74 protein-coding genes, 1 tRNA gene and 2 pseudogenes (1 of these 77 running past the window's edge) are annotated in these 89,596 nt (G+C 72.5%); 30 read left to right on the top strand and 47 right to left on the bottom strand.

Going from position 1 to position 89,596, the window contains the following annotated elements; translation table 11 throughout:
* Positions 1-355: 355 nt before the first annotated feature.
* Positions 356-1,363, bottom strand: coding sequence for a stage II sporulation protein M (locus AB0K80_RS18580; RefSeq protein WP_365670814.1), 1,008 nt, complete (start codon positions 1,361-1,363; stop codon positions 356-358).
* Positions 1,364-1,494: 131 nt separating this feature from the next.
* Between AB0K80_RS18580 and AB0K80_RS18575 the strand changes: the two genes are divergently transcribed.
* Positions 1,495-2,499 (top strand): RDD family protein, encoded by a 1,005-nt coding sequence (locus AB0K80_RS18575; RefSeq protein ID WP_365670812.1) that lies wholly within the window; start codon positions 1,495-1,497, stop codon positions 2,497-2,499.
* Positions 2,500-2,521: 22 nt separating this feature from the next.
* On the opposite strand, the gene AB0K80_RS18570 is transcribed toward AB0K80_RS18575, so the two are convergent.
* The 8 genes from AB0K80_RS18570 to AB0K80_RS18535 all read right to left on the bottom strand — a co-directional run bounded on the left by AB0K80_RS18570 (position 2,522) and on the right by AB0K80_RS18535 (position 11,350).
* Positions 2,522-3,136 carry a hypothetical protein gene (locus tag AB0K80_RS18570; protein ID WP_365670811.1) on the bottom strand — a complete coding sequence of 205 codons (615 nt, stop codon included), beginning with the start codon at positions 3,134-3,136 and terminating at the stop codon, positions 2,522-2,524.
* Between the two features lie 147 nt (positions 3,137-3,283).
* On the bottom strand, positions 3,284-4,735 hold the full coding sequence (gene ahcY / locus AB0K80_RS18565; RefSeq protein ID WP_365670809.1) for an adenosylhomocysteinase: 1,452 nt from the start codon (positions 4,733-4,735) through the stop codon (positions 3,284-3,286).
* 728 nt (positions 4,736-5,463) lie between these two features.
* Positions 5,464-6,444: a cation diffusion facilitator family transporter gene (locus AB0K80_RS18560; RefSeq protein ID WP_365670807.1), complete on the bottom strand. Its 981-nt coding sequence runs from the start codon at positions 6,442-6,444 to the stop codon at positions 5,464-5,466.
* A gap of 145 nt (positions 6,445-6,589) precedes the next feature.
* Positions 6,590-7,741 carry a mannose-6-phosphate isomerase, class I gene (gene manA / locus AB0K80_RS18555; RefSeq protein ID WP_365670805.1) on the bottom strand — a complete coding sequence of 384 codons (1,152 nt, stop codon included), beginning with the start codon at positions 7,739-7,741 and terminating at the stop codon, positions 6,590-6,592.
* Between the two features lie 122 nt (positions 7,742-7,863).
* Complete coding sequence (locus AB0K80_RS18550) at positions 7,864-8,991, bottom strand: SIS domain-containing protein (protein WP_365670803.1); 1,128 nt, start codon at positions 8,989-8,991, stop codon at positions 7,864-7,866.
* 157 nt (positions 8,992-9,148) lie between these two features.
* Positions 9,149-9,319: a Trm112 family protein gene (locus AB0K80_RS18545; RefSeq protein WP_020940431.1), complete on the bottom strand. Its 171-nt coding sequence runs from the start codon at positions 9,317-9,319 to the stop codon at positions 9,149-9,151.
* Positions 9,320-9,433: 114 nt separating this feature from the next.
* The gene (locus tag AB0K80_RS18540; RefSeq protein WP_365670801.1) at positions 9,434-10,798 is read right to left on the bottom strand and encodes a phosphomannomutase/phosphoglucomutase; all 1,365 of its coding nucleotides are present in this window, start codon (positions 10,796-10,798) and stop codon (positions 9,434-9,436) included.
* Between the two features lie 129 nt (positions 10,799-10,927).
* Complete coding sequence (locus AB0K80_RS18535) at positions 10,928-11,350, bottom strand: DUF3499 domain-containing protein (protein ID WP_365670798.1); 423 nt, start codon at positions 11,348-11,350, stop codon at positions 10,928-10,930.
* Positions 11,351-11,644: 294 nt separating this feature from the next.
* Here AB0K80_RS18535 and AB0K80_RS18530 point away from each other — a divergent pair, with 294 nt between their 5' ends.
* Complete coding sequence (locus AB0K80_RS18530) at positions 11,645-12,094, top strand: metallopeptidase family protein (protein ID WP_365670852.1); 450 nt, start codon at positions 11,645-11,647, stop codon at positions 12,092-12,094.
* Between the two features lie 49 nt (positions 12,095-12,143).
* On the opposite strand, the gene AB0K80_RS18525 is transcribed toward AB0K80_RS18530, so the two are convergent.
* The 3 genes from AB0K80_RS18525 to AB0K80_RS18515 form a co-directional block, all read right to left on the bottom strand.
* On the bottom strand, positions 12,144-13,655 hold the full coding sequence (locus tag AB0K80_RS18525) for a DUF5719 family protein (protein ID WP_365670796.1): 1,512 nt from the start codon (positions 13,653-13,655) through the stop codon (positions 12,144-12,146).
* Positions 13,652-17,359: a glycosyltransferase family 2 protein gene (locus tag AB0K80_RS18520; protein ID WP_365670794.1), complete on the bottom strand. Its 3,708-nt coding sequence runs from the start codon at positions 17,357-17,359 to the stop codon at positions 13,652-13,654. The genes AB0K80_RS18525 and AB0K80_RS18520 overlap by 4 nt, the downstream gene beginning before the upstream one ends.
* Positions 17,360-17,587: 228 nt before the next feature.
* On the bottom strand, positions 17,588-17,851 hold the full coding sequence (locus AB0K80_RS18515; RefSeq protein WP_003975777.1) for a WhiB family transcriptional regulator: 264 nt from the start codon (positions 17,849-17,851) through the stop codon (positions 17,588-17,590).
* Positions 17,852-18,571: 720 nt separating this feature from the next.
* Between AB0K80_RS18515 and AB0K80_RS18510 the strand changes: the two genes are divergently transcribed.
* The 4 genes from AB0K80_RS18510 (at position 18,572) to AB0K80_RS18495 (ending at position 22,563) form a co-directional block, all read left to right on the top strand.
* A complete protein-coding gene (locus AB0K80_RS18510; RefSeq protein WP_365670792.1) occupies positions 18,572-19,081 on the top strand; it encodes a cysteine dioxygenase family protein in 510 nt (169 codons plus the stop codon).
* A 67-nt stretch (positions 19,082-19,148) separates the two neighbouring features.
* Entirely contained in the window at positions 19,149-20,108 is a 960-nt protein-coding gene (gene cofD / locus AB0K80_RS18505; RefSeq protein ID WP_365670790.1) for a 2-phospho-L-lactate transferase, read from the top strand.
* Complete coding sequence (locus AB0K80_RS18500) at positions 20,105-21,415, top strand: coenzyme F420-0:L-glutamate ligase (protein ID WP_365670788.1); 1,311 nt, start codon at positions 20,105-20,107, stop codon at positions 21,413-21,415. Before cofD ends, AB0K80_RS18500 begins: the two co-directional genes overlap by 4 nt.
* A 137-nt stretch (positions 21,416-21,552) precedes the next feature.
* Entirely contained in the window at positions 21,553-22,563 is a 1,011-nt protein-coding gene (locus AB0K80_RS18495) for a DNA-3-methyladenine glycosylase 2 family protein (RefSeq protein ID WP_365670786.1), read from the top strand.
* Positions 22,564-23,026: 463 nt separating this feature from the next.
* On the opposite strand, the gene AB0K80_RS18490 is transcribed toward AB0K80_RS18495, so the two are convergent.
* Complete coding sequence (locus tag AB0K80_RS18490; protein WP_365670784.1) at positions 23,027-24,109, bottom strand: NDP-sugar synthase; 1,083 nt, start codon at positions 24,107-24,109, stop codon at positions 23,027-23,029.
* A 166-nt stretch (positions 24,110-24,275) separates the two neighbouring features.
* Positions 24,276-25,751 carry a peptidoglycan recognition protein gene (locus AB0K80_RS18485; protein WP_365670782.1) on the bottom strand — a complete coding sequence of 492 codons (1,476 nt, stop codon included), beginning with the start codon at positions 25,749-25,751 and terminating at the stop codon, positions 24,276-24,278.
* A 151-nt stretch (positions 25,752-25,902) separates the two neighbouring features.
* Here AB0K80_RS18485 and AB0K80_RS18480 point away from each other — a divergent pair, with 151 nt between their 5' ends.
* The 6 genes from AB0K80_RS18480 (at position 25,903) to AB0K80_RS18455 (ending at position 35,882) form a co-directional block, all read left to right on the top strand.
* The gene (locus AB0K80_RS18480) at positions 25,903-26,658 is read left to right on the top strand and encodes a TIGR03089 family protein (RefSeq protein WP_365670781.1); all 756 of its coding nucleotides are present in this window, start codon (positions 25,903-25,905) and stop codon (positions 26,656-26,658) included.
* 582 nt (positions 26,659-27,240) lie between these two features.
* Positions 27,241-28,539, top strand: coding sequence for an LCP family protein (locus AB0K80_RS18475; protein ID WP_365670779.1), 1,299 nt, complete (start codon positions 27,241-27,243; stop codon positions 28,537-28,539).
* A 237-nt stretch (positions 28,540-28,776) separates the two neighbouring features.
* Positions 28,777-30,516 carry an LCP family protein gene (locus AB0K80_RS18470; protein WP_365670776.1) on the top strand — a complete coding sequence of 580 codons (1,740 nt, stop codon included), beginning with the start codon at positions 28,777-28,779 and terminating at the stop codon, positions 30,514-30,516.
* 107 nt (positions 30,517-30,623) lie between these two features.
* The gene (locus AB0K80_RS18465; RefSeq protein WP_365670774.1) at positions 30,624-32,318 is read left to right on the top strand and encodes an LCP family protein; all 1,695 of its coding nucleotides are present in this window, start codon (positions 30,624-30,626) and stop codon (positions 32,316-32,318) included.
* Positions 32,319-32,441: 123 nt separating this feature from the next.
* Positions 32,442-34,142, top strand: a complete 1,701-nt coding sequence (locus AB0K80_RS18460; RefSeq protein ID WP_365670772.1) for an LCP family protein — start codon at positions 32,442-32,444, stop codon at positions 34,140-34,142.
* Positions 34,143-34,250: 108 nt separating this feature from the next.
* Positions 34,251-35,882 carry an LCP family protein gene (locus AB0K80_RS18455; protein ID WP_365670850.1) on the top strand — a complete coding sequence of 544 codons (1,632 nt, stop codon included), beginning with the start codon at positions 34,251-34,253 and terminating at the stop codon, positions 35,880-35,882.
* Between the two features lie 24 nt (positions 35,883-35,906).
* Here the strand turns inward: AB0K80_RS18455 and AB0K80_RS18450 are convergent, their stop codons facing one another.
* Complete coding sequence (locus tag AB0K80_RS18450; protein ID WP_365670770.1) at positions 35,907-36,956, bottom strand: glycosyltransferase family 2 protein; 1,050 nt, start codon at positions 36,954-36,956, stop codon at positions 35,907-35,909.
* Between the two features lie 129 nt (positions 36,957-37,085).
* Between AB0K80_RS18450 and AB0K80_RS18445 the strand changes: the two genes are divergently transcribed.
* Positions 37,086-38,570: an LCP family protein gene (locus AB0K80_RS18445; RefSeq protein ID WP_365670768.1), complete on the top strand. Its 1,485-nt coding sequence runs from the start codon at positions 37,086-37,088 to the stop codon at positions 38,568-38,570.
* A 26-nt stretch (positions 38,571-38,596) separates the two neighbouring features.
* Here AB0K80_RS18445 and AB0K80_RS18440 read toward each other — a convergent pair whose 3' ends face one another.
* Positions 38,597-39,154, bottom strand: a complete 558-nt coding sequence (locus tag AB0K80_RS18440; protein ID WP_365670766.1) for an acyl-CoA thioesterase — start codon at positions 39,152-39,154, stop codon at positions 38,597-38,599.
* Positions 39,155-39,272: 118 nt separating this feature from the next.
* On the opposite strand from AB0K80_RS18440, the gene AB0K80_RS18435 reads away from it, so the two are divergent.
* Complete coding sequence (locus tag AB0K80_RS18435) at positions 39,273-40,559, top strand: LCP family protein (RefSeq protein WP_365670764.1); 1,287 nt, start codon at positions 39,273-39,275, stop codon at positions 40,557-40,559.
* Between the two features lie 54 nt (positions 40,560-40,613).
* On the opposite strand, the gene AB0K80_RS18430 is transcribed toward AB0K80_RS18435, so the two are convergent.
* The gene (locus AB0K80_RS18430; protein ID WP_365670762.1) at positions 40,614-40,979 is read right to left on the bottom strand and encodes a four-helix bundle copper-binding protein; all 366 of its coding nucleotides are present in this window, start codon (positions 40,977-40,979) and stop codon (positions 40,614-40,616) included.
* A 143-nt stretch (positions 40,980-41,122) separates the two neighbouring features.
* Entirely contained in the window at positions 41,123-42,280 is a 1,158-nt protein-coding gene (locus AB0K80_RS18425; protein WP_365670760.1) for an acyl-CoA dehydrogenase, read from the bottom strand.
* Between the two features lie 188 nt (positions 42,281-42,468).
* On the opposite strand from AB0K80_RS18425, the gene AB0K80_RS18420 reads away from it, so the two are divergent.
* Positions 42,469-43,812: a UDP-glucose/GDP-mannose dehydrogenase family protein gene (locus AB0K80_RS18420; protein WP_365670758.1), complete on the top strand. Its 1,344-nt coding sequence runs from the start codon at positions 42,469-42,471 to the stop codon at positions 43,810-43,812.
* Between the two features lie 168 nt (positions 43,813-43,980).
* Here the strand turns inward: AB0K80_RS18420 and AB0K80_RS18415 are convergent, their stop codons facing one another.
* On the bottom strand, positions 43,981-44,487 hold the full coding sequence (locus AB0K80_RS18415) for a CGNR zinc finger domain-containing protein (RefSeq protein WP_365670756.1): 507 nt from the start codon (positions 44,485-44,487) through the stop codon (positions 43,981-43,983).
* Positions 44,488-44,604: 117 nt separating this feature from the next.
* On the opposite strand from AB0K80_RS18415, the gene AB0K80_RS18410 reads away from it, so the two are divergent.
* Together AB0K80_RS18410 and AB0K80_RS18405 are read left to right on the top strand one after the other, a co-directional pair.
* Entirely contained in the window at positions 44,605-44,967 is a 363-nt protein-coding gene (locus AB0K80_RS18410; RefSeq protein ID WP_365670754.1) for a VOC family protein, read from the top strand.
* 18 nt (positions 44,968-44,985) lie between these two features.
* Positions 44,986-45,378, top strand: coding sequence for a VOC family protein (locus tag AB0K80_RS18405; RefSeq protein WP_365670751.1), 393 nt, complete (start codon positions 44,986-44,988; stop codon positions 45,376-45,378).
* Between the two features lie 43 nt (positions 45,379-45,421).
* On the opposite strand, the gene AB0K80_RS18400 is transcribed toward AB0K80_RS18405, so the two are convergent.
* Together AB0K80_RS18400 and AB0K80_RS18395 are read right to left on the bottom strand one after the other, a co-directional pair.
* Positions 45,422-46,552, bottom strand: coding sequence for a dipeptidase (locus tag AB0K80_RS18400; RefSeq protein ID WP_365670749.1), 1,131 nt, complete (start codon positions 46,550-46,552; stop codon positions 45,422-45,424).
* A gap of 107 nt (positions 46,553-46,659) precedes the next feature.
* On the bottom strand, positions 46,660-47,019 hold the full coding sequence (locus AB0K80_RS18395; protein ID WP_365670746.1) for a MerR family transcriptional regulator: 360 nt from the start codon (positions 47,017-47,019) through the stop codon (positions 46,660-46,662).
* 87 nt (positions 47,020-47,106) lie between these two features.
* On the opposite strand from AB0K80_RS18395, the gene AB0K80_RS18390 reads away from it, so the two are divergent.
* Complete coding sequence (locus AB0K80_RS18390) at positions 47,107-48,237, top strand: alkene reductase (protein ID WP_365670744.1); 1,131 nt, start codon at positions 47,107-47,109, stop codon at positions 48,235-48,237.
* Here AB0K80_RS18390 and AB0K80_RS18385 read toward each other — a convergent pair.
* The 3 genes from AB0K80_RS18385 to AB0K80_RS18375 are packed head-to-tail and all read right to left on the bottom strand — an operon-like array spanning position 48,186 to position 51,030.
* Positions 48,186-49,364 carry a dipeptidase gene (locus AB0K80_RS18385; protein ID WP_365670848.1) on the bottom strand — a complete coding sequence of 393 codons (1,179 nt, stop codon included), beginning with the start codon at positions 49,362-49,364 and terminating at the stop codon, positions 48,186-48,188. The genes AB0K80_RS18390 and AB0K80_RS18385 overlap by 52 nt on opposite strands.
* 5 nt (positions 49,365-49,369) lie before the next feature.
* A complete protein-coding gene (purE, locus tag AB0K80_RS18380; RefSeq protein WP_365670742.1) occupies positions 49,370-49,894 on the bottom strand; it encodes a 5-(carboxyamino)imidazole ribonucleotide mutase in 525 nt (174 codons plus the stop codon).
* The gene (locus AB0K80_RS18375; RefSeq protein ID WP_365670740.1) at positions 49,891-51,030 is read right to left on the bottom strand and encodes a 5-(carboxyamino)imidazole ribonucleotide synthase; all 1,140 of its coding nucleotides are present in this window, start codon (positions 51,028-51,030) and stop codon (positions 49,891-49,893) included. Before AB0K80_RS18375 ends, purE begins: the two co-directional genes overlap by 4 nt.
* Positions 51,031-51,183: 153 nt before the next feature.
* Here AB0K80_RS18375 and AB0K80_RS18370 point away from each other — a divergent pair, with 153 nt between their 5' ends.
* Positions 51,184-51,666, top strand: a complete 483-nt coding sequence (locus AB0K80_RS18370; protein ID WP_365670739.1) for a GtrA family protein — start codon at positions 51,184-51,186, stop codon at positions 51,664-51,666.
* 60 nt (positions 51,667-51,726) lie between these two features.
* Here the strand turns inward: AB0K80_RS18370 and AB0K80_RS18365 are convergent, their stop codons facing one another.
* Together AB0K80_RS18365 and AB0K80_RS18360 are read right to left on the bottom strand one after the other, a co-directional pair.
* Positions 51,727-53,004, bottom strand: a complete 1,278-nt coding sequence (locus tag AB0K80_RS18365) for an ATP-binding protein (protein ID WP_365670738.1) — start codon at positions 53,002-53,004, stop codon at positions 51,727-51,729.
* Positions 53,005-53,046: 42 nt separating this feature from the next.
* Positions 53,047-53,724, bottom strand: a complete 678-nt coding sequence (locus tag AB0K80_RS18360; RefSeq protein WP_061919258.1) for a response regulator transcription factor — start codon at positions 53,722-53,724, stop codon at positions 53,047-53,049.
* A 512-nt stretch (positions 53,725-54,236) separates the two neighbouring features.
* Between AB0K80_RS18360 and AB0K80_RS18355 the strand changes: the two genes are divergently transcribed.
* Complete coding sequence (locus AB0K80_RS18355; RefSeq protein ID WP_365670737.1) at positions 54,237-55,733, top strand: oligopeptide:H+ symporter; 1,497 nt, start codon at positions 54,237-54,239, stop codon at positions 55,731-55,733.
* 894 nt (positions 55,734-56,627) lie between these two features.
* Here the strand turns inward: AB0K80_RS18355 and AB0K80_RS18350 are convergent.
* The 3 genes and pseudogenes from AB0K80_RS18350 to AB0K80_RS18340 form a co-directional block, all read right to left on the bottom strand.
* Positions 56,628-57,035: pseudogene (locus AB0K80_RS18350) on the bottom strand (ATP-binding protein); the annotation flags it as partial.
* A 645-nt stretch (positions 57,036-57,680) separates the two neighbouring features.
* Positions 57,681-57,779: pseudogene (locus AB0K80_RS18345) on the bottom strand (ATP-binding protein); the annotation flags it as partial.
* Positions 57,780-58,033: 254 nt separating this feature from the next.
* Complete coding sequence (locus AB0K80_RS18340; protein ID WP_365670734.1) at positions 58,034-58,417, bottom strand: STAS domain-containing protein; 384 nt, start codon at positions 58,415-58,417, stop codon at positions 58,034-58,036.
* A gap of 240 nt (positions 58,418-58,657) precedes the next feature.
* On the opposite strand from AB0K80_RS18340, the gene AB0K80_RS18335 reads away from it, so the two are divergent.
* Positions 58,658-59,584 (top strand): RNA polymerase sigma factor SigF, encoded by a 927-nt coding sequence (locus AB0K80_RS18335; RefSeq protein ID WP_365670732.1) that lies wholly within the window; start codon positions 58,658-58,660, stop codon positions 59,582-59,584.
* A gap of 198 nt (positions 59,585-59,782) precedes the next feature.
* Here the strand turns inward: AB0K80_RS18335 and hutI are convergent, their stop codons facing one another.
* Genes hutI through hutU form a run of 4 tightly spaced genes read right to left on the bottom strand, consistent with a single transcriptional unit; the run spans position 59,783 to position 65,239 of the window.
* Entirely contained in the window at positions 59,783-60,958 is a 1,176-nt protein-coding gene (gene hutI / locus AB0K80_RS18330; protein WP_365670731.1) for an imidazolonepropionase, read from the bottom strand.
* 38 nt (positions 60,959-60,996) lie between these two features.
* Positions 60,997-62,334, bottom strand: a complete 1,338-nt coding sequence (locus tag AB0K80_RS18325; protein ID WP_365670729.1) for a formimidoylglutamate deiminase — start codon at positions 62,332-62,334, stop codon at positions 60,997-60,999.
* Positions 62,331-63,557, bottom strand: coding sequence for an allantoate amidohydrolase (locus AB0K80_RS18320; protein WP_365670727.1), 1,227 nt, complete (start codon positions 63,555-63,557; stop codon positions 62,331-62,333). Before AB0K80_RS18320 ends, AB0K80_RS18325 begins: the two co-directional genes overlap by 4 nt.
* Positions 63,554-65,239: a urocanate hydratase gene (gene hutU / locus AB0K80_RS18315; protein ID WP_365670725.1), complete on the bottom strand. Its 1,686-nt coding sequence runs from the start codon at positions 65,237-65,239 to the stop codon at positions 63,554-63,556. The genes AB0K80_RS18320 and hutU overlap by 4 nt, the downstream gene beginning before the upstream one ends.
* A 316-nt stretch (positions 65,240-65,555) precedes the next feature.
* On the opposite strand from hutU, the gene AB0K80_RS18310 reads away from it, so the two are divergent.
* The gene (locus tag AB0K80_RS18310; RefSeq protein WP_365670846.1) at positions 65,556-67,001 is read left to right on the top strand and encodes a diaminopimelate decarboxylase; all 1,446 of its coding nucleotides are present in this window, start codon (positions 65,556-65,558) and stop codon (positions 66,999-67,001) included.
* Between the two features lie 140 nt (positions 67,002-67,141).
* On the opposite strand, the gene AB0K80_RS18305 is transcribed toward AB0K80_RS18310, so the two are convergent.
* Both AB0K80_RS18305 and AB0K80_RS18300 read right to left on the bottom strand, forming a co-directional pair.
* The gene (locus AB0K80_RS18305) at positions 67,142-67,753 is read right to left on the bottom strand and encodes a hypothetical protein (RefSeq protein WP_365670724.1); all 612 of its coding nucleotides are present in this window, start codon (positions 67,751-67,753) and stop codon (positions 67,142-67,144) included.
* 118 nt (positions 67,754-67,871) lie between these two features.
* Positions 67,872-68,714 (bottom strand): MurR/RpiR family transcriptional regulator, encoded by an 843-nt coding sequence (locus tag AB0K80_RS18300; protein WP_365670722.1) that lies wholly within the window; start codon positions 68,712-68,714, stop codon positions 67,872-67,874.
* A gap of 296 nt (positions 68,715-69,010) precedes the next feature.
* On the opposite strand from AB0K80_RS18300, the gene AB0K80_RS18295 reads away from it, so the two are divergent.
* Positions 69,011-69,439 (top strand): hypothetical protein, encoded by a 429-nt coding sequence (locus AB0K80_RS18295; RefSeq protein WP_365670721.1) that lies wholly within the window; start codon positions 69,011-69,013, stop codon positions 69,437-69,439.
* Positions 69,440-69,451: 12 nt separating this feature from the next.
* Here AB0K80_RS18295 and AB0K80_RS18290 read toward each other — a convergent pair whose 3' ends face one another.
* On the bottom strand, positions 69,452-70,213 hold the full coding sequence (locus AB0K80_RS18290) for an SDR family oxidoreductase (protein WP_365670718.1): 762 nt from the start codon (positions 70,211-70,213) through the stop codon (positions 69,452-69,454).
* A gap of 169 nt (positions 70,214-70,382) precedes the next feature.
* Here AB0K80_RS18290 and AB0K80_RS18285 point away from each other — a divergent pair, with 169 nt between their 5' ends.
* Positions 70,383-71,231 carry a helix-turn-helix transcriptional regulator gene (locus AB0K80_RS18285; protein WP_365670844.1) on the top strand — a complete coding sequence of 283 codons (849 nt, stop codon included), beginning with the start codon at positions 70,383-70,385 and terminating at the stop codon, positions 71,229-71,231.
* Positions 71,232-71,654: 423 nt separating this feature from the next.
* Here AB0K80_RS18285 and AB0K80_RS18280 read toward each other — a convergent pair whose 3' ends face one another.
* Positions 71,655-73,040 (bottom strand): cystathionine beta-synthase, encoded by a 1,386-nt coding sequence (locus AB0K80_RS18280; RefSeq protein WP_365670716.1) that lies wholly within the window; start codon positions 73,038-73,040, stop codon positions 71,655-71,657.
* Between the two features lie 178 nt (positions 73,041-73,218).
* On the opposite strand from AB0K80_RS18280, the gene AB0K80_RS18275 reads away from it, so the two are divergent.
* The 3 genes from AB0K80_RS18275 to AB0K80_RS18265 all read left to right on the top strand — a co-directional run bounded on the left by AB0K80_RS18275 (position 73,219) and on the right by AB0K80_RS18265 (position 76,739).
* A complete protein-coding gene (locus AB0K80_RS18275) occupies positions 73,219-74,238 on the top strand; it encodes an SGNH/GDSL hydrolase family protein (protein WP_365670714.1) in 1,020 nt (339 codons plus the stop codon).
* Between the two features lie 213 nt (positions 74,239-74,451).
* Positions 74,452-75,672: an acetyl-CoA C-acetyltransferase gene (locus AB0K80_RS18270; protein ID WP_365670712.1), complete on the top strand. Its 1,221-nt coding sequence runs from the start codon at positions 74,452-74,454 to the stop codon at positions 75,670-75,672.
* 284 nt (positions 75,673-75,956) lie between these two features.
* Positions 75,957-76,739, top strand: coding sequence for a hypothetical protein (locus AB0K80_RS18265; RefSeq protein WP_365670710.1), 783 nt, complete (start codon positions 75,957-75,959; stop codon positions 76,737-76,739).
* Positions 76,740-76,794: 55 nt separating this feature from the next.
* On the opposite strand, the gene AB0K80_RS18260 is transcribed toward AB0K80_RS18265, so the two are convergent.
* On the bottom strand, positions 76,795-77,106 hold the full coding sequence (locus AB0K80_RS18260; RefSeq protein ID WP_365670708.1) for a hypothetical protein: 312 nt from the start codon (positions 77,104-77,106) through the stop codon (positions 76,795-76,797).
* A 102-nt stretch (positions 77,107-77,208) separates the two neighbouring features.
* Between AB0K80_RS18260 and AB0K80_RS18255 the strand changes: the two genes are divergently transcribed.
* Positions 77,209-77,433, top strand: a complete 225-nt coding sequence (locus AB0K80_RS18255) for a DUF4287 domain-containing protein (protein WP_365670706.1) — start codon at positions 77,209-77,211, stop codon at positions 77,431-77,433.
* An 85-nt stretch (positions 77,434-77,518) separates the two neighbouring features.
* Here the strand turns inward: AB0K80_RS18255 and AB0K80_RS18250 are convergent, their stop codons facing one another.
* The 3 genes from AB0K80_RS18250 to AB0K80_RS18240 all read right to left on the bottom strand — a co-directional run bounded on the left by AB0K80_RS18250 (position 77,519) and on the right by AB0K80_RS18240 (position 79,994).
* A complete protein-coding gene (locus AB0K80_RS18250; protein ID WP_365670704.1) occupies positions 77,519-78,430 on the bottom strand; it encodes a Bax inhibitor-1/YccA family protein in 912 nt (303 codons plus the stop codon).
* A 150-nt stretch (positions 78,431-78,580) separates the two neighbouring features.
* Entirely contained in the window at positions 78,581-79,756 is a 1,176-nt protein-coding gene (locus AB0K80_RS18245; protein ID WP_365670702.1) for a 4-hydroxybenzoate 3-monooxygenase, read from the bottom strand.
* Positions 79,757-79,910: 154 nt separating this feature from the next.
* Positions 79,911-79,994, bottom strand: a tRNA-Leu gene (locus AB0K80_RS18240).
* Between the two features lie 378 nt (positions 79,995-80,372).
* Here AB0K80_RS18240 and AB0K80_RS18235 point away from each other — a divergent pair.
* Together AB0K80_RS18235 and AB0K80_RS18230 are read left to right on the top strand one after the other, a co-directional pair.
* Positions 80,373-81,143 carry an ABC transporter ATP-binding protein gene (locus tag AB0K80_RS18235; RefSeq protein ID WP_365670700.1) on the top strand — a complete coding sequence of 257 codons (771 nt, stop codon included), beginning with the start codon at positions 80,373-80,375 and terminating at the stop codon, positions 81,141-81,143.
* Positions 81,144-81,187: 44 nt separating this feature from the next.
* A complete protein-coding gene (locus AB0K80_RS18230) occupies positions 81,188-83,716 on the top strand; it encodes an FtsX-like permease family protein (RefSeq protein WP_365670698.1) in 2,529 nt (842 codons plus the stop codon).
* 73 nt (positions 83,717-83,789) lie between these two features.
* On the opposite strand, the gene AB0K80_RS18225 is transcribed toward AB0K80_RS18230, so the two are convergent.
* The 6 genes from AB0K80_RS18225 to eno form a co-directional block, all read right to left on the bottom strand.
* A complete protein-coding gene (locus AB0K80_RS18225; protein WP_365670696.1) occupies positions 83,790-85,082 on the bottom strand; it encodes a cyclopropane-fatty-acyl-phospholipid synthase family protein in 1,293 nt (430 codons plus the stop codon).
* A gap of 395 nt (positions 85,083-85,477) precedes the next feature.
* Positions 85,478-86,860: an NAD(P)/FAD-dependent oxidoreductase gene (locus AB0K80_RS18220; protein ID WP_365670694.1), complete on the bottom strand. Its 1,383-nt coding sequence runs from the start codon at positions 86,858-86,860 to the stop codon at positions 85,478-85,480.
* A gap of 454 nt (positions 86,861-87,314) precedes the next feature.
* Positions 87,315-88,256: a Ppx/GppA phosphatase family protein gene (locus AB0K80_RS18215; RefSeq protein WP_365670692.1), complete on the bottom strand. Its 942-nt coding sequence runs from the start codon at positions 88,254-88,256 to the stop codon at positions 87,315-87,317.
* On the bottom strand, positions 88,253-88,786 hold the full coding sequence (locus tag AB0K80_RS18210) for a DUF501 domain-containing protein (RefSeq protein ID WP_365670689.1): 534 nt from the start codon (positions 88,784-88,786) through the stop codon (positions 88,253-88,255). The genes AB0K80_RS18215 and AB0K80_RS18210 overlap by 4 nt, the downstream gene beginning before the upstream one ends.
* A gap of 18 nt (positions 88,787-88,804) precedes the next feature.
* Positions 88,805-89,281: a septum formation initiator family protein gene (locus tag AB0K80_RS18205; RefSeq protein ID WP_365670687.1), complete on the bottom strand. Its 477-nt coding sequence runs from the start codon at positions 89,279-89,281 to the stop codon at positions 88,805-88,807.
* Positions 89,282-89,399: 118 nt separating this feature from the next.
* On the bottom strand, positions 89,400-89,596 hold the 3' portion of the coding sequence (gene eno, locus AB0K80_RS18200; RefSeq protein WP_365670684.1) for a phosphopyruvate hydratase. Its footprint extends 1,084 nt past the window's final position; 197 of the gene's 1,281 nt are visible here — the last part of the coding sequence; its start codon lies off the right edge, out of view; it ends in the stop codon at positions 89,400-89,402.

The following is an 89,596-nucleotide window of genomic DNA, read 5'->3' as shown; positions in this document are numbered from 1 at the left end:
AGACTCTCTCGCGGCTTTCCTCCGGGCGCTTCCCTTCGGTGTTTCCGACTCTATCAGATCTTTCCGGATCCGATTTCCTCGGTGCTTTCCAGGTTCCCGCTTCCGCGTTTCCCTTTCCGGCGGTTCCGACTTTATCAGAGGTTTCGGGCCGGACTGACCGGCCATCCATTCCGATTCATCGGGAGGGGCTTCTCCGAAATCAGCGTTTCCGAGAAGCGGATAGATGTTCACCGCTGCCGGAAGGGTCTCAACCCATCTCCAGGCAACTGTTCGAATCTACCTCCCCGCATCCTCCGTGTCAACGGCTCCTGCGGGGCGAAGAGGAGACTAGCAGCTGAACGGGCGCGTATGCACATCAGGCGGCCGTGGGCACGGCGGCGCTGCGCTCGGACGCGTCGAGGTCGCCGGTGTCCCCCGCGCGGGCCGCGCGGCCGCCGAGCACGTAGACGTAGGTCAGGAAGAGCAGCTCGGCGACGACTCCGATGCCGATCCGGGCCCAGGTGGGCAGGCCGGACGGGGTGACGAAACCTTCGATGGCGCCGGAGACGAAGAGGACCAGGGCCAGGCCTATGGCCATGCCGATGGCGGCTCGGCCCTCCTCCGCCAGGGCGGTGCGCCGGGTGCGCGGACCGGGGTCGATGAGGGTCCAGCCGAGGCGCAGGCCGGTGCCGGCCGCGACGAAGACCGCGGTCAGCTCCAGGAGGCCGTGTGGCAGGACGAGGCCGAGGAAGGTGTCGAGGCGGCCGGCCGAGGACATCAGGCCGATGCCTATGCCCAGGTTGAGCATGTTCTGGAAGAGGATCCACAGGACGGGCAGGCCCAGGAAGACGCCCAGGATGAGGCAGAGGGCGGCGGCCCACGCGTTGTTCGTCCAGACCTGGGCGGCGAAGGACGCCGCGGGATGGCTCGAGTAGTACGTCTCGTACTGGCCGCCGGGGCGGGTGAGCTCTCGGAGTTCGCTGGGGGCGGCGATGGTGGCCTGGACGTCGGGGTGGGTGCCGATCCACCAGCCGAGGAGGGCCGCTACGGCAGTGGAGAGGAGTGCGGTGGGCACCCACCAGTGGCGCGACGTGTACACGGCCGCGGGGAAGCTGTGGGCGAGGAAGCGGGTGACATCGCGCCAGGAGGCGCGTCGGGTGCCGGTCACGGCGCTGCGCGCGCGTGCCACGAGCTGGCTGAGGCGGCCGGTCAGCTGCGGGTCGGGGGCGCTGGACTGGATCAGGGAGAGGTGGGTCGCGGCGCGCTGGTAGAGGACGACGAGTTCGTCGGCCTCGGCGCCGGTGAGGCGGCGCTGGCGCCGGAGCAGGGCGTCGAGGCGGTCCCACTCCGCGCGGTGGGCGGAGACGAAGACGTCCAGGTCCATCTGTGTGCCTGCTCCTCGGCTGTACGGCGACGGCTCTCGTGGATCAGCATGATCTGCTTGTCGTACTGCGATGTGCCCTCAGCTTGGCAGACTGGCGGTGTCGGGGGCAGGCCAGGGGAAGGACGGCGGGCGTGAGTGAGCTGGTGACGGGCGAGGCGGTGGCGTTGGAGCTGCGCCCCGCGAGGCTGCCCAGCAGGGCGCTGGCCGTGCTGCTCGATCTGGTGGTGTACGTGGCGGCGTACGTCGCCGTGACGATCGCCCTGGTGGCTGCCACGGCTTCGCTGGATGAGGCGGCGCAGACGGCACTGTCGATCGCGGCGTTCGTGCTCGTGCTGGTGGGCGGGCCGATCGCGGTGGAGACGCTCACGCAGGGGCGGTCCCTCGGGAAGGTGGCCGCCGGACTGCGGGTGGTGCGCGACGACGGCGGGCCGATCCGCTTCCGGCACGCGTTGGTGCGGGGGCTGATCGCGGTCGTCGAGATCCTGATGACGTTCGGGGTCGTGGCCTGTATCGCCTCGCTGGTGTCGGCGCGTGGGCGGCGGCTCGGGGACGTGTTCGCGGGCACGCTCGTCGTACGGGAGCGGGTGCCGGTCGCGCGGGCGGGGTTCGTGCCGCCGCCTCCGCCCTGGCTGGCCGGGCGGTTCGCCGGGCTCGACCTGTCCGCGGTTCCCGACGGTCTGTGGCTGGCCGTACGGCAGTACCTGACGCGGATGCGGCAGTTGGACCCGCAGGTGGGCTGGGCCATGGCGGAGCGGCTGGCGGCTGATCTCGCGGAGCGTACGGGTGCTCCGGTGCCGGCGGATGTTCCGCCGCCGGTCTATCTGGCGGCGGTGGTGCAGGAGCGGCAGGCCCGGGAGGCTCAGCGGGCCTTCGCAAGCGATGCGCGGGCGGGCGGCGGGGCGGCCGGTGCCGGTTCCCCGCCCGGGACCTCCGGGGTGTCCGGGGCGCCGGGGGTGTTCGGTCCTGCGGTGGTGCCGGGGGCTTCGTCTACCGCCCGTCTTTCGGGGCGTGCGGACGTACCGCGGCCTGCCGAGTACGGCACCGCCGTGCCTTCGGGCGGCGAGGAGAGCTCGGCGGCCGCGCCGGATGCGCGGGGCTCCGGCCGTCCGGGCACCGGGTTCGTGCCGCCGGCGTAGGTCAGCGTCTGCCCCTCCCCCGTCAGGGGAACACCGACGGGGGCGATTCGAGGTCTTCCAGTTCGATGCCGGGCGCCGAGAGGACCACGTCCGAGGCGATGTGCACGGTGTGCTGCTCGCCCGTGTCCAGGGCTGTGACCTGGTACGCGTCCACCGTGAGGGGGCCGTTGTCAGTGGCGTGTGTTTCTCTGTTCAGCAAGGCCCAGGACTGGTCCACGGTGCGGGGGGCGAGGACCGGGTCCGTGAAGGCGACCAGGCGTACGCGGGTCGGGGTGGACGAGGGGGTGAGGCGCAGCAGACGGGTGGTGGCGATCAGGAACGCGGGGGAGGTGCCGGTGAAGGCGTGGGCGCGCACGTTGCCTTCCGTGGCATGGGTGCCGGTGGGGTCGGTGCGGACCCAGGTGACACCGTCCAGGGCGGCGCCACGGACCTGCCAGTCCGCCGCGTGCAGTTCGAGACGGATGGGGCGGCCGAGTTCATCGAGGGCGAGGTCGACGGAGCCGCGGTGATCGCCCGAGGGGGTGGTCAGCCGTGAGACGTAGCGCCAGCCGGAGGGGCCGACGGCGCAGTGGAAGTGCTCTTCTGCGAGGGGGGTGTGATCGTGCGGATCGTGGAGCGAATAACGGCCGCGGGGCATGGAGGTCCTGGGGCGTGAGGGGCTGGTCCGGCCGCTGGTCGGGCGAACGGGGCAGGCCCCCGGCACGGGGGTGCGGGGGCCTGCCTCCGAGGACGTGCCGCCGGTGAGCGCTTCCGTGCGCGGGCGCGCTCACCGGGCGGTACGGGCTCAGTAGCGGTAGTGGTCCGGCTTGTACGGGCCCTCGACCTTCACACCGATGTACTCGGCCTGCTCGGGGCGGAGCGTGGTCAGCTTCACGCCGAGCGCGTCGAGGTGCAGACGGGCGACCTTCTCGTCGAGGTGCTTGGGCAGCACGTAGACGCCGGTCGGGTACGCGTCGGGCTTGGTGAACAGCTCGATCTGGGCCAGGGTCTGGTCCGCGAAGGAGTTGGACATCACGAACGACGGGTGGCCGGTGGCGTTGCCCAGGTTCAGCAGGCGGCCCTCGGAGAGGACGATGATCTTCTTGCCGTCGGGGAAGGTCCAGGTGTGGACCTGCGGCTTGATCTCTTCCTTGACGATGCCGGGGACCTTGGCGAGGCCGGCCATGTCGATCTCGTTGTCGAAGTGGCCGATGTTGCCGACGATCGCCTGGTGCTTCATCTTGGCCATGTCGCTGGCCATGATGATGTCCTTGTTGCCGGTCGTGGTGATGAAGATGTCGGCCGTCTCGACGACCTCGTCGAGGGTCGTGACCTGGTAGCCGTCCATCGCGGCCTGCAGGGCGCAGATCGGGTCGATCTCGGTGACGATCACGCGGGCGCCCTGGCCGCGCAGGGACTCCGCGCAGCCCTTGCCCACGTCGCCGTAGCCGCAGACGACCGCGGTCTTGCCGCCGATCAGGGTGTCGGTGGCGCGGTTGATGCCGTCGATCAGGGAGTGGCGGCAGCCGTACTTGTTGTCGAACTTCGACTTGGTGACGGCGTCGTTGACGTTGATCGCCGGGAACAGGAGGGTGCCCTCGCGCTGCATCTCGTACAGGCGGTGCACGCCGGTGGTGGTCTCCTCGGTCACGCCGCGGATCTCGGACGCCAGCTGGGTCCACTTCTGCGGGTTCTCGCTGAGCGTGCGGGTCAGCAGTTCGAGGATGACGCGGTGCTCGTCGGACTCGGCGGTGTCGGGCGAGGGGACCTTGCCGTCCTTCTCGTACTCGACGCCCTTGTGGACGAGGAGGGTGGCGTCACCGCCGTCGTCCAGGATCATGTTGGGGCCGCCGGTGGGGCTGTCCGGCCAGGTCAGGGCCTGCTCGGTGCACCACCAGTACTCCTCGAGGGTCTCGCCCTTCCAGGCGAAGACCGGGACGCCCTGCGGGTTGTCGGGCGTGCCGTTCGGGCCGACGGCGATGGCGGCCGCGGCGTGGTCCTGGGTGGAGAAGATGTTGCAGGAGGCCCAGCGGACCCGGGCGCCGAGGGCGACCAGGGTCTCGATGAGCACGGCGGTCTGCACGGTCATGTGCAGGGAGCCGGTGATGCGGGCGCCCTTGAGGGGCTGCGCCTCGGCGTACTCCTTGCGGATCGCCATCAGGCCCGGCATCTCGTGCTCGGCGAGGGTGATCTCCTTGCGGCCGAACTCGGCCAGGGAGAGGTCGGCGACCTTGAAGTCCTGTGCGACAGTCGTCATGAAGAGCTGCTCCTCGGGTTGGGTCGAGGTGGGTACGGCTGATCTGCGCGGCGGCGGACACAGGGGTGCCCGAAGAGGGCACAGGCATGCCCGCGTACGCGCAGCGCAGTCCGTCGGAGGCCCTCTCTCCCTCGGTCGGCCCGCTTCGGGGGCCGCCCGACCGCCATCAGCAGCGACGTCTGGCTCCGTCCCAAGCTACACCGGACGCCCCCGGCATCCCCAGTCCGCCTGGCGAACACATCAGGACGATCACCGCGCGTGCACGGGGCCGGCGTCGCCAGGCACGGGGAGTTCACGGTGAGCCGCTCCCCTCCATCCCTCGCGGACAGTCGAGCGGGTCGGCGGGGACGACGTGCGGCGCGGGGCAAGGCTTCGACGGGGCGCTCGTGCAGCGGGTCATCGGGGCCGGAGGAGACCGCGTGGCGTGCTGCACCGTCCCGGGCACGTACCACGCGGACGGTGTGGCGGGCGGGATGCACCGGCCCTGCGACGTCCGGGTGGTGAAGGGTCGGCTGTTCACGAACGCGAGGTGACCGGACCGCCCCGGCGCTGCTCGCGTCGGGCGCGCTGGGCCGGGGTGGGTCTCGCGGTCGCCGCGGTCGTCGCACGGCGCTGCCGGGCGGCCGCTTCGCCGGCGGACGTGGCCGGTGCGGGGCTGAGGGGCGGCGGAACGCCGGCGGGGCCCGCCGACGGCTCGGCGGGCCCCGGGGGCAGGTGGGCGTGGGGGCTCAGTGTTCCTCGGCGTGCGGGACCGGGCCGCCGGGGGTGGCCTCGCGGTCGGGGCCCTTGGCGGCCTCGGCATCGCTGTAGATGTCCGGCTCGAGGTAGATCACGCGGGCGATGGGCACGGCGTCGCGGATGCGGGCCTCGGCGGCGTTGATGGCGTTCGCGATCTCGCCGGCCGTGTCGTCGTGCTGGACGGCGATCTTGGCGGCGATCAGCAGTTCCTCGGGGCCGAGGTGGAGGGTGCGCATGTGGATGATGCGGGTGACCGTGTCGCCGTCGACGAGCGCGGACTCGATCTTCCGGGTCTCCTCGGCGCCCGCGGCCTCGCCGAGCAGCAGGGACTTGGTCTCGGCGGCGAGGACCAGGGCGATCAGGATGAGCAGGACGCCGATGCAGATGGTGCCGATGCCGTCCCAGACGGCGTTGCCGGTGGCCAGGGCCAGGCCGACACCGCCGAGGGCCAGGACCAGGCCGACGAGGGCGCCGAAGTCCTCCAGGAGGACCACCGGCAGCTCGGGGGCCTTGGCGTGGCGGACGAACTGCTTCCAGGAGCGCGTCCCGCGCAGGGTGTTGGACTCCTTGATGGCCGTGCGGAAGGAGAAGCCCTCGGCGATGATCGCGAAGACGAGGACGCCGACCGGCCAGTACCAGTGCTCCAGCTCGTGCGGTTCCTTGATCTTCTCGTAGCCCTCGTAGAGGGCGAACATGCCGCCGACCGAGAACAGGACGATGGAGACCAGGAAGGCGTAGATGTAGCGTTCGCGGCCGTAGCCGAAGGGGTGCTGCGGGGTGGCTTCGCGCTGGGCCTTCTTGCTGCCGACCAGGAGCAGGGCCTGGTTGCCGGAGTCGGCGAGCGAGTGGACGCCCTCGGCGAGCATCGAGGACGAGCCGCTGAACGCGAACGCCACGAACTTCGATGCCGCGATCGCGAGGTTGGCGGCGAGTGCCGCCACGATCGCCCTGGTGCCGCCTGACGCGCTCATGTGTCCGCGTTGTCCCTTCGTACGCCGTGTCCCGGGCCGGGCGTACGCCGCCGTACGCCGCCCCGGACTTTGCCCGTGCTTGACGGTGGGCCATTGTTGCAGCCCGGTCGGAGAGCGATGTGTCAGGTAGCCGTCACGGGGAGGTTCATGCGACGACGGTGGCCCGGAAGAGCGTGCCGGCGCCGGACACGTCGGCCTTCTCGCCCGCGGGGACGAAGACGGACTGCCCGGGCTTCAGCTCGTGTTCTCCCGTGCGGACGGCGCCGGCGGTGCACAGCAGGATCTGCGGGGTCGGGCGGGTCAGGTCGTGGGCGGCGCCGCCGGGCGGAAGGACGTACCGGGACAGGCGGAACTCGTCGATCGGTGTCTCGTAGACCTCCTCGCCGTCGGGGGACGCCTCCGGGCGCAGCACGCCGGGGTCGGTCGGCGTGAAGCGGACGACGCGCAGGAGTTCGGGTACGTCGACGTGCTTGGGTGTCAGGCCGCAGCGCAGCACGTTGTCGGAGTTGGCCATGATCTCCACGCCGAGGCCGCTGAGGTAGGCGTGCGGGACGCCGGCGCCGAGGAATAGGGCCTCGCCGGGCTGGAGCCGGACGTGGTTGAGGAGCATGGCGGCGAGGACGCCGGGGTCGCCCGGGTAGTGGTGGGCGATGTCGGCGTAGGGGGCGTAGGCGCCGCCGAGGCGGTCGCAGGCGGCCGCGGCCTCGGCGACCGTGCGGGACATCTCCTCGGGGTCGGCGGTGAGGATCGCGGTGAGCACCTCGCGCAGGGCGGCGTCCTCGGGGTGGGCGTGCAGCAGGTCGACGTACGGCTTGAGGGAGTTCACGCCGAGGTCGTCGAGGAGGCCGGCGGCCTGCAGCGGGTCGCGGAAGCCGCACAGGCCGTCGAACTCGGTGAGCGCGCAGATGAGCTCGGGCTTGTGGTTGGCGTCCTTGTAGTTGCGGTGCGGGGCGTCGACGGGGATGCCGCGCCGCTCCTCGTCCTCGTAGCCCTGCCGCGCCTGCTCCAGGTCGGGGTGCACCTGGAGGGAGAGCGGGGCGGCGGCGGCGAGGATCTTCAGCAGGAAGGGCAGGCGGGGGCCGAACCTGGCGACCAACGCGGGGCCGAGTTCCTTCTCGGGGTCGGCGTCGATGACCTCGACGAGCGTGCCCCGGCCGGTGCGCGAGGGTGCGCCCGGGTGGGCGCCCATCCACATCTCGGCCTGCGGCTCGCCGGTCGGTTCGACGCCGAGCAGCCGCGGGATGGCGGTGGGGGAACCCCAGGCGTAGGGGCGGATGGTGTTGTCGAGGCGGTCCATGGGGTCTTCCTGCGGTTCTCGGTGCGTACGCGCGCGGGTGCGGGGCGGCTTTCCGGACCCGCACGCGCGTACGGCGGCTCCGGGCGGCCGGACGCGCGGCGGTCAGGGTGTCCTGGGCAAGATCAGGCCCTTGAGGCGAGCGCCAGGTAAACGGCGGCGAAATCCGTGATGGCGATCAGTTCCGCGAGGGTCTCCAGTTCGTCGCCGGCCTCCGGTTCCAGCTCGCTGATCGGTGTGTCGTGGCTGAGGGCCACGTCGCGGGCGGCCGGGGCGGCGGTGAGGTCGCCGATGGGGCGGTCGCGGAGCAGGACCACGCGCGCGTGCAGGGCGGGCGGCTCCTCGACGCGGTCGCGGAAGAAGTCGTCGGGGTCGGCGCCGGCGGCGAGCGGGCCGGCGAGCAGGGCGCTGTGCGCGGCGAGCGCCTCGGGCAGCTCGGCGACGACCGCCGGGGTGCCGGACAGCTCGGCGAGCGCGGCGGCGAAGCGGCGGCCGGCGGGACCGGCCGAGACGCCCTCGGTCCACACGATGGGCAGGGCGTCGGCGAGCTCGGCGGCCAGGGTCTTGGCGGGGTTGCTGTAGGTCGCGATGGCGGGCCCGCAGCGTTCGGCCACCTGGTCGAGACGGTCGGCGACCTTCTCCAGCGCGTCGGGCGGGGCGCTGAGCAGGCCCGTACGGTCCAGCAGCGCGAGGAAGGGGGTCAGCAGCGCCCACAGCACCCCGGGCGCGGACGCGGCGAGCGGTTCGTCCAGGTCGTACGGGGCGGTCGCCATGGAGACGAACAGGCCGTGCGCGCCTTCGACGGCTTCGGCGAGCGGTGTGCCGGCGGGGGCCACCGCGACTACGGTGCAGCCGCGCCGGTAGGCCTGCTCGGCGAGCAGCGCCAGGCCCGGTTCGGTGCCGTCGGGGGTGGCGATCAGCAGCAGGTCGACCGAGCCGGCCCAGCCGGGCAGCTCCCAGCGCAGGGCGCCCGCGGCCGGGGCGACGCCGGTGGGGGCGAGGCGGGTGACGGGGCTGCCGGCCCCTGCGAGCGTGCCGAGCAGGTCGGCGGTGTGGGTGGCGGCGGCGCCGGGGCCCGCGATGAGGACGGCGCGGGGACGGCCGTCGGGTTTGAGGTCGTTGATGCCGGCTTCGGCGGCGTGCCGGGCGGCCGTGCGGACGCGGGCACCGGCTTCGGCGGCGCCGCGGAGCAGGCCGCGCTGGTCGGCCTCGGCGAGGCCCTCCGGGGAGTCGAGCAGCGCTTCGTCGAGCATGGGCGGAGCCTCCGATGGCCGGTGTTCCGTTACGGCGGTGTCCTACAACGGTGTCCGTGACGCCGGGTGTGTATGCACCGGGCTGCGTGACCGGGTGCGCGTACACCGAGAGGGGCGGCACCGGGCGGGCGGGCCGGCGCCGGCGTGGGCCCGGGCGTTACGCGGGGCGGCGGGCCTCGTCGACGAGGAGGACGGGGATGCCGTCGCGCACCGGGTACGCCAGGCCGCAGTCCTGGCCGGTGCAGATCAGCTCGGCGTCCTGCTCCTTGAGGGGGGCGTGGCAGGCCGGGCAGGCGAGGATCTCCAGAAGGCCGGCTTCGAGCGGCATGGGGGTTCCCTTCGGGGCGGGTGCGGTCTGCGGATGTGCTGGTCAGCGTACCGCTGGTGCGGGGTGGCCGGTGGGGGGTCGGGGCGGACCACGGGCTCGCAGCCCGTGGTTTGCTCAGCCCCTGATGAGCGCCAGGACCTCGTCCCGGATCCTCGCCATCGTCGCGGCGTCCCGGGCCTCCGCGTTCAGGCGCAGCAGCGGTTCGGTGTTGGAGGGGCGGACGTTGAACCACCAGTCGGCGGCGGAGACGGTCAGGCCGTCCAGGTCGTCGAGGTGGACGCCCTCGCGGCCCTCGTACGCCGAGCGGATCGCGGCGAGGCGGGCGGCCTGGTCGTCGACCGTGGAGTTGATCTCGCCCGAGCCGGCGTACCGGTCGTACTGGGCGACCAGGGCGGAGAGCGGGGCTTCCTGGCCGCCGAGGGCGGCGAGGACGTGGAGGGCGGCCAGCATGCCCGTGTCGGCGTTCCAGAAGTCGCGGAAGTAGTAGTGCGCGGAGTGCTCGCCGCCGAAGATCGCGCCGGTGCGCGCCATCTCGGCCTTGATGAACGAGTGGCCCACGCGCGTGCGGACCGGGGTGCCGCCGTTCTCCCTGACGACCTCCGGGACCGACCAGGACGTGATCAGGTTGTGGATGACCGTGCCCCGGCCGCCGTGCCTGGCGAGCTCCCGGGAGGCGACCAGGGCGGTGATCACCGAAGGCGAGACCGGGTCGCCGTGCTCGTCGACGACGAAGCAGCGGTCGGCGTCGCCGTCGAAGGCGATGCCGAGGTCGGCGCCCTCCTCACGGACCCGCTTCTGCAGGTCGACGAGGTTGGCCGGATCGAGCGGGTTGGCCTCGTGGTGGGGGAAGGTGCCGTCCAGCTCGAAGTACATCGGGACGAGGTCCAGGGGCAGGCCGGAGAAGACGGTCGGGACGGTGTGGCCGCCCATGCCGTTGCCCGCGTCGACGACGACCTTCAGGGGGCGGATGGAGGTCAGGTCGACGAGGGAGCGCAGGTGGGCCGCGTAGTCGTCCAGCGTGTCGCGCCGCGTGACCGTGCCCGGGCGGGCGGCCGGCTCAGGAGCGCCCGAGTCGCTCCACCGCTCGACGAGTTCGCGGATCTCGGCGAGGCCCGTGTCCTGGCCGACCGGGGCGGCGCCCATGCGGCACATCTTGATGCCGTTGTACTGGGCCGGGTTGTGCGAGGCGGTGAACATCGCGCCGGGCAGGTTCAGCGCGCCCGAGGCGTAGTAGAGCTGGTCCGTCGAGCACAGGCCGATCTCGGTCACGTCGGCGCCGCGTGCCGCCGCCCCGCGCGCGAAGGCCGCTGCCAGTCCCGGGGAGGAGGGCCGCATGTCGTGCCCGGTGACGAGGGCGCCGGCGCCGGTCACCTGGACGAAGGCCGCCCCGAACAGCTCGGCCAGGGACTCGTCCCACTGGTCGGGAACGACACCGCGTACGTCGTACGCCTTCACGACCTGCGACAGATCAGCAGCCACGGCCAACCTTCCTGAAAAAGTCCTGTCGGTCACCCCAAACTACTCGCACCCCTGGCGTCGGCAGCGCTGGGCGGGGAGCAAGGGGTCAGGGACCAGGAAACCCGGGACCGGGCCCGGTGCCGGGCCGGCTCAGGTGTCGGGTGACCGCAGCACCCGCAGGTGCCCGCGCCGCGCGACCTCCATCGGGTCAGCGGCCCGTGCCGCGCCGCCGGCCTGGGCCGCGCGCTCCTGCGGGCGGGCCGCCTCGCGCACGGCGTTGGCGAGCGCTTCCAGGTCGTCTCCGCTGGGCCGCGCCGGGGCCGATCCGTCCAGGAGCCGGACGACCTCCCAGCCGCGCGGGGCGGTGAGGCGCTCGGAGTGTTCGGCGCACAGGTCGTAGCAGTGGGGTTCGGCGTAGGTGGCGAGCGGGCCGAGGACGGCGGTGGAGTCGGCGTAGACGTACGTCAGCGTCGCGACGGCGGGACGGCCGCAGGCGGTGCGCGAACAGCGACGTACAGGGCTCACGACGTTGGACGGTACCGCACTCTTGAGCGGGCCGCGACGACTCTCCACCAGGTCACTCCACCGTGTCGTGTTGTGAGACGCCCCACACCCCCCTCCGGACACACCTCGCTGACCTGCCCGGACGGTCCGGTCCGGACGGCCGGACGGTACTGAAAGCGGTCACCACTCGGTACAAACCTCATCAATTGCCTTCACCTGACCGGTCTCGGAGAGATACGGAATCGAGCCCGACCTTGGCTGAAATGGTCAGGGAGTGACATGCCGTACGGGTCGGCCGGATGCGGTCGGCATGCCGTGTGGAGCCGGGCGCCCGGGCGTGGCGGGGACTACCCTTCACCAGTGATGGAGAACCCTGTGACGCCCCGTGCCACCGGTCGCGGGCCCCGGCGCCGTGATCGCCACGGCCGGGGCATGCGCGGCCCGATCGCACCGCCGCAGGTGCCGCTCGCGGCGAGCCGCGCAGAGGCGTTCGCGGACCTGGTGCAGGACTCCGTGGAGCGTCTGGAGCGGCGGTGGCCGCAACTCGCCGACATCGACTTCGTCGTGCTCGAGGTGCCCCGGCTGGACGGGACCGGGCACGTCTGGAGCGACGAGGCGGTGCCGCTCGGAGGGACGGTTCCGGCGCGGGACGGGCGGCCTGCGCGCGTGGTGGTGTACCGGCGGCCGGTGGAGATCCGCACGAAGGGGCGGGACGAGCGGGCCGCCCTGGTGCACGAGGTGGTGGTCGAGCAGGTCGCGGAGCTGCTCGGGCTGACGCCGGAGACGGTGGATCCGCGGTACGGGGAGGACTGACGGCCCTGCCGCCGCCTCCCCTGCCGCCGGATCCTTGCCGCTGCCGCCCCTAGCGCTGCAGCACCGACAGGTCCTCGTCCGCTGCCGGCACCGCCACCGTCCCCCGGTCGTTCGGGAGGGTCTGGATGGTGAAGCCCGCGACTCCGTCCTCCGTGGCCGCGAGCGTGCGGGCCGCGTAGACCGGGCCGCCCGAGACCGTCTCGACCGTCAGGGCGTAGGTGCCTTTCAGGCCGTCCGGGACGGGTGGGGCGATGTCCTGGCTGGTGCCGGCCTTGATCGTGTACGTCTTGGACACCGGCGTACCGCCCTCGCTGCCCGCCGACGCGGTGACCTTGACCGTGGCGGTGCCGTCGGGAGCGGCCAGGGACAGGGTGCTGCCCTTCGCGCTGTTGTCCGCGGAGGTCGCGCGGGTGCCGACGGGCCGCGTCGCGGGGATGAACGCGGTCTCCTGCTTGTCGCCCTTGCCGCGTACGACCCGCACCGCCGCCACGACCGGCACCGCCTGGTCCGTCGGCGTCAGCACCAGGGATCCCGCCTCGCCCCGCGTGACGTCGCCCAGATCGACCGCGGTGGTCATGCCTCCTTTGACGTGCACCGTCTCGTGCCCGGCGGGCGTGATCGTGCCGGAGGGGGACGCCAGCCTCACCTTCAGGTCCGCGTCGGCGTCGGCCGGCGTGAAGGCGACCAGCGTCACGGCCGTGGCGTCCTTGGGGATGCCCGGGACGACCAGGCTGCCGGCCGGGTCCGCGGAGGCGGCCAGCCAGTCGCCGCCGAGCTTGTCGTCCAGGGCCTGCACGGCCGCGCCGACCCGCCCGCTGCGCACACTGACGTGCACGGTCAGGTCGGTCTGGCGTTCGTCGGTGAGCGTGGACAGCAGGATCGGCTCGTCGGCGTGCGGCTGCACCGTGATGCCCTCGCCCGTCGTGGACTTCAGGTCGCCGTCCTTGCCGTACAGCTCGATGTCGACGACGGCGGCCGAGTCGTCGGGGTTGGTCAGGTGCACGTAGTCGGTCCGGTCGGCCGCCGTGCTCGCGCCCGGGAACCAGAAGTCCGTGTCCGGGGCGGTGCAGTTGACGCCCTGCAGGCCCCGCCCGGCGCCCGCGGCGACCTCGGTGGTCTCCTGCACGGTCCAGCCGGGCGCGAACCCGCCGTCGGCGGTGCCGATCAGCGCGGGCGCGTCGGCGCCGGAGGTGTCACCGGTCACCGGAGTGCCGGGCTGCTCGGGTCGAAGGACCGGCGTGCCGGCCTTCTTCCGGTCGCTCTTGCCCTTCTTGGTCCCCGCGCCGGTGTGCGCCGACTCCCGTGCGGCCGCCTGCAGTTCGGCCCTGCCGCCGCTGTGCGCGCCCTTGGTGACGGGGGTGAAGGAGGTGTACGACGTCTCGGCGAGGTCGGAGATGCTCGGTGCCGGGCACAGCAGGCTGGTGCGTTCCACGGGCAGTTGGGCGGCCGCCTTGGCCGGGCTCCCCTTGCCGGAGGCGTCCGGCGCGGACAGCGCGGCGAATCCGGTGACGGCGGCGAGCGCGGTCGCGCCGGCGATCAGGGACAGGGTCGTGCGGTTCACTGCTGGCTCCCGTCGGGACGCTCACTGCCCGTGCCGTGGGGGTGGTGCGGTGCTTGTGCGGGGTCGTACCCGGGGTCGTACCCCTGCTGGTACGTCTGGTCGTACGACCCGTCGTACGCGCCCGGCTGGGGTGTGCCGCCGTACGCGTACGGGTCGTACTGCCCGCCCTGGTACTGGTCCGCCCCGTACGGGTCCGCCTGGTACGGCTGCCCGTAGGCGTCCTGCGCGTACGGCTGGCCGCCCTGGTACTGCTGGCCGTCGCCGTATCCGGTGCCGTACCCGGCGTTCGCCCACTGGTCGTAGGACTGCTGCTGCGGGATGCCCACCGGCTGGTTCCCGGCCGCCTCCGGCGCGGGCGCGGGGGGCGGCGGGACGTCCTCGGCCTGGTCCGGCTCGCCGCTGTCGGCCTCCGCCTGGGCGCGCAGGCGGCGGGCCCGGCGGCCCTCGCCGGCGACGGCCTGCGCGGGGACGGCCGGCTCGTCGGGCAGGTCGTCGTCGACGTCGCGGCGCCGCCCGGGCAGCGCGAGCACGACGAGGACCACGGCGAGGGCGCCCTGGGCCCACAGCCAGGCGGTGTGGCCGATCGGGTCGTCGTAGGTGACGTCGAGTCGGCCGCCTGAGGCGGGGAGTCGGAAGCCCTGGGCCCAGCCGTCGACCGTGGTGCGGGGGAGCGGCTTGCCGTCGAGGGTGGCGGTCCAGCCGTCGGAGGCGGAGTCGGCGAGCCGCAGGATCCGGCCGGCGGGGCCGCCCGGGATCGTCGTGTGGATCTCCACCGGGCCGGCCGCGACCGGCTGCGGCGCGTCCGCGCCGGACGGGGAGCCGGAGGCCGCGCGGGACACGATGGTCGCGCGCGCCACCTCCTGGTCGACCCGCCACAGCGCCCCGCCCGCCTGCTGGCTGAGCCGGGTCAGGCCGGGCGTGGCGTCCAGCACGCGCGTGATCTCGCGGGGCGCGCCCTTGTGGACGAGGACGTAGCGCACGGCGAAGCCGCCGAGCTGGTTCGCCTGGTCGGCGCCGGAGCCGGCGACGAGGTTGGCGACGACCTTGTCGAGCTTGCTGTTCTCGCCGTCGGACGCGGCGAGTTCGCCGTCGCCCATGCGCGCTCCGGAGCCGCGGACGAGCATGTAGCCGACGTGGGCCGGGGAGTCGCTGTCGAGCACGAGGGTGCGGGCCTGGTCCTGGGTGCCGCTCTCCTCCGCGACGAACGCGGGGACCTGGGTGGGGTCGCGGCGCTCCACGGGTCCGTCGGCGCCGCGGATCATCCAGCCCGCGGCGATCAGCAGCGGGCCGGCGGCCGAGACGAAGGCGATCAGCGCGGCGACCGGCTGGCGCCAGCCGAAGCTCTGCTCGGCCACCCGCGCGCGTGCCCCGTCGGCACCGAGCACGGCGGCCGCGAGGAGGGCGATGCCGTAGACCAGGGTCGCGGGCCCGGCCCAGGCGGAGCCGTTGGACAGGACGGCGAAGACGAAGCCCACCAGGGCGACGGTCCAGGCCGTCCAGATGGACAGCTGCCGTTCGGAGCGCAGCAGGGCGGCGAGGGCGGCCAGCACGATGCCGATGAGCATCAGGCCGCTGACGGTGCCGGGTCCGCCGGGGCTCGCGCCGAGCAGGTCGAGGGCGGAGGCGGCGGAGGAGCCGTACTCCAGGCCGGCTTCCTGGAAGAAGCCGAACGGGAGCAGCGACAGCGACCAGGGCGCGAGGACCAGCAGCGGCGTGCCCAGCTGGGCCAGGAAGCGCAGCCCGTAGGCGGTGATGTCACCCCGGCGCAGCACCAGGACGCCGGCGCCGAGGAGCAGGGCGACGGGCCAGACGACCGGGGTGAAGGCCGTGGTGATCGTCAGCAGCAGGGCGTACGCCCAGGTGGCCCGCCAACTGCCGCGCGCACTGGAGGCGTTGGCGAGGCCGCTCGCGGCGACACCTGCGCGGGCCAGCAGCGGCAGCAGCACGGCGAGGACGGCGGTGCCGATCCGGCCGCCGGCCAGGGCGCCGGTGGCGGCGGGCAGGAAGGCGTAGACGACGGCCGCCCAGGCGCGCAGCAGCCGGGACTCGACGAGCGGGCGGGAGGCGAAGTACGCGGTGAAGCCCGCCAGCGGTACCGAGCAGACCAGCAGGATGGTGACGGCGAGCCCGGTGGAGCCGAACAGCAGGGAGGCCAGCAGCGCCACGATCGCGAGGTAGGGCGGTGCGGAGGCGGTGCCGCCGGCGCCCACCGGATGCCAGGCGTCGGTGTAGCGCGCCCACAGCTCGCCTGCGCCGGCCGGGGCGGGCAGCAGGGCGCCGCCCGCGAGGGCGCCGCCGCCCAGGAGGGCGCGGCAGGCGACCAGGGAGACCAGCAGCAGCACCAGGAAGAGCACCGGGCCGGGCTTGCGGGCGACGCGCTTGAGCCGGGCGAACTGCTCGATCTCCAGGAAGTCGGCGTCGTCGCCGCCGGGACCCGACTCCAGGCCGCCGCCGTGGCGTCCCGCCCCGGACGTGACCTCGGGGTCGGAGCGGCCGACGAGGTTGCCCGCGATCTGCTCGACGGTGACGCGGACGGTGGCGCCGGGCGGCGGGAACAGGGCCCGCAGCTCGCCCTTGTCGATCCGTGGTGCGCCTCTGGCGCGCCGCCCGGCGATGATCCGCTCGGGCCGCAGCAGCACGCCCAGCAGACCCCGGATCTCGTCGACGGCCTGCCCGGGCACCTTGCCGACGAGGTAGGCGAGGGTCCGCAGCAGCGTGCCGAGGACGATCCGCAGCAGCACCCAGGGCAGCGCGGCCGTACGGGTGTTGACGAGGAGGGTGTAGACGGCGCCGGCCTTGTCGGCCTTGTGCGGGGAGGCGGCGGTGCGGCCGGCGCAGTCGACGGTGCGGCGCTCCCGGGAGGCGGCCTCGGCGTGCCGGACGACCGCCTCGGGGGCGACGAGGACGCGGTACCCGGCCGCGTGCGCGCGCCAGCACAGGTCGACGTCGTCGCGCATCAGGGGCAGGTGCCGGTCGAAGCCGCCGAGCTGTTCGAAGACGTCGCGGCGGACCAGCATGCCGGCGGTGGACACCGACAGCACGGTCCGGACGTGGTCGTGCTGGCCCTGGTCCTGCTCGCGGCGGTCCAGGCCGGTCCAGCGGCGGCCGGAGTTGGCGATGGAGACGCCGACCTCCAGCAGCTGGCGGCGGTCGTACCAGCCGCGCAGTTTGGGGCCGACGACGGCGACGTCCTCGCGGCCGAGCTCGTACTCGTTGTCCACCACGCGCAGCAGCTGGGCGAGGGCGTCGGGTTCGGGGGCACAGTCGTCGTGCAGCAGCCACAGCCACTGCACCGGCTCGCCGTGCGGCAGTTCGGGGAGGTCGTAGGCGTCGTCGCGCCACGTGCGCGTGACGGGGTCCCAGCCGCTGGGGCGCTTGAGGTACGTCAACTCGTCCGGGGTGAGGACCGGGGCGCTGCGGTGGCACTCCTCGACGGCCTGGCCGAAGCCGGTGCGGCGGGCGAGGTGCAGCACGCGGTCGTCGCCGAGGGCGTCGGTGACCAGCCGGGCCGAGTCGTCGGCGCTGCCGGTGTCGGCGGCCATGGCGTACTGGACGGGGCGCTCCTGGCCGAGCAGACCGGCGAGCGCGTCGGGCAGCCAGCGGGCGCCGTCGTGGGAGACGAGGACCGCGGTCACCACATGACGCGGGAACTCAGGGGTGGCAGCGGTGTCGTGATGGGCTGCCGGGTGGCTGTGCACGGACATCGAGGTACGGGCCCCGGTTCGGTGGACTGCGGTGGACGCCCGTGCCCGGTGGGGGCGGCGGGGCGTCTCGGACGAGCGACCACACTATCGGCTGGGCAGGACGACGGCCCGCCGCCTGTGGACAACCCACCTGCGACGGGCCGTTCAGACGTGTTCCCGCGGGTGTGCCGTACGGGTCCGTACCGCTGTCGGTGAAAAGCCGGTGAGACCGGGCCGGGGGGGGGTGCCTCAGACGGCGGCCTTCTTCAGCCGGCGGCGTTCCCGCTCGGACAGGCCGCCCCAGATGCCGAACCGCTCGTCGTTGGCGAGTGCGTACTCGAGGCACTCGGAGCGCACCTCGCAGGCGAGGCAGACCTTCTTGGCCTCCCTGGTGGAGCCGCCCTTCTCGGGGAAGAAGGACTCGGGGTCGGTCTGGGCGCACAGCGCGCGCTCCTGCCAGCCGAGTTCCTCGTCCGCGTCGTCGACCAGCAGTTGCTGCACCAGCTCGGTCATGTGCGCCCCTCGTCTGTTCTTTCCGCGTCCCCGTGATGTTGCCGTTACCGATCCCGGCTGAACGACACGAGTGAAATTACAAGTGTGCTGCTCCGGGCGAGTCAAGCCGAGATCTGCTATTGGGCCCCTTATTCACTCTGCGGAACCAAGCCCGTGCGGAAAGTGTTCAAATCACCCTAAACCCTGACACACGGACGAGGCCCGCAAGGGTCACCGGTCCCGCACAGAACCTGTACGGGGAAGGACGCCCACGGGTTCGATCCCGTTCCGGCACGGACGCCGAAGCGAACCGGATCACAGTCGGATCACGAGATCGCAACGGCGTTTCGTGCGCCCGGATGGACGCCATGTGTCCCGGGAGGGCGGTGCGCAAACCTTTCACCTTTCAGGTGAACCGGATGAGGTGAAACACATCCCACATACCGGGCACGAAGTTGACAGTGAAGGTGTGAACCGGTGTCCTTGTGGGCATGCTCGCGAACTCGGCACTCACCCCGACCCGCTCCGCCGGGTCCCACGGTGCTGCCCGTGCTCGCTGTAGCTGTTGCTGTTCCAGCTGTTGAGCCCACCGCGCTCCGGCTGCCGCCGTGTCACACGCGACGCGGCCGCTGATTCCTTCGCTCCCACCAGGGCAACCCCTCGTCGCCGTCCGCGACCCGGGCACCGGCGACGCCCCACCCCCCACCGCTTTCTCTCCTCGCCAAGGAACCACCGCACTCCATGAACAGCGACAGCGACCTCCAGATCGCCGGCGACCTCCTCGAAGTACCGCACCTGCTCCAGGCACCGCGCGAGCACCCGGTGACCGTGGCCGAGTTCGCGGGCCTGGCCCGCTCCCTGGCCGCCGACCGCGCGCAGTGGGAGCACCTGGTGCGGTACGACGCGACCACCCGCTGGTACCACCGGCTGCGCACCGGCCCGGGGTACGAGGTGTGGCTGCTGTCCTGGGTGCCCGGGCAGGGCAGCGGGCTGCACGACCACGGCCGCTCCTCCGGGGTGCTGACCGTCCTGGACGGCACGCTGACCGAGCGCACACAGCGCGGCACGCGCGTGCTGGGGCCGGGCTCCCAGCGGGTGTTCGCCCCCGGCTATGTCCACGAGGTCGTCAACGACGCGCTGGAGCCGGCGGTCAGCCTGCACGTGTACTTCCCCGGCCTGACCGAGATGCCGATGCACACGGCTGCCCCGCACTGCGAGGGCCGCACCGAGCCGCGTGCCGTGACCACCTGACCGCCTGACCCCCGCGGGTGCGGCGACTGGCCGACGCGTTGTCGTACCCGCCTGCGAGACTTGGGCCATGCGCATTGTGGTTCTGGCAGGCGGCATCGGTGGTGCCCGGTTCCTGCGTGGTCTGAAGCGGGCCGTGCCGGACGCGGACATCACGGTCATCGGCAACACCGGGGACGACATCCACCTCTTCGGGCTGAAGGTCTGCCCGGACCTCGACACGGTGATGTACACGCTCGGCGGCGGCATCAACGAGGAGCAGGGCTGGGGGCGGGCCGACGAGACCTTCCACCTCAAGGAGGAGCTCGCGGCGTACGGCGTGGGGCCCGAGTGGTTCGGGCTCGGCGACCGGGACTTCGCCACCCACATCGTGCGGACGCAGATGATCGGCGCCGGGTATCCGCTCAGCGCGGTGACGCAGGCGCTGTGCGACCGCTGGAAGCCGGGCGTGCGGCTCATCCCCATGACCGACGACCGCGTCGAGACCCACGTCGCCGTGGAGACCGACGGGGAGCGCAAGGCGGTCCACTTCCAGGAGTACTGGGTGCGGCTGCGCGCCTCGGTGCCCGCCGAGGCGGTCGTACCGGTCGGCGCGGAGCAGGCCAAGCCGGCGCCCGGGGTGCTGGAGGCGATCGCCGAGGCGGACGTGATCCTCTTCCCGCCGTCCAACCCGGTCGTCTCCATCGGCACGATCCTCGCCGTGCCCGGCATCCGTGAGGCCATCGCCGACGCCGGGGTGCCGGTCGTCGGCCTCTCCCCCATCGTCGGGGACGCGCCCGTGCGCGGGATGGCCGACAAGGTGCTGGCGGCGGTCGGCGTCCAGTCCACGGCCGCGGCGGTCGCCGAGCACTACGGCTCGGGCCTGCTGGACGGCTGGCTCGTCGACACGGTCGACGCGGCCTCGGTGCCCCGGGTCGAGGCCGCGGGCATCCGCTGCAAGGCCGTGCCGCTGATGATGACCGACGTCGAGGCGGCCGCGCGGATGGCGCGGGAGGCCCTGGCGCTGGCGGAGGAGGTGCGGGGGGCGTGAGCGCACCGCTCGCCGACGGCTACCGGGTCTGGGCCGTGCCCGGCCTGCCCGAGGTCCGGCCCGGCGACGACCTGGCCAAGCTGATCGCCGCCGCCGAGCCCGCCCTCGCGGACGGTGACGTGCTGCTCGTCACCTCGAAGATCGTCTCCAAGGCGGAGGGCCGGATCGTGCGGGCCGCCGACCGGGAGGCCGCGATCGACGCGGAGACCGTACGGGTGGTCGCCCGGCGCGGCACCCTGCGCATCGTGGAGAACCGGCAGGGGCTGGTGATGGCGGCGGCGGGCGTCGACGCGTCCAACACCCCGTCCGGGACCGTCCTGCTGCTGCCCGAGGACCCGGACGCCTCCGCCCGGGCCCTCCGCGACGGCCTGCGCGAGGCGCTCGGGGTCAGCGTCGGCGTGCTCGTCACCGACACCTTCGGGCGGCCCTGGCGCGCGGGGCTCACCGACGTGGCGATCGGCGCGGCCGGCATCCGGGTCCTGGACGACCTGCGCGGCGGCACGGACGCGTACGGCAACCCGCTCAGCGCCACGGTCGTGGCCACGGCGGACGAGCTGGCCCCGGCCGGCGACCTGGTCAAGGGCAAGGCGGCCGGGCGGCCCGTCGCCGTGGTGCGCGGGCTGGCGCACGTGGTGGCCGAGGACGACGGGGAGGGCGCCCGGGCCATGGTGCGCGGGGCGCGCGACGACCTGTTCCGGCTCGGCACGTCCGAGGCGATACGGCTGGCGGTGACCCAGCGCCGTACGGTCCGGTCCTTCACGGACGAGCCCGTCGACCCGGGGGCCGTACGGCGTGCGGTCGCCGCAGCCGTGACGGCACCGGCGCCGCACCACACCACCCCGTGGCGGTTCGTGCTGCTGGAGTCCGAGCAGTCGCGCACCCGGCTGCTGGACGCCATGCGGGACGCGTGGATCGCCGACCTGCGCCGGGACGGCAGGAGCGAGGAGTCCATCGCCAAGCGGATCCGCCGGGGGGACGTGCTGCGCAACGCGCCGTACCTGGTGGTGCCGTGCCTGGTCATGGACGGCTCGCACACGTACGGGGACGCGCGGCGGGACGCGGCCGAGCGGGAGATGTTCGTGGTCGCCGCGGGCGCCGGCGTGCAGAACTTCCTGGTCGCGCTGGCCGGGGAGCGGCTCGGCTCGGCCTGGGTGTCCTCGACGATGTTCTGCCGGGACGTGGTGCGCGAGGTGCTGGGGCTGCCGGCGGACTGGGATCCCATGGGGGCGGTGGCGGTCGGCCACCCGGCGGAGGAACCCCGGCCGCGGCCGGAGCGGGACGCGGGGGCGTTCATCGAGGTGCGGTAGGTGGGGTGGGGCGGTGAAGCGGTGCGTGCGGTGAAGCGGTACGTGCGCTGAAGCGGTACGTGCGGTGCGTGCGGTGACCAAGGACGGTCGGCGCCTACCCTCGTAGGGCCCCTCTCCTCTCTCCCGGGACGTCATTCATGGCAGGACGCTTCGCTCCCCGGCCCACCCGTACGACCGTGCGCGGCGGGCAGGTTTCCGTGCCCGCGCCGCGCCAGGGAACCGGCACACCGCGCCGGGCCCCCGGGCGGGTGCGGACCTGGGTGCCGGACGGGCCGCTGGATCTCGGGCTGGTGCTCGGGCCGTTGCGGCGGGGGCCCGGGGATCCGACGTTCCGGGCGATGCCGGACGGGTCCGTGTGGCGGGCCAGCCGTACGCCGTGCGGGCCCGGGACGCTGCGGGTGTCGGTGTCCGGCGGGCAGGTGCGCGGTGAGGCGTGGGGGCCGGGGGCCGAGTGGCTGCTGGAGGGGTTGCCGGAGCTGCTCGGGGCCGCCGACGATCCGTCCGTGTTCGTGCCCCGGCATCGGCTGGTCGCTGTGGCCCGGCACCGCCGGCCGGGGTTGCGGCTGACCCGGACCGGGCTGGTGCTGGAGTCGTTGATCCCGTCGATCCTCGAGCAGAAGGTCACGACGGACGAGGCGTACCGGGCGTGGCGGTTGCTGGTGCGGGCGTTCGGGGAGCCCGCGCCGGGGCCGGCGCCGGAGCGGATGTACGTGATGCCGGAGCCGCGGACGTGGGCGTTGATCCCGTCGTGGGAGTGGCACCGGGCCGGGGTGGACAACAAGCGGGCGTCGACGATCCTGCGGGCCGTACGGGTCGCCGCGCGGCTGGAGCAGGCGGTGGGGATGGCTCCGGCTGACGCGCAGGCCCGGTTGGAGGTGGTGCCGGGGATCGGGCCGTGGACGTCGGCGGAGACGGTGCAGCGCAGTCATGGCGCGGCGGACGCGGTGACGGTGGGGGATCTGCATCTGCCGGGGATCGTGGGGTGGGCGCTGGCCGGGGACCGGGACGCGGACGACTCGGTGATGCTGGAGCTGCTGGAGCCGTATGCCGGGCAGCGGCACCGGGCGGCTCGGCTGATCCTGCTGAGCGGCCGGGTGCCGCCGCGGCGGGCGCCTCGGATGCCGCGGGGGGATATCGGGCGGTTGTGAGGGGCCTGGTGGGCGTGGGCCGGGCGAGGCGGGGTGGCTGTGCCCGGCGCTGACCGGCCGAGCGGCGCCGGGCCGGGCGCGGGGCGTCGCGCACCCCGGCGCGGCGGGGTACCGCTGCGCCCACCCGTGCCGCCCCAGCGGCACGACTGCCCGCAGCTGGGCGGCCCGTAGCCGGGCCATTCACTACAACCGCCGCTGCGTCCCCCTGCGCGACGGGGTGCGGCTTGCGCCCACCCCCGCCAGCCAGCGGGGCGGCCTCGGTGGGACGGGCGCCCGCCGCATGGCAGGGGACGGCCGCGCACAGGCGGGCGGCACGTCGGCCGCCCCTAGCCGGGCCATCCATGACAACCGCCGCTGCGTCCTCCGGCGCGACGCGGTGTCGCTGCGCTCACCACTGCCGACCCAGCGGGGCGGACGCCCACCGCATCGCAAGGACGACCGCGCCCAGGCGGGCGGTGCCCTGTTACTGGTCCGATGAGAAGCGGACCGCGCCCGCTGGGATCCGGGCGTCGCACCACACGCGGACGCCCTCGCGGAGTTCGTTGTCGGGGCCTACGACCGCGCCGTCGCCTATGACCGTGCCCGTGAGGACGGAGCGTTCGCCGACGCGGGCGCGGGTGCCGATGAGGGAGTCGGTGATCACCGCGCCGGGCTCGATCACCGCTCCCGGCAGGATCGTGCTGCCGTAGACGCGGGCGCCCTCCGCCACCAACGCGCCTTCGCCGACCACCGTTCCGCCGGCCAGCTTCGCGTCGGGGGCGACCCTGGCCGTGGGCAGGATCAGCCGGTCGCCGCAGCGGCCGGGCACTGCGGGGGACGGGGCGCGGCCCAGGACCAGGTCCGCCGAGCCGCGGACGAACGCCGCCGGGGTGCCGAGGTCCAGCCAGTACGTGGAGTCGACCATGCCCTGGAGATGGGCTCCGGCCGACAGCAGGCCGGGGAAGGTCTCCCGTTCCACCGACACGGGCCGCCCCGCCGGGATCGTGTCGATGACCGAGCGGCGGAAGACGTACGCCCCCGCGTTGATCTGGTCGGTGACGATCTCCTCGGGGGTCTGCGGCTTCTCCAGGAACGCCAGGACGCGGCCCGTCTCGTCCGTGGGGACCAGCCCGTAGGCGCGCGGGTCGGTCACCTTGGTCAGGTGCAGGGAGACGTCCGCGCCCGTCGTCTCGTGGGTGCGGACCAGGGCCCGGATGTCCAGGCCGGTGAGGATGTCGCCGTTGAAGACGAGGACCGGGTCGTCGGGGCCCGAGTGCAGCCGGGACGCCACGTTGCGGATCGCGCCGCCCGTGCCGAGGGGCTCCTCCTCCGTCACGTACTCCAGGTGGAGCCCGAGTGACGACCCGTCACCGAAGTACGGTTCGAAGACCTCGGCCAGATAGGACGTGGCCAGCACGATGTGCTCGACGCCGGCCGCTCTCGCCCGGGCCAGCTGGTGTGTGAGGAAGGGCACTCCGGCCGCCGGGACCATCGGCTTCGGCGTGTGCACCGTGAGCGGGCGCAGCCGCGTGCCCTTGCCGCCGACCAGGAGGATCGCTTCTGTCACCTGTCGTCTCTGCTTCCTGCCGGGACCGGCCGAACTGTCTTTCGACCGGCCAGTGTATGCAGACCGTTCCCTGGCGCCTTCGTCGGCCGTGCGGTGTCCCGCCCCTGCCCCCCGATGGCGGTGAACGCGGTCCCCGGCAGGTCGTCGTCGCTCGCGGGGCTCCCGCTCAGCGGCCCTGGTAACGGGCCGCCTTCTCACGGACCGAGCCGAGCTTGCCGTAGAGCTTCCCCCCTGGGCACTCCGTGGCGAACCCGTCCCGGTGACCGGAGATCACGTTCAGCCGTACCTTCTTGCCTTTTCGGTAGAGGTTGCCACCGCCGGACTTCAGGTATGTCTTGCCCTTGGGATTCATCCCGTACAGCCCGAGCTTCCAGGCCGTGAGCCGGGCGATGGCCTTCACGGCGGCGGAGGACGGCTTCTTCGAGCCGTACGAGCCGATCACGGCGATGCCCATGCTGTTGGAGTTGAAGCCGAGGGTGTGCGCGCCGAGGACCGGCTTCGCCACGCCCCCGGCGCGGCCCTCGTAGATCCTGCCGCACTTGTCGATGACGAAGTTGTAGCCGATGTCCCGCCAGCCCATGCTCTTGACGTGGTAGCGGTAGATACTGCGGATGAGTGAAGGGGCCTGCGAACAGCGGTAGTTGTTGCCGGAGGCCGTGTGGTGCACGAAGGCCGCCTTCACCTTCTTCGTGTAGACGAACGTCTTCTCGCGCAGCGACTCGTCCGCTCCCCAGCCCCGTCGCGTGACGATGCTCGGGCGCGGGCCGATGTACGGCTTCGCCCGCTGCGCGGTCAGGGGCGGCAGTTCCCGCTCGGCGGCCGCGCGGTCGAGCGGCGGGACCTCGGTGGCGCCGAGGGGGGCGAGTGCGGCGTTGGCGGCGGAGGCGACGGCCGCCTCCGCGCCCAGCTCGTCGGTGTCGGAGTCGGCGCCGGCACCGTAACCGGTGTCGGTTCCGGCGGCCTTGAAGCCGGCGGGCTGGAGGCTGTCGTCGGGGCCGGTGCCCGGGTCGACGAGTTCCAGCCGCAGGCCTGCGGGGAGCGGCCCGGCGGCGCTGGGCGTGCCGACCCGGTCCTCGCGCCCGGGTTGCGCGCGGACACGGACCTCCACGCCGTCCGAGTCGCCCACCCACAGCGGTGCCGTGGCGCCCCGTACCCGGCCAGAGGTGCGCTCGGGGGTGCCCGCGTCGGCCCCGTGGTCGGCGTTGTGCGTCTCGACGTCCTGCCAGCCGGACCAGGTGCCGGTGCCGGCGGCACGGGTACGGACCTGGACCACGCCGTGCAGTTCGGTGTCGGGGTCGTCCCAGACGACGCCGACGAGGGAGAAGTGCCGTACGCCCCGGCGGGGCAGGCCCTGTTCGGCGGGGACGCCGGTGGTGCGTTTGCGGGTGAGGGGCTGAAGGGGGAGGGACTGGGTGGCGCCGGGGACGGACGGTTCGGCGGCGGACCGGGGGGCAGCCGCCCGCTGCACCGCCGGACCTGCCGCCGGTCCCGCCGGTCCTGCCGCGGCCGGGCCCGCCGTCGTGGCCGCTTCCGCGGTCGGCGCCGGTCTGGCGGTCGTCGACGCGACCGCGGGCGGGGTCAGCGGAAGGGCGAGGGTGGCCGCGCAGGTGACACCGATTGAGGAAGCAAGGAATCCACGCATGCCCCTGATCTTGGACATACCTATGTATATCTGTCCATCGGGGAATTGACGGGACGTCGGAACGCGTTCGCCCGAACCGGTGGCCCGCGCACGGCGAACCGGTGGCCCGGTCACGCGGTGCCGCACGGCCGCCCCGCGTACGCTTGCACGGGTGAACGCCACCGATCGCACCCCTGCCGACCTGCTGAGTTCCGCGCTCGCCGCGGACCCGGGACGCCCCCTGGTGACCTTCTACGACGACGCCACGGGCGAACGCGTCGAACTGTCGGTGGCCACCTTCGCCAATTGGGTGGCCAAGACCGCGAACCTGCTCCAGGACGAACTCTCCGCCGAACCCGGGGACCGGGTCGCGCTGCTGCTGCCCGCGCACTGGCAGACGGCGGTGTGGCTGCTGGCCTGTGCGTCGGTGGGTGTGGTCGCCGACGTCGGCGGGCAGCCGGGGGCGGCCGACCTGGTGGTGAGCGGACCGGACACACTGGAGGCGGCGCGGGCCTGTTCCGGCCCGCGGGTGGCTCTGGCGCTGCGGCCGCTCGGGGGGCGGTTCCCGCAGACCCCGGAGGGGTTCGCGGACTACGCCGTGGAGGTGCCGGGGCAGGGCGACCGGTTCGTGCCGTACGCGCCGGTCGACCCGGAGGAGCCGGCGCTGATCGTGGCCGGGCGGGAGTTCAGCGGGGCCGAGGTGGTCGAGCGGGCCCGGGCGGAGGCGCCCGGGCTGGGGCTCACGGGGCCGGGCTCGCGGATCCTGTCCGGGTTGCCGTACGACACCTGGGAGGGGCTGAACGCGGGGCTGTACGCGCCGCTGGCCACGGGAGGTTCCGTGGTGCTGTGCCGGCACCTGGAGCGGCTGGCGCCCGAGGCGCTGGACAAGCGGGTGGAGAGCGAGCGGGTCACCGCCCTCGCCCGGTGAACGTCTCCGGTCGGCCGCGACCCGGCTCCGGTCGGCCGTAACGACTCCAGCGGGCAGTGACCCCGCTCCGGGCGGCCGTGACCCCGCTCGGGCCGGCCGTGGGCCCGCTCGGACCGGCCGTGACCTCGCTCTGGCCGGCCGTGCGGAGCCGGCCGACCTAACCGGCTCTCGCCGGCCGTGCCCCGGCTCCGGTCGGCCGTGACCTCGCTCCGGCCGACCGCCCCGAGCCGGCCGCCCGTAACCGGCGCTCGCCGGCCGACACGACTCCGACCGGCCGTAACCGGCTCCTGTCGACCGTGACGACTCCAGTCGGCCGTAACGGACTCCTATCGGCCGCAACGGACTCCTGTCGGCCGTAACGACCCCAGCCGCCCGTAACGGACTCCGAGTCGCCCACGACCGGCCACCTCCGGCCCCCGCCGACCACCTCCGGCCATCCAGCCGCCGCCGACCGCCGCCGAGCCCGCCCCTCCCCCGTTCGGCGTACCACCACCCACCCCCCGCCGCCCGCCCGGGCCATGGTCGTAGGAGCAGCAGGACGCGACCCGCACGCTCGTACGCCAGGGAGGGGTGGACCCGGTCATGGGCGACACGGCGAGCAGGCCCGGCCCCGAAGCGGGGGCCTCCGCCACCGGGCGGGGGCTGGTCAGGCGGCGTCGGCGGCGCTGGACGCGGGGGGCCGCGGCCGTGCTGGCCGTCGGGGTGGCCGGGGCCGTCGGGGCCGGGTGGGCGGTGTACGCCAAGCTGAGCGGGAACATCACGGCGGACCAGGCGGCCGCGGCCGAGCTCGCGCGGTTCGAGAAGGAGCGGCCCACCGCCCTGGTGAAGGACGCCCGGAACATCCTGCTGATCGGCTCGGACTCGCGCTCCGGCAAGGACAACCGCCGCTACGGCCGGGACTCGGGCACCGAACGGTCCGACACCACGATCCTGCTGCATCTGTCCGCGGGCCGGCGCAGCGCCACCGCCGTGTCGATCCCCCGGGACCTGATGGTCGACGTGCCCGGCTGCCGGCGGCCCGACGGCAGCCGCTCGGAGCCCGCCTTCGCGATGTTCAACCACGCCTTCCAGGTGGGTGGTTCGGCCTGCACGATCCGCACGGTCGAGAAACTCACCGGCATCCGGGTCGACCATCACGTCGTGGTCGACTTCCGCGGGTTCAAGAAGATGGTCGACGCGGTGGACGGCGTGGAGGTGTGCCTGAAGGAGCCGGTCGACGACCCGGCGGCCCACCTGAAGCTGCCCGCGGGGCGGGTGACCCTCGACGGCGAGCAGGCCCTCGGCTACGTCCGGGCCCGCAAGTCGCTCGGCAACGGCAGCGACACCGCCCGGATGGAGCGTCAGCAGAGGTTCCTCGGCGCGCTCGTCACCAAGGTGCGCGGCAACGACGTGCTGCTGAATCCGGTGAAGCTGTATCCCGTGCTGGACGCGGCCACGTCGTCCCTCACCACCGACCCGGGTCTGGCGAGTCTGCGCGGTTTGTACGCCCTCGTGCGCGGCCTGCGCGAGATCCCCACCGAACAGGTGCAGTTCCTGACCGTTCCCCGGGAGTCGTACATCTACGACGCCAATCGCGACCAACTCGTGGAACCCGAGGCGGAGAAACTGTTCGAGCGGCTGCGCGCGGACCTGCCGGTGGTGGTCGCGCGGAACACGGCCGGGGGTTCGGCCGTACAAAGCCGGGAAAGCGGGGATGCGTACGAAGGGTCGTACGGGGATTCGCCTCCGGATTCCTCTACGGAGATGGACGGAACCGGCACGGACGGTGACGGAAAGGCCGACGGAAAGGCTGGTGGCGAGCGCCCCGGCGAACCGGCCTCCGCTGTTTCCCCCGCGCCCACGTTCCGCGGGAACACCGCCGCCCAAGGCGGCTGCGGGTAAAGCGATTGCCAACGCGGAGAACTTTTGTCCGAGGAAATGGGCGAATTGCCCAGGTGTAGGGACGTGGAATGTGTCACCGGCGTCGCCCGACACTGAACTGGGCGGTTAGTGTGAGCGATCCGGTGCGTCCGGCCCTGAGGTCCTGTGGTCCGTCCTGAGGTCGCGCACTGCAGACCGAGACCCGAGCGCCTTGGAGGGGAAGGCGCCGCGTGGCCCCGACGGAGGATTCGGACAACCGTGGACGCGCAAGGCCGTGGGCGGGCGGAGCACATCGACCCCGCAGACCAGTGGGTACTCAATCCGAACACCGGCGAATACGAACTGCGACTGGCCCCTTCCGCACCGCAGTCGGCGGTGCCCGGACCGCGCAGGCCGGCCTCCCCGGGTGCGGGTGCCGCGGTGCGCAGCCGTACGGAGGCCCCCGGCCGGGAGCGGCCCGAGACGCCCGGCCGTGACGTCCCGCCCGCGCGCAGGCGCCGCGGAGCCCCGGCCGAACCGCCGCCCGGGCGGCGCGGACGGCGCCCGGCGAAGAAGGCCAAGGGCAAGAAGATCCTGCTGTGGACGGGCGGCACGATGGCGTTCGTCCTGGTCGCTGCCGCGGGAGCCGCGTACCTCTACATCCAGCACCTCAACGACAACATCACGTCCGTCTCCGACGACGGCGCCTCCACCGGCGGCTTCAGCAAGGACAAGGCGATCAACATCCTGCTGATCGGCACCGACAAGCGCACCGGCAAGGGCAACGACAAGTACGGCGACAAGGGCAGCCCCGGCCACGCCGACACCACGATCCTGCTGCACGTCTCCAAGGACCGTTCGAACGCGACCGCGCTGAGCATCCCCCGCGACCTGATCGTCGACATCCCCGACTGCCAGACGAGGCAGGAGGACGGCTCCACGAAGGTCATCCCCGGTTCGCAGGGGGTCCGCTTCAACACCAGCCTCGGCCAGGACGGCCGTACGCCGAGCTGCACCATGCGGACCGTCACCGAGCTGACCGGGGTCAAGCCCGACAACTTCATGGTCGCCGACTTCAACGCGGTCAAGACGCTGACCTCGGCGGTCGGCGGTGTCGAGGTGTGCCTGGCCAAGGACATCGACGACCCGGACTCGCACCTGAAGCTGTCCAAGGGCACGCACACCATCGAGGGCGAGCAGGCGCTGGCGTTCGTGCGCACCCGGCACTCCGTGGGCTTCGGCGGCGACCTGAGCCGGATCGGGCTGCAACAGCAGTTCCTCAGCGCGCTGATGCGCAAGCTGAAGTCGAACGACACGCTCACCAGCCCGTCGAAGATGATCAAGCTGGCCGAGGCGGGCACCAAGGCGCTGACCGTCGACTCCAACCTGGACAGCATCGACAAGCTCAAGGACCTCGGCCTGGAGCTGGGCAAGCTCAACACCAAGAACCTGTCGTTCGTGACGACGCCGGTCATCGACAACCCCACGGAGAAGGTCAAGGCGACCGTCGTCCTGGACAAGTCCAAGGCGCCGCAGGTGTTCCGGATGATCCAGGACGACGTCTCGTTCACCGAGGTCAAGAAGAAGCGGAAGAAGGACAAGGACGCCGTCGCGGCCCGCCTGAAGGGCCCGAAGGCGGACCCTGCCGAGGTGCGGGTGCGGATCCTCAACGGCGGGGCGGTCGCCGGCAGCGCCCAGGAGACCCTGACCTGGCTCCAGAACGACGAGGGCGTCACCAAGTCCGAGAACGCCGGCAACGCGCCGCGCCAGCTGAGCCGGACCACCCTCGAGTACGCGCCCGACCAGGCCGACCAGGCGCGCCGGCTCGCCGACATCATGGGCCTGTCCGCCTCGGCGCTGAAGCCGGGCGAGAGCGTGACCAACTCCCAGGGGCTGCCCGCGATGACGCTGACCCTGGGCAAGGACTTCGCGGGCGCGGGGGTGCCGCTGACCGCTCCGTCGAAGGCGCCGGCGGACGTGCAGAAGTCCACGGCGGACAAGGTCGAGTGCGCCAAGTGACCTGACGGGCTTTTCGTACGTCCTACAAGGCGTACGAAAGCCCGTGCGACGCCCGTACACCGGTCGCAGGGGGGCCGGATGCGGCACAGGGGTGGGGAGGCAGCACGATGACGCGCAACAGCGTGCACGGCGAGGGGACGCGGCCAGGTGCCGTACCGCGGCAGCCGGGCCCGGGCGGCCGGAGGGCACGGGACGGCGAGGGCGCCGGGCCGGGCGGGGACGGCGCCGGCAGAACCGGCGGCGCGAGAGCCCGGCGCGGCAGGCCACGCCCCGGCCGGGGCCGGCGGGTGCTGCGCTGGTCGGCGACAGGGCTGGCGGTGCTGGTGCTCGGCACGGCCGGGGCCGGTTACCTGTACTACCGGCACCTCAACGGCAACCTGGAGAAGGGCCAGCGCAGCAGCGGCGACTCCACGGTGCGCAGGGCCGAGCCGAACGCGGCCGGGCAGACCCCCCTGAACATCCTGCTGATCGGCTCCGACAGCCGTAACTCGGCGGAGAACCTCAAGCTCGGCGGCAGCAGGGACAACGTCGGCAGCAAGCCGCTGGCGGACGTGCAGATGCTGATCCACCTCTCCGCGGACCGCAGGAGCGCGGCGATGGTGAGCATCCCGCGGGACACCCGGGTCGACATACCCGAGTGCAAGGACCCCGACAGCGGTGAGACGTACCCGGCGAAGAACACGCTCATCAACGAGTCGCTGCAGCGCGGCGGTCCGGGCTGCACCCTGGCCACCTGGCAGAACCTGACCGGCGTCTACATCGACCACTGGATGATGGTCGACTTCGCCGGGGTGGTGAGCATGGCGGACGCCGTCGGCGGTGTCCCCGTCTGTGTCAACCAGAACGTGTGGGACCGTCCGTTGCCCGGCCAGCGCGGCGGCTCCGGCCTGAAGCTCACCGCCGGCACGCACAAGGTGCGCGGCGAGCGGGCGCTGCAGTGGCTGCGCACCCGGCACGCCTGGGGCAGTGACCCGCTGCGGGCCAAGGCGCAGCACCTGTACATGAACGCGATGATCCGCACCCTGAAGCAGCAGAACGTCTTCACCGACACCGGGCGCCTGATGGACCTGGCCGAGGCGGCCACCAAGTCCCTGAAGGTGTCCGAGGAGATCGGCTCGGTGAAGGAGCTGTACGACCTGGGCATGCAGCTGAAGTCGGTTCCCACCGACCGCATCACCATGACCACGATGCCGTGGATCGAGGACCCCGAGGACCACAACCATCTGCTGCCCAAGTCGCAGGACGCCGACAGGGTGTGGGCGATGCTCCGCGACGACGTCCCCTTCGACCGCAAGGGGAGCGCCAAGACGAGCGCCAAGGGCAAGGCGCCGGGGGCCAAGAAGCAGGCGGACGGGAAAGAGGCGGCCTCCGAGGACCCCGCCGCGCCGGACGCCGAGATCGGTGTCCTGGTGCGCAACGCCACCCGGACCGCCACGCTCGGCCCGGTCACCGGCCGCGCCGGGGCGCTGGCCCGGCTGCTCGCCCAGAAGGGCTTCGCCAAGGCCGCGGCGGACACCTCCGCGGCCCTGTCGCAGGAGCGGACCACCGTCCTGTACCCGAGCACCGAACTGGCGGGCGACGCCCGGCGGGTCGCCGAGGCCCTGGGCATCCCGGCCGGCTCGGTGCGGCGTTCCACCGACGTCTCCGGCGTCACGCTCGTCGTCGGCGCCGACTGGCGTGCGGGCACGGCCTACCCGAAGCAGCCGGCGCCCAGGGCCGGGGACATCCCGCAGAGCGCCGACGCGGTGAACGGGTCGGACAGCGGCCAGTGCATGAACGTCTACGCGCCCTACCGCTGGTAGCCAACCGGCCTCCGAACTCCCCTGAGCACAGGGCGATATGAGCACACGCGTCACTCCGGCCGCACCGGGCGGATAGTGTGAGTGACCGCTGAGCTGCCTGGCCCGACGGAGGAACCGGACACTGTGGACGCACACGGCCGTGGGCGGGCGGACGACATGGACCCCGCAGACCAGTGGGTACGCGATCCCCGCACCGGCGGCCACGAGCCGCGCCTGACGCCGCCCGGGTTACCCGGCCCGCGCGGCGAGGACGCGCGCGGCGGGACGGACGCGGCCGTACGCGGCCGTACGCCCGCCGCACGGGCGGTGGCACCGCGGCGCGGGCACCGGCCGCAGCCCGGGCGGGGCCGGCGAGCAGCGGGCCCGCGCAGGCCGAGGGCCAGGAAGGTGCTGCTGTGGACCGGCGGCACGATGGCGTTCGTCCTGGTCACCACCGGCACGGCCGGGTACCTGTACCTGAAGCACCTGGAGGGCAACGTCAGCACGACCGACGTGGGTGACGCCGGCAAGTCGGACTTCAGCACGGACGAGGCCTTCAGCATCCTGGTCATCGGCACCGACAAGCGCACCGGCGAGGGCAACGAGGGCTACGGCGACCAGGGCAGCTCCGGGCACGCGGACACCACGATCCTGCTGCACGTCGCCCGGGACCGTTCCAACGCGACGGCGCTGAGCATCCCCCGCGATCTGATCGTGGACATCCCCGACTGCCCGACCCGGCAGGCGGACGGCTCGCAGAGAGTCGTCCCGGGCCTGCGGGGTGTCCGCTTCAACCGCAGTCTCGGGGAGGGCGGCCGGGACCCGGGCTGCACCATGCGCACGGTCGAGCAGGTCACCGGCATCCCCGTCGACCACTTCATGATGGCCGACTTCAACGCTGTCAAGACGCTGACCACGGCGGTGGGCGGCGTCCCGGTGTGCGTGGCGCACGCCGTGCACGACAAGCAGTCCAAACTCCGGCTGCCCGAGGGGGAGTCGACGGTCGAGGGCGAGCAGGCCCTGGCGTTCGTCCGCACCCGGCACAGCTTCGGCAACCAGGGCGACCTGGACCGCATCAAGGTGCAGCAGCAGTTCCTGGGCTCGCTCATGCGCAAGATGTCCTCCGGCGACACGCTCACCAGCCCCGCCAAGCTGCTGAAGCTGGCCGAGGCCGCGACCGAGGCGCTGACCGTGGACAAGCCCCTCGGCAAGGTCGGCACGCTCAAGGACATGGCGCTGGAGCTGAAGAAGGTTCCGACGAAGAACCTCAGCTTCACCACGGTCCCGGTGCGGGACAACCCCGCCGAGACCGTGAAGGCCACCGTCGTCCTCGACGAGTCCAGGGCCCCGCAGGTCTTCGACGCGATCCGCGACGACGTCTCCTTCACCGAGGTGCGCGCGCGGCAGCGCCAGGCCGCCGAGGACCCCAGGGACGCCCGGGCCGCCCGTCTGGAGGGCGCCAGGGCCCCGGCCTCCGAGGTGCGGGTCCGGATCCTCAACGGCGGCGCCCCCGCCGGCAGCGCCCAGGAGACACTCCGGTGGCTGCGCACCGACAAGGGCGTGACCCAGGCCGCGAACGCCGGCAACGCACCGCGGCGCCTGAGCAGGACCACGCTGGAGTACGCCCCCGGCCAGGCCGGCCAGGCCCGTGCCCTCGCCGGCCTGATGGGTCTGTCCGGCGCGGCGCTGAAGCCGGGTGAGAGCGTGGCCGACGCCCAGGGGCAGCCCGCGATGACGCTGACGCTGGGCCAGGACTTCCGGGGCGCGGGCGTCTCGCTGACCGCTCCCGCCGCGGCTGTCGAGGTGGAGAAGTCCACGGCCGACAAGCTCACCTGCGCGAGTTGACGTTCCCAGGGCAACTGACGGGCCCGTCGTGCGTCTAACAGGACGCATGACGGGCCTTGTTCGTGGGCGCGAGGAGCAGGGAGGGCGGGGGAAGTGACGCAGAACACGGTGGAGGCCGACCAGACGGCCCGGGACACCCGGCGGGAGACGGCCCCGGCCGACGGCGGCGACGCTCCGGCCGGCGGCGGCGACGCCCTGGTCGGCGACCCGCACGGCGGCCCGCGTCCGCGGCGCCGCCACCGGGCGCTGCAGTGGTCGGCGGCCCTGCTCGCGACCCTGGTCATCGGCACGGCCGGGGCCGGCTACCTCTACTACCGGCACCTGAACGCCAACATCAAGAAGGACACCCTCAACCTCGGCGACAGCAAGGTCGCCGAGCCGACGCCGAACGCGGCCGGCCAGACCCCGCTGAACATCCTGCTCATCGGCTCCGACGCCCGGGACACCAAGGAGAACCAGAAACTCGGCGGCGCCCGGGAGACGTTCGGCTCGACCCCGCTCGCGGACGTCCAGATGCTGGTGCACCTGTCCGCGGACCGGACCAACCTGTCGGTCATCAGCATGCCCCGGGACACGCTGGTGCACATACCGAAGTGCACCGACCCGGACGACGGGAAGGTGTACCCGGCGAGCAACGGCCGGGTGATGGCCAACCAGAGCCTCGGACACGGCGGGCCGGGCTGCACGGTGGCCACCTGGGAGAAGCTGACCGGCATCCGCATCGACCACTTCGTCATGGTCGACTTCGCCGGGGTGGTGTCCATGGCGGACGCCGTCGGCGGCGTCCCGGTGTGCGTGGACGCCAACATCCACTCCCGCGACAGCCAGGGCCACGGCTCGGGCCTGAAGCTGCGCAAGGGCACCCACCCGGTCAAGGGCGAGCAGGCCCTGCAGTGGCTGCGCACCCGCTACGGCTTCGAGGACGGCAGCGACCTGGCCCGCGCCAAGGCCCAGCACATGTACATGAACGCGCTGGTGCGCCGGCTGCGCGAGAACGCCACCCTCAGCAGCCCGAACAAGCTGCGCAGGCTCGCCGAGCGGGCCACCGAGGCCCTCACCGTCGACCCGGGCCTGGACACCGTCAAGAAGCTGTACGACCTGAGCAGCGAGCTGCGCGAGGTGAAGCCGGAGCGGATCACCATGACCACGATGCCGAACCGGTACGTGGGCGCGCGGGTCGAGCCGACCGAGGACGCCGAGAAGCTGTTCCGGCTGGTGCGCGAGGACATCGCCCTGGACGGCAAGGGCGCGGGCACGGACGAGGGAAAGAACGACGCCACGGCCGGGCAGACGGCCGGGCAGCAGGTGTCCGCCGACCCGGCGGCCGCCGACGGCGAGATCGCGGTGCAGGTCCGCAACGGCACCCGCACCGGCACCCGTCCCGCGGCCCGGGGCCGTGCGAGCACCGTGGCCGGGCTGCTGGCGGACAAGGGCTTCACCCGGGCGTACGCCGGCCCCGCCGGGTCGCTCAGCGAGGACCGGACGGTGGTCCGCTACCCGAGCGCCGACCTGGAGGGCGACGCGCGGCGGGTCGCCGAGGCCCTCGGTCTTCCCCCGAGTGCGGTGCGGCGCTCCACCGAGGTCTCCGGCGTCACCCTCGTCGTGGGTGCCGACTGGCGTGAGGGCAGCACGTACAAGGCCGCGAAGGACGACGACACGACTCCCGAGTCGGCCCAGGCGCTCAACGGCGCGGACGACAAGGCCTGCATGCACGTGAACCCGGCGTTCACCTGGTCCTGACGGGCCCCCGGCCGGGGGCCCGGCTCAGGCCGCCGATCCGCCCGTGGCGGCGTCCGCGTGGACGGCGGGCCGGCGGCTCGCCTTCACCCTGCGGGCCAGCGACCGCGGGCTGGTCAGGAAGCCCCAGCCCCACGACATGTGCATGGTGGCCAGTGCGACGGGGATCTGCAGCCGCGCCTTGAGCGGCAGCCCCCGGCCCGCAGGAACGGATCCCAGCACGATCGCCGCGAGGTAACCGCCGGGCACGACGAAGCCCAGCGGGGTCAGCGCGGCCCCCACCACGATCCCGGCCGCGATCGCGGCCACCGCGGTCGGCGGGGCGAGGTAGCGCAGGTTGATGGAGCCCTCGTGGTAACGGGCGACCACGTGCCGCCAACGGCCGTAGTCCTTGTACTGCTTGGCCAGCGCCCGCACGCTCGGCCGGGGCCGGTAGGACACCTTCAGCTCGGGCGAGAACCAGATGAGGCCCCCGGCCTCCCTGATCCGGTAGTTCAGCTCCCAGTCCTGGGCGCGGATGAACTCCTCGTTGTAGCCGCCCTGCTGCTCCAGCGCCTCGCGCCGGAACACCCCGAGGTACACGGTCTCGGCGGGCCCGGCCTCGCCGCCCGTGTGGAAGGAGGCGTTGCCGACCCCGATCCGCGAGGTCATCGCGGCCGCGACGGCTCGCTCCCAGTCGTTCTCGCCCTCGGCGTGCATGATGCCGCCGACGTTCTGCGCGCCGGTCTCCTCCAGGAGCCGTACGGCGGTGGCGATGTAGTTCGGCGAGAGCATGCCGTGTCCGTCGACGCGGACCACGACCGGATGCCGGGACGCCTTGATGGCGGCGTTCAGCGCGGCCGGCGTGCGGCCGCTCGGGTTGGGCACGGTGTGCACCCGCGGGTCTTCGGCCACGAGCTCGGCGGCGATCTCGTCCGTACGGTCCGTGGACGGACCCAGGGCGATCACGACCTCCAGCTCGCCGGCGTACTCCTGCGCGAGGATCGCTTGGACTGCTCCGCGCAGATGCCGCTCCTCGTTGAGGACGGGCATGATCACAGACACGGCGGGCAGCTGCACGTCGGGATTGGCGTTCATAGGAGGCTCACGTTACCGCGAACGGGGGACACCGTTGCGCGCCGCCGGGGGCGGTGACCCGGACCACACGGCGCAGGGGCCTACGGTGCTCGCGGATCCCACGTACGGCCGTCGTCCGGAGGAGTCCCGTTGCCCACACCGCCCCGGTCCCCCCGGCCCCAGCCCGCCCCGCAGCGCCGCCCCCGGCCGTCCGGCCCCCCCGGCCGCCCCGGCCGCCCTGCCGTACCGCGCAGGAAGCCGCGCTGGGTCCTGCGGGCGGTCACCACGCTGTCCGTGGTGGTCCTGGCCTCCGCCGGCATCGGGCACGCGGTGCTCTCCGGCCTGGACGCGGACATCGCCCGGGTCGACCCCTTCAAGGACATGAAGAACCGCCCGCGCGCAGGGCACGGCACGAACATCCTGCTGGTCGGCACCGACGGCCGCGAGAAGATCAGCGCGGCGGAGCGGCGCAGGTACCGGCTGGGCGGGGCGCCCTGCCACTGCACCGACACCATCATGATCGTGCACATCTCGGAGGACCGCCGACGGGCCAGCGTGGTGAGCCTGCCGCGCGACTCGTACGCCGTGACGCCCCCGCACACCGACCGCACCTCCGGCAAACGGCACCGCGGTCACCCCGTCAAGCTCAACGCGGCGTACGCGGAGGGCGGGCCGGAGCTGACCATCCGCACGGTCGAGCGGATGACCCGCGTGAAGATCGACCACTACCTGGAGGTCGACTTCACCAGCTTTATGAAGACCGTGGACGTGGTCGGCGGCGTCGAGATCTGCACGGCCGACCCGCTGAAGGACAGCCACACCGGCCTGGACCTGCCGCCCGGCCGGCATCTGCTGCAGGGCGGGCAGGCGCTGCAGTACGTACGCGCCCGGTACGTCGACGGGGCCTCCGACCTCGGGCGGATGAAGCGCCAGCAGCGTTTCATGGCGGCCCTGGTGGCGCGGGCCACCTCCTCGGGGATCCTGCTGAACCCGCTGAAGTTCCGGGACGTCACGCGGGCGGTGCTGGGCTCGGTCCGCGCCGACAAGGGCTTCGGCACCGACGAACTCCTGGGCCTCGGCCGGGCGATGCGGAACTTCTCCCCTGCCTCCTCCGAGTTCACCACCGTGCCGATCGGGCGGATGGGATACGCCGTGAAGGGCGTCGGCTCGACGCTGAAGTGGGACCCCGTCAGGTCCGAGCGGCTCTTCCGCGCGCTGCGCGAGGACCGGCCGCTGTCGGCGCGGCGGCCGCGCGCGGCGGCGGTGCTGGTGCCGGTCGCCCCGCAGCAGATCCGGGTGCAGGTGGAGAACGGCACGGGCACCCCGGGGCTCGGGCGCAGGGTCGACGCGGCGCTGGCGGGGGCGGGGTTCCGTACCACGCGGGCGCCGGTGAACGCGAAGGACCGCACGGTCCGGCGGACGGTCGTCGCCTACGACCCGCGCTGGGACCGGTCGGCGAAGTCGCTCGCGACCGCGCTGCCCGGCAGTGAACTGCGGGCCGTGAAGGGGCAGGGGGCCACGCTGAAGGTGGTCGTGGGGGCCGACTACCGGCAGGTCCGCAAGGTCCGGGCGGAGAACCAGTCGGAGGGCGAGTTCGGGGTGGTGCGCGGGGACGAGGTGCGGTGCGGGTCGTAGAGCCCGGCTGAGCCGCCCGCGCGGGGTCAGTCCTCGTGGCCCTCCGCCGCCCGCTTCTCCCGCAGTTCCAGGATCGCCCGGCGGCGGGCCAGCCGGTGGGTGCGGCGGATCTGGGCCTCCTGGTAGCGGCGCCTGTCCCGCTCGGTCTCGGGGATCACCGGCGGCACCGGGCGCGGCCTGCCGTCGGCGTCCACCGCCGCGAAGACGAGGTAGGCCGAGCCGACGTGGGTGGGCGGGGCGGACTCGTTCCAGCGTTCCGCGAGGACTCGGACGCCGACCTCCATGGAGGTCCGGCCGGTCCAGTTGACCTGGGCCTTGACATGGACCAGGTCGCCCACCCGCACCGGCTCGAGGAACACCATCTCGTCCATCGACGCGGTGACGGCGGGGCCGCCGCTGTGCCGCCCGGCGACGGCGCCCGCCGCGTCGTCGACCAGCTTCATGATCACTCCGCCGTGCACGGTCCCCAGCAGGTTCGTGTCGTTGTGGGTCATGATGTGGCTGAGGGTGGTGCGGGACGCCGAGGTCGGCTTCCCGGGGAGGTCCGCGGTTCCCTGCTCCGGGGCTGTGGCCTGGTCTGTCATGGCCTCCACCTTAAGCCGAGGCCGTGTGCGGGGGATTTGTGTCAGCTTCGCCACAGCCGTGCTCTGATTTTCCGACGACCCTTGTATGCCGCACGGCAGGGCCCGGCACACTGAGCCCATGACTGATTGGCCCGAGGCATGGTCCGACGACAACCGCGGCACCCGGTACGGGGGCGGCAGCGCGAGCGCACAGCCCGAGGGCGCGCGCGTGATGCGGCAGGTCCGCCGCGGTCCGGCGGCGCGCCCCGGGCAGGCACCGTACGGCGGTTCCGGTGTGCCGCAGCAGCCGTCGTACGTGGACGGCCGCGGCTACGACGGCCCGCCCGACGACGGGTACGACAGCGGCTACAACACCGGCCAGGTCTACGGCTCGTCCGGCGGCCGGGGCGGCGGTGGCGGCGGCACGTACGCGGCGCGGCCCGCGCCGAACTGGCGGCGCCGGATCAAGATCACGGCGATCACCGTCACGACCGTGCTGGTGGTCACCACCGTCGCCACGTACTTCTGGGCCGACTCCAAGCTGCACCGCGACGTCGACCTGTCGAAGGTCATCGACCGGCCGGAGGCGGGCGAGGGCACGAACTACCTGATCGTGGGCTCCGACAGCCGGGCCGGGATGTCGGCCGACGAGAAGAAGAAGCTGCACACCGGGTCCGCCGAGGGCAAGCGCACGGACTCGATGATGATCCTGCACACCGGAAGCAACGGCCCGACGCTGATCTCGCTCCCCCGCGACTCCAACGTGACGATCCCCTCGTACAAGGGCTCCGACTCCGGCAAGCTCTACCCGGGCACCGGCCGCCAGGTGAAGCTGAACGCGGCGTACGCGGAGGACGGCCCGGAGCTGCTGGTGCGGACGGTGGAGGCCAACACCGGGTTGCACATCGACCACTACGTGGAGATCGGCTTCGCCGGTTTCGCCAACATCGTGGACGCGGTCGGCGGCGTGGAGATCGACATCCCGCAGGACATCAAGGACACCAAGTCCGGCGCGGACTTCAAGAAGGGCAAGCAGACCCTGAACGGCGAGGAGGCCCTGGCCTTCGTCCGCACCCGGTACGCGCTCAAGGGCTCGGACCTGGACCGTACGAAGAACCAGCAGAAGTTCCTCTCGGCCCTCGCCAACCAGGTCGCCACCCCGGGCACCGTCCTCAACCCGTTCAAGCTGTACCCGACCATGGGCGCGGGCCTGGACTCCCTGATCGTCGACAAGGACATGGGCCTGTGGGACCTGGCCTCGATGTTCTGGGCGATGAAGGGCGTCAGCGGCGGCGAGGGCAAGTCGATGAACATGCCGATCTCGGGCAACACCCCCAACGGCAACCTGCAGTGGGACACCGCGAAGGTGAAGACGCTGGTGGAGCAGTTGAAGAACGACGAGACGGTGACGGTGTCGGGGAACTGAGCCAGGCCCACCGAGGGGCACCCGGCGGTGTCCCTCGGTGCGGTCGGACGGTCGTCACATCGTGGCGCCCGCCATCGCGCGGCACGTCTCCGCGCAGCGGCGACACGCCTCGGCGCAGCGCATCATCTGGGCGTCGTCCGGCATCGCCATACACGCCTCGGCGCACATGTCGCAGGCCCGGGCGCACATCGCGCACATCTCGGCGGACATCGGCGAGCGCCGCATCATCATGTCGGCGCACATACGGGTCATCTCGGCACAGTCGATCAGCGCGCGCATGATCTGCATCTGGGCCTGGCCGCCCTTCTGCAGGCAGGAGCTCATGGTCTCCTCGCACACGGTGTGGCAGGCCATGCAGGCGTCGACGCAGGCCTGCATCTCGGTGCTCATGGCGGTCGTGGTGGCGGGCTGCTGGGTCATGGCTTCCTCCTGGGGGGACGCGGAGGCCGGAACCGGCCCCCGGTGCTTCCGTCCTACGCCCCTTCACCCGAAACCGCCACGGGACGGACGAGAACCGCCCCCGGCCGGATGGGCCGGGGGCGGTGCGCGCGGAAAGCGGGCGGTTACGGCAGGTTGCGGGCCATGACGATGCGCTGCACCTGGTTGGTGCCCTCGTAGATCTGGGTGATCTTCGCGTCGCGCATCATCCGCTCGACCGGGTAGTCACGGGTGTAGCCGTAGCCGCCGAGCAGCTGGACTGCGTCCGTGGTGACCTCCATCGCCACGTCCGAGGCGAAGCACTTGGCGGCCGCGCCGAGGTAGGTGAGGTCGGCGTCGCCGCGCTCGGAGGCGGCGGCGGCCTGGTAGGTCAGGGCACGCGCGGCCGAGATCTTCATGGACATGTCGGCGAGCATGAACTGGATGCCCTGGAAGTCGGCGATCGGCTTGCCGAACTGCTTGCGCTCCTGGACGTAGCCCTTGGCGTAGTCGAGGGCGCCCTGGGCGATGCCGAGGGCCTGGGCGGCGATGGTGATGCGGGTGTGGTCGAGGGTCTTCATCGCCGTGGCGAAGCCGGTGCCCTCCTCGCCGATCATGCGGTCCGCCGGGATGCGCACGTTGTCCAGGTAGACCTCGCGGGTCGGGGAGCCCTTGATACCGAGCTTCTTCTCCGGCGCGCCGAAGGAGACGCCCTCGTCGGACTTCTCCACGACGAAGGCGGAGATGCCCTTGGAGCGCTTGGAGGGGTCCGTCACCGCCATGACCGTGTAGTACTCGGAGACGCCGGCGTTGGTGATCCAGCGCTTGACGCCGTTGAGGACCCAGTGGTCGCCGTCGCGGACCGCCTTGGTCTTCATGCCGGCCGCGTCCGAGCCCGCGTCGGGCTCGGAGAGGCAGTAGGAGAACATCGCCTCGCCCTTGGCGAGCGGGGCCATGTACTTCTTCTTCAGCTCCTCGGAGCCGGAGAGGATCACCGGCAGGGAGCCGAGCTTGTTGACGGCCGGGATGAGGGAGGAGGAGGCGCAGACCCGGGCGACCTCCTCGATGACGATGACGGTGGCCAGCGCGTCGGCGCCCGCGCCGCCGTACTCCTCGGGTACGTGGACGGCGTGCAGGTCGTTGGCCACGAGGGCCTCGAGGGCCTCCTGCGGGAAGCGGGCCTCCTCGTCCACCGCGGCGGCGTACGGCGCGATCTTCGCCTCGGCCATCGAGCGGACGGCGTCGCGGAGCATGTCGTGCTCCTCGGACGGGCGGTACAGGTCGAAGTCAGCCGATCCGGCCAAGGTCTCTCACGCTCCAAAACGCTGCGATGGTGGCGCTAACTACCGTTAAGTAATCAAAATTTTATGGGCTCGCCCACCCGGGTGATACGTGAGCTTGCCGACAGCGGGGAAGTTGCCCGGTGAGGCCCGCTCCCACGCCCCGGCTATGCTCGGGCGCGCATCACCTGCCGTAGACCTCTGGAGCACGCATGGCCCTGAAGATCACCGTGATCGGCACCGGTTATCTCGGCGCGACACACGCCGCGGCCATGGCCGAGCTGGGGTTCGAGGTACTGGGTCTGGACGTCGTCCCGGAGAAGATCGACAAGCTGCGCCGCGGCGAGGTCCCGATGTACGAGCCGGGGCTCGAGGAGCTGCTGCGCAAGCACGTCGCCGGGATCGAGGGGTCCACCGGGCGGCTGCGGTTCACCATGGACTTCGCCGAGGCCGGGGAGTTCGGCGACGTGCACTTCGTGTGCGTCAACACCCCGCAGCGGCACGGGGAGTACGCGTGCGACATGTCGTACGTCGACTCCGCCATCGCCTCGCTGGCCCCGCATCTGAAGGGTCCGGCCCTGGTCGTCGGCAAGTCGACCGTCCCGGTCGGCTCCGCGGACCGGCTGGCCGCCTACCTGGCCGAGCACGCGCCGGCCGGCGCGGACGCGGAGCTGGCGTGGAACCCGGAGTTCCTGCGTGAGGGCTTCGCCGTGCAGGACACCCTGCACCCCGACCGGATCGTGGTGGGGGTGCGCGGCGAGCGGGCCGAGAAGCTGCTGCGCGAGGTGTACGCCACCCCGATCGCCGAGGGCTCGCCGTTCGTGGTGACCGACTTCCCGACGGCCGAGCTGGTGAAGACCTCCGCGAACTCCTTCCTCGCCACGAAGATCTCCTTCATCAACGCCATGGCGGAGGTGTGCGAGGCGGCCGGTGGGGACGTGGCCAAGCTGGCGGAGGCCATCGGGTACGACGACCGGATCGGCAAGAAGTTCCTGCGGGCCGGGATCGGGTTCGGCGGCGGCTGCCTGCCCAAGGACATCCGGGCGTTCATGGCGCGGGCCGGTGAGCTGGGTGCCGACCAGGCGCTGACCTTCCTGCGGGAGATCGACTCCATCAACATGCGCCAGCGCGGCCAGATGGTCGAGCTGGCCCGGCAGGCGCTGGGCGGCGGGCCGTTCCTCGGCAAGCGGGTGGCGGTGCTGGGGGCGACCTTCAAGCCCGACTCGGACGACGTGCGGGACTCGCCCGCGCTGAACGTCGCCGGGCAGATCCACCTGCAGGGCGGGCAGGTCACGGTGTACGACCCGAAGGGCATGGACAACGCCCGCCGTATCTTCCCGACCCTGGGGTACGCCGACTCCGCGGTCGAGGCGGTGCGGGGGGCCGACGTCGTGCTGCACCTGACGGAGTGGCGGGAGTTCCGCGAGCTGGACCCGGAGGCCCTGGGCGAGGTCGCGGCGGCCCGGATCGTGCTGGACGGGCGCAACGCGCTGGACCCGGAGCGGTGGCGCAAGGCGGGCTGGACGTACCGGGCGATGGGGCGGCCGAACGCCTGATTTCCGTCCGCGTGGCAGCACTTACGTCTCTTGGGTGGGTGTCGTTCCGGCCGGGGCTCAGCCGGCCGGAACGGCACCCACGCCCATTGTCACCGCTGACCCCGCCCTTCGGGAACCGCTTGCCGAAGAGACCGGGATGACGGTCGTCACCTCGCCGGCCCCTCCCGCTCAGTCCTTCGCGCGGTAGCGGCGCATCTTCGCGCGCGCTCCGCACACCTGCATGGAGCACCAGCGGCCGCGGCCCGCCGGGCTGCGGTCGTAGTACGCCCAGTGGCAGTTCGTGGCCTCGCAGGCCTTCAGACGACTCCAGGTGCCCGCGACCAGGGCGTCGGCCACGGCCGCGGCGACGCGGGAGAGCAGGGTGGGGCGGGCGGCGGCCGGGGTGAGGGCGGCCGAGCCGTCACCGGGGTCGACCGTCAGCACCAGCGGGGCCCCGGCCAGGAGGTCGCCGAGCGGGGTGACCTCGCGGTGCGGTGGGTGGCCCGCGTGGGCGAGCAGGGCCGCGCGCAGGGCCTCGCGCAGCCGGCGCGCCTGCTCGACCTCGTCCTCCTGGAGACCGAAGCGCGCGCGGCCCTGGACGGTGTCCAGCGAGTCGGCGCCCGACTCGATGTCCAGCGTGTTCACCAGGGCCTCGACCAGGGCCAGGCCCCCGGGCGCGGGCGATCTCTCGGTCATGTCTGGACGGTACCTCCCGCTCCTCCCCTTGCGACGTTACCGCCAGAGGGGCAGTATGAGGTAACGGTTACCGATTACCCGTCTCTATGGGTAACGCAAGGCTCTGAGGAGGAAGTCATGGCTCTCGCCGAACTGGGTGTCGTCGTCCTGGACTGTCCCGACCCCCGCGCGCTGGCCGGTTTCTACGCCGAGGTGCTCGGCGGAACCGTCGAGGGCGAGGGCGACTGGGTGGACCTGAAGGTGCCGGGCGGTCCCGCCCTGGCCTTCCAGCGGGCGGAGGGGCACACCCCGCCGGAGTGGCCGCGGGCCGACCGCAACTCGCAGCAGTTCCACCTGGACCTGACCGTCGAGGACCTGGACGCGGCCGAGCGGGGCGTGCTGGCGCTGGGTGCGAAGCCGCTGGACGCCGACGACCGATCCCGCACCTTCCGGGTTTACGCGGACCCGGCCGGGCACCCGTTCTGCCTCTGCGCCTGCTGACCGACACCGGGAGGCCTCATGCCCGCCGCCGCGCGTTTGCGTTCCGTCGTCCTCGACTGCCCCGAGCCCCGCGACCTGGCCCGCTTCTACGCGGGTGTCGCGGGCGGCACGCCCGAGGAGCAGGACCCGGACTGGGTGGTGCTCCAGGTGCCCGGCGGCCCGCGGCTGGCCTTCCAGCGGGCCCAGGGGTACCGGCCGCCGCAGTGGCCGCGGGCCGATCAGGACTCGCAGCAGTTCCACCTCGACTTCGACGCCGGCTCCACCTGGGAGGAGGTCGACGCGGCCGAGGAGAAGGTGCTGGCGCTCGGGGCGCGGGTGCTGGACCGGGAGGACGACGAGAAGAAGGACTTCCGGGTGTACGCCGACCCGGCGGGCCATCCGTTCTGCCTCTGCCGCATCGAGCACCCGTGAGCGGCTGGGGTCTGTCAGGAGGGCGGCGACGCGGAGCGTAGCCCTAACCGTCCAGGTCGGTGATCCTCGCCGTCGACGGGGTGCGGCGCTGCTGGGCCGCTTTGGCGGCGAAGTCGGCGCCGCGCAGCACCCGCTGGACGTTGCCCCAGGTCAACAGGGCCACGTCGGACTCTGCCCAGCCGCGCTCCAGCAGCTCGGCGATCAGCCGGGGGTAGCCGGAGACGTCGCTGAGCTGCTGCGGATGCGCGGCGCCGGAGTCGTACGTACCGGACAGGCCGACGCTCTGCGGGCCGGCCACGCCGCGGACGTGGTCGAGGTGGTCGGCGACGTCGCGCACGGACGGCCCGGTCTGTTCGGCGCTCAGCGGCACCAGGCACAGGCCCCCCGCGGCCCCCAGCTCGGCGAGCAGGTCGTCGGGCAGGTTGGCCGGGTGGGGCCGCAGGGCGTGGGCGGCGGAGCGGCTGCACATCACGGGCGCCTTGGAGACGGTCAGGACGCGGCGGACGGTCCGTACGGAGGCGCCGGAGAGGTCGGCGATGACGCCGAGCCGGTTCATCTCCCGTACGACCTCCTCGCCGAACCGGGTCAGCCCGTCCGGGCCCGCCCAGGACACCCCGGCCAGGGTGAGGACGCGCAGGCCCAGGGCGTGCAGCTGGCGCAGGATGCCCAGCGAGTCGCCGGCGGCTGCGGCCGGGGCCGGACCGAGCAGCACGGCGACGCGGCCGCAGTGGCGGGCGTCGGCGGTCTCCCCCGCGGTGCGGGCCAGCCGCAGCCCCTCCTCGTGTCCCGCGGCCACCGCCTTCGCCAGGTCCAGCTGTTCCAGGGCGGCGCCGACGGCCCGGTCGCCGTCGAGCCCGTCGGGCACGTGCAGCGACCAGAACAGCGCGCCGACCCGCCCCTCGCGCAGCCGGGGCACGTCCGTGTCGACACCGCCCTCGCCGAGCTCCAGGTCGTACCACGACAGGGTGCGCAGGGCCTGCGGCAGCGCGTTGCAGCCGTCGGCGACGGGGTGCGCGGCGAGCAGGGCGTGGGCCCGGTGCAGCGCGGAGTCACAGGGGTCCGGCACGGGTGCGCTGGGCTCGCCCGGGACGACGGCCTCGGCGGAGCAGGGCCCGGTCATCCCGAGCTCGCCTAGGTCGCCGTCGGGGTGCAGGTCGTCCTGGAGGTCTGCCATGGCGGGCTCCGTACGGTCGTCGTGCAGTACCGTCACCGTCGCACGGAGCCGAGCGGGGTTTCCTGGTGGGCGGCGCGTTCGGGGTACGGCCGCCGAGGGCCCCGGTCTCAGGGCTGCCGGGCGCCCTCGATCACCTGGTCCAGGGTCTCCCGGGAGCGCTCCAGGTCGGTGATCATCCGGTCGATGCGGTCGCGTTCCTCGATGAGCTGGGCGACCAGCTTCGGCGTGGCGATCTCCGACGGCCCGCCGTCGGTGTCCCGCATGCAGGGCAGCAGCTGCGCGATCTTCGTGCTGGCCAGTCCCGCCGCGAACAGCTCCTGGATCCGGATAACCCGGTCGACGGCCGCCTCCGGGAACTCCCGGTGCCCCCCGGGTGTCCGCTCGGCCGTGAGCAGCCCCTGCTTCTCGTAGTAGCGCAGCGACCGCTCGCTCACGCCCGTGCGCCGGGCCAGTTCCCCGATCCTCATCCCCGCCTCCGCTGCTCCCGCAACGCCCCGGTCTTCGGACCGTCCGGACTTGATTCTGACATCAGTGTCAGGTTCTAGCGTACGGTCATGACGCACACGACAGCACTGTTCGAACCGGCCCGTCTGCCCGGACTCGCCCTGCCCAACCGCCTGGTGATGGCCCCTCTGACCCGCAACCGCGCGGCGGCCGACGGCACCCCGACCCCGCTGATGGCCACCTACTACGCCCAGCGCGCCTCCGCCGGCCTGATCATCGCCGAGGCGTCGACACCGAACGCGGTCGGACAGACGTACCCGAACATCACCGCCATCCACACGCCGGGCCACGTGGCGGGCTGGCGCCGGGTGACGGACGCCGTGCGGGAGGCGGGCGGCGGGCCGATGATGCTTCAGCTCCAGCACGGCGGCCGGGTCGGGCATCCGGGGACCAGCGGGCTGACCCCGGTGGCGCCCTCGCCCGTACCGCTGCCGGAGACGATCTTCACGCCCGCAGGGCACCGGGAGGCCGTCGTGCCCCGGGAGATGACGGCCGGCGACATCCGCACCACCGTCGCCGACTTCGCGTCCGCCGCCCGCAACGCCCTGGAGGCAGGCTTCCACGGGGTCGAGGTGCACTCCGCCAACGGCCATCTGCTGCACCAGTTCCTCGCCGGGAACACCAACCTCCGTACGGACGCCTACGGCGGTCCGGCGGCCCGGCGGATCCGGTTCGTGGTGGAGGTCGTCGAGGCCGTGGCCGCCGAGATCGGCGCCGGCCGGGTGGGCGTGCGCATCTCCCCGGGCAGCACCGTCAACGGCGTCGCGGAGACGGACACCGACGTGCTCTACCCGGCGCTCGTCGAGGCGCTGGCGGGACGGCAACTGGCCTATCTGCACCTGGTGCACGCCGACCCGGACGCGTCGCTGTTCAGGCGGATCCGCGCCGACTGGCCGGGGACCCTCGTCGCCAACCCCGTACTGCCGGAGATCACCACCGAGGCGGTGCACCGGGAGTCCGCGCGCCTGCTGGCCGCGGGGGCCGACCTGATCGCCCTCGGCCGGCCCTTCCTCGCCAACCCCGACCTGGTGACGCGGCTCCGGCTGGGCGCCCCGCTCAACCCGGTCCGGGACCGGTACCTGATGTACGTGGGCGGGGCGACCGGCTACACCGACTACCCCGCCCTCGGTCAGCCGTCGAGCGAGTCGATCGTGGCGTTGGACGGCGAGCGGGTCGTCTGAAGGTCCCGGGCCACGTCTTCCGCCGCGCCCAGGACCCGTACCGCGTTGCGCCAGGTCAGCTTGGCCAGGTCGGTCCTGGACCAGCCGCGGTCGAGGAGTTCGGCGATGAGGTTCGGGTAGCCGGCTACGTCGTCCAGCCCGTCGGGGGTGAAGGCCGTGCCGTCGTAGTCGCCGCCGATACCGAGGTGGTCGATGCCGGCGACCTCCCGCATGTGGTCGAGGTGGTCGGCGACCGTCGCGGCCGTGGCCACCGGGCGCGGGTGGCGTTCGGCGAAGGCGCCGTGCACCTTCATCGCCTCGGGGGTGGTGTCGAGGGGGTGGAAGCCGTGGGCGCGCATGTTCTCGTCGGCCGCGGCCGTCCAGTCGACGGCGGCCTGGAGCACGAACTTCGGGACGAACGTCACCATCGCCACGCCCCCGTTGGCGGGCAGGCGCTCCAGGACGTCGTCCGGGATGTTGCGCGGGTGGTCGCACACGGCCCGGGCCGAGGAGTGGGAGAAGATCACCGGCGCGGACGTGGTGTCCAGGGCGTCCCGCATGGTCGTGGCGGCGACGTGCGAGAGGTCGACGAGCATGCCGAGCCGGTTCATCTCGCGCACGACCTCCCGGCCGAACGCCGACAGCCCGCCGACGTTCGGCACGTCGGTCGCCGAGTCCGCCCACGGCACGTTGTCGTTGTGGGTGAGCGTCAGGTAGCGCACGCCGAGCGCGTACAGGCAGCGCAGCGTGCCGAGCGAACCGGCGATGCAGTGGCCGCCCTCGGCACCCATGAGGGAGGCGATCCGGCCCTGACCGCGCGCGGCCTCCAGGTCGGCGGCGGTGTACGCGGGGGCCAGGTCCTGCGGGTGGCGGGCCAGCAACTGCCGTACGCAGTCGATCTGTTCGAGGGTCGCCGCCACCGGGTCGGGCAGGTCCGTGCGGACGTACACCGACCAGAACTGCGCGCCGACCCCGCCCGCCCGCAGCCGCGGGATGTCGGTGTGCAGGTGGGCGCCCTGGTGGACGGCGATGTCGCGGGCGTCGAGGTCGTAGCGGACCTGTTCGCGCAGTGCCCAGGGCAGGTCGTTGTGCCCGTCGGCGACCGGGAACTCCCGCAGGAGTTCCCGGGCCGCCTCCAGGAAGGTCACGGCGGTCACGACCCGAAGCCGAAACCGCCGGTCGCGCCCTCGACCTTGGCGCGCAGCCGCTTGCCCTTCTCGGTGGCCTGGTCGTTGAGGTCCTGCTGGAAGTCCCGCATCTTCTGCAGGAGTTCCTCGTCGTGCGCGGCGAGGATGCGGGCCGCGAGCAGACCCGCGTTGCGCGCCCCGGCGACCGACACCGTCGCCACCGGCACGCCCGCCGGCATCTGCACGATCGACAGCAGGGAGTCCATGCCGTCGAGGTGCTTCAGCGGCACGGGCACGCCGATCACCGGCAGCGGGGTGACGGAGGCGAGCATGCCGGGCAGGTGGGCGGCGCCCCCCGCCCCCGCGATGATCACCTTCAGGCCCCGGTCCGCGGCCTGCTCGCCGTAGGAGATCATCTCCCTGGGCATGCGGTGCGCGGAGACGACGTCGACCTCGTACGCGATCTCGAACTCGTCGAGGGCCTTGGCGGCGGCCTCCATGACGGGCCAGTCCGAGTCCGACCCCATGACGATGCCAACAACAGGGCTCATTCGGTGATCGTGCCTCTCAGGTAGCCGGCAGCGTGACGGGCGCGCTCCAGCACGTCGTCGAGGTCGTCGCCGTAGGTGTTGACGTGGCCGACCTTGCGGCCGGGCTTCACGTCCTTGCCGTACATGTGGATCTTCAGCTGCGGGTCGCGGGCCATGCAGTGCAGGTACGCGGAGTACATGTCCGGGAAGTCGCCGCCCAGGACGTTGACCATCACGGTCCACGGTGCGCGCGGGCGCGGGTCGCCGAGCGGCAGGTCCAGCACGGCCCGGATGTGGTTGGCGAACTGGGAGGTGACCGCGCCGTCCATCGACCAGTGGCCGGAGTTGTGCGGGCGCATCGCCAGCTCGTTGACGAGGATGCGGCCGTCGCGGGTCTGGAACAACTCGACCGCGAGGTGCCCGACCACGCCGAGCTCCTTGGCGATGGTCAGGGCCATCTGTGAGGCCTGCGCCGACAGCGACTCCGCCAGGTCCGGGGCGGGCGCGATGACCGTGTCGCAGACGCCGTTCACCTGCCTCGACTCCACCACCGGGTACGCCACGGCCTGCCCGTGCGGGGACCGTACGACGTTGGCGGCGAGCTCGCGCACGAAGTCGACCTTCTCCTCGGCGAGCACGGGGACGCCCGCCTTGAAGGGGTCGGCGGCCTCCTCGACGGAGTGCACCACCCACACGCCCTTGCCGTCGTACCCGCCGCGGACGGTCTTCAGGACGACCGGGAACCCGTCGCCCTCGGCCGCGAAGGCCGCCACGTCCTGCGGATCGGAGACGATCCTGTGCCTGGGGCAGGGCACGCCGAGCGCGTCGAGCTTCGCGCGCATCACGCCCTTGTCCTGGGCGTGCACGAGCGCGTCGGGGCCCGGGCGGACGGGGATGCCGTCCGCCTCCAGGGCGCGCAGGTGCTCGGTGGGCACGTGCTCGTGATCGAAGGTGATCACGTCACAGCCCTGTGCGAAGGCGCGCAGCGTCTCCAGGTCGCGGTAGTCGCCGATGACGACGTCGTTCACGACCTGCGCCGCGGAGTCCTGCGGAGTGTCACTGAGAAGCTTGAACCTGATGCCCAGCGGGATGCCCGCCTCGTGTGTCATACGAGCGAGCTGGCCACCGCCGACCATGCCGACTACCGGGAACGTCACACGCCTAGGGTATCGGCCGCGCCACAGTGGCCGGATTATGGGCCCTCCTCGGGTCCCGGCCACCCCCTCGGCCCCGTCCACAGGAAGATCACGCGGCTGGGTGGTTAGCATGACGGGGTTGACGCCGACCGACGGACGGGGGCCAGTACGACCATGGGACGTGGTTCCTCGGGCCTTCGGCAGCTCGTGCACGAGGTCGCCAAGTTCGGCGCCGTGGGCGGTGCCGGTGTGCTGGTCAACCTGCTGGTGTTCAACCTCGTACGGCACGTGACCGACCTGCAGGTGGTGCGCGCCAGCGTCATCGCGACGATCGTCGCGATCGTCTTCAACTACCTGGGCTTCCGCTACTTCACCTACCGGGACCGCGACCGGAGCCGCCGTACCCGGGAGATGACCCTGTTCCTGCTGTTCAGCGTGGCCGGCCTGGTGATCGAGAACGGGGTGCTGTACGTGGCGACGTACGGCTTCGACTGGAACACCCCGCTGCAGAACAACATCTTCAAGTTCGTCGGCATCGGCATCGCCACGCTGTTCCGCTTCTGGTCCTACCGCACCTGGGTCTTCCGTGCCCTGCCGGGTCACGGGGAGGCGGACCCGTCTGCGACGGAGGAGCGGACCGGGCAGCGGGTGCCGTAGGAGGCCGCTGGGAGGCCGCCTCGCCGAGGCAGACCCGGGAGGCCTGGAAGCCGTGCGGCCTCACCGCACCATCGGCTGTTCCTCGTCCGCCGGTTTCTCCGACGGCGGCGTACGCGACAGGAACAGGCCGAACACCGGTGGCTTGGTCTGGAGCATCTCCAGCCTGCCCCCGTCGGCCTCGGCCAGGTCGCGGGCCACGGCCAGGCCGATGCCGGTGGAGTTGCGGCCGCTGATCGTGCGCTCGAAGATCCGTGCCCCGAGGTCGGCGGGCACGCCCGGGCCCTCGTCGGTGACCTCGATGACGACCTGGTTGCCGGTGACCCGGGTGCGCAGCGCCACCGTGCCGCCGCCGTGCATGAGCGAGTTCTCGATCAGCGCGGCCAGCACCTGCGCGACCGCGCCGGGCGTGCCCACGGCCTGGAGGTGCCGTTTGCCGGAGCTGACGATCGCCCGGCCCGCGCTGCGGTAGGCGGGCCGCCACTCGGCGAGCTGCTGCTGGATGACCTCGTCCAGGTCGAAGGTGACGGCGGAGCCGGTGCGCGGGTCGCGGGCGTTGGTCAGCAGCCGCTCCACCACGTCCGTCAGCCGCTCCACCTGCGTGAGCGCGATGGTGGCCTCCTCCTTCACCGTGTCCAGGTCGTCGGTGAGGGTGATCTCCTCCAGCCGCATGGACAGCGCCGTCAGCGGGGTGCGCAGCTGGTGGGAGGCGTCGGCGGCCAGGCGCCGCTCGGCGGTGAGCATCCGGGCGATGCGCTCGGCGGAGGAGTCCAGCACGTCCGCGACCCGGTCCAGCTCGGGCACGCCGTACCGCTTGTGCCTCGGGCGCGGGTCGCCCGAGCCGAGGCGTTCGGCGGTCTCCGCCAGATCGGTCAGCGGCGAGGCCAGCCGGTTGGCCTGGCGGATCGCCAGCAGCACCGCCGCGACCACCGCCAGCAGCGCCACCAGCGCGATGATCAGCAGCGTCCGGCCGACCTCCCGGGTCACCGAGGAGCGCGGCTCCTGCACGGTGACCGTCTCGCCCTCCTCGCCCGGGGCGGTGGCGCTGATGACGTCGCCGGTGGGCCTGGTGCCGACCTCGATGGGCTGCTCGCCGGGGATCCGGATGACGGCGTACCGCTCCTGGCCCGTGACCTGCTCGCGCAGTACCTCGGCGTCGACCTGCTGTTTCCCGTAGAGCCGGCTGTCGACGATGCTCGCCAGCCGGACCGCCTCGGACTCGACCCGTTCCTGGGCGCTGTTGCTGATCGTGCGGGACTCGACGATCACGAGGGAGACGCCGAAGACGGCGATCACGACGAGCACCACGGCGAGCGTGGACTGGATCAGTCGACGGCGCATGTCCTCTTACCCAATACGAACCCGCGGGGTGCCCCGGCGGGTTCAGCTCTTCTCGAAGCGGAAGCCCACGCCGCGCACGGTGGCGATGTACCGGGGGTTGGCCGCGTCGTCGCCCAGCTTCTTGCGCAGCCAGGAGATGTGCATGTCGAGGGTCTTGGTGGACGACCACCAGGTGGTGTCCCAGACCTCGCGCATCAGCTGGTCGCGCGTGACGACCCGCCCGGCGTCGCGGACGAGCACCCGCAGCAGGTCGAACTCCTTCGCGGTGAGCTGGAGCTCCTCGTCGCCCATCCAAGCGCGGTGCGACTCGACGTCGATGCGCACGCCGTGCGTGGCGGGCGGCTGCTGGGGTTCGGCGGCACCGCGCCGCAGCAGGGCGCGGACGCGGGCGAGCAGCTCGGCGAGCCGGAACGGCTTGGTGACGTAGTCGTCGGCGCCCGCGTCGAGGCCCACGACCGTGTCCACCTCGTCGGCGCGCGCGGTCAGGATCAGGATCGGCACGGCGTGGCCGTCGGCGCGCAGCCGGCGGGCAACCTCCAGGCCGTCCATGCCGGGCAGTCCGAGGTCCAGCACGACCAGGTCGACGCCGCCCTGCATTCCGGCGTCCAGAGCGGTGGGCCCGTCCTCACGGACCTCGACCTCGTACCCCTCCCGGCGCAGCGCGCGGGCCAGGGGCTCCGAGATGGACGCATCGTCCTCGGCGAGCAGTACTCGGGTCATGCAGTGATGGTAGTCCCGAGGGGGCAAGAGCCGGGGTGAGATCGCGGGGCCCGCTTCTTACCTCCAGCACACCCGCTTCTTACCTTCACGCCCCCGGTACGAACCTGCGGGTGTGGGATGCGATCCTGGAAAGGACCTTGGAATAGGTGCGTATGGTTCCCGGGACACCTGTGATCCCTGTCTCAAGGCCTTCCATATCGTGCCGTGTCCTGCCGTATGGTGAAACGACGCCCGTAGCACCGTGGTGACCTTTGGCGGCTGTATGACGCTGAAGGTCTCTTTTGTGTGCGGGCTGGTTCCCGCCAGCCATCCGAAGCACTGACCTGCGGCGGGCCTCGCAGCGCGGTGACGCGCGTAGAGGCATGGATCCCGGTGGACACCGTCTGCCGCTCCGCGACCCGGAGCGGACTCCCCGTGGGCGTCGGGGTGGGACGGCACGGACCGCCGGTGCCGGCCGCCCCCACCGGGCGCGCAGCCTCGCGCGAACGCGTCCCGACCAGCAAGGAACGACCATGGCGTCCAGCCTGACGAAGGACTCGGTCCACCCGGGCACCCCCGGGTCCGAGAAGACCTTCTTCGGCCACCCCCGGGGTCTGGCCACCCTGTTCATGACCGAGATGTGGGAGCGGTTCTCCTACTACGGCATGAGGGCTCTGCTCCCGCTGTACCTCGTCGCTCCGGGCGGCCTGCACCTGAGCGGCGGCACGGCGACCGCGATCTACTCGGTGTACGTGTCGCTGGTGTACCTGCTCACGATGCCGGGCGGCTGGTTCGGCGACCGTGTCTGGGGCCCGCGCAGGACCGTCGCCGTCGCCGGGGCGATCATCATGCTCGGCCACCTCACGCTGGCCCTGCCCTCCTCGGGCACCTTCTACGCCGGCCTCGGCCTGGTGGCCATCGGCTCGGGCCTGCTCAAGGCCAACATCTCCACGATGGTCGGCCACCTCTACGACGGCCCGGACGACCCGCGCCGCGACGGCGGCTTCACCGTCTTCTACATGGGCATCAACCTCGGTGCCTTCGCCGCGCCGCTGGTGATCGGCACGGTCGGCGAGAGCGTCAACTGGCACCTGGGCTTCGCGCTCGCCGCGCTCGGCATGGCGCTGGGCCTCGTGCAGTTCCTGCTCGGCAGCCGCCATCTGGACCCGCACTCCAGCGTGGTCCCCAAGCCGCTGACGGCCGAGGAGAAGACCTCGACGCTGCGCAAGGCCGCGCTCTGGGCCGCTGTGGCGGCTGTCGCCTACACCGTGCTCGGCGTCTCCGGCCACTACACCCTGAACTGGGTCCTGGTCCCGCTGACCCTGCTCGGCGTGATCATCCCGACCCTCGTCCTGGTCCGCATCAAGCGCGACCGGGAGCTGGACAGCGCCGAGCAGTCGAAGATGTCGGCGTACATCTGGTTCTTCGTCGCCGCGGCCGTGTTCTGGATGATCTACGACCAGGGCGGTTCCACCCTGTCGATCTTCGCCACGTCGTCCGCCGAGAACAGCGTGCTGGGCTGGAACTTCCCGGTCTCCTGGTACCAGTCGGTCAACCCGGTGCTCATCATGGCCCTGGCGCCGGTCTTCGCCTGGTTCTGGCTGGCGCTCAACCGGCGCGGCAAGGAGCCGAGCACGGTTGTGAAGTTCGCCTCCGGCCTGGCCCTGGTCGGCGCGTCCTTCTTCCTCTTCCTCGCCCCGCTGTCGATCGCGGACGGCGGCCACAAGGCGGCCGCGCTGTGGCTGGTGGCGATCTACTTCGTCCAGACCGTCGGTGAGCTGCTGCTCTCCCCGGTCGGCCTGTCGGTCACGACCAAGATGGCTCCGGCCAAGTACGCCTCGCAGATGATGGGCGTGTGGTTCCTGGCGGTCACCGCCGGTGACGCGACGACGGGTCTGCTGTCCCTCGCCGGTGTCGACCTGAACAAGACGGGCATCGTGGCCCTGGAGGCGACGCTCGCGGTGGTCGCCGGTGCGGCGGTGTGGATGTACCGCGGCAAGGTCAAGCAGCTGATGGGCGACGTCCGCTGAGGCCGAGCCGGGCTGCACGGGGATGCTCCCCGGGTGCCCGGCGTGACGAACGGCCAGGTGGGCGCGCACCCCGACGCTGCGGGGGTCGCCGCGCCCACCTTGCCGGGGCGGGGGGGCGTGGCTTGGATCGGGCGGCGCGTATGCCTTGGCTTCGGGCGGCGCGTATGCCTTGGCTTCGGGCGGCGCGTATGCCTTGGCTTCGGGTGGCGCGTATGCCTTGGCTTCGGGCGGCGCGCATGCCTGCAGCAGGCGGCGCGCATGCCCAGGAGCGGGGGGTACGTATGCCTTCGGCCAGGCGGCACTCGGGCCTTGGAGCGGGCGGCACGCACGCCTTTGAATCTAGCGGCAGGCATGCGTTGATCGGGTGGGCCGCAGGCCTGGAGCGGACGGCTCGGATACCCGTGATCGAGTGGCACGCACGCCTTACAGCAAGCGGCACGCATGCCTTGGATCGGGTGGGACACGTGCCCGGAGCGGGCGGCGCGCATGCGCAGGAGCGGTTGGCACGTATGCCTTCGGCCAGGCGGCACTCGGGCCTTGGGCCGGCGGCACGCCCGGCTTGGATCTAGCGGCAGGCATGCGTGGATCGGGTGGGCCTCAGGCCTGGAGCGGACGGCTCGGATACCCGTGATCGAGTGGCGCGCACGCCTTACAGCAAGCGGCACGCATGCCTTGGATCGGGTGGGACACGTGCCCGGAGCGGGCGGCGCGCATGCCCAGGAGCGGGTGGCACGTATGCCTTCGGCCAGGTGGCACTCGGGCCTTGGACCGGCGGCACGCACGCCTCGGATCTAGCGGCAGGCATGCCTTCGGCCCAGGCGGCGCGCATCGTGGATCGGGCGGCTGTCGCGGGACTGTTGGCGGTGTGTCAGGCGAGGCTGCGTCGAGGACGCCTTACGCCGGAGCTCCCAGTTCCGCCCACACGGTCTTGCCGGCCACCCCGGGGGTACGGACCACGCCCCAGTCCAGGCACAGCCGCTGCACGATGAACATGCCGTGGCCGCCGGGCCGCCCGGCCCGGTGCGGGGTGCGCGGGGCCGGCTGGCCGCTGCCCCGGTCGGAGACCTCGATGCGAAGCACCTTGTTGTCGCAGGAGATCCGCAGCTCGTCCGGGCCCTCGGCGTGCAGGCAGGCGTTGGTCACCAGCTCCGAGACGACGAGCAGGACGTCCTCGGCGGCGGCCCGCTGGTCGGCACCGGCAGCAGGCAGCCAGCCCCATGCGTACAGCGCCTGGCGGGTGAAGTCGCGGGCGAGCGGGACGACACCGCTCTGGTCCTCGAAGCTCAGCCGGCGCACCTGCCGGGTGCCCGTGGTCCCCGGCGCCCCGGTCCCGCCGCCCTGACCGGTCGCCCGGGAACCGGCACCCTCGGATCCGCTCCCGGCGTCGGGCCTGGGGTGGGCGCTCTCGGGCGTGGCGGACGCTTGGGACCGGGTGCGTTGCGTACATGCGGGGGAGCCGGTGGGGGTCTCGGTGGTATCGGGTGCCGCCGTAGCCCCGAGGGCGGTCCTGGAGGTGCCGCCTGCTCGCGGTGCCCCCGAAGTCAGGCCAGCCCTCGACGTCCCCGACGTCCTGACAGTCTCGGAGGTCTTGGGAGTCTCGCGGGTCTCAGCGGCCTTGGAGGTCTCGGGAGTTCCGGAAGTCCTGGTCGTCTCACGGGTCCCGGTAGTCGCCTCGGTGGTCCCGGCAGCGGGACCGGAAGTCCCCTTGGCCCGCGAGGCCCCACCAGTACCACCAGCCCCGTTGGATCCGGCACCGGGCCCACTGGCCCCCTGCGCCCCGGCGGCAGCTCCTGAAGCGCCGGGCGTCCCCTGGGTACGAGAAGTCCCGGGCGTCCCGGCAGCACTGGGCGCCCCAGGCGCTCCGGAGGGGACGGCCCCGGCCTCTCCGGGCACACCGGCGGCACCGGCCGTACCGGCGGCTCCGGACGCGCGGGCGATGCCGGCCGGGCCGGTCGCCGACGCCGGTGCGCCGCCCCCGGGCGCCCCCGAAGCGCCGCTGGGCTCCGGACCGCGGTCGCCCGGCGGGTAGGGCCGGGTGGTGCTCATCAGCGCTTCACCTCACCGATTCACCAGTTCACGATGGACATAATCCGCTTCAGGACTTCCGTACACAGTCAGTCACGCAGTGCGCGGCACGTCGGTTGCGCGGCGTCCCCGATACCCCGCGGCCGACAGGTTCAGGATGTCTCCTGCCCGAGCGGACCGGCAGAACACCCCCGGATCGGCACGAAAGCCGTGACGCCGGGAAAACACCGGTCTGCCCGGGACGGCCGGGGCTCGACGTCGGCCGGCACACGGGCTCATCCGTCGCCGGGCTCACCCGCCAGCGCCGCCTCGAGCGTGTCATGGACGGCGAACACCGCGTCCGCCCCCGTGATCTCGAAGACGCGCGCGACAACCGGCTGCATCCCCACCAAGTGCACCCCTCCCCCGGCGGCCTCCGCCTTCAGTCGCGCACCGAGCAGCACGTTGAGCCCGGTGGAGTCGCAGAACTCCAGGCGCGTGCAGTCGATGACAAGCCGATGAAGCCCCTTGGCGAGGCACTCCTCGAGCGGCTCACGCAACAGATCGGCGGTGTGGTGATCCAACTCACCCGCCGGGGTCACGACGGCACTAGAGCCCTCTTCTCGCACCTCCACCAGAAGCCGGCCCGACTGTGCGCTGCCGACCGTCCCGCGGTCCATGCCGTCTCTCTCTCCCGACGTCCGTGGCTGCTTGCTGACGCCCTCGAACACTACGCCTTCTCCACACGCTCCGACACCCGAACAATCACCCACAAACGGACATAAACGAACAGAACCCACTTGCGGCGGGCTCAGGGGAGCGGGTAGGGCTAGTAAGGACACGTACCCGACACGGCCGGCTTTGGAGGCGCCGCACACCGCAGTGCACGTACTGGCTTCGGCAGCCATATGCCGAGAACGATGGAGGACATCATGTCACCCCGGCTCGACGCATCGCGTACCCACCGAGCGACGTCGACACTCATCCCGGAACAGCTGAATCCCGAGCACGACGCCATTCGCGCCGACGACGCGGACGACGTGCTCGCCGGACTTCCGGACATCCCCCCGTACGACGAAGTGGACGCGGTCGACGCACGGGCCCTGTCCAAGACCCTCTTCGAGCGCCTGGAGTCGCTGGAGGAAGGCACCCACGAGTACGCGTACGTACGCAACACGCTCGTCGAACTCAATCTCGCCCTGGTCAAGTTCGCCGCCTCCCGGTTCCGCTCGCGCAGCGAGCCGATGGAGGACATCATCCAGGTCGGCACCATCGGCCTGATCAAGGCGATCGACCGCTTCGAACTCTCCCGCGGCGTGGAGTTCCCCACGTTCGCGATGCCGACCATCATCGGCGAGATCAAGCGTTTCTTCCGCGACACCTCGTGGTCCGTGCGCGTCCCGCGCCGGCTCCAGGAACTCCGGCTGGACCTCGCCAAGGCCGGCGACGAACTGGCCCAGAAGCTCGACCGCGCGCCGACGGTGGCCGAACTGGCCGAGCGGCTCGGCATCTCCAACGACGAGGTCGTCGAGGGCATGGCGGCGTCCAACGCCTACACGGCGAGCTCCCTGGACGCCCAGCCGGAGGAGGACGACACCGAGGGCGCGCTCGCGGACCGGATCGGTTACGAGGACCACGGGCTCGAAGGCATCGAGTACGTCGAGTCGCTGAAGCCGCTGATCGCCGAACTGGCGCCCCGGGACCGGAAGATCCTCTCCCTGCGCTTCGTCGCGGGCATGACCCAGTCGGAGATCGGCGAGGAGCTCGGCATCTCGCAGATGCACGTCTCGCGGCTGCTGTCGCGGACGCTGGTGCGGCTGCGCAAGGGACTGACCGTCGAGGAGTGACGGCCGGTCCGTCCCACGGTCGTTCGCCGACCGCCGACCCGCCGACCGCCGATGCCGCACGGTCCGCCGGGCCGTGCCGGGCTCGCGCCCGGCGCCCCGTCGGCGCCGGATGTCCAGGCCCGTCCGGGCCCGGGCACCGGGCGCCGATCGGGCGCCGGGCGCGCCCCGTTCACGGGGCCTTCGCTCCCGCGCGGGGCGTCAGACGACCCGTGCGCCGCGCCGCCACACGCCGGTGACCAGCGGGACGCCGGGCCGGTAGGCCAGGTGGACGTGGCTCGGGGCGTCCAGGAGGGTCAGGTCGGCGTACGCGCCGGGCGTGAGGCGGCCGATGTCGGTGCGGCGCAGGGCCGCCGCGCCGCCGGCCGTGGCCGACCACACCGCCTCGTCGGGTGTCATGCCCATGTCCCGTACGGCCAGCGCGATGCAGAACGGCATGGAGGACGTGAAGGACGACCCCGGGTTGCAGTCCGTGGACAGGGCGACCGTGACGCCCGCGTCCAGCAGGCGGCGGGCGTTCGGCCACGGGGCGCGGGTGGAGAACTCGGCGCCCGGCAGGAGCGTGGCGACCGTACGGCCGCCGGCCAGGGCGTCCACGTCGGCGTCGGTGAGGTGGGTGCAGTGGTCGGCGCTGGCCGCGTCGAGTTCGACGGCGAGCTGGACGCCGGGGCCGTGGGTGAGCTGGTTGGCGTGGATGCGGGGCTGAAGGCCCTTGTTCTTCCCGGCGGTGAGGATCGCGCGGGCCTGGTCGCCGTCGAAGGCGCCCTTCTCGCAGAAGACGTCGATCCAGCGGGCGTACGGGGCGCAGGCGTCGAGCATCTCGCCGGTGACCAGGGCGACGTAGGCGGCCGGGTCGTCGGCGTGGTCCGGGGAGACGATGTGCGCGCCGAGGTAGGTGACCTCGTCGGTGTGGCGGGCGGCGATGCGCAGGGCGCGGGACTCGTCGGCGACCGTCAGGCCGTAGCCGGACTTGGTCTCCAGGGTGGTGGTGCCCTGGCGCAGGGCCTCGCGCAGATAGCGGGTGAGGTTGGCCTCGAGTTGGGCGTCGGTCGCGGCGCGGGTGGCGGCGACCGTGGTGCGGATGCCGCCGGCGCTGTAGGCGCGGCCGGACATGCGGGCGTTGAACTCCTCGGTGCGGTCGCCCGCGAACACCAGGTGGGAGTGGGAGTCGACGAAGCCGGGCAGGACCGCCCGGCCGCCGGCGTCGACCCGGTTGTCAGTGGCGGGTGCTTTGCTTGATGCACCGGTCCACGCGACGCGGTCGCCGTCGATGACGACGGCCGCGTCCCGGACCAGGCCCAGGGGGGAGCCGTCGCCGAGGGAGGGGTCGTTGGTGACCAGGGTCGCGATGTTCGTGATGACCGTGCTGCTGCTCATGGTGTCCTCGTGGGCGGTCGGCGGTGCGGGGGCGGCCGTCAGGCACGCAGGGCGTCGACGGCCCGCGCCAGGGCCTGCGGCACGTCCGGGACGAGCGTGTGCGTCCCGTCGCGGACGATGTGCCGCCCTGCGACGATCGTGTGCCGTACGTCCGCTGCCGTCGCGGCGAATACGGCCGTCTCGGCGCCGAGCCTGGGCGGGGGGCCCGCTGTCCTGACCGAGTCGAGCGCGATCGTGGTGAGGTCGGCGCGCGCACCGGCCTCGATGGTGCCGGTGTCCGTCCAGCCGAGGGCCGCGTGCCCGTCGGAGGTGGCCGCGTACAGCAGGGCGGCCGCCGTCCAGTGACCGCGCGTGCGGGTGCGCAGCCGCTCGTCGAGTTCCATGGCGCGGGCCTCTTCGAGCAGGTCGATGACGGCGTGGCTGTCGGAGCCGAGACAGAGCGAGGAGCCGGCCTTCATCAGGGCGACGGCGGGTCCGATGCCGTCGGCGAGGTCGCGCTCGGTGGTGGGACACATGCAGGTGCCGGTGCCGGTGCTGCCGATCAGGTAGATGTCCTCGTCGGTGAGGTGGGTGTTGTGCACCCCGGTGGTGCGGGGGCCCAGCACCCCGTGGTCGGCGAGCAGCTGGGTGGGGGTGCAGCCGTGGGCGGCGCGGCAGGCGTCGTTCTCGGCGGTCTGCTCGGACAGGTGCACGTGCAGCGGGGCCCGCCGTTCCTGCGCCCAGCCGGCGACCGTCGCCAGCTGGTCGGCGGGCACGGCCCGTACGGAGTGGATCGCCGCTCCGATCCGTGCGTGATCTCGTTCCTTGAGAGCTGAACAGCGTTCGGCCCAGGCCTCGGCCGTCCGGTCGGAGAAGCGGAGCTGGTGGGTGGTGGGCGGCTGTCCGAAGCCGGAGGACAGGTAGCAGGTGTCGAGGAGGGTGATGCGGATGCCGGCTTCGGCGGCGGCCGCGATGAGGGCCTCGCCCATCGCGTTGGGGTCGGCGTAGCGGGTGCCGCCGGGGGCGTGGTGGACGTAGTGGAACTCGCCGACGCACGTGATGCCGGCCAGGGCCATCTCGGCGTACACGGCGCGCGCCAGGTCGTGGTACGTCTCGGGGGTCAGCCGGCCGGCGACCGCGTACATGACCTCGCGCCAGGTCCAGAAGGTGCCGCTGCCGACCTGGACGGTGCCGCGCAGGGCCCGGTGGAAGGCGTGGCTGTGGGCGTTGGCGAGGCCGGGGAGGGTCAGACCGCGCAGGATCTCGGCGCCGGGCGGCGGGGTGGGCACGCCCGTGTGGACGGCGGCGATCCGGCCGTTCCGCAGGTCGAGGGTGACACCGGGCTCGACGTGGGTGCCGAGCCAGGCGTGTTCGAGCCAGAGGGTGGTGGGTGTCACCGGCAGGCCAGCCCTTCCAGTACGTCGGCGAGTGCGAGGACCCCGGCCACGCAGTCGTCCTCGGCGGCGAACTCGGCCGGGGAGTGCGAGACGCCGGTGGGGTTGCGCACGAACAGCATGGCGGTCGGGACGCTCCCGGACAGGATCCCGGCGTCGTGCCCGGCGCCGGTGCCCAGTACGGGCACCCGGAGGCCGGGGTGCCCCCGCTCCTGGCCGAGGATGCGGGCGAGTTCGTCGCGCAGGGCGTGGTCGAACTCGACGACCGGGGTGAAGGACTCCCTGACCACCTCCAGGTCGACGCCGTGGCTCTCGGCGTACGCGCGGGCCGCCTTCTCGATGCCGGCGACGACGGCGTCGAGGGTGTCCTGCTCGGGGGCGCGGGAGTCGAGCCAGCCGCGGACCAGGGAGGGGATGGCGTTGACGCCGTTGGGCTCGACGGCGATCTTGCCGAAGGTGGCGACGGCTCCGGCGCGTTCGGCCTCGCGGCGGGCGGCCAGCACGGTCTCGGCGTAGGACAGCATGGGGTCGCGCCGGTCGGCGAGCCGGGTGGTGCCGGCGTGGTTGGCCTCGCCGCGGAAGTCGAACCGCCACCGGCCGTGCGGCCAGATGGCGCTGGCGACACCGACCCGGTCGCCGGACAGGTCCAGGGCCCGGCCCTGCTCGACGTGGAGTTCGACGAAGGCGCCGATACGGGCGAGCCGCTCCGGGTCCGGCCCGAGGCTGTCGGGGTCCTGGCCGGCGGCCTCCATGGCCTGCGGGAGGGTGATGCCGTCGCCGTCGGTGAGGCGGTGTGCCTGCTCGCGGGTGAGCTGCCCGGCGGTGAGCCGCGAGCCGACGCAGGCGAGCCCGAACCGGGCGCCTTCCTCGTCGCCGAAGTTGACGATGCCGAGGGGCCGGGTGAACCGCGTGCCCCGGGTGCGCAGTTCGTCGAGGGCGGCGAAGGCGGACACGACCCCGAGGGGCCCGTCGAAGGCGCCGCCGTCCGGTACGGAGTCCAGGTGGGAGCCGGTGACGACGGCGTCGCCCTCGGCGGGGTCGCCGAGCCAGGCCCACTGGTTGCCGTTGCGGTCGGTCTCGTAGCGCAGGCCGCGGGACTCGGCCTGCGCCCGGAACCAGGCCCGGCAGTCGGTGTCGGCCCCGGTCCAGGCGAAGCGGCGGTAGCCGCCGGAGGCGGAGCTGCGGCCGATGGGCAGCAGCTCCGCCCACATGCTGTGGAAACTCAACGCTCGTCACCCTCGCGGCGCGCGTCGTCGCCCTCGCGCATCGGCACCCGGACGCCGCGCTCCTCGGCGACCGTCTCGGCGAGCTCGTACCCGGCGTCGACGTGCCGGATGACGCCCATGCCGGGGTCGTTGGTGAGTACGCGGCGGATCTTCTCGCCGGCCAGCGGGGTGCCGTCGGCGACGGTGACCTGGCCGGCGTGGATCGACCGGCCGATGCCGACGCCACCGCCGTGGTGCAGGGACACCCAGGACGCGCCGGAGGCCACGTTGACCATGGCGTTGAGCAGCGGCCAGTCGGCGATGGCGTCGGAGCCGTCGAGCATGCCCTCGGTCTCGCGGTACGGGGAGGCGACGGAGCCGCAGTCGAGGTGGTCGCGGCCGATGACGACGGGCGCGGCCAGCTCGCCGCTGGCGACCATGTCGTTGAAGCGCTCGCCGGCCTTGTCGCGCTCGCCGTAGCCGAGCCAGCAGATGCGGGCGGGCAGGCCCTGGAAGTGGACGCGCTCGCCGGCCATGCGGATCCAGCGGGCCAGGGACTCGTTCTCGGGGAAGAGGTCGAGGATGGCCTGGTCGGTCCTGGCGATGTCGGCGGGGTCGCCGGACAGGGCGGCCCAGCGGAACGGTCCCTTGCCCTCGCAGAACAGGGGCCGGATGTAGGCGGGGACGAAGCCGGGGAAGGCGAACGCCCGGTCGTACCCGGCGAGCTTGGCCTCGCCGCGGATGGAGTTGCCGTAGTCGAAGACCTCGGCGCCGGCGTCCTGGAAGCCGACCATGGCCTCGACGTGCCGGGCCATGGACTCGCGGGCGCGGGTGGTGAAGCCGGCCGGGTCCTTGGCGGCGGCGTCGGCCATGTCCTCGAAGGCGATGCCGAGCGGCAGGTAGGCCAGCGGGTCGTGGGCGGAGGTCTGGTCGGTGACGATGTCGATGGGGGCGCCCATCGCGAGCAGCTGCGGGACCAGTTCGGCGGCGTTGCCGAGCACACCGATCGACAGGGGCTTGCGCTGGTCCCTCGCCTCCACGGCGAGCTGGAGGGCGTGGTCGAGGGAGTCGGCCCTGACGTCGAGGTAGCGGTGCTCGATGCGGCGGTCGATGGCGCGCGGGTCGCAGTCGATGCAGATCGCCACGCCGTCGTTCATCGTCACGGCCAGCGGCTGGGCGCCGCCCATGCCGCCGAGGCCGGCGGTGAGGGTGATGGTCCCGGCGAGGGTGCCGCCGAACTTCTTGGCGGCGACGGCGGCGAAGGTCTCGTAGGTGCCCTGGAGGATGCCCTGGGTGCCGATGTAGATCCAGGAGCCGGCGGTCATCTGCCCGTACATGGTCAGGCCGAGGGCCTCCAGGCGGCGGAACTCCTCCCAGGTGGCCCAGTCGCCGACCAGGTTGGAGTTGGCGATGAGCACGCGCGGGGCCCACTCGTGGGTCTGCATGACGCCGACCGGGCGGCCGGACTGGACGAGCATCGTCTCGTCCTGCTTGAGGCCCTGCAGCGTGCGGACCATGGCGTCGAAGGACCGCCAGTCGCGGGCCGCCTTGCCGGTGCCGCCGTAGACGACGAGCTTGTCGGGGTGCTCGGCGACCTCCGGGTCGAGGTTGTTCTGCAGCATCCGCAGGGCGGCTTCCTGCTGCCATCCCAGGGCGCTCAGTTCCGTTCCGCGCGGCGCTCGGACGGGCCGTGGTCCTGACATGGTCTGCCTCCTGGTGGGTGCTCCCGGCGGATGTTGCAGTGGATATTCACATCCTGACCGTCTGAATAGAGCTAGTCAATACGTCGGGGGGTCGGCGCGGGCGGGCCGCCGGTGTTTGGCTGGAGCCATGGGCACGGACAACGACGGCACGGGGGACGGCGTGGACGAGGACGGCCGGGCGCGGCAGGGCGGGCCCGGCGGCGAGTGGGTGGGCCACGGCAGGCGGGCCGCCGACCGGATGGGCCACGACGGGCGGGGCACGGAAGGGACCGGCCGGATGCGCCGGGACGCGCGGGACAGGGAAGACACCGACCGGATGCGCCGGGACACGCGGGACGGGGAAGACACCGACCGGGGTGGCCACGACGGGCAGGTCGGGGAGAGCGGCGGCCCGGTGGACCACGACCGGCAGGGCGAGGAGAGCGGTGCTCGGGTGGCGCGGCGGGAGGGGGCGGTGCGGGCCGCTGTGGAGCAGGGGCTGCTGGGGCCCGGCAGCCCCCTCGTCGCGCTGCTGGACGTCACCGGCATCCGGGAGGCGGCGGCGGAGCTGCGGGCGGCGTTCGACGCGGTGACGGCGTCCGGCACGCCGGTGCTGCACGCCTTCGCCGTGAAGGCGACCCCGCTCGTGCCGGTGCTGCGGCTGCTGCGCGAGGAGGGCGTCGGCGCCGAGGTGGCCAGCCCCGGCGAGCTGGCGCTGGCGAGGGCCGCCGGGGTGCCGGCGGCGATGACGGTGCTCGACTCCCCCGCCAAGACACCGGCCGAACTGCGCGAGGCCCTGGCGCTGGGCATCGCCGTCAACGCGGACAACGGGCAGGAGCTGGACCGCCTCGACCGCCTGATGCGTTCGGCCGCCACCCGGTCACCGATCGGCCTCCGGGCCAACCCGCAGATCGGGGCCGGTTCCATCGAGGCGCTGTCCACGGCGACGGCGACCTCCAAGTTCGGGGTGGCGCTGCGCGACGAGGGTGCTCGGGAGTGGGTCGTACGGGCGTATCTGGACCGGCCGTGGCTGACCCGCCTGCACGCGCACACCGGCTCGCAGGGCGTGCCGCTGTCCCTGATGGCGCGGGGTGTGGCGCAGACGTACGCCCTCGCGGAGGAGATCAACCGCCGGGCCGGGCGGCGGCAGGTCGACACCATCGACATCGGCGGCGGACTGCCGGTGAACTTCGCCTCCGACGCCACGACCCCGACGTACGCGCAGTACGCGCGGCTGCTGAGGGAGACGGTGCCCGGGCTGTTCGACGGGCGGTACGGGCTGGTGACCGAGTTCGGGCGGTCCCTGCTGGCCAAGCACGGCACGGTGGTGGCGCGGGTGGAGTACACGAAGGTCTCCGGCGGGCGGCGGGTGGCGGTGACGCACGCGGGCGTGCAGGTCGCCACGCGGACGGTGTACGCGCCGCAGAACTGGCCGCTGCGGCTCGCCGTCCACGACGGCGAGGGGCGGCTCAAGCAGGGGCCGGCGGTCCTGCAGGACGTGGCCGGTCCGGCCTGTTTCGCGGGGGACCTGCTGGCCGAGGGCCGGGAGCTGCCGCTGCTGGAGCCAGGAGACCATGTGGCGGCGCTGGACACCGGGGCGTACTACTTCGCCCACCACTACGCGTACAACTCGCTGGCACGGCCGGGGGTGTACGGGTTCCGGCCGGACGGTGCCGGGGGTGTGCGGTTCGCGGTGGTGCGGCCGCCGCAGCGCATCGAGGAGCTCGTGGCCGAGGCCGGTGGGGCGCACGTGGAGGCGCTCACGTCCGGCCTCGCGCCCTAGGGTCTGTCGTTCGGATCATTCCGGTACGGGACGGGTGTGGCTGGCCGCGCCCACGCGGCGCACCCGCGTGCCGGGCACGGCGCAGGGCCGCGGGACGCCGCGCCGCGGCCCTGCGCGACCGGCCGTCGAGGGCGTGGGCGTCACACCAGGGCGGGGGTCTTCTTCCTGGCGCCGCCCGGGGCCGCGTCACCCGCCGCGACGCCGGTGCTGCGGTACGCCTTGACCGTCCGGCCGGCCGGGCGGCCGCCCGCGTGCAGCCAGTCGACACGGACCCACAGCAGAACCTCGTCGGCTCGCTCCCGGCGGCCGAGCCACGCGGCCTTCAGCCACAGGCCCGCGCCGCAGCCGGCCAGCAGCAGGCCGCCCGCCGCCGGGGCCGCGAAGGAGCTGCCCGCGGCGGCCAGGAAGGCCAGCAGCAGCCACCAGCGGTGACCCCGGCGCCAGTTGCGGGTGGTCACCGCGCGGTCCTGGAGCACGTCGTGGCGGCCCGCGCGGGCCGCCGTGCCGGCCAGGGCGACGTACCGGCGCCGCCGCGCGTACGCCACCACGGCCGTCGCCAACAGGAACAGCGCCGCCCCGGCCAGGACGCCGATCCGGCGCCCGGTCACTCCCGGCACCAGCAGGCCGAGGCCCGCCGCGCACACCCCCAGCCACCACAACGGGGCAGCTCCGGCCCGTACGACGACGGCCACCCGAGCCAGACCGTGCCCTCCGCGTACTCCGCGCGCCACGTTCAGCCTCCCGTCTTCCATGCGTGCACTCTGCGAAGCGCTTGAAAGGTGTATTAGGGCACGCACGCTAGCGAGGCAAGGTGAGACGAGCCTGAGAATGCCCAGAAGACCGCGGGGGCGGGCGCGAAGGGGGCGCAGGTCACTCCACGAACAGCCCCCGCACCGCCGCCTTCGCGTCGAACTCCTCCAGCCGGGCCTGTGCGTCCGGCAGGTCGTCGCACATGGCCTCCAGCAGGACCCGGCCCAGCAGCATCGGCGCGCAGGCCGTGTCGAAGGCGAGGCCGGTGCCGACGGCGGCGGGCAGCAGCAGGTCGGACACCTTGGCGACCGGCGCGAAGGCGGAGTCGGCCACGGCCACGACGGTCAGCCCGGCCTGCCTGGCGTAGGCGAGGGTGTCGACGACCTCGCGGGGGTGCCGGGGCAGCGCGAAGCACAGCAGGGCCGTCGCCCCGGCGTGTACGGCGGCGTCGATGCGGTCCTGCAGCATCGTGCCGCCCTCGTTGAGCAGCCGTACGTCCGGGTGGACCTTGGCGGCGAAGTAGGCGAAGCCGTGGGCCTGGGCGGCGGCCGCGCGCAGCCCGAGGACGGGCAGCGGCCGGGAGGCCGCCAGCAGGCGCCCGGCCTCCCGCACCGGGCGCGGGTCGGCCAGGGCCTCCGACAGGTGCCGCAGGTTCTGGATCTCGGCCTCGACGGCCTGCTGGTACTCGTTGAACGAGCCGGCCTCCGGGGCCGGTTCGGCGGGGGCGACCTCGCGCAGGTGGCGGCGGAGCGCTGGATAGCCGTCGAAGCCGAGGGCGACGGCGAACCGGGTCACCGAGGGCTGGCTGACCCCGGCCAGCTCGGCGAGCTCCACGCTGGACAGGAACGGCACGTCGGCGGCGCGCCGCACCATGCTGTGCGCGATGCGGCGCTGGGTCGGCGTCAGCCGGTGCCCCTCGAAGAGCGCCTGGAGCCGCGCGGCAGGGCTGTCGGTCGCGCTCATCACGTGCTCCCCCTCGCCTATTCAGTAGCTGAGGATTCTGCATGAGCATATGCAGCCCGGCAAGCGCTCCCCGGCGCCCCGGTCGTGGCCGCGGGGATGTGCCCCGGCCGTGCGTCAACGGCACCGCCACGGTCACCCGGGCTTGCACCACCAGGAGCGGCAGCCCGGACTTCGCCGGTTCCAGCGGTACGGACACTCATACCGTCGCCGTCTGACAGGCCGCCCCGGCAGACCCCAGCCCGTATCGGGGGGATAACCCCAGTGCGGTGGACCGCCCCGCTCCCTACGGTGACGGCATGACCGGAATGGACGCGCGGGACACCGACCTGCACAAGGAACTCGACGCCACCCTGCACGCCCGCAGGGAGCTGGGCGAGGAGTACGAGTCCGCGCTGGTGGAGTCGTTCCTGGAGAAGGTCGACCAGCGCATCGATGGGGCGGTCGAGCGCCGGGTGCGCCGGCAGCTGGCCGAGCAGCAGATGTCGGTGGCGCGGGACTCCCGCTCGCCGAAGGCCACGGACTCCTGGGGGGAGCGGTTCGGCTTCGGCGTCGTCTCCCTCGTGCTCGCGGTGCCGCTGTCCGGTGTCGGCGGGGGCGTCGCGGGCCTCAAGGGCCTGCTGGTGGCCTGGGCGGGCATCGTCGGCGTCAACGTGGTCCAGGCCGCGCGCATCCAACCCGGCCTCTTCCGCCGCAGGAGGGCGGAGGACGACGACTGGGAGGCGTGATCCCTCCGGCGCTCACGCCTGCCGCGTGGGCAGCACCATGACCTGCCGCAGGTTCACCCGCCGCGGCCGGCTCGCCACGTACGCCACGACGTCGGCGACCTCACCCGCCGACAGCCCGCCCAGCTCCTCGAACATGCCGTCCAGCTGACCGGCCAGCTCGGCGTTGTCGATGTGCGAGGCCAGCTCGGACTCCGTCAGCCCCGGCTCGATGTTGGTGACCCGCACGTCACGCGGCCCGAACTCGGTGCGCAGGGACTGCGAGAGGTAGGTCAGCGCGGCCTTGGTCGCGCCGTACACCGCGTAGTGGGGATACGGAGTGTGCGCGCCGACGGACGAGATGTTCACCAGGTCCGCGGTACGGCCCTCGGCCGCCGCCGAGACCAGGTCTTCGGTGAAGGCCCGGATGATCCGCAGCACTCCGGTCACGTTGGTGTCGATCATGCGCTGCCACTCGTCGATCCGCCCGGCCTCCACGGGGTTGGGCAGCATGACCCCGGCCGCGTTGACGACCAGGTCGACGGGCCCGTACGTCGTACGGATCCGCGCGGTGGCCGCCCGCACGGACGCCTCGTCGGTGACGTCCGCGACGACGGCGAGGGCCTCGCCCCCGCCGGCCCGGATCTTCCCCGCGACGGCCTCCAGTCGCTCCCCGCGCCGGGCCAGCAGCGCCACCCGCGCCCCCTGGGCGGCCAGCAGTTCGGCGACGGCCTCGCCGATACCGCTCGCGGCCCCGGTGACGACGGCGGTGCGGCCGGCCAGGTTCTCGTACGACATGCGGTACTCCCTCGGTGATCGCGCCGCCGGTCCGCCCGGCGGCACCGCCACTCTCGCCGTCCGCGCCGCCGCCACCCAGGGGCCGGCTTTTCCTGGGTCTGCCAGTACCAGGTTCGGCGCCCGCCGCCCGCCTAGGATCGAGCCCATGGACGGGGAACGGGGAGGGCTCATGGACGGCGAACTCGGCGCATTCCTGCGTTCGCGCCGCGCGCGCCTTCAGCCGGAGGAGGTGGGGCTGCCCTCGCACGGCCGCCGCCGCGTCCCCGGCCTGCGCCGCGAGGAGGTGGCGCAGCTGGCCGGGGTGAGCGTCGATTACTACATCCGGCTCGAACAGGGCCGTGGGCCCAGCGTCTCCGACGCGGTCCTGGACGCGATCGCCCGCGTGCTGCGCCTGGACGAGACGGAACACGCCCATCTGCTCACGGTGGCCCGCCCCCGGCGGCAGCGCGCCCGCCGCGCCGCGCCCGCGCCCCGCGTCCGCCCCGGCGTCCAGCTGCTGCTGGACAGCATGGACCGCGTCCCGGCGTTCGTGCTGGGCCCCCGCATGGACGTGCTCGCCTGGAACGCCCTCGGGGACGCGGTCGGCGGTTTCAGCCGCATGGCGCCCGCCGGCCGCAACGTCCCCCGCCACGTCTTCCTCGACCCGCAGGCGCGCACGCTCTACCCCGAGTGGCACGCGGTGGCCGCCCAGGCCGTGGCCCACCTGCGCCTCGACTCCGGCCGGCACCCCGACGACCCCGCGCTGTGCACGCTGGTCGGCGAACTCTCCGTCAAGAGCGAGGACTTCCGCCGGCTGTGGGCCGACCACCAGGTCAAGGCCTGCCAGTACGGCGTGAAACAGATCCGGCACCCCGTGGCGGGCCTGCTCACCCTCCCGTGGGAGACGCTGACGGTCCCGGCGGAGCCCGAGCAGACGATCGTGGCGTACACCCCTGAGCCGGGCTCTCGGACGGCGGAGCGGCTCGCGCTGCTGGGGAGTTGGACCTCAGGCGTCTTCGAAGCCGCGGACCACTCCTGAGGCGTCCGCCCGGCGCGGACAACGGCCGTACGGCACAGGGCCGTAGGGGACACGAGGCGTTTGGGGACAGCGTGCGCGGGGACCGCCGCACCCCCGTTGACGGGGGGCGGGACGACGGCGGTCCCCGCGAGGGACGCGGGCCGGGTCAGGGCCGGGCTTGCGCGTCCGTGGCGTCCGTGGAGGTCCGGGAGCCGCTCCGGAGGTCCTGTGACGCCGCTGGGCGCCGGCCTGGGCGGGGAGCCGCTCCCGCCTGCCGACACCCACCAATGTGCCGGACGCGTGTTAAGCGGGTGCTGCGCGGACGTGACGCGCTCGTACCACTTCAGCGAAGTCCCCGAAGATCACGGACCGCTCAACTTCGCCGCGTCAACCGGCAGTTCACCGGGCGTTCGCCGCCGCTTCCCCGCCGTCACCTCCCCGCAGTCACTTCCCCGTCTTGGCGAGGAAGGCCAGCAGGTCCTGCCGGCTGACCACCCCGGTGGGCTTGCCCTCGACGAGGACGATGGCCGCGTCCGCCTTGCCGAGGACGGCCATCAGGTCGCCGACCGGCTCGCCCGAGCCGACCTGCGGCAGCGGGGCGGACATGTGCTTCTCCAGCGGGTCGTCGAGCGAGGCGCTCTTGCTGAAGAGCGCGTCCAGCAGCTCGCGCTCCACGACCGAGCCCACGACCTCGGCGGCCATCACGTCCGGGTGACCGGCGCCGGGCTTGACGACCGGCATCTGGGAGACGCCGTACTCGCGGAGCACCTCGATGGCCTGGCCGACCGTCTCGTCCGGGTGCATGTGGACGAGCGAGGGCATGCCGCCCTCCTTGTCGTTGAGGACGTCGGCGACGCGGGCGCTGGGGCCCTCGTCCTCCAGGAAGCCGTAGTCGGCCATCCACTCGTCGTTGAAGATCTTGCTGAGGTAGCCGCGGCCGCTGTCCGGCAGCAGGACCACCACCACGTCGTCCTCGGTCAGCCGCTCGGCGACCCGCAGCGCCGCCACGACCGCCATGCCGCAGGAGCCGCCGACCAGCAGGCCCTCCTCCTTGGCCAGGCGGCGGGTCATCTGGAAGGAGTCCTTGTCGGACACGGCGACGATCTCGTCCGCGACCGTACGGTCGTACGCCGTCGGCCAGAAGTCCTCACCGACGCCCTCGACGAGGTACGGACGCCCGGAGCCGCCCGAGTACACGGAGCCCTCGGGGTCGGCGCCGACGACCTTCACCCGGCCCTCGCTGACCTCCTTGAGGTACCGGCCGGTTCCCGAGATGGTCCCGCCCGTGCCGACACCGGCCACGAAGTGGGTGATCTTCCCCTCCGTCTGCTCCCACAGCTCCGGGCCGGTGGAGTGGTAGTGGGAGAGCGGGTTGTTGGGGTTGGAGTACTGGTCCGGCTTCCAGGCGCCCGGCGTCTCGCGCACCAGCCGGTCGGAGACGTTGTAGTACGAGTCCGGGTGCTCCGGCGCGACGGCCGTCGGGCAGACGACGACCTCGGCGCCGTACGCCCGCAGCACGTTGATCTTGTCCGTGGACACCTTGTCGGGGCACACGAAGATGCACTTGTACCCCTTCTGCTGCGCCACGATGGCCAGCCCGACGCCGGTGTTGCCACTGGTCGGCTCGACGATCGTGCCGCCCGGCTTGAGCTCGCCGCTCTGCTCGGCCGCCTCGATCATGCGCAGGGCGATGCGGTCCTTCACGGAGCCGCCGGGGTTGAAGTACTCCACCTTGGCCAGGACGGTCGCCCTGATGCCCTTGGTCACGCTGTTGAGCCGCACCAGCGGGGTGTTGCCGACGAGGCTGATCATCGAGTCGTGGAACTGCACCGTTGTCTCCGGTCGCTGCAAAAGATGTGGTCGTAGTGGTGCCGCCAGCCTAGGCCCTGCGGCCTTCCCGCGGCCCGCCGATGCCCCGTGCCGGTTTGTTCACGCTCCGTTGCGATTGGGCGACACCCCGTACGGGGCAAGCAGTGGGTGTAGGGGTTCGAGGAGGTGGCGGCGACGCATGACGAGCATGTCGAGGGCCAGGGTGGCCCGGCGGATCGCGGCCGGCGCGGCGTACGGCGGCGGCGGGATCGGCCTGGCCGGTGCGGCGGCCGTCGGGCTGCTGCTGGCGGAGGCGCAGCTGGCGCGGCGCCGGGTGGGCAATGGCACGTCCCCCCGGGTGCCGAACGCGGACGGGCTGTACGGCCGTACCTGCGCCACTCCCGGTCAGGCGCCCCTGCGGCTGACGATGCTGGGCGACTCCACGGCCGCCGGGCAGGGCGTGCGCCGGGTCGGGCAGACGCCGGGCGCGCTGCTCGCCTCGGGCGTCGCGGCGCTCGCGGAACGCCCGGTGGAGCTGCGCACGGTGGCGGTGCCCGGGGCGCAGTCGGACGACCTGGACCGGCAGGTGACGGTGGCGCTGGCGGACCCCACCCGGGTACCCGACATCTGCGTGATCATGGTCGGCGCGAACGACGTCACCCACCGGATGCCGCCCACCCGCTCGGTGCGGTACCTGTCGTCCGCAGTACGACGACTGCGTACGGCCGGCGCCGAGGTCGTCGTCGGCACCTGCCCTGACCTCGGCACGATCGAGCCGGTGCGGCAGCCGTTGCGCTGGCTGGCCAGACGGGCCTCGCGGCAGCTGGCGGCCGCCCAGACGATCGGGGTCGTCGAACAGGGCGGCCGGACGGTGTCCCTGGGCGACCTGCTGGGACCCGAGTTCGCGGCGAACCCGCGTGAGCTGTTCGGCCCGGACAGCTACCACCCCTCCGCGGAGGGGTACGCCACGGCGGCGATGGCGGTCCTGCCCACCGTGTGCGCCGCGCTGGGCCTGTGGCCGGCGGAGGAGGACCGCCCCGACGCCTCGCGGCGGGAGGGGTTCCTGCCGGTGGCCAAGGCGGCGGCGGAAGCGGTGCAGGAGGCGGGCACGGAGGTCACGGCGGCGATGCCGACGGGCCCGCGGGGCCCGTGGGCGCTCCTCAAGCGCCGCAGGCGCAGGCGCCTGCCGGAGGTGGAGCCGGTGACGCCGTCGGCCTGAGGGTCCGGCGGCGGTCCGGGCATCTCCAGCCCGTCCGCTGTTGTCCAGGGACGCAGGCCCGGGGCAGACAGAACCCGCTCCACCGCCGGAGACCCAAGCAAGCGCTTAGACAAGTGCGGTCAGGGTCACACCCCGTCACCCGTGACCGCGTCCATACGTACGGGTAACTTCCCACACAGCCAGCCCAACCACCCGGTATGCCCTGGAGCCGTGATGCCCGAAGCCGTGATCGTGTCCGCTGCCCGCTCCCCCATCGGCCGCGCCAGGAAAGGCTCCCTGAAGGACCTCCGCCCGGACGACCTGACCGCCACGATCATCCAGGCCGCCCTCGCCAAGGTCCCGCAGCTGGACCCGAGGGACATCGACGACCTGATGCTCGGCTGTGGTCTGCCCGGCGGCGAGCAGGGGCACAACCTGGGCCGGATCGTCGCCGTACAGATGGGGATGGACCACCTGCCGGGCTGCACGATCACCCGCTACTGCTCCTCGTCCCTGCAGACCTCCCGCATGGCTCTGCACGCCATCAAGGCCGGCGAGGGCGACGTCTTCGTCTCGGCCGGCGTGGAGATGGTCTCCCGGTACGACAAGGGCAACTCCGACAGCCTCCCCGACACCCACAACCCCCTCTTCGCCGAGGCCGAGGCCCGCACCGCCGCCGTCGCCCAGAGCGAGGGCTCCACGTGGCACGACCCGCGTGAGGACGGGCTGCTGCCCGACCCGTACATCGCGATGGGCCAGACCGCCGAGAACCTGGCCCGCTGGAAGGGCGTGACCCGCCAGGACATGGACGAGTTCGGCGTCCGGTCACAGAACCTCGCCGAGGAGGCCATCAAGAGCGGCTTCTGGGAGCGGGAGATCACCCCGGTGACCCTCCCCGACGGCACCGTGGTCAGCAAGGACGACGGCCCCCGGCCGGGCGTCACCCTGGAGGCCGTGCAGGGCCTGAAGCCGGTGTTCCGCCCGGACGGGCTGGTCACCGCCGGCAACTGCTGCCCCCTCAACGACGGCGCCGCCGCCCTGGTCATCATGAGCGACACCAAGGCCCGCGAGCTCGGCATCACCCCGCTGGCCCGGATCGTTTCCACCGGCGTGTCGGGCCTGTCCCCCGAGATCATGGGCCTCGGCCCGGTCGAGGCCTCCCGGCAGGCCCTGAAGCGGGCCGGCCTGACCATCGACGACATCGACCTGGTGGAGATCAACGAGGCGTTCGCCGCGCAGGTCATCCCGTCCTACCGCGACCTGGGCATCCCGCTGGAGAAGGTGAACGTCAACGGCGGCGCCATCGCCGTCGGCCACCCCTTCGGCATGACCGGCGCCCGCATCACCACCACGCTGATCAACTCGCTGCAGTTCCACGACAAGCAGTTCGGCCTGGAGACGATGTGCGTCGGCGGCGGCCAGGGCATGGCCATGGTCATCGAGCGCCTCAGCTGACCGGACCCGGCACAGCCGCACGGTAGCCACCGCGGCACCGACGGTGAACCTTGGGCCCAGGACCCCGGAAACACCAGGGTTCTGGGCCCATTTGTGACTCAATCGCCCCCAGGATGTGACCTATCTCCCTCCCGTCGGCGATCACGCAGGTCAGAGCCGTCCACCACCAGGTCCCACAGAAAAAGTGCTGTCCGATTCGTGACGTTACGCACTGACAGCGGGTTAGTTCGGCCCTCAAGCTGATGTAGGAAGTCGAGGGTCGACTTTGAACCGGGAGTACGTCAGTGAGCGCCATGCCGATCGCCTTGCTGCTCACCACGGCCGCCACGGGCGCCGTGGGCGTCGCCGTCCTGCGCACCCTCATGCAGCTGCGCCGCCAGGTCGCGGCGCTGCACGCCGAGCTCGCCGAGAACCGCGCCGCCACCACCCGCGCCCTGCTTCCCGCCGCCCGCAGCACCGCCGACGCCGACGAGATACGCGCCGCGGTGGCCGAGGCGCTCGCCGAGGAACGGGAGCGGGAGCTGGCCGAGGCCCGGGCGTTCTGGGCCGCCCAGGAGGCCCGTGACGCCTCCGACGCGCCCTCCCTGCTGGGCCTGACCGACGCAGACCTGTTCCTGCCCCGGCAGGCGGATTTCGCGGGGCTGGAGCCGGTCACCGAGCCGGGGCCGGAGGCCGACGAGCTGACCGGGGAGTCCCCGGAGCTGGCCGCGGCCCGCCGCCGCCACCCCTCGCACCCCGACTTCGTACCGACCCCGCCCCCTGCGGTCAACGACCACGAACGCACCGTGGCGACCCTGGAGGAGCTGGCCGCCTCCCGCGTCGAACTGACCGACGTCCGCCCGGGCCCGCTCGGCACCCTGGACGTCTATGTCTTCGCCGACGGCACGACCCTGTGCATGACCCCCGGCCACCGCGAGACGGCCGAGCGCCTCGCCACGGCCCTGCGCGCCGGCCAGAGCCCCGTCCTGCTCGGCGGCTCGGGCGTCTCGGGCGCCTACAGCCTGACGTTCAGCTGCGGCGAGGAGAACGTCTACGTCCTGGCCGACAGGGTCATAGCGTCCCTCTAGCGCGACGCCCCAGGGGCGCGAGCGACCCGGAACAACCGCGTCCGCCCCCGGACCCTCACACTCCCGCCCGCTTCTGCGCCTCCTCCACCAGCCGCACCGCTTCCTCGACCTCGGCTTCACCGGTGAGCACCAGCGCCAGATCGTGCCCGGCCACGGTCACCTGGTCCGCCGCCGCGAACATCCCGGCATCCGGCATCTCACGAGGCTGCAGCTCAGGGGCTTCCAGGGACTGCGCCCACCGGGCCAGCCGCCGGGCCAGCGCCAGCGCTTCCGCGGCGGCCCCCCGCTGCAGCCGGCTCTGCGGCGCGGCCCTCAGTCGGTCGGCGAAGTGCTCCACGGCACGGGTGAGAGGCGTCGTATCAACCACGGCGTGAGCCTACGCACCCGGGCGGGACTGTTGCCAACGGGCGAACACTCAGGCACCGTGACCTGAAGGACCGGCTTACATCCCCTGCGTCCGGAGGCGCCGATGTCCCACGTCCTCTCCGAGGAGACCCACCGCAACATTCTCGCCCGCATCCCCCAGTGCACCGGTCGTGAGATCTCCGACTGGTTGCGCACCGTCGAAGAAGGCCCCGCGCTCCGCTTCGAGGAGAAGGTCAGCTGGCTCCGCCACGAGCACAACCTCGCGTACGGCCACGCCAAGGCGATCATCCACGAGTACGACCTGAGGAGGGCCGCGCGAAGGCTCTAGGCGTGCCGCGCCTGGACGACGCAGGGCCCCGGCCGGAGCCGGGGCCCTGTCCCACGCACTGCGGGCGCGTCAGTCGTTGCTGTCCTCAGTCGTTGCTGTTGAGGATCGAGATCAGCCTCAGGAACTCGAGGTAGATCCACACCAGCGTCAGCGTGAGGCCGAAGGCCGCGAGCCAGGCCTCCTCGCGCGGGGCCCCGTAGGCGACGCCGTCCTCGACCTGCTTGAAGTCCAGGGCGAGGAAGCAGGCGCCGAGGATGACGCCGATGACGCCGAAGACGACACCCAGCGCACCGCTGCGGAAGCCCAGGCCGTCCCCGCCGCCGAAGACCGCGAACAGCAGGTTCACCATCATCAGCAGGACGAAGCCGAGCGCGGCCGCCATCACGAAGCCGACGAAGCGGCGGTTGACGCGGATCCAGCCCGCCTTGTAGGCCACCAGCACGGCGGCGAAGACCGCCATCGTGCCGAGCACGGCCTGCATGGCCGCGCCGCTGGCGATGCGGTTGTCGACGATGCTGGAGACGACACCGAGGAAGACACCCTCGAACGCCGCGTACGTCAGGATGAGCGCCGGCGAGGCCTTGCGCTTGAAGGACTGGACGAACGCCAGCACCATGCCGACCAGCGCGGCACCGATACCGATGCCGTAGGAACGGCTGATGTGGGCGTCGTCGACCGGCAGGAGGGCCCAGGACAGGGCGGCCGTGAGGATGAGCACACCGAGCGTGGTCGCCGTGCGCATCACCACGTCGTCCATGGTCATCCGGCCGGCGGTGACCGGTGCCTGCGGCGGCGCGCCGTACTGCAGGTCCTGCTGGGCGTAAGGGTTCTGCGCGTAGGGGTTGCCGGCCGGCTGGGCGTACGGGTTGCCCTGCGCGTACGGGTTGCCCTGCGTGGCGACGGTGGGTCCCCCGGCCTGCGGCGCGGTGTTGAAGCCCGCGTAGCCGTTGTCGCGGCTGAACCCCCGTCGCGAGAAGACCGGGTTTCTGCTCCTCATTTCACTCCTCCATGGCCACCCTCGTAGCCTTGGCTCAAGAGTAATAGAAAGGCAAAGGATTGACCCTAGTGCTTGGGGAGGATCTTTCCCTCGTCATGCTGCGCAACACGCTACGCGGCGACGTGATTCCCAGCACCCGAGGGGGGTCGTTCACCCGAACGGGAAGCCGGTGTACGCCTCGGCGAGGTCGGTCTCGGCGGCGCGGGAGACCGTGAGCCGTTCCAGGCGGGCGAGCTGGAGCCGGTCCTCGAAGGGGGTGGCGTCGGGGGCGCGGTGCAGCAGGGTCGTCATGTCGTACGAGAAGCGCTCGGCCTGCCACACCCGGCGCAGGCAGGTCTGCGAGTAGGCGTCGAGAAGCTCCGGCGATCCGGTCCGGCGCTCGTGGGTGAGCGCCCGCGCGAAGGTGACGACGTCCCCGACCGCCAGGTTCAGGCCCTTGGCGCCGGTCGGCGGCACGATGTGCGCGGCGTCGCCGGCCAGGAACAGCCGGCCGTGGCGCATGGGCTCGTGGACGAAGGAGCGCATGGGGGTCACGGACTTCTGGGTGACGGGGCCGCGCCGCAGGGTCCAGTCGTCGGCGGTCTCGAAGCGGCGTTCCAGCTCGTCCCAGATCTGCTCGTCGCTCCAGTCGCCGGCGTCCGTGCCGGCGGGCACCTGGAGGTAGAGGCGGGAGACGGACGGCGAGCGCATGGACAGCAGGGCGAAGCCGCGGTCGTGGCGGGCGTAGACGAGTTCGTCGTGGGAGGGCGGTACGTCGGCGAGGATGCCGAGCCACCCGAACGGGTACGTCCGCTCGAAGACCTGGGTGAGCGCGGCGGGGATCGCCTGGCGTGCCACGCCCCAGAAGCCGTCGCAGCCGACCACGTAGTCGCACTCCAGGACGTCCTCGGTCCCCTGGTGGCGGAAGCGGACGCGGGGGGTGTCGGTGTCGGCGCCCTCGACGGCGAGCGCCTCCGCCTCGAACAGCAGCGGCCCGCCCTCCTTCAGCTGGAGGGCGATCAGGTCCTTGCAGACCTCGGTCTGGGCGTAGACCGTCACGGACTTCCCGCCGGTCAGGGCCGGGAAGTCGACGCGGTGCCGCCGCCTGGCGAAGCGCAGTTCGATGCCGTCGTGGCGCAGGCCCTCGTGGTCCATGCGCTCCCCGGCTCCGGCCGCGCGCAGCACGTCCACCGTGCCCTGCTCCAGGATCCCGGCGCGCTGGCGTTGTTCGACGTAGGCGCGGTCGCGGCTCTCCAGGACCACCGCGTCGATGCCGGCGTTGTGCAGCAGCCGGGCGAGGAGGAGGCCGGCGGGCCCGGCTCCGATGATGCCGACGGTCGTACGCATCGGTCGCCCCTTCTCTTGCGCGCTGACGCGCACCACGTTGTTCGTATAGTGAAATTTTCTTCACTCAAGTCCGACGTGAGTCTCCGACGGCATGCGCCGGCTGTCAACGGTTCTGGCGTGAAGTCTTCAATGAACGATGCAAGAGAGCGGTAAGTGCCCGGAGCCGGACTCGAACCGGCACGCCCGCGAAGGGGCAGCGAGGTTTAAGCTCGCCGTGTCTGCATTCCACCATCCGGGCAGGCCATGGGCTCCGCGTCGAGGTGCCGAGCCTATCGGGACGCTTCCCCCGAACAGCGGAACAGCGAGCCGATGTTGTCTTATTTTATTGACGTCTGAGGGTGCATCAGCACTCGGAACGCGCCATCCGCACTTGCCAATAGCCTTCCGTGCGACGGCCGGGCGCGCATGCGGAATGACGGAATTTCACCGCCGGAACAAGGGCACTCCACCTGTTCTCGACATCGCCCGTCATCCCCAGGTATGACACGGCGCCGCACCGTCCGACCCGAGTCGGCCACCGGAACCGGAACAGCGGGTGACTCCACGACGGCGGACGGCCGGAACCATGGGTGACGTACTCCGCAGCACACCTTCCTCCCGACAGGAGCGTCATCCCGTGCCCTCCACTCCCCTCGCCGACCGGACCACCGCCGTGGCCGCACGCGCCACGGACCTGTCGAAGATCTACGGGCAGGGTGAGACCCAGGTGGTCGCCCTGGACCGGGTCTCCGTCGACTTCCGGCAGGCCGAGTTCACGGCGATCATGGGACCGTCCGGCTCCGGCAAGTCGACGCTGATGCACTGCGTGGCCGGTCTGGACACCTTCTCCTCCGGCTCCGTGCGGATCGGCGACACGGAACTGGGCGCGCTGAAGGACAAGCAGCTGACCAGGCTGCGCCGCGACAAGATCGGCTTCATCTTCCAGGCGTTCAACCTGCTGCCGACGCTGACCGCCCTGGAGAACATCACCCTCCCGATGGACATCGCGGGCCGTAAGCCGGACCAGGAGTGGCTGGAGACGGTCATCCGGATGGTGGGTCTGAAGGACCGGCTCGGCCACCGGCCCTCCCAGCTGTCCGGCGGCCAGCAGCAGCGCGTCGCCGTGGCCCGGGCGCTGGCCTCCAGGCCCGACATCATCTTCGGCGACGAGCCCACCGGAAACCTCGACTCGCGCTCGGGCGCCGAAGTGCTGGGCTTCCTGCGCAACTCGGTGCGGGAGCTGGGCCAGACGGTCGTGATGGTGACCCACGACCCGGTGGCGGCCGCCTACGCGGACCGGGTCGTCTTCCTCGCGGACGGCCGGATCGTGGACGAGATGCACGGCCCGACCCCGGACTCGGTGCTCGACCGCATGAAGCGGTTCGACGCCAAGGGCCGCACCAGCTGACGCCCACTCACCGACCGCACCTATCCCAGGACTTGAGACGACCCATGTTCCGTACCGCCTTGCGCAACGTGCTCGCGCACAAGGCCCGGCTCCTGATGACCGTGCTCGCCGTGATGCTCGGCGTGGCGTTCGTGTCGGGAACCCTGGTCTTCACCAACACCCTCTCCGACGCGTACCAGAAGAGCTCCGCCAAGGGCTTCGACCAGGTCGACGTCGCCGTGGAGCCCACCTACCAGCAGGCCGAGGGCGACAAGGTCGGCAGGAGCCACGAGCTGACCGAGGCCCTGCTCGACAGGAGCGCCCGGGTGCCGAGTGCCGCACGGGCCGTCGGATCCGTCACCGGCTTCACCGCCCTGGCCGGCAAGGACGGCAAGCTGATCGGTGACGGCTGGCAGTCGCAGGGCGGAAACTACTGGGGCACCGCGGACCCCCGCTACCCGCTGGTCCGCGGACACGCCCCCAAGGGCGCGGGCGAGATCCTCATCGACTCCAGGACCGCCGAGCGCACCGGCTACCAGGTCGGCGACACGGTACGGCTGTCGGTCGACGGGCCGGTCCTGAAGCCGACCATCACCGGCATCTTCACCACCGACGACGGCAACGTCGCGGCCGGCGGCAGCCTCGCGCTGTTCGACACCGCGACCGCGCAGAAGCTGTTCGGCAAGCCGGGCACGTACGACCAGATCGACGTCACGGCGAAGCCGGGCGTCACGCAGGGCGCGCTCAAGGCCGAGCTGGACAAGGCGCTGCCGAAGGACGTCGTCGAGACCACGACCGGCAAGCAGCTCGCCGACGACCAGGCCAGGACGATCGCCGAGTCGATGAGCGGCATGCGCACGGCCCTGCTGGTCTTCGCCGGTATCGCGCTGTTCGTCGGCACGTTCATCATCGCCAACACCTTCACCATGCTGGTCGCCCAGCGCACCCGTGAGCTGGCGCTGCTGCGCGCGGTCGGTGCCTCACGGCGGCAGGTGACGCGGTCGGTGCTGATCGAGGCGCTGGTGGTGGGCACGGTCGCCGCCGTGACCGGTCTGCTCGCCGGGATCGGCATCGGGGCCGGGATGCGGTCGCTGTTGCGCTCGCTCGGGCAGGTGGTGCCCGACGGGCCGCTGGTGGTCAGCCCGGGCACGGTCGTGGCCGCCTTCGCGGTCGGCATCCTGGTGACCATGCTCGCGGCCTGGCTGCCGGGCCGCCGCGCGGCGAAGATCCCGCCGGTGGCGGCGATGAGCAGCGTGCACGCCAAGGCGACCACCAGGTCGCTGGTGCTGCGCAACACGCTGGGCGCGCTGTTCTCGGCGGCGGGCGTCGCGGTCGTCCTGGCGGCGACGACCATGGACGGCTCGGACGGCCAAGTCCCGATGGGGCTGGGCGCGGTCCTGCTGATCATCGGCGTGTTCATCCTGACCCCGCTGCTGTCCCGTCCCCTGATCGCGGCCGCCGCGCCGGTGCTGCGCGCGTTCGGGGTCTCAGGCAAGCTGGCGCGGCAGAACTCGGTGCGCAACCCGCACCGTACGGCCGCCACCGCCTCGGCGCTGATGATCGGGCTCACCCTCATCACCGGCATGACGGTGACGGCGGGCAGCCTGCAGAGGTCCATCGACAGGATGGCGGCGGACGCGGTCCGCGCCGACTACGTGGTGTCCATGGCGAACGGCAACCTCCTGACGCCGGACGTCGAGCGGAAGCTGAAGCGGACCGAGGGCGTCACCGCCACCAGCCCGATGCGCAACGCGGAGTCCCGCATCGACGGCGAGACCGAGTACCTGACCGGCGTCGACGGCACCACGATCGGCGAGCTGACCGACCTCGAGGTCGAGGACGGGTCCTTCAAGGTCGGCGGCACGCAGGTGGTGGTCGACCACGACACCGCCAAGCTGCGCGGCTGGCGGGCCGGTTCGGCCTTCACGGTCGCCTACGAGGACGGCAAGCGGCAGCGGCTGACCGTCTCCGGCGTCTACCAGGGCAACGAGCTGATCCGCGGGATCATGGTGGACACCAGGACCCTCGCCCCGCACGAGGCGGACCCGGGCGACATGCAGGTCATGGTGAAGACCGCCGACGGTGCCTCCGGCGCGACGAAGGACCGGCTGGTCGAGGCCCTCGGCACCAACCCGGCGATCAGGGTCCAGGACAGGCAGGACCTGTCCGACGAGGTCGCGCGGATGTTCACGCTGATGCTCAACATGGTCTACGGCCTGCTCGCCATGGCCGTGATCATCGCGGTGCTCGGCGTCATCAACACCCTGGCCATGTCGGTCTTCGAACGCTCCCAGGAGATCGGCATGCTGCGGGCGATCGGCCTGGAGCGCACGGGCATGAAGCGGATGGTCCGCCTGGAGTCCCTGGTGATCTGCCTGTTCGGCGGGGTCCTGGGCATCGGTCTGGGGGTGTTCTTCGGGTGGGCGGCCGGTGAGCTGCTGGCCACCAGGATGGCGACGTACGAACTGGTCCTGCCCTGGGCCCGGATGGCCGTCTTCCTGCTGCTGGCCGCGACGGTCGGTGTCCTCGCGGCGCTGTGGCCGGCCCGGCGGGCGGCGCGGCTGAACATGCTGCAGGCGATCAAGGCGGAGTAGGCGGAGCAGGCGGCGGGGCCGCGGTGACGGGCCCCCGGTTTCCGGTCGCGGGAACCGGGGGCCCGTCGGCTGTCTAGTTCCAGGTGCGGGAGCGCAGCGGCATGCCGGACTCGCCGGACTCGGGGGTCTTCACGGCCAGGACCTGGTTGACGCCGATGCGGTTGCGTTCGAACGCCAGCGCGGATGCCGCCATGTACAGGCGCCAGACGCGGGCCCGGCCGGGGCTGGTGAGCTGGACGGCCCGGGCCCAGTCGGCCTCCAGGTTGGCCACCCAGCGGCGCAGGGTGAGGCCGTAGTGCTCGCGGATCGACTCCACGTCGCGCACCTCGAAACCGGCGCGTTCCAGCTGGGAGACGGTGGTGCCGATGGGCTGGAGCTCGCCGTCGGGGAAGACGTAGGAGTCGATGAACGCGTCCACCTCGTACGCCGACTCGTCGCGATGCGGGCGGCGGCCGATCTGGTGGTTGAGGAGCCGGCCGCCGGGCCGGAGCAGGTGGTGCAGGTCGGTGGCGTACTCCAGGTACCGTTCGGCGCCGACGTGTTCGGCCATGCCGATGGAGGAGATCGCGTCGTACGGCCCGTCGCGGACATCCCGGTAGTCCTGTACGCGGATCTCGACCTTGTCCGTCAGCCCCTCGTCGGCGACCCGCTTGCGGGCGTAGGCGGCCTGCTCCTGGGAGAGGGTGATGCCGACGACGGTGGTGCCGTGCTCGCGGGCGGCGTGGATGGCCATGGAGCCCCAGCCGCAGCCGACGTCCAGCAGGCGCTGACCCGGCTTCAGGGCGAGTTTGCGGCTGACCAGTTCGAGCTTGTCGCGCTGGGCGGTCTCCAGGGTGCTGTCCGGGGTGGGCCAGTAGGCGCAGGAGTACACCATGGACGGGCCGAGGACGATCTCGTAGAAGTCGTTGCCGACGTCGTAGTGGTGGCTGATGGCGCGTCTGTCGGTGTGCTTGGTGTGCAGGTGGCGGCGGGGGCGGCGGACCTCCTCGGCGGGCGGGGCGGGGGGCAGCGGGGGCCCGGCGAGCTTCACCAGGCCGCGTACGGCGGAGCGCACCTCGGGGTCGCGCAGGGCCTGGGCGAGGGTGCGGGCGTCCTCGCCGCGCTCCCAGATCAGGCCCGAGAGCAGGTCGAGGGCGGTGTAGAGGTCTCCCTCGATGTCGAGGTCGCCGGCGACCCAGGCGCGGGCGAGGCCCAGTTCGCCGGGCTTCCACAGCAGGCGGCGCAGGGCGCGGCGGTTGTGTACGACCAGGGTCGGTGCGGTGGGCGGGCCCGCGAGCGAGCCGTCCCAGGCGCGGATGCGTACGGGGAGCGGGGCTCCCACCATCTGTTCCACGAGGCCCTTCAGCCGCGGCGCGGCGTCTGGCATGGTGCACCACCTCCGTGACAGGTGATCCCGGAATGTCCGACACCCACGTAAACACCTGCGGGGCTGTTCCGCAGTCCCGGCGCGCGTTATGGCTGGGCAAATCCTGAGACCACCGCAACAGCAGCTGAACGACGTGAAAGCGGCGCTGCCATCAGAGCTTGAACACACCCCGGCAGATCCATCCGGCGCCGAGGACCGTACTTCGCGTCGGCGTTGTCAGACGAACTGCGCGACAGCGGTGCGACACCGCTGTCGGGGTGTTGGGGTCCAGACCCCCACTCCGGTGTCCGGGCGAACAGAACCTCGATCAGGCCACCCGCATGCAGAAGCACGCCGAAGGGGCCGCCCGCACCACGGATGGCAGGCGGCCCCTTCGGGCGTTGCAGCGACTGCGGTCAGGAGGCCTTGGCCTTTTCCTCGGTCTTGGGGGCCGCCGCGACGGGGGCCGGCTTCGCGGCCTCGTAGAACTCCTCGCGCGGGGACTCGATGGCGCCCAGGGACACCACCTCGCGCTTGAGGAACATGCCGAGGGTCCAGTCGGCGAAGACGCGGATCTTGCGGTTCCAGGTCGGCATGGCCAGGCCGTGGTAGCCGCGGTGCATGTACCAGGCGAGACGTCCCTTGAGCTTGATCTTCATCTTGCCCATGACGATCATCGCCACGCCCTTGTGCAGGCCGAGGCCCGCCACCGCGCCCTTGTTGGCGTGGCTGTACTCCTTCTGCGGGAAGCCCCGCATGCCGGAGACCACGTTGTCGCCGAGGACCTTGGCCTGGCGCAGCGCGTGCTGGGCGTTCGGCGGGCACCAGGCGTTCTCCACGCCGGCCTTGCGGGCGGCGAGGTCGGGCACCTGGGCGTTGTCGCCCGCGGCCCAGATGTAGTCGGTGCCCTTGACCTGGAGCGTCGGCTCGCAGTCGATGTGGCCGCGGGGGCCGAGCGGGATGCCGAAGCGGGCGAGCGCCGGGTTCGGCTTGACACCGGCGGTCCACACGATCGTGTTGGAGTCGACCTCGAGGCCGTTCTTCAGCACCACGTGGCCGTCGACGCACGACTCCATGGAGGTGTTCAGGTAGACCTCGACACCGCGGCCCTCGAGGTGCTCCTTGCCGTACCGGCCGAGCTTGGGGCCGACCTCGGGCAGGATCTTGTCGGCGGCGTCGACCAGGATGAAGCGCATGTCCTCACGGGACACGTTCTTGTAGTACTTGGCGGCGTCGCGGGCCATGTCCTCGACCTCGCCGATGGTCTCGGCACCGGCGAAACCACCACCGACGAACACGAACGTGAGCGCCTTGCGGCGGATCTCCTCGTCCTGCGTGGAGTCGGCCTTGTCGAGCTGCTCGAGGACGTGGTTGCGCAGGCCGATGGCCTCCTCGATGCCCTTCATGCCGATGCCCTGCTCGGCGAGGCCGGGGATCGGGAAGGTGCGGGAGACCGCGCCCATCGCGATGACCAGGTAGTCGAAGGGCAGCTCGTACGCCTCGCCGACCAGCGGGGCGACGGTGGCGACCTTGCGGTCCTGGTCGATGGACGTGACCCGGCCGGTGAGGACCTCCGCCTTGGGAAGCACGCGCCGCAGCGGGACGACGACGTGACGCGGGGAGATGCTGCCGGCGGCGGCTTCGGGGAGGAAGGGCTGGTAGGTCATGTACGACCGGGGGTCGACGACCGTGACGGTCGCCTCGCCGTAACGCATCTTCTTCAGGATGCGCCGAGCTGCGTACAGGCCTACGTACCCACCGCCTACTACGAGGATCCTGGGACGCTCCGTGGTGCTCATGCCATCGAGTATCCACCCGCCCCAGGGGGGTGGCTCGTGCGCCCCTTCACAAGCTCTTCCAAGGCCTGTGTTACACTCCCGCGCTCACGTGACGCAGGTCATGGCGGCGAACGGGAACCGGGGCGCGGCGCCGGCCGTTGTCAATGCCGCGTGAGCTGCCTCTCTGGGCCGAAGGACCCTCCGTGAGGGGGCCGTTCGGCCTCTTGACGCCCCCGGCCGGGGACCCCCTCCCCGCACCGTTCTGAACGCGTTCAAGGGCCCGTTGACCCCCCGGACGGGTCAACGGGAACGCTTTCGTCGTCCTGCCGGGCCCAATTCCTTGTGAAGAACTTCACGAACTTTTCCGGCGGGGTGGCGCGGACAGGTCCGGGGACCCCCGCCACGCTCGCTCAAACGGGCGTCCGGGCCGCTCAGGCGGGGGCCGGGGCGGGGGTCACACGCAGGCGTCAGACCGTCAGGCGAGGGACCAGGCGATGCCGTCGAGGATGTCGTGTTCGCTCACCACGACCTCCTCCGCGCCGATCCGCTCCATGATCGCCAGCAGTACCAGGGCGCCCGCGCCGATCACGTCGACCCGGCCGGGGTGCATCGACGGGATCGCCGCGCGCTCGGCGTGGGTGGAGTGGAGCAGGCGGTGCGTGATCTCGCGGACCCGGTCGTGGGAGACACGGGAGTGGTGGATGGCCGCCGAGTCGTACGCGGGCAGATCCTGCGCGATCGCCGAGACCGTGGTGACCGAACCGGCCAGGCCCACCAGAGTGCGCGCCTCGCGCAGCGGCACGGTCTGTTCGGCGAGGTCGAGGGCGGCCTCGATGTCGGCCCGCATAGCGGCGATCTGCTCCGGCGACGGCGGGTCGGAGACCACCCCGTCGCGGACCAGGTGCCGCTCGGTCATACGGACGCAGCCGACGTCGACGGATCGGGCGGCACGCACGTGGTCGTCGCCGACGACGAACTCCGTCGAACCGCCGCCGATGTCCACGACCAGGAACGGGCGGTGCAGGTCCGCCCGGCCCGTCAGCTCCCTGGTGGCGCCGGTGAAGGAGAACTCGGCCTCCTGGTCGCCGGTGATGACCTCCGGCTCGACGCCCAGGATGTCCAGCACCCCGCGCACGAACACGTCGCGGTTCTCGGCGTCCCGGGAGGCGGAGGTCGCCACGAAGCGCAGCCGCTGCGCGCCGAGCTCCTTGACGGCCCGGGCGTACTCGCGGCAGGCCGCGAAGGTCCGCTCCAGCGCCTCGGGCGCCAGACGCCCGGTCCGGTCCACGCCCTGGCCGAGCCGGACGATCGTCATACGGCGGTCCAGGTCCACCAGCTCACCGGTGGCCGGGTCCGCGTCGGCGACGAGGAGGCGGATGGAGTTCGTCCCGCAGTCGATGGCGGCGACCCTGCTCACGTGCCGTCCTCCTCGTCCGTGGCGGTCACGCACGGGCCCTTGCGCCACCACTCCGGCAGCATCGCCAGGGCCTCGTCCCCGAGCGGGTTGACGCCGGGGCCGGCGGCGAGGGAGTGGGCGACCAGCACGTGCAGGCACTTCACGCGGTCCGGCATGCCGCCCGCGCTCGGGAAGCCCTGGAGCTCCTCGATCTCGTCGCGGCGCCGGACGTAGTCCTCGTGCGCGGCGCGGTACGCGGCGGCCAGCTCCGGGTCGGAGGCGAGCCGCTGCGTCATCTCCTTCATCACACCGTTGGCCTCCAGCGTGCCGATCGCCGAGGAGGCCCGCGGGCACGTCAGGTAGTACAGCGTCGGGAACGGCGTCCCGTCGGGCAGCCGCGGGGCGGTCTCCACCACGTCCGGCTGCCCGCAGGGGCAGCGGTGCGCGATGGCGCGCAGCCCGCGCGGGGGCCGCCCGAGCTGCTGCTTGAAGGCCTCCACGTCCGCGTCGGTGGGCTCGGTGCGCTCGGTGGTCGGCGGGGGCGTGTCCATATGTGTCTTTCTACGGTCTCACTGGTCGGCGGCGTCGGACTGGTCGACCCCGTCCCAGACATTGGCGTACCAGGGGCGGTTGCCCGCCCCGAGGTCGGCGCGGGACTGCTTGGCCGCGCCCGGGTCGATCACGACGTAGCCGGTCTCGCCGGGCATGACGTAGTGCAGCCGCTTGCGGATCTGCTGCTCGGCGTACGCGTCGTCCTGCCAGCGTGCCTTGAGATCGCGCAGTTGCTCGACCCGCTTGCGGGCCTGCTCCTGCTCACGCTGGACGTCGGCGATCTCGGCGCGCTGGGAGACGTACTGCCGCATCGGGTAGGCGAGCGCCACGATCAGCGAGCACAGCACCAGGGCGAGCAGCGCGGCCCGGCCGGTCAGCCGGGAGCGGCGGGCCTGGCGCCGGGTCTGCGAGCGGTAGACCCGGGCCGCCGTCTGCTCCCCGATCAGCCGGATCCTGGTCGCGGTGGAGAAACGGTCCCGGTCCTTGACCGCCATGGTTCCCCGCCTCCCGTTCAGATGTCTGGCCTGTCATACGCGCGTACGTCCCCGGACACGGTACGGGACCGAGTACGGGGACGTACGTGCGACTGGCTCAGCCTTGACCCGGTGAGGGTCAGCCCTTGAAGCGGGGGAAGGCCGAGCGGCCCGCGTACACCGCGGCGTCGTCGAGGATCTCCTCGATGCGCAGCAGCTGGTTGTACTTGGCGACGCGCTCGGAGCGGGCCGGGGCACCGGTCTTGATCTGGCCGCAGTTGGTGGCGACGGCCAGGTCGGCGATGGTGACGTCCTCGGTCTCGCCGGAGCGGTGCG

The sequence above is a fragment of the Streptomyces sp. NPDC052682 genome (assembly GCF_040678435.1).
GTDB lineage: Bacteria > Actinomycetota > Actinomycetes > Streptomycetales > Streptomycetaceae > Streptomyces.
The sequence above is the reverse complement of the archived record's forward strand: the minus strand, read 5'-3'. Positions and strand labels throughout refer to the sequence as shown.

Bases quoted from the DNA above. Each gene is read 5' to 3' on its own strand.
- AB0K80_RS18580 (WP_365670814.1), bottom strand. From the start codon at position 1,363: ATGGACCTGGACGTCTTCGTCTCCGCCCACCGCGCGGAGTGGGACCGC.
- AB0K80_RS18570 (WP_365670811.1), bottom strand. From the start codon at position 3,136: ATGCCCCGCGGCCGTTATTCGCTCCACGATCCGCACGATCACACCCCC.
- ahcY (WP_365670809.1), bottom strand. From the start codon at position 4,735: ATGACGACTGTCGCACAGGACTTCAAGGTCGCCGACCTCTCCCTGGCC.
- AB0K80_RS18560 (WP_365670807.1), bottom strand. From the start codon at position 6,444: ATGAGCGCGTCAGGCGGCACCAGGGCGATCGTGGCGGCACTCGCCGCC.
- manA (WP_365670805.1), bottom strand. From the start codon at position 7,741: ATGGACCGCCTCGACAACACCATCCGCCCCTACGCCTGGGGTTCCCCC.
- AB0K80_RS18550 (WP_365670803.1), bottom strand. From the start codon at position 8,991: ATGCTCGACGAAGCGCTGCTCGACTCCCCGGAGGGCCTCGCCGAGGCC.
- AB0K80_RS18545 (WP_020940431.1), bottom strand. From the start codon at position 9,319: ATGCCGCTCGAAGCCGGCCTTCTGGAGATCCTCGCCTGCCCGGCCTGC.
- AB0K80_RS18530 (WP_365670852.1), top strand. From the start codon at position 11,645: ATGGAGAACCCTGTGACGCCCCGTGCCACCGGTCGCGGGCCCCGGCGC.
- AB0K80_RS18520 (WP_365670794.1), bottom strand. From the start codon at position 17,359: ATGTCCGTGCACAGCCACCCGGCAGCCCATCACGACACCGCTGCCACC.
- AB0K80_RS18515 (WP_003975777.1), bottom strand. From the start codon at position 17,851: ATGACCGAGCTGGTGCAGCAACTGCTGGTCGACGACGCGGACGAGGAA.
- AB0K80_RS18510 (WP_365670792.1), top strand. From the start codon at position 18,572: ATGAACAGCGACAGCGACCTCCAGATCGCCGGCGACCTCCTCGAAGTA.
- cofD (WP_365670790.1), top strand. From the start codon at position 19,149: ATGCGCATTGTGGTTCTGGCAGGCGGCATCGGTGGTGCCCGGTTCCTG.
- AB0K80_RS18495 (WP_365670786.1), top strand. From the start codon at position 21,553: ATGGCAGGACGCTTCGCTCCCCGGCCCACCCGTACGACCGTGCGCGGC.
- AB0K80_RS18485 (WP_365670782.1), bottom strand. From the start codon at position 25,751: ATGCGTGGATTCCTTGCTTCCTCAATCGGTGTCACCTGCGCGGCCACC.
- AB0K80_RS18475 (WP_365670779.1), top strand. From the start codon at position 27,241: ATGGGCGACACGGCGAGCAGGCCCGGCCCCGAAGCGGGGGCCTCCGCC.
- AB0K80_RS18465 (WP_365670774.1), top strand. From the start codon at position 30,624: ATGACGCGCAACAGCGTGCACGGCGAGGGGACGCGGCCAGGTGCCGTA.
- AB0K80_RS18450 (WP_365670770.1), bottom strand. From the start codon at position 36,956: ATGAACGCCAATCCCGACGTGCAGCTGCCCGCCGTGTCTGTGATCATG.
- AB0K80_RS18440 (WP_365670766.1), bottom strand. From the start codon at position 39,154: ATGACAGACCAGGCCACAGCCCCGGAGCAGGGAACCGCGGACCTCCCC.
- AB0K80_RS18435 (WP_365670764.1), top strand. From the start codon at position 39,273: ATGACTGATTGGCCCGAGGCATGGTCCGACGACAACCGCGGCACCCGG.
- AB0K80_RS18430 (WP_365670762.1), bottom strand. From the start codon at position 40,979: ATGACCCAGCAGCCCGCCACCACGACCGCCATGAGCACCGAGATGCAG.
- AB0K80_RS18420 (WP_365670758.1), top strand. From the start codon at position 42,469: ATGGCCCTGAAGATCACCGTGATCGGCACCGGTTATCTCGGCGCGACA.
- AB0K80_RS18415 (WP_365670756.1), bottom strand. From the start codon at position 44,487: ATGACCGAGAGATCGCCCGCGCCCGGGGGCCTGGCCCTGGTCGAGGCC.
- AB0K80_RS18410 (WP_365670754.1), top strand. From the start codon at position 44,605: ATGGCTCTCGCCGAACTGGGTGTCGTCGTCCTGGACTGTCCCGACCCC.
- AB0K80_RS18405 (WP_365670751.1), top strand. From the start codon at position 44,986: ATGCCCGCCGCCGCGCGTTTGCGTTCCGTCGTCCTCGACTGCCCCGAG.
- AB0K80_RS18400 (WP_365670749.1), bottom strand. From the start codon at position 46,552: ATGGCAGACCTCCAGGACGACCTGCACCCCGACGGCGACCTAGGCGAG.
- AB0K80_RS18395 (WP_365670746.1), bottom strand. From the start codon at position 47,019: ATGAGGATCGGGGAACTGGCCCGGCGCACGGGCGTGAGCGAGCGGTCG.
- AB0K80_RS18390 (WP_365670744.1), top strand. From the start codon at position 47,107: ATGACGCACACGACAGCACTGTTCGAACCGGCCCGTCTGCCCGGACTC.
- purE (WP_365670742.1), bottom strand. From the start codon at position 49,894: ATGAGCCCTGTTGTTGGCATCGTCATGGGGTCGGACTCGGACTGGCCC.
- AB0K80_RS18370 (WP_365670739.1), top strand. From the start codon at position 51,184: ATGGGACGTGGTTCCTCGGGCCTTCGGCAGCTCGTGCACGAGGTCGCC.
- AB0K80_RS18365 (WP_365670738.1), bottom strand. From the start codon at position 53,004: ATGCGCCGTCGACTGATCCAGTCCACGCTCGCCGTGGTGCTCGTCGTG.
- AB0K80_RS18360 (WP_061919258.1), bottom strand. From the start codon at position 53,724: ATGACCCGAGTACTGCTCGCCGAGGACGATGCGTCCATCTCGGAGCCC.
- AB0K80_RS18355 (WP_365670737.1), top strand. From the start codon at position 54,237: ATGGCGTCCAGCCTGACGAAGGACTCGGTCCACCCGGGCACCCCCGGG.
- AB0K80_RS18340 (WP_365670734.1), bottom strand. From the start codon at position 58,417: ATGGACCGCGGGACGGTCGGCAGCGCACAGTCGGGCCGGCTTCTGGTG.
- AB0K80_RS18335 (WP_365670732.1), top strand. From the start codon at position 58,658: ATGGAGGACATCATGTCACCCCGGCTCGACGCATCGCGTACCCACCGA.
- hutI (WP_365670731.1), bottom strand. From the start codon at position 60,958: ATGAGCAGCAGCACGGTCATCACGAACATCGCGACCCTGGTCACCAAC.
- hutU (WP_365670725.1), bottom strand. From the start codon at position 65,239: ATGTCAGGACCACGGCCCGTCCGAGCGCCGCGCGGAACGGAACTGAGC.
- AB0K80_RS18310 (WP_365670846.1), top strand. From the start codon at position 65,556: ATGCGCCGGGACACGCGGGACGGGGAAGACACCGACCGGGGTGGCCAC.
- AB0K80_RS18305 (WP_365670724.1), bottom strand. From the start codon at position 67,753: ATGGAAGACGGGAGGCTGAACGTGGCGCGCGGAGTACGCGGAGGGCAC.
- AB0K80_RS18300 (WP_365670722.1), bottom strand. From the start codon at position 68,714: ATGAGCGCGACCGACAGCCCTGCCGCGCGGCTCCAGGCGCTCTTCGAG.
- AB0K80_RS18295 (WP_365670721.1), top strand. From the start codon at position 69,011: ATGACCGGAATGGACGCGCGGGACACCGACCTGCACAAGGAACTCGAC.
- AB0K80_RS18290 (WP_365670718.1), bottom strand. From the start codon at position 70,213: ATGTCGTACGAGAACCTGGCCGGCCGCACCGCCGTCGTCACCGGGGCC.
- AB0K80_RS18285 (WP_365670844.1), top strand. From the start codon at position 70,383: ATGGACGGCGAACTCGGCGCATTCCTGCGTTCGCGCCGCGCGCGCCTT.
- AB0K80_RS18275 (WP_365670714.1), top strand. From the start codon at position 73,219: ATGACGAGCATGTCGAGGGCCAGGGTGGCCCGGCGGATCGCGGCCGGC.
- AB0K80_RS18270 (WP_365670712.1), top strand. From the start codon at position 74,452: ATGCCCGAAGCCGTGATCGTGTCCGCTGCCCGCTCCCCCATCGGCCGC.
- AB0K80_RS18255 (WP_365670706.1), top strand. From the start codon at position 77,209: ATGTCCCACGTCCTCTCCGAGGAGACCCACCGCAACATTCTCGCCCGC.
- AB0K80_RS18250 (WP_365670704.1), bottom strand. From the start codon at position 78,430: ATGAGGAGCAGAAACCCGGTCTTCTCGCGACGGGGGTTCAGCCGCGAC.
- AB0K80_RS18245 (WP_365670702.1), bottom strand. From the start codon at position 79,756: ATGCGTACGACCGTCGGCATCATCGGAGCCGGGCCCGCCGGCCTCCTC.
- AB0K80_RS18230 (WP_365670698.1), top strand. From the start codon at position 81,188: ATGTTCCGTACCGCCTTGCGCAACGTGCTCGCGCACAAGGCCCGGCTC.
- AB0K80_RS18225 (WP_365670696.1), bottom strand. From the start codon at position 85,082: ATGCCAGACGCCGCGCCGCGGCTGAAGGGCCTCGTGGAACAGATGGTG.
- AB0K80_RS18220 (WP_365670694.1), bottom strand. From the start codon at position 86,860: ATGAGCACCACGGAGCGTCCCAGGATCCTCGTAGTAGGCGGTGGGTAC.
- AB0K80_RS18210 (WP_365670689.1), bottom strand. From the start codon at position 88,786: ATGGACACGCCCCCGCCGACCACCGAGCGCACCGAGCCCACCGACGCG.
- AB0K80_RS18205 (WP_365670687.1), bottom strand. From the start codon at position 89,281: ATGGCGGTCAAGGACCGGGACCGTTTCTCCACCGCGACCAGGATCCGG.